This window comes from Caloranaerobacter longqiensis (assembly GCF_050286925.1).
Taxonomy (GTDB): Bacteria; Bacillota; Clostridia; order Tissierellales; family Thermohalobacteraceae; genus Caloranaerobacter.
Genome location: NZ_JBFWFX010000007.1, coordinates 57672 through 142344 on the forward strand (window position 1 = coordinate 57672; position 84673 = coordinate 142344).

Genomic DNA, 84673 nt, shown 5'->3' on the forward strand with positions numbered 1-84673 from the left:
TGGAAAAAAGACTTTTGAAGAAGGGGATAAAATAAAGGGAGTTGGACTTGTAAAAAGGCCTAAGGTAAATACAAATCCGAGATTATTTAATTATAGACTTTATTTGAAGACACAAAATATAAATTTAATAATATATTCAAAAGATTATTCAATTTATTTATTATCTAAAAACAATTTGAATTTTCTTGAGTATAATGCTCAACTAATTCGAAAAAAATTTTTGAATGTACTGGATATGACATTATCAGAAGAAAATAGTTCAATAATTAAATCAATTATATTGGGAAAAAGTTCGTATTTAAATAAAGATACACTTAATAGTTTTAGAGAGGTGGGTGTATCTCACGTATTAGCAGTATCAGGACTTCATGTAGGAATAATTTCAGCTTTTTTTCTTTTTATTTTTGCTATATTACAATTAGATAAAAGATTGTCTACAATTATTACAATCATATTAATCTGGAGTTATGGTTACATAGTAGAATTTCCTCCGTCAGTATTAAGAGCTTCAATTATCTTTACAGTACTAATGGCTTCTAATTTGACTTTGAGAAGATATGATGCAGTAAACAGTATTTTATTTAGTGCTTTTATTTTACTTATTTTTAAACCTCTATGGATTTTTAATATAGGTTTTCAGCTATCGTTTGTATCGGCTTTAGCATTGGTGTTATTTACAAAGAGAATAGAATCGTTATTAAATATAAATAACAAAATTATAAATATGATATCTCCTATTTTAGCTGTGCAAATTGGTATATTACCGCTACTGTCATATCATTTTAATAATATATCTTTAATGGCGATAATAACTAACTTAATTTTAGTTCCGATATTATCTATTTCAGTTATAGGTGGGTTTATTTTAATTTTCATTTCTTCTCTTAATATAAATATTGCATTATTTTTAGGAATATTATTGAATACAATTTTAGATTTTACTAGATTTTTAATAAATATTTTCAGTAAATTTCCATACAAAAAATTAATATTACCTCAACCGTTATTTGAAAGCATTATTTACTATTATCTTGCTGTTTTTATATTTTTAGGTTTTATTAAGTTTGATTTACTATCTGTAAAGATTAAGAAAGCTTTTTTGATATGTACTTTATTTACTATACTACTGATGGCATCCTATATTACTTTACAAAGTAATGTAGAAATAGAATTTCTAGATGTTGGACAAGGTGATTGTAGTTTGATTAACGTTAATAATGAGAAATTTTTTTTAATAGATACTGGAGGTTCACTTGCAGGGGAATTTGACATTGGTGAAAATATACTCTATCCATATTTAGTTAAAAAGGGTATTTTTGCTTTAGATGGAGTTTTTATATCTCATTTTCACGAAGACCATTGTGAAGCTTTATCAAAATTAATTGAAAGGCTTAAAATAAGAAATATATTTATATCATATAAGAATGTGAAGAATGACCTTTATTTAGATATTATTAAAAAAGCAGCAGAAAAAGATATACCTATTAAAATATTAACTAGAGGTGATAAAATAAAGATAACTAAAAATGTATCGTTTGAAGTCTTATATCCTAATAAAGATATAAATAAAAGTAAATATGAAAATGAGAATAACTTGTCTATGGTATTGCTTTTAGATGCATATGGGAAAAAAGTTTTGTTTACTGGAGATATAGAGTCTGAAGTTGAGAAAATTGTGTCAAGTCAAAATAATATAGACATAGACATTCTTAAAGTACCTCACCATGGTAGTAATACATCTTCAACTGAAGAATTTTTAAAATCAGTTAAACCCGAATATGGTATTATAAGTGTAGGTATCAATTATTTTGGACATCCTAGCGAAGAAGTGCTAAAAAGGTATAAAAAGCACAATATACGAATTTATAGAACTGATAAAGATGGATTAGTTACGATACAAATTACACCAAGCAAATATAAGATATATGGGTTTATTAACAATTAAAACTTTAAGACTAAGGAGTGTTATTATGAGTTATAAACAAATTTTAAGTGATATTCAAAATAATGATTTAAAAAGAGTTTATCTTATATATGGTAAGGAAAACTATTTGATAGACTGGATAATAAATGAGATAAAAGAAAAGTATATAGATAAAAATTTTGAGACTCTTAATTATGTGCATTTAGATGGAAAAGAAGTAAGTGTAGATTCAATTATAAATGCCTGTGAAACGTTACCTTTTATGTCAGATAAAAAAATTGTGATTATAGAGAATTTAGTATTTTTAACAGGTGGAAAATTAAACAGTAAAGAAGATGAACAGCGTTTAAATGAATATATTTCTAAAATAAGTAGTTTTACTTGTTTAATTTTTATTGTTAGAGAAGAAAAAATCGATAATAGAAAAAAAATAGTAAAGAGCATAAAAAATGTTGGTATGGTTGTTGAATTATCAAAAATAAAAGGAGACGATTTGATTAAATGGGTATCTAAGATGTTTAGTAAATATAATAAAAATATAACTAAAAATAACATTTCATATTTTATTGAAAACACTGGATATTTAGAATTTAGTAGTGATAAGACACTCTATGATTTAGAAAATGAAATTATAAAAATATGTAATTATTTGGGAGATAGAAAGGAAGTTAAAATTGAAGATATAGATAAAGTTTTGGTTCGAAGTCTTGAAAATAATATTTTTAAATTAGTCGATTCAGTTGGACGAAAGAAGACAGATAAGGCATTAACAATTTTGAATGAGATGATATTAAATAATGAACCGATACAGTTAATTTTACATATGGTTATTAAACAAATTAGACTTTTATTTATGACAAAACTTTTAGAAGGAAAAGGATATAGTCAAGGTGTTATTGCACAAAAATTGGGAGTACAGAATTTTGTAGTAAAAAAGTTGATTGAACAAAGCAGAAATTTTGGAATTGAAGAATTGCAAAGTGCATTTGAAAGATGTTTGAAAGTAGATGAAAGCATTAAAAAAGGTGAAATAGAGAGTAGACTAGCACTTGAAATGCTAATTGTTGAGTTTTCAAGAAGCATTTAAAAGTTTTCAAAAAAAATAATTCGGGCTTTTGCCCGAAGTATAAGTATTGCATATTTAATTAAACAGCTTCATTTAATTTCTTAGCTAAACGGCTAACCTTTCTTGAAGCTGCATTTTTATGGATAGTTCCTTTTGCAGCAGCTCTATAAAGTTTTTTCTCAACTAATCTAAATAAGTTTTTAGCTTCTTCAATATTTCCGCTTTCTAATGCTTTATTAAATTTTCTGATGTAAGTCTTGATTTCTGACTTTCTTCTCTTATTTATAGCAGTTCTTTTTTCTATAACTCTAATTCTCTTCTTAGCTGATTTAATATTCGCCATAGGTTCACCCCCTTCAATTGCAATTGACAAATGATATTTTACCATGAACATATATAAATTGCAAGAAAAATATGTTATTTCTTTTATTCCCATGTATCAGAAAAATTATGCGGTCAATAAGATAAATTTGAAAACAAAAATAAGAATAAATAATTTAATAAAGAGTTAACATAAAGATACTACTAACTATATAAAGGTGGTGTTAGGATGTTACAAATAAGAACTGATCTAGCTATTGAAGCAAGAGAGTTATATAAAGAAAGAAATAATGTTGAAGTATCTGGAGTTGAAGTTGAGAGAGAGGAAAAAGAAAATTACACAATAACAAGAGTAAAAATAGTTAATGAAAATGGTATGGCCCAAATGGGAAAGCCAATAGGTAATTATATTACTATTGAAGCACCAGCATTAAAAAAAGCTGATCAGGATTTAAAAGATGAGATTAGTAAAGTATTAGCTAAAGAACTTAAGGCTTTACACAAACTTGATAAAAGTAATAAAACTTTAGTTGTAGGTTTGGGTAATTGGAATGTAACTCCTGATGCTTTAGGTCCGAAAGTAGTGGATAAAATTTTAGTTACAAGACATTACTTTGAAGCTTACAAAAAGACTGAAGATGAAACAATGGCAAATGTTTCCGCTATTTCTCCAGGTGTAATGGGACTTACTGGGATTGAAACAGGAGAAATAATAAAAGGTGTTGTTGAAAAGATTAAACCAGATTTGGTTATAGCTGTAGATGCATTAGCATCTAGAAAAATGGAGAGAGTAAGCAGTACTATTCAGATTTCTGATACAGGGATTAGTCCTGGTTCTGGTGTAGGAAATAAAAGGAAAGGTTTGAACAAAGAATATCTAGGTGTTCCAGTTATAGCGATAGGTGTACCTACTGTTGTTGATGCTGCAACAATGGTAAATGATACTATTGATATGATAATAAGTGAAATGAAAAAACAAGCTAAGGTTGGTGGTAATTTTTATTCTATGTTAGAAGAAATGGAAAGTGAAGATAAATATCAGCTAATTAGAGAAGTATTAAATCCTTATATGGGAAATGTTATGGTTACTCCAAAAGAAGTTGATGATTTGATTAACGACCTTTCAAAAGTAATTGCAAATGGGTTGAATATTTCATTGCATCCGGGAATTGATTTGAAAGATGTAAATAAGTATTTAAATTAGCGACTTAAAGCTTAGGCTTAGGTCGCTTTTTTCTATCATAATAACAAAATTTATGGAATATAATTTCATATAGTAGTCTAACATTAGAGAAATATAGGGGAGTGTTACCTATGAGGTATAAGATTTATAAAGATAAGGGGAATTGGTATATTATAATAGCTATTTTATGTTTAGTGTTGTTTTTTATAGGATTTAAAATAATTTCTAAGCTTTCAAATGATTTTGCTAAAGATGATAATAAAAAAGTTGTAGAGGCATTTAACTATATTTACTACTATAATGGAGAAAAGGAAAATAGTTTAGAAAAAACAAATGCTACTGATTTATATAGTGTAGAGAATGAAGAACATTATTTAAAAATTGATGGCACAGACGTAGATAATTTTTTTTTGAAAATAATTATTAATTCCAATTCATATATGAAAGCCATGTATTATGAAAAATATAAAAGTAGTTCTGATAAAGCTTTTATTAATGAATTGTTAAATAGTCTAAAATCATATTTTCAAATGACATCTTTTTTGAAAGCCCAGATAGAATCGATTTTTAATAAAGAAGATATTACTCCTGTAAATAGTATAAATTACTCTAGTAAAAAAGAAATGGGAGATAATGAAAATCAAAATATTGTTAAGCAGACAGTTGGTTCGAATGAAGATGGAGAAGTGAAGATAAAGGAAGATATAATATTTATTGAGGATCCTTATGAAACAAATGAAGGAAATATTTTAACGGATAAAAATATAAAAACAAAAAATATAAAAAAACTAAAAGTAAACAAAGAAAAACCGTATATACTTATATATCATACACATGGAACTGAAGCATATCTGCCTATAAGGTCAAATAGATATCATACAACAAAAAGGGATTATAATGTTATAAAGATAGGTGATATTATAACAGAGGTACTTAATAAAAAAGGTCACAAGGTTAAGCATATTGATATCTATCATGATATACCTTCATATAATAAATCATATTCTAGGTCTTTATCAACAGTTAAGGATATAATAAATAGAGATAAAAATGTAAAAATAATTTTTGATATACATAGAGATGGGATTCCAGAGGATGCGAGTTATATTAAAAAGGCTTTAGCTGAGAGTAAGGTTAAAATTAATGGTGTTGATGTTGCTACTTATTCATTTGTTATTGGACCTGAAAATCCAAATAAAGATGAGATATTAAATTTTGCTAAATATATAAAAGAAGTTTCTGATAAAATGTATCCTGGATTATGTAAAGGAATTATAATAAAACCTTATGGTAAGTTTAATCAATATGTAAAAGATCATTATGCGCTAATAGAAGTTGGTAGTAATTTAAATACAATTGAAGAAGCCGAAAGGACTGCAAAATTTATTGGAAATGTTTTGGATATTGCATTGAAAAATATTATCGAATAATATTATCGCGAATAAATTTTTAAGTTCTTTTTTTTTTAGAATAAAAGTGCTATAATAATGTATATGCTGATTTGGAGGTGTTTACATGAGCGAAGAAGCCAAAAAGGAAATACTGGAGTGGATAAAAAGTATATTTTATGCAGTTGTTATAGCCATAATAATTAAAACTTTTATTTTCAATACTACATATGTTATAGGCGATTCTATGTATCCGACTTTGCACGAAGGCGATAGATTGTTTACGAATAAGTTGGTATATATTATAGGAGAGCCTAAAAGAGGGGATATAGTTATACTTAAAGCACCAGATAAACCAAATGTAGATTATATAAAACGTGTAGTAGCTGTTGAAAATGACGAGATAAAAATATCAGATGGTAAGGTATATGTTAATGGTAAAATGTTAGATGAATATTATTTGGAAGGTAGTCCATATACTCATGGTGATATAGATTTAAAGGTTCCTAAAGGTTATGTGTTTGTGTTAGGTGATAATAGAAAGTTTGGTGCAAGTAAAGATAGTAGGTATTTTGGGCCAGTTCCTGTAAAATCTATTAAAGGTAAAGCGGTATTTAGGTATTATCCTTTTGATGATAGATTTGGCTCATTATATAAATAGGTATAAATATTTCTGACTTTGTCCATAATAATTCTGGTGATTATTATGGGAACAAGACTTGAAAGATTAAAACAAGAAAAACTTAGACGTAAAATAAGGCGAAGAAGAAGATTGGCAGTTTTATTAGCTATTTTGATTTTGTTTATTGGGATTAGGATTGTTAATCAATCTTTTATTGAACTTTTGCAAGTTAAAAATGAGAAATTGTTTGAGTATAGTTATTTTAATGGTATATATAAAATACAATTAATGGGGAATGTCTATAATATAAAAAAATCTGATATTGATACATACTATAAGAAGTATAAAGCTATAGTATTGAGTTATGTTGATCAAATAAAAGATTTAATAGCCAAATTTAAAAATGGCCGGGCTTAAGCCCGGCGTTTTAGTATATCAGTATTTTATTAATTTATACTTTTAACATATTATGTATTTGTGTTATAATTGTTTAGAATTACTTCCATGTTGTAAGGAGGATAGATATGCCGAAAGATAGACAGAAAAGAATAAGGAATTTTTCTATAATAGCTCATATAGATCATGGTAAATCAACATTAGCTGATAGATTGATAGAGAAGACGGGCCTTCTTACTGAAAGAGAGATGAAGGACCAAATATTAGATAATATGGATTTAGAACGTGAAAGAGGAATTACAATAAAATTGCAAACTATAAGATTAATCTATAAGGCTAAAGATGGCGAAGAGTACATTTTGAATCTTATAGATACACCAGGTCATGTTGATTTTAACTACGAGGTATCGAGAAGTTTAGCTGCTTGTGAAGGTGCTTTACTAGTAGTCGATGCAGCACAAGGTGTTGAGGCTCAAACTTTAGCCAATGTTTATCTGGCATTAGAGCAAGATTTGGAAATAATACCTGTTATTAATAAAATAGATTTACCAAGTGCAAGACCAGAAGAAGTAAAAAGAGAAATAGAAGATGTGATAGGATTAGACTGTGAAGATGTACCTATGATATCAGCTAAGGAAGGACTAAATATAGAGGACGTATTAGAAAGCATCGTAAAGAAAATACCAGCACCTACAGGAGATATTAATGCACCATTGAAGGCTTTGATATTTGATTCATATTATGACAACTATAAAGGCGTTATAACTTATATAAGAGTAGTTGAAGGAAGTATAAAGCCAGGTATGAAAATAAAAATGATGGCAACAGGTAAAACTTTTGAAGTTACTGAGGTTGGTATATTTGCACCTAATCAAGTACCAGTTAAAGAATTAAATGCTGGAGATGTTGGTTATGTTGCTGCAAGTATAAAAAATGTTAGAGATGCAAGAGTTGGAGATACTATAACGGATGCACAAAATCCAACTGAAAAGCCTTTGCCAGGTTACAAGAAAGTTACACCTATGGTATACTGTGGTGTATATCCGGCTGAGGGTGAAGACTATAATAACGTTAAAGATGCATTAGAAAAGCTACAAGTAAATGATGCTGCGTTAGTGTTTGAGCCTGAGACTTCTGCAGCATTAGGTTTTGGATTTAGATGTGGATTTTTAGGATTATTGCATATGGAAATTATTCAGGAAAGACTAGAAAGAGAATTTAATTTAAATATTGTTACTACAGCTCCTAGTGTTATTTATAAGGTAAAGAAAAAAGATGGTGAAATATTAACCATTCAAAATCCAACAAACTTGCCACCAGTAGCCGAAATAGAGTATATGGAAGAGCCGATAGTTGAAGCTTCAATTATGACACCTACTGACTATGTTGGTGCTGTAATGGAGTTATGTCAGTCAAGAAGAGGAATATTTAAGAATATGGAATATTTAGATCAATCAAGAGTAGTAATGCATTATGATTTACCATTAAATGAAGTAATTTACGACTTTTTTGATGCACTTAAATCAAAAACAAAAGGATATGCTTCTTTTGACTATGAGCTTAAGGGATATCAGAAATCGGATTTAGTTAAATTAGATATTTTAATCAACAAAGAGCTTGTAGACGCATTTTCTATAATAGTTCATAGAGATAAGGCTTATGAAAGAGCTAGAAGTATAGTTGAAAAATTAAAAGATGTTATACCGAGACATTTATTCGCTATTCCAATTCAGGCAGCAATTGGTTCAAAAGTAATCGCTAGAGAAACTATTAAAGCATTAAGAAAAGATGTTCTCGCAAAATGCTATGGTGGAGACGTATCGAGAAAGAAAAAACTATTGCAAAAACAAAAAGAAGGTAAAAAACGAATGAGGCAATTAGGTAATGTTGAAGTACCTCAGGAAGCATTTTTAGCGGTATTGAAATTTGATGATAAATAAAATGACTGGGCACACTTAGGTGTGCCTCAGAGTGTAGACAAAGTAAAAATAATGTAATTTGTAGGGATCCTAATTTCAAAAAGGATTCCTTTTCTTTTTGTTGAATAAGTAATATACAACTGATTTTGATATTGGACACATGATTATAGATATGAAACCAGAAGGATATTTTTTAATTTTAAAATAGGACAGTAGACGACAAAAATAATATAGTTACTGATTTGTATATAATTCTTGGGAATGTAAACGATGCAGTTGTATATTTACAGAGATTAGATTGTTAAGTGGAGAAATTTGGTTTTAACGTTGGAAAAGTTGAATTTTATGTCGGTATTATATTGTTTCTATTTGTAAAGGATTAAAAATTAGAAATATTAAAGTCTTAATAATCTATAGATTAGAACCATATAAGAAAAGGAATATATAAAAAATAAATAGATTCAAATATATTGATGATGGGATGTTTATGTATGGTCTAATTTTCATTTTTTTTACATCTATTTATTTTGTCGAATAAAACAAAATAAAAATAGGAAAATAGTACTATTTTGGATGCAATCGACATAATTTTACATATTTTTTATTATTGACATATTATAATATTAAATGGTTGCAACCAATAATAAAAAAATGATAAAAGGAGGTTTTTTATTATGAAGCGAAGAATAACTAGTTTTTTATTAATGAGCTTTATTTTAACAGTAATGTGTATACCAGCTTTTGCAAATAGTGAAAGTTGGAGTTTTGTTATGGACTATAGGGTGGTAAATGGTAAAGATAATGGTCAAATTCATGCTATGGATTCTGGGAACATGGTAATAAACGGGGATATATGGACTTATTCTAAAGACCCAGGAAGTTTAGATTCACCCAATAAAGTTTATGTTTATGTCTACCAAGATGTATTTGGTCCAGATAGAAAAGTTGGATATACTACTGTCACACCATATAGCGAATTAAACAGCCCAAAAAGTTTTTCGAAAGGTTTTGGCTTTCAGAATTCTGGAGATTATTACTTAGTAATAGCTAAGTCTAATGATGATGGATATAATTTAAAAGGAGAAGGAACTTTAACTACTAACTAAATTTTATATATAAGCAGTCTCAATAAATTGAGACTGCTTATATACTTAAATTTATATAGGGAGTGTTTGGTTATGATAGATTTTGATATATCTATAATTATAATCGGACTAATACTATTAAGTATATTATGTATTTATCTTAAGTTTGTAATGAAAAAAGAAAATGTTTTTCTATTATTCTTTAGTATATTTTATTTCTATTTATTAATTTCAATAAAATACACTTTATTTCCTATACCCATAACTATGGCAAAAATATTTAAAAATGAAACAACTTTCTTATCTGGAGTTAATTTAATTCCTTTTAATTTTAAATCAATTAACTATTTATTAAGTAAACAAGTTATTTACAATATACTGTTATCTATCCCTTTTGGTTTTGGTATTTCATATATTACTAAACTTAATAGAAAAAAATTAGTTATATTAGCTATAAGTTTTGGAACTATAATAGAATCTTTACAATTAACCATCTCGCTATTTTTAGAGTATACTTATCGTTTTATCGATATCAATGATATTATTTTTAATTTTATTGGAGTAATAATAGGTTTCTACCTATTTAAAAATTTTTCTATTTTGGTTGTTAAGGCTTTGAATAGGGTTGATTTAAAAATTGATTTAAAATCCGATACAATTTTAAGTTATATATATAAAATAAGTAAAGAAAACATCTAAGAATTAGAATTTTATAGATATCTTCTTTTTATAAAATAACTTTTCCTTATAAATGTTGTAATTTGATAGATTAAATGACCAAATGATAAAACGAACATAAACGAAATATAAGCAACAATTATAATAATATAAGCATGACATACATCTAAGTCTTTATTTTTGATTTTAAAGTGATTTTGTTCTTTTATAATACTAAATTTCTACCATTTTAAAAGTGCAATCTCTTTTATGGTTTTCTAATTATTTGTTTTTTTAGGAGTTACTGTTTTTTTATTTTAGTAGCTGGTATAACTGATTATATATTGAGTGGAGATAAAAAAGAAAGGGGAAAGAATAGAAAATAATTTAATTTATATTGTATTGTACAATTATTTTTCTTGCAGTTAGTAATAATATAATATATATATTATATTACTACTGGCGAAATTGTAATAGTTTAACGTATTTTAGTATGTTATAATAATATATTATACTGCAATAAAATAAAATCAAAAAAGAATATCGGTTCCATATATATTATATATGGGTGTAGGCTGTAGACAAACTTATTTTTGAATAATTTACTTTTTCAAAACAAGCTAAGGCATACATTAGTGTGCCTTAGCTTGTTAATGAATTTATCTTTTTTTAGATATTTATGAAAAGAACAAAATCTTTAATTTAAATAAATCAAGGAAGATTTTGTTGAAATCCATTACAAAAATTATATTTAAATAAATAATTAAAGTTTTTAATTTTCTATGGATTATGAAAGCGAATGCTTGAAAGAATTTAGTAAAAAAACTAGGTGAAAATTTTTGAGAAAATCCGTAGGCTTAGTATGGACGCTAAGCCAGCTTCAAGAGTCAGGACGACTCATTGGAAGCGTTAGGATTTTCTAAAAATTTGAGCCTTAAGTTTTTCTAAATTCGTCCGCATGAGCGTCATTTTCATATATATTTTGCTTTGTCAACAAATTAGGCACACTTAGGTGTGCCTCAAAATTTAATTAAAGGAGAATTAATTATGAATGAATTAGGATTATACATTCATATACCTTTTTGTGTAAGCAAATGTTTTTACTGTGATTTTAATTCATACACAGATAAATCATATATTATAGAAGATTATATAAAATATTTAAAGAAAGAAATAGATTTGTATTCGGTCGAATTAAAAGATTATAAAGTTAAAACAATATTCATTGGAGGTGGAACACCTTCTAGTATAGATAGTAAATTTCTATGTGATATTGTAAATCATATTTATAAAAAGTTTAATCTTTCTATGTTAATTGAATTTACAATAGAAGCAAATCCGAAAACATTAGATAAATATAAACTAAAAGATTACAAAAACTTGGGAATAAATAGAATAAGTTTAGGTCTGCAGTCTTTCAATGATAAATTGCTAAAGAGTATAGGACGAATTCATACTGCTAGAGATTTTTTAGAAAGCTATGATTTAATAAGGAAGTTTGATTTTAATAATGTTAATGTAGATGTAATGTTTAATCTACCGGGTCAGACAATAAGAGATGTTATTGATACATTAAAGAAAGTTATTGCACTAAAAACAGAACATATTTCGTTCTATAGTTTGAAAATAGAAGAGGGAACATTATTTTATAAACTATATAACGAATCTAGATTAAATTTACCTGATGAAGATACAGAAAGGGAGATGTATTATAAGGGAATAGAGTTATTAGAAGATAATAACTTTATACATTATGAAATATCTAATTTTGCTAAGCCTGGTTATGAATGTAAGCATAACTTAGTATATTGGAATGTAAAACCTTATCTTGGATTAGGGTTATCTGCTCATTCTAATATAAATAGTAAAAGATGGAGCAATTTTGGGGATTTTAAGCAGTATTTTAAGTATTTAAGTGAAGATAAATTGCCTATTGAAGAAAGCGAAAAAATAGATATAGAGATGGAAATGGCAGAATTTATGATATTAGGATTAAGATTAATTAAAGGAGTAAAAAAATTAGACTTTAAAAAAAGATTCGGATTAAATGTAGATGATATATATGGTAGGCAATTAAGAAGTTTAGAAGATAAAGGTTTAATAGAAAATAAAGAAGAATATATTAAGTTAACAAAAAGGGGAATCGATTTATCTAACTTAGTCTTTATAGAATTACTTCCTTAACTACTAATTAATAACTATTGACTAATTAACACAAAAGTATTGACAAATTTTAAAAACAGTGATAATTTAAAAACATAAGATTAGCACTCGATAGTATAGAGTGCTAATAAAAATGACAAGTTTTACAAATTACAAAAATTAGGCTTTCTATAACTAATTGAGGTGGTATATATGATGTTAAATGATAGAAAGCTTAAAATTCTACAGGCTGTAATTCACAGTTATATTACAAGTGCAGAGCCAGTAGGCTCAAGAACTATTGCAAAAAAATATAATCTAGGAGTTAGCTCAGCGACTATAAGAAATGAGATGTCAGATTTAGAAGAATTAGGATATTTATTACAGCCTCATACTTCAGCAGGAAGAATACCATCTGATAAAGCATACAGATTATATGTAGATAATTTAATGCAGATAAGGAAAATTACAGAAGAAGAAAGAAAAAAGATAAAACTAAGTTTGCTTAAAGAAATAAGAGAAATAGAACAAGTTATACAAAATGCAGCTAAGATTTTATCTGAACTTACAAATTATACATCTTTAGCAATTGCTCCTCAAATAAAAAGAAGTAAATTAAAGAGAATACAGCTAATACCTATAGACGAACATAAAGTGTTGGTTGTTATGGTTACCGATACAGGAATAGTTAAAAATACAGTATTTAGAATTGAAAATGAGGTAAAAGAAGAGCAGTTAGAAAAGATTACTAATTATCTAAATAGTAAATTAAAAGGATGTTCAATAGAAGATATAAGTAAGAATATTGAAACAGAGTTTGTAAAAGAGATGTATAGTTTAAGAGATACGATAAAAGACATTTTGCCATTAATAAACCGATCAATAGATGGTATGTATGAGGTAGATTTGTTTGCGGATGGTGTAACTAACATATTTAATTTTCCAGAGTATAATGATATTGCAAAAGCAAAAAGCTTTATATCATTTATAGAAAATAAGGAATCTGTAGTAGACATGCTCTTAAAGAGTGGTTTTCATGATATTGAGATTACTATTGGCAGTGAAAACTGTTATGAAGAGGTAAGTAACTGTAGTTTAATTACTGCAACGTACAGTTTGAATGGCAAAACAATAGGTAAGATAGGTGTAATTGGACCTACAAGAATGGATTATTCAAAAGTAGTTTCTATTGTAAAATCAATAGCTTATGATTTAAACGAAATCTTGAATTATTTTGTATCATAAGGGTGTGAGATTTTATCTTGCACCCGATGTATTGGATACATATATTTATAAATATTGAAAAGAGGTGAAATGAATGGGAAAAGATCAATATGAACAAGAAGTTACAAAAGATCAGGTACATAATGAAGAAGAAAAAAATGTAGAAGATATAGAAAAAGATGCTAATGATGTTATAGAAGAATCAAAAGAAGATAATAAAGAAGATAATAAAGAAGATAATAAAGAAGATAATAAAGAAGATAATATAGACGAATTAAAAGCAAAACTAGAAGATAAAATGAAAGAATTAGAAGAATTAAATAATAGATTTTTAAGATTGCAAGCAGACTTTTTAAATTATAAAAAGAGAGTAGAAAAAGAAAAAGAGTCAATATACGCTTATGCATCTGAAGAATTAATATGCCAAGTATTACCTGTCATAGATAACTTCGAAAGAGCATTAGATTCAGTTGATGATAGTCAGAAAGAGGATAGTTTCTATAAAGGTGTAGAAATGGTTTATAAACAATTATTGGATATACTTAAGAAGAGTGGTTTAGAAGAGATAAAGGCGATTGGAGAAAAGTTTGACCCTAAATTACATCATGGGGTTGCACAAGAAGAATCAAGTGAACATGAAGAAGATACAATAATAGAGGTATATCAAAAAGGATATAAATTAAAAGATAAAGTCATTAGACCAAGTATGGTAAAAATATCAAAATAAACTTGAAAGGGAGGAGAAGACTATGGGTAAAATAATAGGTATCGACTTAGGTACAACAAACTCCTGTGTTGCTGTTATTGAAGGAGGAGAGCCTGTAGTTATACCAAATGCTGAAGGAAATAGAACTACACCTTCAATTGTAGCTTTTACAAAAAATGGAGAAAGACTAGTTGGGGAAACTGCAAAAAGACAAGCAATTACAAATCCAGATAGAACGATAATTTCAATAAAGAGACATATGGGTACAAACTATAAAGTAAATATTGATGGAAAAGAATATACACCTCAAGACATTTCTGCTATGATTCTTCAAAAACTTAAAGCAGATGCTGAAAGTTATCTTGGAGAGCCAGTTACAGATGCAGTAATAACTGTTCCTGCATATTTTACAGACAGCCAAAGACAAGCAACAAAAGATGCAGGTAGAATAGCAGGTTTAAATGTAAGAAGAATTATAAACGAACCAACAGCTGCATCACTTGCATATGGTTTAGATAAAGGTGAAGAACAGCAAAAAATATTAGTATTCGACTTAGGAGGAGGTACATTTGACGTATCAATATTAGAAATTGGAGATGGAGTATTCGAGGTTATTGCAACAAGTGGTGATAATCATTTAGGTGGAGACGATTTCGACCAAGCGATTATTGATTATCTAGCAGAAGAATTCAAAAAAGAACATGGAATAGATTTAAGAAATGATAAAATGGCTTTGCAAAGATTAAAAGAAGCAGCAGAAAAAGCTAAAAAAGAATTATCAAGTGTTATGACAACAAATATAAATCTTCCATTTATTACTGCTACACAAGATGGTCCTAAACATTTAAATATGGATTTAACAAGAGCTAAGTTTGAAGAATTAACAGCTCATCTTGTAGAGAGAACTATAGAGCCTACTAAGAGGGCATTAGCTGATGCTAATTTATCACCATCAGATATAGATAAAGTTATCTTAGTTGGTGGTTCAACAAGAATACCAGCTGTTCAAAGAGCTATTAAGAATTTAATTGGTAAAGAACCTCATAAGGGAATAAATCCTGATGAGTGTGTAGCTATTGGTGCAGCGATTCAGGCAGGAGTTTTAAGTGGAGAAGTTAAAGACTTATTATTGCTTGATGTAACTCCACTATCACTAGGTATTGAAACATTAGGTGGAGTATTTACTAAGTTGATTGAAAGAAATACAACAATACCTACTAGAAAGAGTCAAATATTCTCAACTGCAGCAGATAACCAAACAGCTGTTGACATTCACGTTTTACAAGGTGAAAGACCAATGGCTAAAGACAATACAACATTAGGTAGATTCCAATTAACTGGTATACCTCCAGCACCAAGGGGAGTGCCACAAATAGAAGTTACTTTCGATATAGATGCAAATGGTATAGTGCATGTTTCAGCTAAAGATTTAGGAACAGGTAAAGAACAAAAAATTACTATAACTGCAACTACAAACTTAACTGAAGAAGAAATTCAAAGAAAAATAAAAGAAGCTGAAAAGTATGCAGAAGAAGATAAGAAGAAAAAAGAAGCTGTTGAAATAAGAAATAATGCTGATTCGATGGTATATCAAACAGAAAAAATACTAAATGAATTAGGAGATAAAGTAAGTGAAGATGAAAAATCTAAAGTTAAAGCTAAATTAGATGAATTAAAGAAAGCATTAGAAGGCGATAATATAGAAGAAATTAAGAAGAAAACTGAGGAATTAACTAACGAATTCCATGCATTATCACAAAAAATGTATCAGCAGGCATCACAGCAATATGGAGCTCAGGCTGGGCAGCAAGAAAATAACCAACAAAATGGAAAGAAAGATGAAAATGTAGTTGATGCTGACTATGAAGTTGTAGATGATGATAAATAAATAAACCAAAGCTAAATCCTCTGGATTTAGCTTTGGTTTTTGATGTTGAAAGGTGGTGAAAAAATGAGCAAGAGAGATTACTACGAAATATTAGGTGTTAGCAAAAATGCATCAGAGCAAGAAATTAAGAAAGCATATAGAAAATTAGCAAAAAAATATCATCCAGACTTAAATCCAGGGGATAAAGAAGCTGAACAAAAATTTAAAGAAATAAATGAGGCCTATGAAGTATTGAGTGACCCAGAAAAAAGAGCAAGATACGATAGATTTGGTCATGCAGGTGTAAATGGTAATGCAGCAGGAGGATTTGAACAAGGTTTTGGTGGGTTTGAAGGCTTTGGAGGATTTGGTGATATATTTGATGATATTTTTGAAGCTTTTGGTGGAGGCTTTTCACGAAGAAGAAAATCAGGACCTAAAAGAGGTGCTGATTTAAAATATACATTAGATTTAGAGTTTGAAGAAGCAGCTTTTGGCGTTGAAAAGGAAATAAAAATTAGACGAACAGAAAACTGTTCAGTATGTAATGGAACAGGTGCTAAACCAGGGACTAAAAAAACGACTTGTCCTAAATGTAATGGTACAGGAGAGCTAAGATACGCTCACAATACACCTTTTGGTCAATTTGTTAATGTAAGAACTTGTGATAGATGTCATGGAACAGGAGAAATTATAGAAGTTCCATGTTCAAATTGTGGAGGAACTGGTAAAGAGCGTCGTTTAAGAAAGATAAACATAAAAATACCAGCAGGAGTAGATACAGGTTCAGTAATACCTCTCAGAGGTGAAGGAGAACCTGGTGAAAAAGGAGGGCCTCCAGGAGATTTATATGTCTATATAAACGTATTGCCTCATGAAATCTTTGAACGTGAAGGAAATGATGTTATTTGTGAAATACCTATAACTTTTGTGCAGGCAGCATTAGGGGCTACTATTGAAGTGCCAACACTTGATGGAAAGGTAAGATACAAAATACCAGAAGGGACACAAACAGGTACAATTTTTAGATTGAAAAATAAAGGTATTCCATATATCAGAGGTAACGGCAGAGGAGACCAGTATGTTAAGGTAAAAGTACAAGTACCTAAGAAACTAAATGAAAAGCAGAAACAGATTTTAAGAGAGTTTGCAAAGGCTACTGGAGATACTGCTGTCGAGCATAAAAAAGGATTTTTCGATAAAGTAAAAGATGCTTTCGGAGGTTAAAATCACTCCATATTCATTGGAGTGATTTACTTTTAACAAACTTATTTTTTCGAAAATTTATGAAAATAAAAGCGAATGCTTTCGCATGAGCATTATTTTCATAAATAGTTTACTTTTGTATTTTTGCTGGTTTTTTTTAATTTAATAGGGTATAATAAAGTGGAAATAAAGAAGATTAAATATAAAGGATGTGGGGCTAAAATGAAGTGGATTGAGGTCCAGATTAAAACCACTACGGAAGCAGTTGAGGTTGTATCGAATATTTTATATGAAGCTGGAGTAGGGGGGTTAGTCATTGAAGATCCTAATGATTTAATATTCCAAAACAAAAATGAAGGAGATTGGGATTACATAGACCCTACTTTAGTAGAGCAAAACTTTGAAGGAGTAATCGTAAAAGGGTATTTACCAGAAAGTGAAGACTTAATAGACAAAATAGAGTTAATAAAACAGAACGTAGAAAAAATACCGCAATACAATTTGGACAAGGGGTTAGGAGAAGTTACAACATCAGAAGTTTATGAAAAAGACTGGGCCAATTCATGGAAGAAGTATTATAAACCAAAGAAGATAGGTGAGAAAATAGTTGTTAAACCTTCATGGGAAAGTTATGACAAAAAGCCAGAAGATATCGTAATAGAGCTTGATCCTGGTATGGCTTTTGGTACAGGAACTCATGAAACAACTATAATGTGTATAAGACAATTAGAAAAATATGTTCATCAACATGATATAGTTTTTGATATAGGTTGTGGTACTGGTATATTGTCAATTGCAGCTGCTAAGCTTGGGGCAATAAGTACTATAGGAATAGATTTAGATGAAGTATCTGTTAAAGTAGCTAAAGAAAATGTTAGAAAAAATGGAGTTGCTAATACTGTTCAGATTAGAAAAGGTAATCTCTTGGATGTAGTTGACGGAAAGGCTAATGTTATTGTTGCTAATATAATAGCTGAAGTTATTGTAAAGCTTGCAGAAGTTGTTCCTAAATTTTTGTTAGAAGATGGAGTTTTTATAGCTTCTGGAATAATATTAGATAAGATAAAAGACGTTGAAGCTGCTTTAGATAAGAATGGTTTAGAAGTAATTGATGAAATGAAAATGGGAGAATGGGCGTGCCTAGTATCTAGAATTAAAGAGGGATCAGAGAATGCATAAATTCTTTGTAGATAAAAAAGACATTGCAGAAAATAAAATAATTATTAAAGGTGAAGATGTAAAACATATAAAAAATGTATTAAGACTAGATATTGGTGAAATTATAAATGTATCAAACTGTGAAGGTAAAGAATATATTGCAGAAATAACGGAGATAGAAAAAGATTACGTAGAGGTAGTTATTAAAAAAGAGTTTGAATCGAAAAATGAACCTCCGATACAAATTATACTTTATCAAGGCTTACCAAAATCTACAAAGATGGATTTGATTATTCAAAAGGCAACTGAATTAGGGGTTGTTGAAATAGTACCATTAATAACAAAAAGAACAGTAGTTAAAGTTGAAAGTGAAAAAAAAGAACTCAAAAAGCTAGAAAGATGGAGACGTATTGCAAAAGAAGCGTCTAAACAATGTAAAAGAGGAATTATACCAGTTGTTAGTAAAATAATAACTTTTAATGAGATGATTGATAGATTAAAGGGTGAAGAATTTATTTTAGTCCCGTATGAAAATGAAATGAAAATTGGATTAAAAGATATATTAAAGACTTATAAAAAAGGTAAAATTAATATAATAATAGGTCCAGAAGGCGGCTTTGAAGAAGAAGAAATAGAAAGATTAAAAGAGATTAATGCTCATATAATTTCTTTAGGACCTAGAATTTTAAGAACAGAAACTGCAGGATTTACTACCATATCCGTAGTTATGTATGAGCTTGGAGATTTAGGAGTGATTTAGATGAAAACTGTTGCCTTTTATACTTTGGGTTGTAAAGTAAATCAGTATGAAACAGAAGCAATGGCTAAGCTTTTCAAAAAAAATGGATACACTGTTGTAAATGCAGAAGATAAGGCAGATGTTTATGTTATAAATACTTGCACAGTTACTAACCTTGGTGATAGGAAGTCAAGACAGTTCATAAGAAGAGCAAAGAGAATGAATAAAGAATCTATTGTGGCTGTTGTTGGATGTTATGTGCAAGTTTCACCTGATGAAGTATTTGAAATCGAAGATGTAGATTTGGTTATTGGTACGAGTGATAAGAATAAAATAGTAAAGCTGTGTGAAGAGGTTAAAGAAAAGAATAAACGCATAAAAATTGTTGAAGATATAATGAAAGTAAGGGAATTTGAAGAAATGTCTATAGATGAAGTAAATGGTAAAACTAGAGCGTTTATTAAGATACAGGAAGGATGTAATCAATATTGCTCATATTGCATTATACCTTATGCAAGAGGTCCTGTAAGAAGTAGAAATTTACAAAATATTGTAAAAGAAGTAGAAAAGCTTGGTCGAAGAGGCTTTAAAGAGATTGTTTTAACAGGGATACATGTAGCGTCATATGGAAAAGATTTAGGGGATATAAGATTAATAGATGTTATTGAAGCCATACATGACATTGATGGTATAGAAAGAATAAGATTAAGTTCATTAGAGCCTACAATAGTAACAGAAGAGTTTATGAGCAGACTAAGTAAACTTCCAAAAGTATGTGACCATTTTCACTTATCACTACAAAGTGGAAGCAATACAGTTTTAAAAAGAATGAACAGAAAATATACAACCGAAGAGTATTTAAGTATAGTGAAACTTATAAGAAAATATATGCCTGATGTAGGCTTGACGACAGATATAATAGTAGGTTTCCCAGGAGAAACAGATGAAGAGTTTGAAGAAACATATAATTTTGTCAAAGAAGTAGGTTTTTCAAGAATACATGTTTTTAAATATTCTCCAAGAGAGGGTACACCTGCGGCAAAATTTAAAAATCAAGTTGATGGCACAGTCAAAACAGAACGAAGCAGAAAATTAATAGAACTAGGCGAAAGGCTTAACAAGATTTTCAATGAAAGATTTATAGGCAAGATAATGGATGTTTTATTTGAAGAGGAAGTTAAAGGAAAATCTGGATTAATGGAAGGATATACGACAAATTATATTCGGGTTATGGCTAAAGGAGATATTTCGATTGAAGGAGAAATACTGCCTGTTAAAATGAATAAAATATCAGGTGAAAATTTAATAGGTGAAATTGTAAATAAATAAAGGATTTTTTAATGGCATTGTTGAATATATAATTAGGGCAGTAAGGAGGTGAACTAGGTGTCTGATTGTATTTTTTGTAAGATAGTTAATGGAGAAATTCCTAGCAATAAAGTATATGAAGATGACAAAGTATTAGCATTTGAAGATATTAATCCTCAAGCACCTGTTCATATACTAGTAATACCAAAAGAGCATATACCATCAATTAAAGATATAAACGAAGATAACATAGATATTATAAGTCATATACATTTGGTTATAAAAAAATTAGCAAAAGAAAAAGGAATAGATCAAGATGGATTTAGGATAGTGAATAACTGTGGTGAAAAGGGAGGACAGACTGTAGGTCATTTGCACTACCATTTATTAGGTGGAAGACACTTAATGTGGCCTCCAGGTTAAAATATTTGTTGCATAAAACTGCTATTTAATGTATAATAATCTAGTGCCGAAATCTACTTACTGCGTTGTAACTTAGGAACTGTAGCAGTGGGAGAGGGGAGGGAAGAAGCAGATGACACAGGTAAGAGTTAAAGAGAACGAATCACTAGATAGTGCTCTTAGAAGATTTAAAAGACAATGTGCTATCGCTGGCGTTCTTTCTGAAGTAAGAAAGAGAGAGCATTATGAAAAGCCTAGCGTAAGACGTAAAAAGAAAGCTGAAGCAGCTAGAAGAAAAAATAAGAAAAGAAGATAAGAGGTGATTCAATGTCCTTTAAGGAGAGATTAATGGCAGATTTAAAAGCCTCTATGAAAAACAAGGATAAGGTCCGCAAGGATGTTATTACAATGGTAAGGGCTGCTATTAAACAAAGAGAAGTGGATGAAAGAGTTGAGTTAAGTGATGAGGACATTATAGAACTTATCGCTAAACAGGTGAAGCAAAAGAAGGATGCTTTAAAGGACTTTGAAAAGGGTGGAAGACAAGACCTTGTAGAACTTACCCAAAAAGAAATTGATATATTAATGGAATATCTGCCTAAACAACTTTCAGAAGATGAAATTGATGAAATAGTTAAAGCTGCTATAGAAGAAATCGGCGCTAGTACTATGAAAGATATGGGAAAAGTAATGTCTTATGTAATGCTTAAGGTAAAAGGCAGAGCTGATGGAAGCTTAGTTAATAAGATTGTTAGACAATATTTAAAATAGATTATAAACCTGGATATTTAAGTATCCAGGTTTTTTTGTGTGGCAAAAGTTAAGAATAGTTAATAAAAATATTAAAAAATATTAAAAAATACAAAACATAATAAAAAGGATTTATTTGACAGAAATAGAATTAAAATTATTAATAATAGGCAAAATCTACCTTAATACAATTTATTTAAATTGAAGATTTTGTTATAATAACTTGAAAGAATGGAGGATTAGCATGAAAAGAGTAATTGCTATAATTTTATGTTTAACGTTAGTATTATCATTAATTGGATGTACTTCTACTGAAAATAGTTCAAGTACAAAAAACAAAGAAATAACAATACTTGTAGACAGTGGTTCATATCACGATTTAAAGTTTAACACACCAGCTTTTAATACATATAAACAGAAATTTGAGAGAGAAAAGGGAATAAAAGTAAAATTTGATGTGGTAGATACAGAAAACAAAATGAAATCTAAATTATATTTAAAAGACGGTCCTACTCTAATATATGTGGCTCCATGGGCTTTTTATGGTAATTTAGTAAAAACAGGAATAGCTTTAAAGGTAGATGATAAATTAAAAAACTATGCAAAGATATATGATAGCATTAAGGATGAGAATGGTTGTTTTATTCCAATAGGTATGGCTCACTATCCTGTAATATTAAACAGAAGGATTTTTAAAAAGTTGGGAATAGAGGAGCCTGGATTAGATTGGACTAGAGAAGATTATTTTAGGATAAGAGAAAAGTGGTTAAATGAGGAACCTCAGAATTTTACACCATTTTTATTCAAGGAACTTATTAAAAACGCTATGGAAGAATTAGAAGTATATGATTTAAAAAATAATAGAGTTAATATTGATAAATCAAAAATGATAGAATACATAAAGAAGTTGAAGGATGAGCTACATTCTGGTAGGTATATTCTAAATGACAATTATACATTCGAAAACTATTATAGAATGTTTTATGAAATAAGGTCAGAAGAATATAAGAAAGCAAGAAAAATGACTTTATATGATGAAACAGATAGTATAAGGAGGCAGTTTTACTCTAAGAATGCATTGAATTCCCTCGGGAATAGCCTTGAAATGGATATAAAAGAACATATTATTTTACCGCAAGTTATTGATAAATTTGATGAATTAGTATTATGGGGATTTGTTGTTAATAGAAACGGAAAAAATATTGACTTAGGTTTAGAATTTTTAAATGGGTTGTTGAGCGATGAAGTACAGCTAGAGATATTCAAAAAGAAGCGGGATTATCCTGTGAATAAAGATATAGAAGATGAAATCGAAAAAATAGAAAAAGATAATAATGTAAACGAAAAATCTATTGCTTTGAGGAAATACATATTAAGTAAGATAAAAAGTGGGGATTATAAATCATTGAATAATTATAACGATAAGTATTTAATTATAGATTCAGAATTAACTAGTAATATAATAAAATTTGTTTTTGCAGATAAAGATTATACAGATGAAGAGATGATCAAAGAAATAGAAAAATTTGAAAACAAACTAAATATGTGGTTAAATGAGTAAGAATTAAAGATAAATTAATCGTTAAAGAAGGGAGAAAAATAAATGGTGCAAGCAGGATTAGTATTAGAAGGCGGTGGAATGAGAGGTTGCTATACTTCAGGAGTTTTAGATTTTTTCATGGAAAAGGATTTATATTTCCCTTATATTATAGGAGTTTCTGCAGGGGCATGTAATGCCTCGTCTTATATTTCAAGGCAAAAAGGTAGAAGTATAAAAATTAATCTTGATTATGCCCAAGATGATAGATATATTAGTTATAAAAATTTAATAACCAAAAGAAGTCTTTTCGGTATGGATTTTATATTTGACGAAATACCTAATAAACTTATACCATTTGATTTTGAAACTTTTAATAAAGCAAAAGAAAAATTTATTATAGTAGCTACTGATTGCAAAACTGGACAACCTGTGTATTTTGATAAAGATGAATGTGAAGATGTACTTAAAGCTATTAAGGCTTCTAGTAGTTTACCATTTGTAGCTCCAATAGTTGAAATGGGTGGAAAATTTTTGTTGGATGGAGGAATAGCAGATCCTTTGCCTATAAAAAAGGCAATAGAAGATGGAAATAAGAAGAACGTTATTGTTTTGACTAGAAATAAAGGATATAGAAAGAGACCTTTTAAGTTGAAAAAATTATTAAAGATTATGTATTCTGAATATCCTGGGTTAATAAATGCAATGCTTAATAGATATAAAGTATATAATAATACATTAGAATATATTGAAAAGTTAGAATCAGAAAAGAAAGTTTTTGTAATTAGACCAACTAAAGATATGAAAGTAGATAGGATTGAAAGAGATGTAAAAAAACTAAAAGAATTATATGAGATGGGATATGAGGATGCAAAGAGATGCTATGATGAAATGATAAACTGGATTTGCGAGGAATAGAAAATTTAATGTTTATGAGGTGAGATTTTTGTGCCTAAAATTGTATTTTTAATTTTATCTATGTTATTATTTTTAGTTGGCTGTACAGACGAAACTATATCAAAACTTGAACCAAATGCACAGAAAGGAATAACAATATTAATACAAGAGCCAATTAACCCAATCATAGAAAGCTATAAATACAAATTTGAAAATTCAAAGGGTGTAAAAGTCAAATTCGATATAATAGATGCAGATACATTAGATGACTACATAAAAAAACTAAACATAAAGCTGTATTTAAAGAATGGTCCAACTCTTATCTATTTACCCCAGTATTTTTTTTATCAGAGTTATATAGATAGCGGTGTGACATTAGAAGTTACAGATAGAATTACTAATCTTGAAAAGATATACGATAGTTTAAAAGAAGAAAAAGTTTATTATGTTCCTATTGGGATGTATTATGTTGCGAAAATATTAAATAAAAGCACGTTAGATGAGCTTGATGTTAAAGAGCCTAGTCTTGATTGGACTAAAGATGATTATTTAAAGATTAAAGAGAAATGGTTATCTAAAAAGCCAAGATATTTTACTTTTAAAGATTATGACGAGATTATTAAAGAGCCTTTATATAATTTGAAAATAATAGGAGAAAACAATAAGATTAGTATAAACAACTTGAAAATTAAAGAATTTATAAAAAATACAAGAGAAAAAATATTTTCAGGCAAATACATTTTAAAAGACTATTCTTATGAAAATTACTACAAAATTTTTATAGAAGGTATAAATACACCAGAATATCGAAGAGTTTTAAGATTTTTACAACTTGTAGATAAAGAAATTTTGGTTCGGAATTTAGGAATAAATGCATTTGAAACAAAACGAGTAAGTGAAATGATAGATAAAGGAGATGTAATAATACTTCCAGAAGTAATTAACGAAAATAACAATTTTTTTACTTGGGGTTTTATAGTAAATAGGAATGGTAAAAATACAAATTTAGGGATAGAATTTATTAATGGTTTATTAAGTGATGAAGTACAGCTTTCTATGTATGGTAATGGTAAATTGTTTGGAGGTTTTTATCCAGTAAATAAAAAAATAGAAAGTGAAATAGATAAAATAGATGAAATTTGTAATTATAACAAGAAAGCTGTAGAATTGAAAAAATTTATATTAGAAAAAATAAAAAAGAGTAAAATAAGACCTTATAATTATGATGACAGAATACACCACCAAGAACTCTATGATATGCTTCATAGAGATTTATTTAAATTTATCTTTGCAGACAAGCCTTATACAGATGAAGAGTTAAGTAGAGAATTGCAGAAATTAGAATACAAATATAATATGTGGTTGAATGAATAATTTATCATAAATATTGTTAGATGATGCTTATTTCGATTATAGCTTTTTTCATATTTTTATTTATTTTAACAATGAGAATTAAGTTACAAAAACCAGTACATTTTGGAGTTATTGCTATATTTTGTTGGGCTAGTATATTTAGAAAACAATGTTGTTTCTATAAAAAGCTTTTCAAAAGGGGAGTGGAGCATAGAACAATCTAACCAAAAATATATTGAAGACTTTATGTTTATTTATAAAAGTATTAAAGAAGGATATTCATATCTAGAAGAAAAACTGGAATACTTTTCAAATTATTTAATTATGTATTGACAGTCCAATAGCGGATCTAAAATATAGATTTAGATTATCCCAAGCTCATTATATGGGCAGTGTTTTTAATGGAGTAGAGCCGAACACTCTTGTTAAAAGAAATTTTATGGAAAATCAAGATGTAGTTTTAAAAAAAGCTATTGAAATAATTGAAAGTGAAATTGAATATTAAAGTATATAAAATTATTGAGGTGGGGGTATGAAGATGAAAAGAGTAATTGCTATAATCTTATGCTTAATCTTATTATTATCGGTAAATGGATGTACTACTGTAAAGAATAGTACAAGTGTCGACAATCAAGATAATAAAGGTAAGGAAATTACAATATTGATAGATAATTTTTTCTATTCTAAGATTAAATTTGCATTTAATACTTTAGATTTATATAAACGTAAGTTTGAAAAAGAAAAAGGAGTAAAGGTAAATTTTGATGTAATAGATATAAATGATTATGAAAAATATCAGAAAAAGTTAAATTCAAAATTATATTTAAAAGATGGACCTACGTTAATATATGTGTCAACATGGGATTTTTATAAACCTTTAACTGAAAAAAGTATTGCTTTAAAAGTAAAAGATAAATTAAAAAATTATGAAAAGATATATGACTGTGTTAAAGATATAGATGGTTATTTTGTACCAATAGGTATGTATCATTATCCTATAACCTTAAATAGAAAGGTATTCGAAGAATTAGGAATAGATGAACCTAGTTTAGATTGGACTAGAGAGGATTATTTTAATATCAGAGAAAAATGGTTGACTCAGGAGCCAAAAAATTTTACAGGGATTTTATATAAAGAACTTGTGTCGAATATAATGGAAGAGTTGGAGATATATGATATTAAAAACAATAAAGTTAATATTAATAACTCTAGAATGATAGAGTACATAAAGAATTTGAGGGATGAAATCCATTCTGGTAAATATATTTTGAAAGATAACTATACATTTGAAAATTATTATAAAATGCTATTTGTGAAAGAATCAGATGAATATAAGGAAGCAAATGAGTCATATTGGTATAATGACACTAACAATTTAAGAAGACGATTTTATGATAAAAATGCAATGAAGTCTCTTCGTATTGGTGTTGATATGGATATTAATGATTATATTATATTACCGCAGGTGATTTTTGAATCAGAAAAACTTAGGGTATGGGGATTCATCGTAAACAAAAATGGGAAAAATGTTGATTTAGGTTTAGAATTTATAGACGGTTTATTAAGTGATGAAGTACAGCTAGAAATGTTTAGAGAAAAGTATGACTATTCTTATCCTGTAAATAAAGAAATAGAAGAAAAAATTGAAGAAATAGAAAAAGCTAACGATGTAAATGAAAAAGCAGTTGCATTAAGGAAGTATATACTAACAAGAATAAAGAATGGTGAGTATAAGCCGTCAAATGAATATAGTAAGATGTATGGAACTATAAGGGGAGAATTAATAAAAGAAATTACAAAATTCATATTTGCAGACAAGCCTTATACAGATGAAAAGTTGAGCAAAGAACTACAGAAATTGGAAGATAAATATAATATGTGGTTAAATGAGTGATTAAAACATAATGTGTAATAAATATTAAAAAATAGTAATAATTACTTTTGGAAGAAGGATTATTTTAACAGTAATAGAATATATAATGAAAAAATGAGAATAAATTATCAAATTAGAAAACAAAAGTAGTCGTATCATATTCGCAAAATTTAAAATATTCAAACTCAAACTAAAAGTAGAATATGAGGTGGAGTATGTTAAAAAAATTAAGAAAATCTAAAGGTTTTTTATTTATATTACCGAGTTTAATAGGTTTTTCAATATTATACATTATTCCTTTTATTTGGGGTTTGAAATATTCTGTAAGCAGAAGTGGTTTTGATGATACTTTTGTTGCATTTAAGAACTATAATGATGTGTTTAAGAGTAATGCATTTAATTTAGCACTAAAGAATACAGCATTATTTATGGGAATTGCTATACCACTCATTATCGTTATTTCTTTTATATTAGCTTTAATAATTCATGAAATAAAAGCACCAAAGTTTATAAAATTATTTATTATACTTCCTATGGCTATACCTTCAGGTACAGTAGCTGGTTTTTTCAGAAAAGTATTTGGGTTTGGAGGATTTAATCTAATAAATACAGAGTATGCGATGATAGTAGTAATATTAATATTTATTTGGAGAAATACGGGTTATAATCTGATAATATACCTAGCTGGGCTGTCGCAATTAAGAAAAGAAATAATAGAAGCTTCTATGATTGATGGAGCGAATTACTTTCAGAGGCTATGGCATATCATTATTCCACTTATTACACCTACGACAGTGTTTGTTGGAATAGTAACTATAATCAATTCGTTTAAAGTATTTAAAGATATATTTGTACTACAAGGCAGCTATCCAAACCCTAAAATATATATGTTACAGCATTATATGAACAACAAATTTAGAGACCTTCAGTATGAGAAACTAACATCCGCAGCTTATGTATTTGCAACAGTAATATTTGTTTTTGCTTTCTTACTGTTCTATTTTGATAGAAAACATGCAAGAAAAGTAGGTGAAAGTTAATTATGAAAAAAATATTGCTTGTGTTAATTTTTATAATATCTCTTTTATACGTATTTCCGATAATATATACATTCACGAATTCTTTTATGACGGAAAGTCAAATTAATGCTGAAAATATACAGATTATACCTGATGAGTTTAATTTGCAACAGTATTATTCTATTGTAACTAATAAAGCAGAATATTTTAAATTTTTTATGAATTCTGTCAAGCTAACTGTTATTATAATAGTTGGTCAAATTGTGATAGGGATTTTTGCAGCATTTGCTTTTGCGAAGATGGAATTTCCAGGAAGGGATTTGATATTTGTAATATATATTTTAGCAGTACTACTTCCATTTCAAGTAACTTTAGTACCTAATTATCTTGTATTAGATAAAATACATAGGGTTTTGAATATAAAAATACTCGATACACATATGGCGATTATTTTACCAGGTATTTTTTCATCATTCGGAGTTTTTTTATTAAGACAGTTTGTAAGAGGTATACCTAACGATATAATTGAAGCGGCAAGAATTGATGGAGCAGGATATGGCAAAATTTTATTTAAAGTAGTTTTACCTGTAATAAAACCTGCAGTTTTTTCGTTGGTTATTCTTACTTTTATAGATAATTGGAACTTGATTGAACAAGCTATTATTTTTATAGATACTCCTTCGAAGTTGCCGTTATCAGTATTTTTGGAAAATATCTATTATGGTGATTATAAAGTGTTTTATGCTGGTGCAGTACTTTATATTGTTCCTGCCCTATTAATATTTATTAAAGGTGAAGATTATTTGAAAGAGGGTCTAACAGTAGGAGGTATGAAGTGATGGAAAATAAAGTGCTTAAAACAACGAAAAATATAGTGGTAGGTTTTTTTACACTTATATTTATAATGGGTTTTTTTTCAAAATCAATAGTTAATTTATTTTTACCTAAAGTTCAAGTCGTAACGGCTGTAAAGGGTTCTATTGAAAAGAGTGTTGAACTTGAAGGTACAATAGAACCAAAAGAAATTTATAAAGTAAGACTTGGTGGTAATGTGATTGTAGATGAATATTTTGTTAAAGTAGGACAGGAAGTAAAAGTCGGGGATCCTATTTTTAAAATAAATAATGAATATGGTTTTAAAGGAGAGGATGAGCAAATACAAGACCTTAAACTTTTACTTGAAAAAGAAGAGTTTAGATTAGAAAGATTAAAAAATAGTTCATTTATTATAGATGAGAAGAATATAGAGATCTTAGAAGATAAAATATTATCTCAAAAAAATGAGATTTCAAAATTGGAAGAGTTATACAAATCAGGAGCAATAAATTATTCAACATTAGAACGAAATAAAGAGAGTCTTAAGGAATTAGAAAATAATCTAGAAATTAAAAAGATATTGCTTGAAGAAAAGAAAAAAGAGAATTTATTAGAGATTAAAGAGGTAGAAAATAATATCAAACAGATCAAAAACAAAATATCTGAAATTGAAAAGAGAAAGAAATTTTACGCTAAAGTTGCAGATGACGGGATTTACTATTCAGATGTTGATGGTGTTATATTAAGATTAAATCAAGTAAATAGAATACTAGGTAAGGATACTACAATTGTCGAGATTGGTAAAGTCAAAGGGTATAATTCAGTAAAACTTATAGCTTATGTACCTGATAAGTATTATTATTTTGTTAAAAATGCAGTAAAAATTGAAATAGAAACAGAAAACAAAAATTTTATTCCTGAAACTGCAAGGATTGTAAACGTAAGTGAAGTAGCAGAGAATAAGTTAATAGAGATCGAAGCCATATTTGAAGATGAAGTTAAAGGGGTTCCCGTGTTAGGGCAAAAGTTGCGAGGAAAAATATCAAAAAAATATAAGAAAGAAAATACTATTCCAAAAGTTGCTGTTATTCCGTATGATGGATATGGTGTAGGAAAAGAAGGTTATGTTTATGCAGTAGAAGAAAAAAAAGGGATTTTGGGTACTGAATATATTGCAAAAAAAATAGATGTGGTAATGTTAGTAGTCGGAGATAGTCAAGTTTGTGTAAGAGGTCTTGAAACATTAGAAAAACCTATGGTAATCACGAATTTATCATATAAGATTAAGGATGGAGTGAAAGTACATTTATGGGAATAAGGAAAGTTATTTCATTAGCTTTGATAATAGCACTATCTTTTAGTTCGTATATGTATTTAAAAGAAAAATACAATCCTATGGCTGTGGAGCTTAGATTTAAAGGAGATTTGAGGAATGAAGAGTTCCAAAAAATTAAAAAAACGCTCTATCTAAACGTATATTCAATAAACTATTCGATGAGATATAAACGACATAATCTTGTAATGACAACTGGAATGGATACTCAAATAATTGATATACCGATTATCCATGGAGAATTCATAACAGATTCAGAAAGAAGAGTTGCAGTAATAGGAGATAAGGTAGCAGATTTTTATTTTAAAACAGAAAATGCTATTGGAAAGAAAATGAAAGTATTTGAAAATGAATATGAAGTAATAGGTATTATTAAGAATAGTAATGTAATATATATACCATTCGATGAAAAACTTTTTGGACTAGATTGGGAGAAAAAAATAGTGAGATATATATCTTATGATAAAGAGTTATTTTATTTAAATTTAAAAGTTAATAAAGTAGCTAGTCAACTTTCGGTTTTAGGATTAGATGTATATGATATTGTTGTTTATAAGGAGAAAATATATGGTTATATAAATATAATAATTTTTGTTGTAATATATATATTATTTGATTTTATTATGAAACTATATAGACGTATAAAAAAAGAAATTATCGTTTTGTTTCAGGGGTATATGGAAAAAAGGAGAGTTAAAGAATGGTATGAATATATGTTAGAAGAAAAGAAAGACATATTAAAAATTTTAGTATATTCTATTGTACTTGTTTTTATGGCTATAGGGATATTTAAGATAATACCGTATTTAACTATTTCTTCTTCGAGTATTCCTGACAATATATTTTCTTTATACAGTATTTTAGGTGTTTTTAAATATAAATATAATAATTTTATATTACATCTTAATAATGGTTATAGTGCAATAATGGTAGATGTAATAATAATCAATACAATCTTCCTATTAATAATTATGGGAATATTGTTGAATACAGCATTAAAAAAATCAAATCAAGGTAAATCTTTTTAACTTATTTTGAAAGTTGAATTTTAGGGTATATATATAAAATATACTAATAGTTGTCTATTATGTTATAATTTAAACTAAGGGAGGTGAAAAATTGAAAATAAAAAATATAGCAACTTTTTTTGTCTTACTAGTTTTAGTGTTAAGTTCAATTTCAGTATATTCTGATGAAGGGAATGATGTATATGTAATACCAATAAAGGGAGCTATAAATAAAGCTACTTACCAGTTTGTGAAAACAAAGGTTGAAGAAGTTTCTAAATACCGACCTGCTGCTATAATATTTGAAATAGATACATATGGCGGTTTTATAGATAATGCTATAGATATTAAGGATGTGATTATGAACATTGATATACCAACTATCTCGTTTGTAAATAATAAAGCAGAGTCTGCTGGAGTTCTTATTACTATAGCTGGAGAGAAAATAGTTATGGCGGAAGGTTCTACTATAGGTTCTGCTGAAACAAGACCAAATACAGAAAAAATTATGTCAATGTGGGTAAGCACTTTAAAAGCTGTTGCGGAGCAGAGAGGAAGAGATAAAGAACTAGTAGCTGCTATGGCTGATAAAGATATTGAAATAAAAGGAATAGTAAAAAAAGGAGAGTTATTAAATCTAAACTATAAAGAAGCTAAGCAATTGGGGTTTGCTGATTATGTATCTAATAATTATGATGATATGTTGAACTATTTTAATATCAGTTACAATAAAGTTGTAAAGATAAATACTGACTTAAGAACAAATATAGCTAAATATCTAACTAATCCATATGTAGGCGTACTGCTTATTTCACTTGGATTTTTAGGTTTTGTTATTGAGATGTTTACACCGGGTTTTGGTGCAGGAGGAACATTGAGTTTAATTTCATTTTCATTATACTTTGGAGGAAATATTATAGCAGGCAACTCTGGATTGGGTGCAGTTATAATATTTTTAGCAGGTATAGTTTTATTATTAATAGAAGCAGTTGTACCTGGGTTTGGTGTACCAGGAATAGGTGGAATAATTTGTATCGTCATAAGTATAGTATTGACTTCTGGTTCTATAGAAAGTGCGATGGTTTCATTAGGCGTAGCTATTATATTGACAGTTTTGATTACTGTACTCTTGGTGAAGTATGGGCAAAGAAGTCCTTATTTAGACAAGATAGTATTGAGAACAAAGCAGAACAACGAAAAAGGTTACATAGGTGTTGATTCTAAGACAGAATATGTAGGTAAAGAAGGAATAGCCATATCTTTACTTAGACCAGCAGGAATTGTAGACATAGAAGGAAACAGAATTGATGCTGTTTCTGAAGGTGCTTTTATAGAAAAGGGAGCTAAAGTTAAGGTGATTAAAGTCGAAGGACCAAGAGTTGTTGTGAGAAAAATATAATTTTAAAGGAGGGCATTTTTAATGACAAGTTTTGTTTCAATATCTATTATCGTTGTTGTAGCTATTTTATTTTTAACGATATTATTTAGTTTTATACCTGTAGGGCTTTGGATTACAGCTTATTTTTCAGGAGTAAGAATAGGATTTTTTACACTTGTAGGTATGAGACTTAGAAGGGTTATACCTTCAAGGATTGTTAATCCATTGATTAAAGCTACAAAAGCTGGATTGGAATTGGGGATTGATAAGTTAGAGGCCCATTATTTAGCAGGTGGAGATGTAAATAGCGTTGTTGATGCTCTAATTGCGGCACAAAGAGCTAATATTCCACTAGAATTTGAAAGAGCAGCGGCAATAGATTTAGCAGGTAGAAATGTTTTGGAAGCTGTACAGGTTAGTGTTAATCCTAAAGTGATTGAGACACCAAAAGTTTCAGCAGTTGCAAAAGATGGTATAGAAGTTATGGTTAAAGCTAGAGTTACAGTTAGAGCAAATATAGAACGATTAGTTGGTGGTGCTGGTGAAGAAACTATTATAGCAAGAGTAGGAGAGGGTATAGTTACTACTGTAGGTAGTGCTAATAGTCATAAAGAAGTACTTGAGAATCCTGATAAAATATCTCAGACTGTACTGGAAAAAGGACTCGATGCAGGTACGGCATTTGAAATATTGTCAATAGATATAGCTGATGTTGATGTTGGTAGAAATATAGGTGCTAAACTTCAAACAGATCAAGCCGAAGCCGATAAGAGGATAGCTCAGGCAAAAGCAGAAGAAAGAAGAGCTATGGCTGTTGCTAGAGAGCAGGAAATGAAAGCTGAAGTGCAGGCTATGAGAGCTAAAGTGGTTGAGGCAGAAGCTGAGGTTCCATTGGCATTGGCTAAGGCCTTGAGAGAAGGGAAACTTGGTGTAATGGATTATTATAATATGAAAAATATTTTAGCAGATACAAACATGAGAGATGCTATATCAAAGATAAGCAGAGTAGATGAAAAAGATAATCCTACAAACAAGTAGTAATTTGAGGATGTGTTAATATGGATAAGTTTTGGGATATATTGAAGACTATTATTGCAATATTGTTACCAATTATATTTAGCAATGCATTTAATAAAGATAAAAGAAAGAAAAATAGAGAATATTCTAGTGGAATTGTATCTGATCGAGGGATAAGACAAGATTATGAACTTATTTTCGAAGAAGATGATGATGAGACAGAGCAAGTTGAATTTGTATATATAGAAAGCTCTGAAACAAATCAAGAGAAAGAGGTTTATATAGAAGAAAATGTAAAAGAAGAAAGAGTTATTGAAGAAAAACTAGAAGATAAAAGAGATGATGTTATTAAACAAAATGAAATAAGTGATGAATCTGTATTTAGGTTAGATTTCAATTCAGATGATATAATCAAAGGTATAATCATGGCTGAAATATTATCAAAACCAAAAAGTTTAAGATAAAAATTGCGGGCAAATAGCCCGCAATTTTTTTCGTTTAGCACCAAGTATCCATCACCTAAATATTTGTAATACATGTTTAATAACTAGCATAACTTTTTTATATAAGGAGGGCTCTTGGTGAAAAGAAAGGTAGATGATATTAAATCGACTATATCAGACATACTAGAACTACCAAAAGATATAGTTCTAGATTTGCCTAAGATTACATTGATAGGCAATTTACAATTATATATAGAGAATCATAAGGGAATTATTGAATACAGTAAACAAAGAATTCGTATTAATACAAATATTGGTATACTAAGGATTGTTGGAAAAGATTTAACAATCAGGACTATTGTTACTGAAGAGATTATAGTAGCGGGGGAAATTGAAATAGTTGAATTTATAAGCTGAGAGGTGTAGTTAATGCTAGTTATAAGAATATGGAATTATTTTCGTGGATATGTTATTATTAAGATTGAAGGACTTACTTTGGAGAGATTTATTAATCTTTCCATAGCTAAGGGAATATATTTGTGGGATATTGTAAGATATGATTATACAACTTTAGAAGCAAAAGTAGGATTGAAGGGTTTTAAGGCTTTGAGGGAAGTAGTGAGAAGAGTTGGTTGTAGAATCTACATTATAGAGAAAAAAGGCTTCCCTTTTTTAGTCCATAAATTAAAGTACAGAAAGATGTTAGTATTTGGATTTGCTATAGCAGTATGTATAATAGTTTTCTTAACTTCTTTTATTTGGGAAATAGAGGTAGTAGGCAATAAGAATATAGACAGCAAATTTATAATTGATTATTTAGCAAAAATGGATATTAAGCCAGGAATCTCAAAGTCAGAAGTAGATATATCTGAATTAAAGAGAAATATACTAAAGGATATTGAAAATATATCATTTGTCAATATGGAGATAATAGGTACAAAACTTTTAGTTGAGGTTAAGGAGAGAGAGATTATACAACCTGCTATAGAAGAAGATGTACCATGCAATATTGTTGCTAAGAAAAAAGCGGTTATTGTAAAAGTTATAGCCAGAAATGGGAAGAATATTGTGGAAAAGGGTGACATTGTAAAAAAAGGTCAAGTTTTAATTTCAGGCATAATTGAAGATGAAAAACTTGAAAATCCTTTATTAGTACATTCTGATGGTACTGTTTTAGGGAAAACATTGTATGTAAAAGAGTTAGAAGAACCTATTATAAAAAAAATTGAGGAAGAAACAGGAAATTATTACTTGGTTAGAGAAATTAAAATAGGTAATTATAGTTTGCTTTTAAATAATAAAGAAATACCTTATAAAAATTATATTGAAGATAAAAAAAGTAAAAAATTAATCAGGATTTTAGGTTATGAATTACCTCTAGAAATTATAGTTCATAAGTATAAAGAAGTCGAGCTTATTAAAGTAAAACAGAATATCGAAGCATTGAAAAAAATGCAATCTGTAAAAGGTGTGCAAATGCTTATGGATGAATTACCTAAAGGTGCAAAAGTTATATCAAAAGACGTTAATTATTCTATTGAAGATAATATTCTTATTACTAGAGTCAGTATTGAAGTAATTGAAGAGATTGGTGAGAAACAGAAAATACATTAGTTAAAAATACAATAATAGTTGGGAGGATAAGATTGGAAAGAGAAATATTTGAAAAAAGAGTTGAAGTAAAAGATAACGATTTTATAATGGAGCTTTATGGTAATCTTGATGAAAATATTAAAATTATAGAAAAAGAGTTTGATGTTGATATTGTATCTAGACAGGGTGAGATAAGAATTATTGGTCAAGAGCCTAATATTTCAATTGCTGAGAAATTGATAGCAAAATTAATAGAAATGATAAAGAGTGAAGGTAGGTTAACTAAACAAAGAATAAGATATGCAATACAGTTAATATATGAAGGAAATGAGGATAAGATTAAGGAACTTTTAGATGAAATTTTATGTATTACAGCAAGTGGTAAGAGTATTAAGCCGAAAACTTTAGGTCAGAAAAGATATATTAATGCTATAAAAGAAAATGATGTGGTATTTTGTATTGGACCTGCTGGTACAGGTAAGACATATTTGGCTATGGCTATGGCAATAACTGCTTTTAAAAATAAAGAAGTAAATAGAATAATACTAACTAGACCTGCTGTTGAAGCAGGAGAAAAATTAGGATTTTTACCTGGAGATTTGCAAGACAAAGTAGACCCATATTTAAGACCTTTATATGATGCACTTTTTGATATATTAGGTGCTGAAACATATATGAAGTATATGGAAAAAGGACTTATTGAAGTAGCACCATTGGCTTATATGAGAGGTAGAACATTAGATTCTTCTTTTATAATACTAGATGAAGCACAAAATACTACTCCAGAACAGATGAAGATGTTTTTGACCAGACTAGGATTTGGGTCAAAGGCGATTATAACTGGAGATATTACACAAATAGATTTACCTAATGGAAAACCTTCTGGTTTAAAACAAGTATCACAGATATTGGAAGGTATTAAAGGTATAGAGTTTATTTATTTAGGAAAACAAGACGTTGTTAGACATCAATTAGTTCAAAGGATTATAGAGGCATATGATAGATTTGAAAATAGAAAGAAACAGAAATAATTAATATGTATGGAGGGAATTCCATGCTGGATGCTAATAAAGAGAGGTTGGACAAACTTTTTGCCAACCCTATATTTAAAATTTTTAAAAACCGGCTTATTAAACAAATATTTATTGCTTTACTATTTACTGTATTGCTCTTATTAATAGTAATAGATAGTATAGCACCAGAAAAAATTAGTGTTAGTGTTGGAGATATTGCTCCAGTAGATATAATAGCTACAAAAGATATAGTAGATGAAATAACTACAAATCAATTGAAAGAGAAAGCTATAGATAGTGTTGAACCGAGACATAAGATAGATCCGACAATTCAAGTAAAAGTAAAAAATGAAATAAAACAGTTTTTTGATCTTGTTTACAGATCGAAAAGTTATGAGGATTTAGATATTAATATGAAAATTTCTTTGCTTAAACAGCAGTCAAGTATTAATTTATCTGAAAGAGACTATTTGACGATTATGAGAGCTGATAATGAAGAGTTAAAAATGCTTGAGAGTAATATATATGATATAGTAGCACAAATTATGGGAACAGGTATAAAAGAAGAAGAGCTAGAGTATGAAAAAGAAAATGTAAAAAAGATTTTTAATAGTTTAGATAGTCTTTCAGATAGTCTAAAGGAGTTAGGAATAAATATTGTAAATAATACTATTAAACCTAATAGGTTTTTAGATATTGAAACTACAAGACAAAAACAACAGGAAGCAGCTAATTCTGTAGAACCTGTTATTATAAAAGAAGGACAGCTTATTATCAGAAAAGGTGAAAAAATTGATGTAAAGACTTTAGAACTAATAAAGAAGACAGGTTTGCTTAAAGAAAATGATGGTCCAGATTATAGTTTAATTGTAGGAGCATTGCTTATAGTTGTATTATTAGAGTTAGTTATAGTAGCTTATTTGTATTTATTTAATAGAGAGATTTTAGAGAGTACAAAATTCTTAGTAATATTGTCAATTATTATACTGACTACAATAATAATTTCTAAGAGCATATATGGTATTTCAGGATATTTAGTACCTATTTCAGCAGCTACTATGCTGATTTCTATACTTGTAAATCCTAAGTTAGCTATATTAATTAACTGTGTATTAACCATAATGATAGGTATAGTTACAGGTAATGATGTAAATATTATCGTAATGTCTCTTATAGGGGGTTCTGTCGGAGCTGTTGGAGTAATAAATTCATACCAAAGGCACAATATATTTTTGACAGGTTTGATAGTTAGTGCGACTAACTTATTGACTATACTTGCATTTGGCTTGATAATAGATACAGAGGTTATTTTGTTATTGAATAAAGTTATGTATGGGGTTCTTAACGGAATATTTAGTGCTATTTTAACTATAGGGTCGCTTCCGTTATGGGAAAGTGTATTTGGAATTGTAACGCCATTGAAATTATTAGAGCTTTGTAATCCAAATCACCCATTATTAAAAAGACTGTTATTAGAAGCACCAGGAACTTATCATCATAGTATAATAGTTGGAAACTTAAGCGAAGCAGCTGCTGAAGCTGTGGGAGCTAGCCCGTTAGTGGCTAGAGCAGGTGCATATTTCCATGATGTAGGTAAACTAAAGCGACCTTACTTCTTTAAAGAAAATCAATTGAATTCTGAAAATCCTCATGACAAAATTAATCCAAGTTTAAGTACTTTAATAATAACTAACCATGTAAAAGATGGAGCCGAAATGGCAAGAAAGTTTAAATTACCTTCAGTAATAATAGACATTATTAAACAACATCATGGAGATACTCTTGTTGCATATTTTTATCATAAAGCTTTAAATAGTGAAAATTCAGATCATGTTCAGGAAGAATGTTTTAGATATGAAGGGCCTAAACCACAAACAAAGGAAGCAGCGATTATTATGTTAGCTGATTCTGTAGAAGCTGCTGTAAGGTCTATGAAGGAGCCAACAAAAGGTAAGATAGAAGGTTTAGTGAGAGAGATAATCAAGAATAAACTAAATGATGGGCAATTAGATGAGTGTGATTTAACTTTGAAGGATTTAGATACTATTGCAAATTCATTTTTAAATATACTTTTGGGAATATTCCATGAAAGAATTGAGTATCCTAAACTTGATTTGAAGGAACTTAAAGGAGGAAAACTTGATGGAGCTACTAATTGATGATAGACAAAACAAAGTGATTATTGAAGAAGATGTTAAAGATGCTGTAAAAAACGTTATTCTTGAATGTCTCAAATTAGAGGGGTTGAGTAATAATTATGAAGTTAGCGTTTCATTTGTTGATAATGAAGAAATAAGAAAATTAAATAGAGAATATAGAGGAAAAGATAGTCCTACAGATGTACTATCTTTTCCGATGAAAGATGAAGAAATAGACCAGGATTATACACCTATTTTGGGAGATATTGTTATTTCAGCTGAAAAAGCTTTGCAGCAATCAATCGAATTTGGTCATTCTTTCAAGAGAGAAGTTGCATATTTAACAGCTCATAGTATGTTCCATCTTATGGGATATGATCACGAAACAGAAGAAGAAAAATTAGTAATGAGACAGAAGGAAAAAGAAGTAATGAAACGCTTAAAGATTTTTAAAACTGAAAACAATTAGTGGTTGGTGTTGATAATGAAAGTTAGAAGGTTGATAGATAGTTTTAATTATGCGGTTTCTGGAATAATTTATACATTAAAGACTCAAAGGAACATGAAAATACATTTTATTGCTGCTTTTTTAGTATTGTTCCTTAGTCTTTTTTTAAACTTTTCTAGGATGGAATTATTACTGTTGATATTTGCTATTTCCCTGGTAATAATTGCCGAGATGATTAATACATCTATTGAAAAAACAATAGATTTGATTACTGATGAGTATCACCCTTTAGCAGAGATCGCAAAAAATGTTGCAGCAGGTGCAGTATTGATTTCAGCAATAAATTCACTAGTTGTAGCATATTTATTATTATTTGATAGAGTTAATCCTTATACGAGTTTAATTATTATAAAGATTAAAAATTCACCCGTGCATTTAACTTTTATAAGTATTTTTCTAGTTCTTATAATTACGATATATGTAAAAACATTAACAAATACGGGTACACCTTTTAAAGGAGGTTTAATTAGTGGACATGCTGCTGTTGCATTTGCTACAGCAACAGCAATAACTTTTATTGGAGGGAATACTTTAGTTGCAACATTGAGTTTTTTTATAGCGTTTTTAGTAGGGCAAAGTAGAATAGAAGGGGGGATTCATTCGACTTTTCAGGTATTTTTTGGTGCTTTATTAGGAGTACTTTTGACAGTATTAGTGTTTCAGTTTATTGGTTAATAATAGTAAGTTAATTGAGAAATAAATATTAGAAAGAGGATGTAAAATGTTAAGAGGGATTAGAAACATATTCATAACAGGATTTCTAGTAATATTACCTATAGCTGGAAGTCTTTACATAATGTATTTGTTTTTTAGTTTTATTGATAATCTTTTTAATCTACCTCTTAAAGGGCTATTAGGTATTGAAGTTCCTGGTGTTGGAGTTATATTAACTTTTACTATTATTTTTGTAATAGGAGTTATAGCAAGAAATTATTTTGGTAAGAGAATATTGCACTTTACAGAGAAAATTATTATAAAAATTCCATTAGTTAAAACTATTTATATTTCAATTAAACAAATTGTAGATACATTGTTTTTAAAGAAAAATGAGGCTTTTAAAAAAGCTGTTTTAGTTGAATATCCTAAAGAAGGAGTATATACTGTAGGATTTATAACATCAGAAGCGCCAAAAGAAATATCTGAAAAGACAAAAACTGAATGTATAAGTTTATTTATACCAACTACACCAAATCCAACTTCAGGTATGTTTATTATAGTTCCTAAAAATAAAGTTATTTATTTAGATATGGATGTAGAGGAAGCTATAAAGCTAATTGTATCTGGTGGGCTAGTAACTCCAGAAACGAGGTAAATATTGAGGAGGAATTAAAATGCACAAGAGAATTGGTTTATTTTTAATAGTAATAGTTGTATTGATAAGTTCGCTATTTGGATGTACTCAAAAAAATGCAACTGATCCAAAACCTACTATAGCTAAAGAAGAAAATAATAATGAAGATAAAAAAATACAAGAAGATACTAAAGAAAATGAAGAAAATATAATAAATGATGAGGATGATAATAATACTAATAAAGCAGATGATTTAATACAATCACCATTGAGTGGCATTTATGCTCTAAAAGAAAAAGTTTTAAGAAGACCTGTAGCGGTAATGTATGATAATCATCCAGGAGCTAGATGGCAGTCAGGTATAAGTCAAGCTGAGATAGTTTATGAGTTTTTGGTAGAAGGTAATTACACTAGATATATGGCTTTGTTTTTAATAAATGAACCAGAGCTTATAGGTCCTGTCAGAAGTGCGAGACCTTATTTTATAACTACATTGTTAGAATACGACCCTGTATATGTAAGGTGTGGGGGAAGTGAAGCTGCAAAAGCAGATGTAAAGAAATTAAAGATAGCAGATATAGATGCTTTGACTAGTTCTAAAAAAGTTTTCTGGAGATATAATAAGACAGGTAAAAGAAAGCCACATGACTTATATACAAGTATGGAAGTTATTAGAAAAACACAAAAAGAACGTAAATATAGACTTAAAGGTAATTTCGAAGCATTTGAATTTAATAAAGAAGATACTGATTTAGATGGCATTCAAGCTAATACTGTTAAAATAGAATATTTCAAAAATAATACTACTAAATATGTTTATGATGAAGAAAATAGAGTATATAAAAGATATAAAGATGGTAAGCTTCATATAGATGAATTAGATAAAAGTATTGTAACAGCTAAGAACATAATTATACAAAGAGCAAAGACTAAAGTAATAGATAGTTATGGTAGACTTGCTATTGAGCTTGTAGGCAAAGGTAAGGGTATTTATATTACTAATGGAAAAGCTATAGATATAGTTTGGGAGAAAAAAACTAGGGGAAGTAAGACTTTATATTTCGACTTATCAGGTAATAGAATAAAATTAAATCCAGGTAATACTTGGATTCAAGTAGTTAAACCTAATACTAAAGTAACTATTGAATAGGAGGTAAACTTATGGACAAAAGACAACTTATAAAAAAAGCGTTAGAAGCAAAAGAAAAATCTTATGCACCATATTCAAATTTTCATGTAGGAGCAGCGTTATTGACGAAAGATGGAAAAATTTATACAGGTTGCAACATAGAATCTGCTTCATATACTCCAACTAATTGTGCAGAAAGAACTGCTATATTTAAAGCTGTATCTGAAGGAGATAGAGAGTTTGTAGCAATAGCAATAGTTGGAGATTCTAAAACGTATACTTATCCTTGTGGTGTATGCAGACAAGTTATAAGGGAATTTGGTAAAAATATAAAAATTATTGTTGCAAAATCTGAAGATGATTATAAAGAATATGATTTAGAAGAGCTATTTCCTCACAGCTTTGGTCCTGAAGATTTAAATGTTGAAACTGGGAGGGAATAATATGGGTTATAAATCAGGTTTTGTATCAGTAATTGGAAGACCTAATGTCGGTAAATCAACTTTATTAAATTGTATTGTAGGAGAAAAAGTAAGTATTATTTCAAATAAACCTCAAACGACTAGAAACAAAATACAATGCGTTTATACAGGAGATGATTATCAAGTAATATTTTTAGATACACCTGGTATTCATAAACCTAAAAATAAATTAGGGGAGTACATGGTAAAGGTAGCTAAAGATACACTTAATGAAGTAGATGTTGTAGTTTTAATGGTCGATAATAGTTTGAAAATTGGACCTGGGGATAAATATATTTTAGAGCAAATAAAGAATGTAAAAACACCAAAAATATTATTAATAAATAAAATTGATAAAATAAAGAGTAGTGATATAGATATTATAGTTGAAAATTATAAGAGTATAGGTATTTTTGAAGAGATAATTCCTATTTCAGCACTAAATGGTGTTGGTATAGGTAAGTTTCTTGAAATTATTAAGGAATATTTACCTGAGGGACCTAAGTACTTCCCAGATGATATGATCACTGATCAACCTGAAAGATTAATTATTGCTGAAATCATCAGAGAAAAAGCACTTCATAATCTAGAACAAGAAGTTCCACATGGGATTGCTGTAGAAATTGATTTAATAAGAAAAAGAGAAGATAAAGATATTGTAGATGTAAATGCTACAATATATTGCGAAAAAGAGTCTCATAAAGGTATAATAATTGGTAAGGGTGGGAAAAAATTAAAAACAATAGGTAAAGAGGCTCGAATTGATATTGAAAGATTGTTAGGTAGTAAGGTTTATCTTGACATATGGGTTAAAGTAAAGAAAGACTGGAGAGAAAAAGAAAATCTTTTGAGGCAGCTTGGTTACAAGTAGTTCTGAAAAGCCACTTTTTAAAGCCACGTTTTGTTTCTATTTTTCCTTCAATACTATAATTTTCAAAGAATAAAATACATTATATTAACCACAATATTACACATAGAGAACATTGGGGAGGGGCATAAAATGTTAAGAAACGAAATGTGGAGGGTTTTTCAGGCTACAGGTAACATAAATGCTTTTATTTATTGTAAAGAATGTGAGGAAATTGATTTAAAGCAAAAGAAAAATAAATGTAACGAGGAAATTAGAACTGTTATATAGAGGTGTATAATGCTATTAAGTGTTGAGGGAATAGTTTTACGTGAAATTAAATACCATGAGTGGGATAAAATACTTACAATATATACAAGGGAAAATGGCAAGATTCAGGCTATAGCTAAAAGTGCGAGAAGGCAAAGAAGTCCTTTAATATCTTGTTCTCAAGTTTTTAGCTATAGCAGGTTTATTTTGTATAAAGGTAAGAATTTTTATCATATAAATAGTGGTGAAATAATAGATACATTTTACTCATTGAGGGAAGATATATATAAATTAGCGTATGCAACATACTTTCTTGAACTTGTAGATTGTGCGACAATTGAAGAATATCCAATTCCCATTTTATTTGATTTACTTATTAAAACATTAAGGGTTTTAGAAAACTCAAAAGATAATTATTCAAAGTTAGCTCGTGCTTTTGAATTAAAATATATAAGTTTTATTGGATATAAACCAAATTTGAAAACTTGTGTTTTGTGCAATAATAAACCTAATGATAATGCTATATTTAGTATAAAAAATGGTGGTATTCTTTGCGAAAAGTGTAAACAAAAAGATTATGAAGGGTATATTATAAGTAAGGACGTTTTAAAAGCTATGGAGTTTCTTATGTATACTGAGCTTGATAAGTTAGATAAAATGGTAATAGATAACGATACTATGATTAAACTAAAAGAAATTATAATAAATTATTTAAAGGAATATATTGATAGAAAGAGTTTCAAATCTCTTGATTTTTTGAATTCTATTGAAGAATAATGGAGGGATGGTTTTATGGAAATAACATTAGAAAAAATTGATTTACTTAGAGAGAGGACAGGAGTTAGTTATAAAGAGGCTAAAGAGATATTAGAAAAATGCAATGGAGATGTTGTAGAAGCTCTAATATATATAGAAGAAAATCGAAAATCATGGCCGCAAAACATTGGTAATATAGGTGATGAAATATTAGAAAAGATAAGAGAATCAATAAGGAAAGGTAATGTAACTAAGATACTACTCAAAAAAGATGGAGAAACAATAATGAATATTCCTGTTACAGCAGGAGCTATTGGCGCTTTATTAGCTCCGCCTGCAACTATTTTTGGATTAACAGCTGCATTTTTATCAAAGTGTACTATAGAGATAGTAAAGGAAAATGGAGAAGTAGTGAAGATAAATGATTTAGCAGAGAAAACTCTTGAGAATGTAAAAAAAGTTGCAAGAAGAGATCAAAAAGAAGAATCTGGTGCTGAAGATAATACACAAGAATAATATTGACAAACAAATAATAATTTGCTAAATTATGTTTAACAAAAGCATAAAAATGCTATGATGAAGAGGAGTAGTCAATAGGCATTATTTAAGCGAGCTGGGGACGGTGGGAGCCCAGTATAATCCGTTGATGAAGGGCGCTTCTGAGCATTTTTTTAAAGAGGATGCCAAATGGCATCAAATAGGGTGGAACCGCGGAAGGAACCTTTCGTCCCTATGTCTTATGGGGATGAAAGGTTTTTTTAGGTAATTGGACATTGTGGTATTTGTAAACTAGTGGAAGGTTTGAATAATTAAAATACAGGGAGGAATGATAATGAAGTTTCAAGATTTGATAATGACTCTGCTAAAATATTGGGGAGATAAAGGATGCATAATTGTTCAGCCGTACGATATTGAAAAAGGCGCAGGAACAATGAATCCACAAACATTTTTAAGGGCATTAGGACCAGAACCTTGGAAGGTAGCATATGTTGAGCCTTCAAGAAGACCGGCAGACGCTAGATATGGTGAAAATCCTAATAGAGTATATCAACACCATCAACTTCAAGTTATATTAAAACCATCTCCAGATAATGTTCAAGAACTGTATTTAGAAAGTCTTAAAGCTATAGGTATTGATCCATTAAAGCACGATATTAGGTTTGTTGAAGATAATTGGGAAGCTCCAACTTTAGGTGCTTGGGGTTTAGGATGGGAAGTTTGGCTAGATGGTATGGAAATTACACAGTTTACATATTTCCAACAAATAGGCAGTATAAATTGTGAATTAGAATCTGCTGAAATAACTTATGGACTAGAAAGAATTGCAATGTATTTACAAGATGTTGACAATATTTTTGATATTGAATGGGTAGATGGAGTAAAGTATGGTGAAATTTTTAAGCAAGCTGAATATGAGCATTCTGTATATAGTTTCGAAGAAGCTGATATAAATGTGCTTTTAAATTTATTTAATACATACGAAGAACAGGCTAAAAAATTAATAGAAAAAGGACTTGTTTTACCAGCTTATGATTTTGTCTTAAAATGTTCACATACTTTTAACGTATTAGATGCTAGAGGTGCTATTAGCGTGGCAGAGAGAACTAATTATATTGGAAGAGTTAGGAATTTAGCTAAACTTGTAGCAGCAAAATATATTGAAAAAAGAAAAGAGCTTGGATTTCCGCTATTAAAAGGAGGTGCTAGAAATGACATATAAATATCTACTGGAGATAGGTGTAGAAGAAATACCTGCAAGATTTATGGAGCAAACGATTAGTCAATTAAGAGAGAGGTTTGAAAATTTGTTTAAAGATGAAAGAGTAGATTTCGAAGATATTAAAGTTTATGGTACGCCGAGAAGATTGGTTGCTATTATATATGGACTTAATGAAAAGCAAGAAGATTTACATGAATTAGTGAAAGGACCTGCTAAGAGAATTGCATATGACAAAGACGGTAATCCGACGAAAGCACTAATTGGTTTTTCTAAGGGACAGGGAGTTAGTCCAGAAGATGTTATTATAAAAGAATATAATGGAGAAGATTATGTATATGTAAATAAAATTGTAGAAGGAAAAAATATTAGAGAAGTACTTAAGGATAAAGTACCTACTCTTATAAAGTCTATAAATTTCCCTAAGTCTATGAGATGGGGAGGAAAAAGCTTTAGATTTGCTAGACCTATAAGATGGATAGTATCAATATTAGAAAATGAGATTATAGAATTTGATTTAGATGGTATTCTAGTGTCAAATAGAACAAAAGGGCATAGATTCTTAGGTAAAAAGGACATAGAGATTAGCAATGTAGATGAATATATTGATAAGTTAAGAGAAAATTATGTTATTGTTGACCAAGAGGAAAGAAAAAATTTAATAAAACATGGCTGTGATAGATTAGTTAAAAGTAAAGGTGGAAATATATTGGAAGATTCAGAACTTTTAGAGGAGCTAACATATATAGTTGAGTATCCAACACCTTTATTAGGTAGGATTAAAGAAGAATATTTAAAACTACCTATGGAAGTTATTACTACTCCGATGAAAGAACATCAAAGGTATTATCCTGTTGTAGATGATAAGGGTAGATTGATGTCATACTTTGTTGCAGTTAGAAATGGTAATGAAGAATATCTAGATATTGTTACAAAAGGTAACGAAAAAGTATTAGAAGCGAGACTTGAAGACGCTAAATTCTTCTATAACGAAGATATAAAAAGACCTCTAGAGGATTATGTAGAAGAACTTAAAAATATTGTTTTTCAAGATAAATTAGGAACTATGTATGAGAAAACTACTAGACTTGTAGAATTAGTGGAAAGAATAAGTGAATATTTAGAAGTAGGAGAAGAAACTAAAAAAGATGTAAAGAGAGCTGCTTATCTTTCAAAAGCTGACTTGGTAACTAAAATGGTTTATGAGTTTACTGAATTACAGGGAATTATGGGTAGAGAATATGGTAAAATATCTGGCGAAAATGAAATAGTTAGTTTGGCTATTTATGAGCATTATTTGCCTAGGTTTGCAAATGATGAATTGCCTACAACTACTGCTGGTGCTATATTAAGTATAGCTGATAAAATCGATACAATAGCAGGTTGTTTTGCAATTGGCATACAACCAACGGGTTCTCAAGACCCATACGGATTGAGAAGACAATCACTTGGTATAATTAATATAATATTGGATAAAAATTTACACATTTCGTTAGGGGAATTTATTGATTATGCATTATCTATATATAAAGATTCAAAAGGATTGGAGTTTGATAAAGAAAAAGTAAAAGAAGAAATATTAGATTTCTTTAAAATAAGAATAAAAAATCTATTTATAGAAATGGGTATAAGATATGATGTAGTAGATGCAGTTATATCTACTGGTTTAGATAATATAACTGAGCTCTATATTAGGGCAGAAGAACTTAATAAATGGATAAACAAAGAAGAATTAGGTGAGATTATAGCTGCTTTTAATAGAGTTACTAAATTGGCTAAAAAGGCAAGTTCTGATATTGTTAATGAGGAGTTGTTGACTGAAGATAAGGAACGTGATTTATATAGAGTTTATATTAGTATAAAAGATAAAGTTGATGAGTATCTAAGAGAAAGAGAGTATGACAGAGCTTTAGATACCCTTATCGACTTGAAAGAGCCAATAGATAATTTCTTTGATAATGTTATGGTTATGGTTGAGGATGAAGATATGAAAAATAATAGGTTAGGTTTAATTAAGAAAATATCAGATATGATGCTTTCGATCTGTGACTTATCAAAAATTGTTATAAAATAACTATAATAAAGTCCACCAATTGGTGGGCTTTATCTTAAGAATACAATTTGATAAAATATAGTAAATATTTCTGTTTGAAAAGAGGTGAGTGTTATTCAGTATACTGAAAGGCAAAATCAGATAATTGATATAGTTAAGAAAAATCAGCCTATAACAAGTGAAGCGATTGCAAAAAAATTAAATTTAACTAGAGCTACTCTTAGACCAGATTTAGCTATACTTACAATGTCAGGTATTTTAGAAGCTAGACCTAAAGTGGGTTATTTCTATTCTGGTAAATCCAATTTAGATTTTTATAAAGATTATATAAAAGAAATTAAAGTAGACGATATTAAGTCTTTGCCTGTTGTTGTTGATGAATCAACTACAGTTTATGATGCTATAGTAACTCTTTTTTTAGAAGATGTAGGAACGGTTTATGTAGTTTCAAAAGGATTGCTTGCAGGAGTAGTTTCAAGAAAGGATTTTCTTAAGAGTGCTATAGGTGGAGTAGATATAAATAAAATACCTGTTGGAGTAATAATGACCAGGATGCCTAATATAATTGTTGCAAAACCAGAAGAAAGCATTATTGAAGCTGCTGAGAAAATTATAGAGCATCAAGTTGATAGCCTTCCTGTAGTAGAAGATGCTGAGATTGATGGAGTTAAAGGATATAAAGTTGTAGGTAGAATTTCAAAAACAAATATTACAAAAATATTTGTTGATTTAGTAAAAAATCGTTAAGGGGGTAGTTGAATGGGGAAAGAAATGGTTGTATATGTTTTATCAGACTCGATAGGTGAAACTGGTGAACAAGTTGCTAGAGCAGCTATAAGTCAATTTAATTCAGGGAAATATAATATTAAAAGATTTCCATATATTACAGAAGAGGAGCAAATAATCGAAATTTTTGATGAAGCTAAAGATAAAAATTGTATAATTATTTTTACAATAGTTATTGAAAAATTAAGGAATTTTATACTTGAAAATGCAAAAAAATATAATATACAAGCAATTGATTTAATGACACCAGTAATAAATGCAGTTAAAAATGTTGTTGGACACGAGCCGAAAAGAGAACCAGGGCTTATTAGAAAACTGGACGAAAAGTATTTTAGAAAAGTAGAAGCTATTGAATTTGCAGTAAAATATGATGATGGAAAAGATACAAGAGGTATTAAGTTAGCAGATATTGTTCTTATAGGTATATCAAGAACTTCTAAAACTCCTCTTAGTATGTATTTAGCTCATAAGAATATAAAAGTAGCTAATATACCTTTAGTACCAGAAGTATCTCCACCAAAAGAATTATTCGAAATTGACCCTAAAAAAATAATAGGACTTACTGCAAATCCTATAAAATTAAATGAAATAAGAAAAGAAAGATTAAAGGCATTAGGTTTAAGTAATACTGCTAGTTATGCTAGTATGGATAGAATACTTAAAGAACTTGAATATTCAGAGAAGATAATGAAAAAATTAGGCTGTGTTGTAATCGATGTGTCAAACAAAGCTGTTGAAGAAAGTGCTAACATAATTATGGAGATTATTAAGGAAAACAACTTATTAAAAGTTTAAAAAGAGTGCTATTTTTAAGCACTCTTTTTATAATCTATAGGAAATTATATTCCATATTAAATTGTGGATAATTTCAAATATAATTTCCGTTTATGGCTTTCAACAAAATCCACCTTGATTTATTCAAATCGAAGATTTTGTTCAAATAATTAAAAAGCTAGTTTTTAAAAAATAAATAGAAGGATTATACTTTTATATGTTGTATATATTAAATAATAGCTTTATAAATCTTTGGAAAAATAATAAAAGGTGATGCCTGATGAATATAAGATTGAGAATAGAGGAGTTAGAAAGAAACATCCTATCTAAATATGCAGCTTTGAGTTCTGAAGCTAAAAGAAGATTTGAAGAAAAAAAGTGTAGTATTAGAACAGAGTTTCAGAGAGATAGAGATAGAATAGTTCATTCGAAAGCGTTTCGTAGACTTAAACATAAGACTCAAGTTTTTATTGCACCAGAAGGAGATCATTATAGAACGAGGCTTACTCATACGTTGGAAGTAGCACAAATTTCAAGAACTTTGGCTAGGGCTTTAAGATTAAATGAGGATTTAGCAGAGGCTATTGCTTTAGGGCATGATTTAGGGCATACACCTTTTGGGCATAAGGGAGAACAGGTTTTAAATGAAATTTTTTCAAAAGGATTTAGGCACAATGAACAAAGTTTGAAGGTAGTTGACTATTTAGAGTTTCATAATGGGAAGCCAGGTTTAAATTTAACACATGAAGTAAGAGATGGAATTTTAAATCATACGGGCGACAAAGATCCTGTTACATTAGAAGGGAAAATAGTAAAAATAGCTGATAGAATAGCTTATATAAATCATGATATTGACGATTCATTAAGAGCTAAAATAATATCTGAAAAGGACTTACCGAAAGACTGTATAGAAGTGTTAGGTTTTACACATGGAGAAAGAATAAATACAATGATTGTGGATATCATAAAAAATAGTTATGAAAAAAACGATATAAAAATGAGTGAGGAAATTAGTTACTATACCAATAAACTTAGAGATTTTATGTTTCAAAATGTTTATTTGAATAAAAAAGCAAAATCAGAAGAAGATAAAGCGAAATTCATAATAGAACAGCTTTATGAATATTATAATAAAAATTTCGAAAAAATACCTGTTGAACATAGAAAACATTATGAAACTATTCAGAGAACTAAAGAAGAAATAGTATGTGATTATATTGCTGGGATGACTGACAGATATGCAATTAGAGTTTTTAAAGATATTTTTGTTCCTCGTCCATGGCAAAAATAATATAGTATAAAATGAAAAAAATTAAATAAAAATCAAATTAATCCATAAAATACTAAACAAAAATTTATAAAATTTTTTTTTAATAAGAAGGAATATATCGATATATGTCGAATAATTTAAACCTGCCATAAAAAATGTTTATGTTTTTCTAATATATTTCCATTTTAAGCAGGGTTTTTTGTTTGAAGGGAAGGAAAAAAGTCTATTTTTGACGAATAGTATTTAAAAAGGTGATATTTATGTCAAACCCATTAAATGAAGATTTAATCCAGGAAATAAGAGAAAAAAATGAAATAGTAGGAGTTATTTCACAATACATTAGTTTAAAAAGAACTGGTGCTAATTACAAAGCACTATGTCCTTTTCATAATGAGAAAACTCCTTCTTTTGTCGTATCACCTTCAAAGCAGATTTTTCATTGCTTTGGGTGCGGAGTAGGTGGCGATGTAATCACTTTTATAATGAAATATGAAAACCTAGACTTTAAAGAAGCCATCAAGCTATTAGCTGATAGAGCAGGTATCGAAATTGATGAAAGTAATATGAAAAAGAATGTTGAACTGGAAAGAAGAAAAAATAGACTTTATCAAATAAATCGAGAAGCAGCTAGATATTTTTACTATAATTTAAAGAAAAGTAGCAGGGGTTATAATTATTTTAGAAAAAGAGGTGTTTCAGATAATACTATAAAAGTTTTTGGCCTTGGATATGCTAATTCAGCATGGGATGATTTACTAAAATACCTAGTATCAAAGGGTTACAATGAAGAAGAATTACTAGAAGCAGGTTTAATTATTGAGAGGCAAAGCAAAAATGGTTTTTATGATAGATTTAGAGATAGAGTTATGTTTCCTATAGTAAACACAAGAGGTAAAGTTATAGGTTTTGGAGGTAGAGTATTAGACAATTCTGTACCTAAGTATTTGAATTCTCCAGATACTCTTGTGTTTTCTAAAGGTAACAACTTATTTGGTTTAAATTTGATATATAAAAACTCAAAAATAGATAAAATTTTATTAGTTGAAGGTTATATGGATGTTATTTCTTTATATAATAAAGGTATTGTCTATAGTGTAGCTTCTCTTGGTACAGCTTTTACAGAAAATCAATGTAGAATGCTAAAGAGATGGAACGATAGTATTTATATTTGTTATGATTCAGATGATGCAGGATTAAAAGCATCTAATAAAGCACTAGATTTGCTTAAGAAAATGGGGTTTAAACCTAGAGTTATAGTTTTACCTGATGGATTAGATCCAGATGAATATATTAATAGATTTGGAAAGGAGTCATTTGAAAAATTATTTGATACTGCATTAGATTATATTGATTTTAAAATATTATATTATAGAAAGAAGTTTGATATAAATACTGTTCAAGGTAAAGTAGATTTTATAAAAAATATATCGCAGAGCATAAAAAATATATCAAGTCCTGTCGAAAGAGATGTATATATTAATAGAGTTTCTGATGAAACTAATATTTCTGTTGATGCTATAAAAAAAGAAATTTTTGGAATAAAAGACATTAAAACCAGATTAGAGGACAAGTATATAAATGCGAATTATAGAGATAATAATAAAAGTAAGATTGTTCCAGTAGAGAATGTTTTGGAACCTGGTCATTTAACTGCAGAAAAAAGCCTTTTAAATTTATTAATTAATGACGAATATATATACGAAAAAATTAAAGAAATTTTTTCGCCAGAAGATTTTCTTGACCCAATAAATAGAAGAATTGCAGAAATAGTTTATGATAACTATAAAGAAGGTAGGAAGATTACAAAGCAAGAGCTTATTGATAACTTTTCAAATTCCGAATCAGATAAAGTAAATGAAGTTCTGGCGATTGAAATAAATTTTGATGATAGTGAAAGAGATAAAGCTGTAGATGATTATTTAAAAAAAATAAATTATTACAAGTTGAAGATAAAAAGAAAGCAGATAAAAGAAAAGATAAAACTTATAGAGTCTAAGAAAGTTATAAGTGAAGGAGAGGAAGAAAAATTAAAAATGTTATGTTTAGAGCTAATGGAATTAGACAAAGCTTTAAAACTACACTGTTTGTTTTAGCTGAAGGGAGGGAACTAAATGAGTAAAGATAAAGAAAAAGATATGAAAATAAATACTATGAAGAAGCTGATTGAAAAAGGTAAAAAGCAAGGTATGTTAACATATAAAGAGATTATGGATACATTAGAGGAGATAGATATTGATTCAGATCAAATAGATGAGATATATCAAGGTTTAGAGGAAATGGGAATAGATATAGTTGGAGATAAAGAAGACGAAATATTACTAGAAAAAGAAGAAATACAAGAAATTACAGAAGATGATTTATCTTTGCCTAAAGGGATTAGTGTAGATGATCCTGTTAGAATGTATTTAAAAGAGATAGGAAAAGTACCACTACTTACAGCAGAAGAGGAAATTGAATTGGCAAAAAGAATGGAACAAGGTGATGAATCGGCAAAGAAGAGATTAATTGAGGCAAATTTAAGATTAGTGGTAAGCATAGCAAAAAGGTATGTTGGTAGAGGAATGCTCTTTTTAGATTTAATACAAGAAGGCAACTTGGGACTTATAAAAGCTGTTGAAAAGTTTGATTATAGAAAAGGTTATAAGTTTAGTACTTATGCTACATGGTGGATAAGACAGGCAATTACTAGAGCTATAGCAGATCAGGCTAGAACTATTAGGATACCTGTTCATATGGTTGAAACAATAAATAAATTAATTAGAGTTTCTAGACAATTACTACAAACTCTAGGAAGAGAACCTACTCCTGAAGAGATTGCAAAAGAGATGAATCTAGAAGAAGAAAAAGTTAGAGAAATATTGAAAATAGCTCAAGAACCTGTTTCATTAGAAACACCAATTGGGGAAGAAGAAGACAGTCATCTTGGCGATTTTATTCCTGATGATGACGCACAAGCACCTTCTGAAGCAGCTACATTTACTTTACTCAAAGAGCAGTTGGTAGAAGTATTAGATACATTAACGCCTAGAGAACAGAAGGTTTTAATTCTTAGGTTTGGGCTTGAAGATGGTAGAGCACGTACATTAGAAGAAGTTGGTAAAGAGTTTGATGTAACTAGAGAAAGAATTAGACAAATTGAAGCGAAAGCTTTAAGAAAGTTAAGACACCCAAGCAGAAGTAAAAAGTTAAAAGACTTTTTAGAGTAAAATTAAAGATTCGCCTTTGGCGAATCTTTAATTTTGGTCTCTTAGATAATAGTGTTTTTTAGAATTATTGGTTTCAATATCATCGTTTTTTTCATTAATATAGTCTTTTAGTTCTTCAGCTTCTTTTTGCCAATTAAGTGTTGTACCACCCCAAGTAAAAGTTGGAATGTCATAAAAATTTTTAATTTTATTTGGTTTACGATTCATAGCAAACACCTCAACAATAGTTTTCCCAATAGTAACAGTTTTTAATATATTTTTTTAGTAAATTTAAATAGTAATGGTATAATATAATTAAGAACTATTATATAAAATTAAATATAGATAAAAGGAGAAGAGCTATGAGGTTATCACCAAGGCTTAAAGTAATAGCTGATTATGTTAAAAATAATTCTTCTGTTGCAGATATCGGTACAGATCATGGTTATATACCTGTATATCTTATTGAAAACAATATTTCTAAAAAAGTTATTGCTTCAGATGTTAATAAGGGACCACTTGAAAGTGCTAGAAAATATATAGGTTTGAAAAAATTGAACCATAAGATAGATTTAAGACTAGGTGATGGATTAAGAACATTAAGACCAAATGAAGTAGATACCGTTATTATAGCTGGTATGGGTGGTTTATTAATTAAAAAGATACTTGAAGATGGAAGTAAGATTGCTGAAACAATAGATAATTTTATTCTACAACCTATGATTGCATCTGATGAACTGAGAAAGTATTTAGTTAAACATAATTATAAAATTATTGATGAAAAGTTAGCTAAAGAGGGAGATAAAATATATGAAGTTATGTTAGTAGGACATGGCAAGGATAGTATTGAAGATGAGATATACTTTGAGATAGGCAAAAAATTGATAGAGAATAAAGATCCGTTATTAAAAGAATTTATTCAGAAAAAATTAAAAGAGACTGAAGATATACTGAAAAAGATTAAAATAAATGAATCAATAAAAGCACGAGAAAAATTAAATATCATAAAGAGAAAATATGAGAAATTGAAGGAGGTATTAAAATCCATTGATTGTTAAAGAAATATTAGACATAATGGAGAAAATAGCTCCTAATAAACTAATCGATAAGTGGGATAACTGCGGGTTTCAAATTGGTGATATTAATAAGAATGTAAAGACCATTATGCTAACATTAGATGTTACAGAAGAAGTAGTTCAAGAAGCTATAAATAAAAATGTTGATTTGATAATATCTCATCATCCAATTTTATTTAATCCTATATCTAAAATTACTTTGAATGACACTAAAGGGAAAATGCTTTATGATATTATTAAACATGATATATCTGTGTATAGTGCTCACACAAATTTAGATGTATGTAAAGGTGGCGTAAATGATATTTTAGCTGACATACTGCAGTTAAGAAATACAAATATACTAAGCAAATTATATGAAGAAAAGTTGTACAAGTTAGTCGTATTTGTTCCTAAAACACATGTAGAAAAGGTTAGGGATGCAATAACTGAAAGTGGAGGTGGATGGATAGGAAATTATAGTCATTGTACATTTAATATTAATGGGTTTGGAACTTTTATGCCTAGAGAGGGGACAAATCCTTTTATAGGGACTGAAGGGAAAGTAGAAGTAGTAGAAGAAATAAGAATTGAAACCATAGTACCAGAAAGTATTTTAGATACAGTTGTAGAAAATATGATAAAAGCACATCCTTATGAAGAGGTAGCTTATGATATATACCTTTTAAATAATAAAGGTTTTGAGTATGGATATGGTAGAATTGGTGATTTACAAGATGTTACTACTCTAGGTAGTTTTGCAAAATATGTTAAAGAAAAGCTTAATTGCAAGTTTATCAAAGTAATAGGTGATGTAAATAAGGAGGTAAGAAAAGTAGCTGTCTGTGGGGGGAGTGGTGCTGAGTTTATTAAAATAGCTTCAAAAAAAGGAGCAGATGTATTGGTAACAGGAGATATAAAATATCATGAAGCACAATTAGCTATAAGTTTAGGCTTGGCTTTAATAGATGCGAATCATTATGATACTGAAAAAGTAATATTACCATACTTGAAAGAATATATACAAAATGAGGTTGGTAACAGTATAGATATATATATAAGTAATTTTAATAGTGTCCCCTATGAAATTTTTTGATAAATGGGGGTAAGGAGGGGATTTAATGATTCAATTAGAACTTTTGTGGCAGTTACAAAAACATTATTTAGAGCTTAATAAATTAGAAAAAAAGTTAAAGGATTTAAACAAGAGAGATGAAATAGAAGAGTTTAAGGTAAAAATACATCAATATGAATATGATTTGGAGAATAAAAAGACAAGACTAGAAGTAAACAATATGAAGATTAATAGGTATAATAGTAAAGTTAATCAATTGAAATATGAAGTTAAAGAAATTGAAGATAAATTATATAGTGGTAAGATAAATGATATAAAACAACTTACTTATATGGAAAATGAAAGTAAGAAAATTAAAGAAGAGATAGAAAAATTGGAAACTGAAATAATATTATTAATGGATGAAGTCGATAATCTTAAATGTGAAATTGTTGAAATTGAAAAGACTTATGATGAATTAAAGAAAAACTTAGAACAAATAATTATTGAAAATGATAACTTAATACAAAAGGTAGAAGCGGATATAAAAAAGGAAAAAGAGATAATCGAAAAAATATCAGCAGATATAGATGAAATCAGTTTGAGAAAATTCAATACATTATTAAAAAATAAAGGGAAGGCAGTAGTTGAGGTAGAAGGAGATAAGTGTACGGGTTGTTACATGGTTGTTCCTCTGTCAATATTATCAAGCTTAAAACATAGTAATAGTATCACTTATTGTGATAATTGCGGTAGGATTCTATATTATAAAAAGCAGGAGGAATAAAATGAAGAAGGCAGTAATACATACAGATGGTGGTTCAAGAGGTAATCCCGGTTTAGCTGGTATTGGAGTCGTTATATATGACGAATCGAACAATGTAGTGCTTGAGCTAAGCCAATATGTTGGGGTTCAGACTAATAATGTTGCTGAATATAAAGCTCTGGTTAGAGCTTTGGAGCTATCTTATGAGATGGGTATAAAAGACATTGAACTTTATATGGATAGTGAATTAGTAGTTAAACAAATAAAAGGTGAATATAAAGTTAAAAATGAAAGAATGAAACCATTCTATGAAATGGCAAACTCTTTGATTAGCCAGTTTGATAGTTTTAGTATATATCATGTTAGAAGAGAAAAAAATAAAAGAGCTGATGAGTTAGCAAATTTAGCAATGGATACGAAAAGTATTAGTATTAAAAGAAGTAGTCTATAAAAGGTTAACTATAATTACCATTTGACTAAAAGCATTTATTGTGTTATAGTATTCTTTGTCGATGAAAAAAAGAATAACGAGTAAGTCAGACAGTCGCATGCGTTTAGCATGAGGAAAGTCCGAGCTCCACAGGGCAGGATGCTGGGTAATACCCAGTGGGGGCGACCCTAAGGATAGTGCAACAGAAATATACCGCCTGCTTTTGCAGGTAAGGGTGGAAAGGTGAGGTAAGAGCTCACCAGCAGCTAGGCGACTAGCTGGCTCTGTAAACCCCATCTGGAGCAAGACCAAGCTAGGGACATAAAAAGGTGGTGGCCCGTCACCGTCCCGATTGGTAGGTCGCTAGAGCCTATTGGCAACAATAGGCGTAGATAGATGACTGTCTAATACAGAACTCGGCTTATAGACTTACTCGTTTATTGATAACATCTGCTTTAAAGCAGATGTTATTTTAATTTTGCCACCATTTTGCCACCGCCCAGTAAATTTGTTAATTTTTCAGTAGCCTTTAGTATGTCTTAGATCGTGAAATCGAATTTTTCTATTTATATTTAATTGTTTTAATAGTCTATTAAATCTTTGAGTATAATAGAGTGGATGAACATGCTTCCCGTTTTCCCAAGTCATTATAAAGTCATATTCTTTTCCGTTATAAACATTCTTAATATGATGTGGCCCATAGCGTAATTTATTTTCGTTTTGGACTTTTTTGTGATTTCTAAGAAGGTTTTTTAAGTTATCAGAAATATATAATGTTCGTTCGCTTTCTTCTGTTTTAGGATCCACGAGATAAGTTTTACCATGCGAATACACCAAATTGTTTTTTATCGTAATTAAATTATTTTCAAAATCTACATTTTCCCATTCTAATCCTGCTAGTTCACCACGCCTTAGTCCTAGTTCAAGCACGATTTGCAAAGCTAATGAGAAAATATAGTCATTATACTTATTTATATCAAGTGAGTCTAGCATCTGATAAAATTCCTCTACAGTTAACACATTAGCAATAAATTTATCCCTTTTAGGTCTATCTACATATTTGCATGGGTTATCACTCAATAACCTTAATTTAACTGCTCTATTCAAGGCTGAATTTAATACACCATAAATATTTTGTAAACTTAATCCACTTAATTCTTTTTTCTTCTCTGTATTTATCATAGTTTCAATGTGTATAGGTTTTAAATCTTTTAATTTTATACTTCCGATATTCGGTAATATATTATTATCCAATATACCTTTATATCGATTGTATGTGTTAATTTTTCTGTTTTCTTTAATGTAATTTTCAAGCCAATTAGTTAAATACTAATATACAGTAATCTTACTTGGCTCTATATATCCCATTTCGTATTCATTTAATGCTTTTCTTAGAGCATCTAAACCTTCTTTCTTTGCATTTCCTCCAACACATTCAATTTTCTTTCTTTTACCGTTAACTGTAATAGAAAAATAATAATACCACTTCTTACCTCTTTTTCTTACGCCACCTTGCATAATACCATCCTTTCTATATATTTCTTTTATCACTTTTGCTCTAAAAATTTTTTGATATACACAAAAAACTTAAAAATATATCCGCAGCCTACAAACATATGTTCTATCATTTATTTTTTATATAATACTTTTTTATATTTTTCTATAATTTTTCTTGTTTGCTATATCTGAAGCTTAAAAAGGTATAAAAAGACTGTTCACTGACGATAAAGAACTTTACTTGACAAAACAACATTTTTATATCTACAACTTGACTAAAGAACATATAAATGGCAAAATAATTGCAGTAAAATATTGTAAAGAAGAAGGAAATTTATGAAGAAATTTGAAAATGCTAAAGAGTTATTAAATAGAGAATATCCATTATTAGTAAGGTTAAAATTTGTTCCAATTATAAAAAGAGTATATTCTGCTGAGACACAATTAAAATGTGAAAATGAAATATTAGATTGGAGCGTAGCAGATAATTTAACGGGATACATTAGAAATGTCGCAGTAGAGTTTGAATTTAAAAGAATGATTGATAACAACCAATTACCTTTGAAGTATCGTATATTACCAAATAAAAGGAGAAACTATAAGCATATAGAGCTTATTACTTCTAATTCAATTGCAACTATTAGCCACTTAAACAATAAATATAAGACACCTAGAGAAGCAGAATGCAATAGGAAATATTGCTTTAAAACTTAGAAAATATTACTAGGATTAGGGCCTATTAGCAACATAACTTTATTATTAGAGAAAAAAGGTTTTATTATTTCTAGAATAGAGCTTGGTCATGAAAAAATCGATGCCTTTTCACAATGGATAGGTAGTAGACCATTTATATTTCTTGGATCAGATAAAGATTCAGCAGTACGTTCTAGATTCGATATAGCTCATGAATTAGGGCATTTATTACTTCATACTCATGTAGACCAAGAAGATTTAAAAGACCCTAAAGTTTTAAAAAGAATTGAGAAAGAAGCACATTATTTTGTAGGTGCATTTTTACTACCAGAAGATAGTTTTGCTCAGGAAGTTACTTCAATTTCTATAGATCACTTTATATCATTGAAAAAGCGTTGGAAAGTATCAATAGCTTCTATGATATATCGCTGTGATGAATTAGGAATTTTTACAGACAATAAAATTTTATACTTAAATAAGCAGATGTCATATAGAAAAATGAGAAAAAAGAACCTTTTGATGATGTACTAATTCCTGAAAAACTTTCTGCTTTAAAACAAGCAATGATGCTGCTGTTGGATAATGGAATAAAAACAAGTTATGAAATAATTGGTGATTTAACTTATGAAGTAGATGAAATAGAAAAATTATGTAATTTACCTAAAGGTACTTTAACTAGAGAAGGTAAAGTTATACCGTTAAATATAAAAATGAAAAGAGAATAGGTGAGATGCCTATTCTCTTATGCAATGTCATTTATTTCTAAACGATTTTTATATGCTAGAGAGAATAACCATTTATATAAGCCTTCAATATTTGCTTTTTTTGGGAATTCAAATTTATGTGTTTTAGTATTTTCATAGTTTGATTTTCTCTTTACATTTGTTAAATAAGTAATAGTAATTTCACTATCATCAATACCGGCGCCAGCAGTTTCCATCTCACAATCAACAATGTTCATTAAGAAGATGGATTTAACAGACATTTTCTTTCCTGTAGTGCCTTGTTTATCTATTATAATTATTCGAATGTTAGTAAATATAATTACGTCTCTAATTAAAGTGAAAGCTTGTTGAATTTCTTCATCATCTATTAAAAATTTACCATATTGTTCTTTTGCAGTATTAGGATCCATTTGATTTAAGTTACCTGCAATACCGTTTATTAAGTTGCCAAAAAATCCTTTTGACATATTTTTAACCTCCTAACAATTAGTTTGTTATGTAGATTATACTTAATTTTGAATATAAGTCGATATAATTAGTCAAATTGAAAATAGTTTTGAAATTAAATTATTCACCAAAAACTTTTGATATCTCTAATAGATTTCCAGTAATTGCATTTATGAATTCTTCATTTGCTTTTATTACCCAAGAATTATCCTGTTTTACAAGATTTATATTTACAATCTTTTTAACCATAGGAATATCTTCGCTATTTATTTTATCAAAAAGCATAGTTTCCATCATTGAATCCATATCACTTTGATTATTATTATCACTGAAAGCAGAAGATAAAGCTAATGTAAAAGCTTCTTTCATTAATTCAGCTATTACTTTACCTAAATTCGGTACAGTTATTTCAGTTTCAACAACAGCAGTGTTATTCTCTACTTTAGAATTTATTATTTTATATTCGAGTTTACTAAAGGCTTTTAGAAAAGCTTGGGTAGTTTTATCGTTTTGATTTGCTTCAAAATCTTTTTTTATTTTTTCAATATTAAAATCTTCATTACCTTCTACATATTTTATAGCTTCAGTTATATTACCATTCTTATATGAATCTAAAAAAGACTTTACTGTATTTTCAGGTTTAGGACCTGAACATGCACTCATAGTTATTGATAATGTTAAAATTAATAAAAAAGATAAAAGTTTTTTCATTTATAATGTGCCTCCTCACTTTCAATAATTAATACCTGTAATTATACAAATCTTACATGTCAAAATCCTAGAGCTGTAATTTCCACCAAATCACCTCCTTATAAAATGTTGATTATTGTCGAAAAATGTCAAACTTATGTTCGGTTAAAAAGTTTTAAAAAATACTCAAATCTTTATATTGAATTTGAGTTTTAGCAGTTCTAAAGGAATATTTTCAGCTGCAGCAACTTGTTCGAGAGTAAAATCAGGATATTTTTCAAGGATATTATCTGGAACTAGTAGTTCTGCAGCGAATTTGTCAGCTTGAATTTCAGCCTTTGTTTTTATTTGAAGAGGATGTTCAATAAAGAAACCGATGGATAATTCTGGTTGAAGTATAGCATGTCCAAGCTCATGTGCACATATATATTTCTGCATATGATAATCTAGTTCACTATTTATATGCAGTATTTCTATTCCATCATTAGTTTTTTGAAAGAAACCATGTATCTTATTGCCCATAGGGTGTTTAGTAACAATAATATCTAAACAATCACAAAGTTCAAAAGGGTCTTTAGTATCATATAGCTCTATAAGTCCTAGTACTATTTGTTTAACCAATAATAATCCCCCTTGTTCCCATTGCTTACTAGTGATTTGAAGGTTTTTTGAATTTTTATTTAAGTCTTTTTAATATATATGTTTCTTGTTCTTATTTAGTTAATCTGCTATCAAGGCGTTTGATATCATCCCAGATATATTTTAATTCATTTCTAATTTGTTGTTGTACTTTTTCTAGTTTCTTTTGCCCTTCTTCAAGGTTATTAAGACGATTATTGATAGTTTTAATTTCACTATCAATTGAATCCAATTTTTTAAGTATAAGATTTAAAGTTTTTTCCATATCAAACGTCCCTTCTGGATTTATTCTTTATTTTATAATTTTTAAATGGTCTTTAATATCGAACACATCTTCTTTTGTTTAATGCAGCTTGTATTTTATAAACTTTATATCTTTTTCAATATTATTAAGTTTAGAAAATGTTTCAATATGTCTATTAGCGTTTTTAGATTCTAATTGGTCGATATGGTCTTTTATTAATTCTTGACCTTGTTTTAGTTCCTTTATATCAGATTCGAGTTTTATTTGTCCTTCTTTTAAGTCTTTTATGTCGGATTTAATAGTTTTAATTTCATTTTCCAGATTTGAAAATTTTTCATTCATTTCAACATACATTTTTTCTAATAATTCATATACTTTGTTTTCCATATCAAAAACTCCTTTTTTTCTACTTATTTTCTTATTTTTATAGACTTAAGTATAGCAATATCTGTCATGTTCTTACCAGATACAGCTTCAATAACTGTTAAGTTTTTTTCTAAAGTATTAATCTTGCTAATAATTTCTAAATGTCTTTCAGCATTTTTAGATTCTACTTGAATTAGAAAATCTTTAATTGAATCTATTTTATTTTCAAGTTTTACTTGATTTTGTTCGAGTTTATAAAGACGTTCGTTGATTTGTTTTTGTCCTTCTTCTAAATTCAATTGTCTTTTTTCAAGGTTTTTTTGCCCTTCTTCAAGGTTATTAAGACGATTATTGATAGTTTTAATTTCACTATCAATTGAATCCAATTTTTTAAGTATAAGATTTAAAGTTTTTTCCATATCAAACGTCCTTTCTATTTAATTTAATCCTTTTTATCTTTCTTTTGCTTTTGACGCTCACGTCTACGTTCTTCGGCAAGTCTTAATCCTATCTGAATTGAGTTAGCCAAAATAAGTTTATCTTCGTCAGTAAGAAGTTCACCGTTCAGCATAAGACCAGGTTGCTCTAGTATAATTTTCATAGCTTCTTCCACATCAGTTACTTTTGGGTATTTTTCTTCAGGAGTAAGCTCTTTTTCTGGATTGCGGATATCTGTACGACCTAGGAGGTAGTCTATTGAAACATTAAAGAAATCGGCAAGTTTTTTCAGTTTTTCATAGTCTGGTTGTTTACCCTTAGTTTCATATCCAGCAATAGTAGCTCTACCAACATCTAATATATTAGCAATGTCTTGTTGCGTTAATCCTTTTTCTTCTCTTAATAATTTTAATCTTTCAGCAAAAGTCATTTTTAGTAACCTCCCTTACAATATATTTTAATTTAAAAAGTGTCTCAAATAAACATTGGTGTCTAAAATGAACAAAATAAATAAAAAATATAAAATTATTCTTGATGATGTGTCTAATTGACGCTATAATGTAATCAAGGACGTTGCTAAATGACACTTAACAGGAGGTGATGCTATGAGGAATAAATTAAGAAGAATAAGGTTGGAAAAGGGGTTAACACACGAAAAAGTTGCATAATTAGTAGGAATTAGCAGAGCTACTTATACAAATATTGAATTTGTATTTGTCAACTGAAAATTCCCCTAAATTTTAATCGAAAAGTATACCATCAATACCACTCCATAGTTTCTTTCATTCTGTAAGAATCTCTATTCATATTAATGACATATGATTTATGAGTAAGTCTATCTATTAAAGCGGCTGTTAATACACAATCTTTAAAAACTTCATCCCATCTATCAAAAGAACGCAATCTCTTTTCACTACGCGACTCCTTAAGTTCGTTAATAAGAAGTGGGACTGTTGTAAAAAATACTTTGTATCCAACATTATAAGCCTCAATACCAAGCCCTATTGAAATATGTATTTTACCTATCCCTGGATTTCCGACAAATATGATATTTTTTCCTTCCTCGATAAATTTTAAAGTTTTAAGTTCTTTTAGGCGTTTCTTGGCTTCTTTAGGTAAATATTCAGTTTTTAAATCTTCTAGATATTTTTTGTATGGAAATTAGCATTCTTTATTCTATTCTTCTTACCATTCTCTTTTCTTACATCGTATGGAGATTGATTAATTCCCGGTATTTTAGGTTCTTTAATGTATTCTTTGATTTCACTTAATAACCCATTTCTCAATTTATTAGACCTCCTTCGGAGTTCATATTAAAAATATTATTAATTTTCTTTATTAAATCAACAGAAACTTTTTCAATTTCGTTGTTTTTACCTAAAAAATTTTCTTCATTACTAGGAGGTCTATTTAGAATAATGTTTTTGATATTGTCTGTATTGACAATACTTCTTTTTATCTGTGATAATTCTTTTATTGCTTCTAATACTGACTTTAACCCTTTTTTCTTTAATTAGTCTTTCTTGTAAATATTTATTTGCTTCTTCAATTGAGCCGAAGGCTTCTTCCCTTGAAAAAACTTTCCTTCTTATATATTCAACTCCCCTTTCTACGTACCCTTTTTCATTACCACTTCTAGCATTACAAAATCTATGTCTAAACCCCATAGTATAATGAAAGTTTAATTAAATCTTCTCTCGCTTTTTTTCTTTTGGTCCTACAAATTTTTTTACTGCTTGTTTCATATTGTCATAGATAATTTCTTTGTGTGTCCCTCATATGTTTTCAAAAGCTTTAACATGTATATCTAGAAAATTTTCCATCTTTTTATTCCTATAGAGTCTTACATAGTGATATAACCCTTTAGCTGTTGTAAATAGTCCTATGTTAAGTACTGTATCTTTTCCATCAATGTTTAGCTTAACCTCATCCCAATCAAATTCTAGTGTCTCTCCTAACATATATTCCTGTCTGATAAAAGCTTCTTTAATCTCTCCTTTCTCTCTAATATAGTTACAAACTGTTGTATAACTTATATCATAGCCTTTTTCTATTATATACTCATGAATATCTATCTTCTTCATTATTTGCTTTGATTTGCCTGAAAGTTTCTTCTTTTCATTTTCCTCAGGACACTTATCTATTATTTCAATAACTTCGTCTGTTAGCTTAACTTTTTTTCTCTTTGATGTGTCATATTTAGGCTTTGATACTATCTCTTCAATTAGTAAAAGAATCTTGTTTTCATCACTTTCACTACCTAATTTTTGTAACTTCTCTTCAATTCTTACTGTTTTTCTTGAAATAGTTCTACTTATTCCTCTCTGTGATTCACCCTCTCTAAAATATTTTAGTAAGATTTCTGCTTTTTGTTTCAAACTTATCATCCTCCACTAGCCCCCTATACTTTTGTATAGGGGTAGTATATTTTATTGTGGTGGATTTTTCAATTAATACCGTGGACTACTTTTAGATTAACATAAACAGAACTATGACATTAACAGAAAATGCATTGAAAGAGTTAGGGATGAATTAAATAGATGACTAATAAAATGGGTGGCAATTTTATATTTGCAACCTTTTTGCTACCGATTTGCCACCAATGAATATGATATCAAAAAATAAACTATGTTATATTAAATTATAAAAGTATTGATTTTTCAACAGTTTATAAAGTATAATAATAAAGTGTGGTACGATAAAGTATTTTAAATTATATTATTTTTGGAATACAGAACTCGGCTTATAGACTTACTCGTTTACATTTAGCAAAACACTACCTTTAAGGGTAGTGTTTTTTTAGTTCTGTACAATACGAGTAAACATGCAAACCGAGTTCATTTAAGAATGCTAATTGGTTTTATTGAAAATTCTTTTATTTACAATAATAATAATTAAAGGATTTTATTATATAATTAGGTATTATTTAAGCTTATTTAGAAATCATAGGAAATAATTTTGATGCAATAAATAATTATAAGTGATATAATTAATATTAAAGTGTAAAGTGGACCAGAAAAAGAGGTGAATTTATATAAAAATGTTAAAATATACATCTACATTAAAATCAATGCCTTTTTTATATTTAGAACTTAAAAAGGCTGCAACTCTTAAATTACAAGGATTTAATGATATTGATATAAAAAGAAAAGCCATTGAGGATAATATATTTTTAGTTAATACAGAGAGTCGAAAAAAAGAAATTGCTTCAAAGATACTAAAAAGACTTGAAGTTTTAGATGAGTTTTTATTGGATAAAATTGTCAATGGTAATTTAGAAACTAGTAAGCAGTTGGCATTATACAGCATATTAAAGACTGATAGATTATTCTTTGATTTTATGATTGAAGTATATAGAGAGAAATATTTATTAAAAGATTTTATTATAACAGATAAAGATTTTAGTATCTTTTTTCAAAGGAAGGCAGAGCAAAGTGAACAAATAGCGTCATGGGAAGATTATACTTTTTATAAATTAAAACAAGTTTATAAAAGAATTTTAAATGAAGCAGGATTTATTAAAAAACATAAAAAAGATATAGAAATAACACCACCAATAATGGAAAAAGAAATAATAGATTATTTAAAAGAAAAAGGTGATCAAATTTATTTAGAGGCTATGATAGGAGAGATATAGATGAGAACAATTTATGAAAGATTAGATCAGATTTTACCAAAATTATTAGAAAAAAGGTTTAGAGAGAATAAAGGATTAGGAAATGAAATTGGATATTATATATTCGATTATGATCCTAAAGATGAAATAATTGTAAGAGAGCATATAGAGTTTTTAAAACAGAAAATTAATAATGACGATTCTGAAATTCAAATAAAGGAATTTGATTTATATGAAATTATATTAGAAATATTAGAAAGTAAAGGTTATTTAGATAAAGTTTTTGATATGGAAAAAAAGAAAGGAACTGAATACATAATCAATGCTATAAAAAAAACACTTAGATTAACACAAAAAAATGATTTAGTGGTTGATTATATAAGAAAAAGAGTTAGCAAAAATGACATTGTATTTTTAACTGGAGTTGGAAAGGCTTGGCCTATTATAAGATCACATACAGTTTTAAATACATTACATTCAGTTATAGATGAAGTTCCACTTGTTATGTTTTTTCCGGGAACTTATGATGGTTTAGAATTGCAATTATTTAATGAGATTAAAGATGATAACTATTATAGAGCATTTAAATTAATTGAAAGATAAATATCAGGGGGGATAAAGAATGCAACTTAGAAAAATGTTTTACAAAGACATTGAGAGGGATATAAAAGGAGTTATTAAAATTGGGCAAGAAGATGATACAAATGTGTATCAGGAATTAGAAGAATATGTAGTTACTAGAGAACTTTTAAAACATTTTAGTGATTTCTTTGAAGCCTATAAAAAAAGTATTAATAATTACACAGATAAAATGGGAGTTTGGATTAGTGGTTTCTTTGGAAGTGGTAAATCACACTTCCTAAAGATTTTATCTTATTTACTAGAAAATAAGGAGGTTAATGGCAAGAAAGCTGTAAGTTTTTTTGAGGATAAGATTAAGGATCCTTTAGTTTTAGCAGATATGAAAATAGCAGGAGATGTTAGTGCTGATATTATTTTATTTAATATAGATTCTAAGTCAGATTCTGATTCTAAAGCAAATAAAGATGCTGTTGTAAAAGTATTCAATAAAGTTTTTAACGAAATGCAGGGATTTTGTGGCTCAATACCATGGGTTGCAGACTTAGAAAGACAGATGGTAAAGGATGGTACATATGAAGCCTTTAAAGCAAAATTCAAAGAACTTTCAGGAAACACATGGGAAGAAGCCAGAGAAGATTTTTACTTTGAAGAAGATAATATAGTAGAAGCCTTAGCAGCAACAACGAAAATGAGTATTGAAGCAGCAAGAAATTGGTTTAATAGAGCAGAAGAAAACTACTCTTTAAGTGTTGAAAAGTTTGCTAGTAGGGTAAGAGAATACATTGAATCAAAGGGTGGAAACCATCATGTAATATTTTTAGTTGATGAAATTGGTCAATATATAGGTGATGATGCTAAACTTATGCTAAATCTTCAAACAGTAGTTGAAGATTTAGGAACGCAGTGTGGTGGAAGGGCATGGGTAATAGTAACATCACAGCAGGATATTGATTCGATAACAAAGGTAAAAGGAAATGACTTTTCAAAAATACAAGGAAGATTTAATACAAGAATTAATCTATCTAGTGCTAATGTAGATGAAGTAATAAAAAAGCGTATACTACTTAAGAATGATACTGCAAAAGAGACATTGAAACTTTTATATGCAGAGAAGGAAGCGATAATAAAAAATCTTATAACATTTTCAGCAGACACAGCAGAAATGAAAACATATAAATCAGTAGATGATTTTATAGAGGTATATCCTTTTATACCATATCAGTTTAATTTGCTTCAATCTGTATTTACTGGTATAAGGCTTCATGGTGCTAGTGGAAAGCATTTATCAGAAGGAGAGAGGTCTTTACTAAGTGCTTTTCAAGAAGCAGCCATTGCACATGCAGATTGTGAAGAAGGCGTACTTATTCCTTTTTCGGCATTTTATGAAACAATAGAGGCATTTTTAGATTCTAATATTCGTACAGTAATCTTACATGCTCAAGATAATGATAATTTAACTGAACAGGATGTAGAGGTTTTGAAAGTCTTGTTTTTAATTAAATATGTAAAAGAGATACCTTCAAACATTGAAAATATTGCAACCTTGATGGTTAAACATATAGATGATGATAAAATTGAACTTAAAAAACAGATAGAGGGTTCTTTAAAAAGGCTATTAAAAGAAACTTTAATTCAGAAGAATGGAGATGAATATATATTTCTCACTCATGCTGAACAAGATGTAAATAAAGAGATTCAACATATTCCTGTAGACGTGGGAGAGATAATTTTAAAAGCAGGAGAAGAAATATTTAATGGTATATATGACGAGAAAAAATATAGATATAATGCGAGATATTATTTTGATTTCAACAAAATCATTGATGATAGATTTTTATCACCTCAGAAAAGTGAAATAGGGCTAAAAATTATCACTCCATATTATGATACTGGAGTTGAACTTACAGAGAATGAATTAAGAATGATGTCAGCAAGAGAGAATAATTTAATAGTTAAACTGCCAGCAGATACATCTTTTTTAGAAGAAATAGATCAGATCCTAAGAATTCAAACATATCTACAAAGAAAAGGTGGAACAAAATCTATTCCTGAAATTGAAGAAATAAAAATTAGAAAATCAAGAGAAATAACAGAAAGGAAAAAAAGAGTAACAACATTATTGATAGAAGCATTAAAAAATGCAGATATATATGCGAATTCACAGAAGTTAAATATTAAACCAAAGCATCCTATTGAAAGAATTAATGAAGGTTTTAAATATCTAATAGACAACATGTATAGTAAATTAAATTATATAACTAAATTTGTAGAGGGGACTAAAGATCTACATGATATTTTATTAGAAGATAATATGCAGATTAAGTTAACTGATGATATACCAAATAAATTGGCCATAGAAGAAATAAATAGTTATATAGAAAGAAATACTGAGAGAAATATACCAATTACATTAAAGACGCTAATCGATTTGTTTTCAAAAGCACCTTATGGCTGGAGAGAAGATGATATAAGAGGAATTGTATTAAAATTGTTTAAATCACAAGAAATAAAATTACAACTTGGTAGTGAATATCTTAACACTTCAGATAAAGACTTAATCAAGTATATAACAAAAAGAGATTACTTAGATAGATTAATTATTAAAAAGAGAACAAAGACACCTGCAAAATATATTTCTAATGTAAAATATCTTGCTAAAGAATTATTTAATCATACAGCAATGCCTTCGGATGAAGATGGATTAATGAATAGATTTAAAGAACTTTGCGATAATGAACTTTATAAAAGTCCTGATAATATTATGAAATTATTATCTGAGTATAGAGATGGTACTAGATATCCAGGAAAAGAAATATTGGAAAAAGGAAAAAGTTTATTTGAAGAAATTATTAAGATAAAAGATGCAAAAGAATTCTTTGAAAGAGTATATGAATTAAAAGATGATTTATTAGATTATGAAGAAGATGTTTATGATGTTAAGAAATTCTTTAAAAATCAGAAAGAAGTATTTGATAAAGCAGTTGAAAAATTAGAAATATATGAGAAAAATAAGACTTATGTTGTAGATGAAGAAGCAATAAAGATAATAAGTGAAATTGAAAAAATTATTAAATCAGAAAGACCTTACTCACAAATTCAAAAACTACCAAACCTTATAGATGAATTTGTTGGAAGATTTACCGAATTATTAGAAAAAGAATGTGAGCCTGTGAGAGAGGTAATAGTAAATGATTATGAAAAGGTAATGAAAGAACTTGAACTATATGATTTTAAAGATGATTTAAGTTCTAAGTTCAAATCTCAATTTGACGATTTGTTAAACCGATTAGATTCTGCTAATAATTTCTATGAAGCCATTGCTATGAAAGAAGAATCTGATAGACTTAAAATTAAATGTTTTAATGAAATAGAAAAAGAAAAGGAAAAGAGAAAACCAAAACTTGAAGAATATGGACCTGAAATTGTAAACGATGAACCTAAAGAAGGATATAGAACAAAAAAAGTTGTAAATATCAGTTTAGCGAATATTCTTCATTGTGTAACAACTATTGAAACAAAAGAAGATATAGAGAAACTTTTAGATGACATTAGAAGAAAATTAGAAAGCGAATTAAAAGAAAACACAATACTTAAATTGATTTAGACTATAGGGGGATATGACCATGAACAAAAGTGCAATAAAGAGTTTTGCTGTAAGAGCAAGAAAAAAACTAATAGAAGATATAACTCAAAAGGCTTATGAGTTGGGTATAACCAAAGAAGAAGTGATGGATATAGAAAAATTTGAAGGTGGATTTAAAATAAAAGGTAGAGAAAACAGTAGAATATATAAGGAGTACGAAATTAAGCAGAGAGAAAGATTGATAGAAAAGATTAAAGAAAAAGGTTTTGAGCAAGTTATTGAGGAAGTAGCATATGCTTGGTTCAATAGATTTATTGCTCTTAGATTTATGGAGGTAAATGATTATCTACCAATAGGGGTTAGAGTTCTTTCTTCTGTTGATAAGAATAAAAAAGAACCAGATATTATTAAAGAAGCATTAAACTTTGTAGAAGAATTAGATTTAAACAGAGAAATCGTATATAGACTTCAAGAAAATAATGAGATAGAAGATTTATATAAATATTTACTTGTAAAACAGTGCAATCAGTTAGGCAAAATTATGCCAACAGTATTTGAAAAGATAGCAGATTATACAGAATTATTGCTTCCAGATAATTTATTGGCAGAAGGTTCTGTAATAAGGGATTTAGTTGAGTCGATTGATGAAGAAGATTATAAAGATCAAGTAGAGATAATAGGGTGGCTTTATCAATATTATATATCCGAAAAGAAAGATGAAGTGTTTGCAGGACTAAAGAAAAATAAAAAAATTACAAAAGAAAACATACCTGCTGCAACTCAATTATTTACACCTAAATGGATAGTAAAATATATGGTGGAGAATTCTTTAGGCAGACTTTGGTTAGAATCTCATCCTGATGAAGAATTAAAGTCAAAGTGGAAATATTATTTAGAAGAAGCAGAGCAGGAACCCGAAGTACAGAAAAAATTAGAAGAATTAAAGAATCCAAATTTGAGTCCAGAAGATATTAAAATATTAGACCCTGCAATGGGTAGTGGACATATTTTGGTATATGCATTTGATGTACTATATGATATTTATTTAAAAGCAGGATACTCAGAAAGAGAAATACCAAGACTTATATTAGAGAAAAATCTTTATGGGCTTGACATAGATGATAGAGCAGGACAACTAGCGACTTTTGCCCTTATGATGAAGGCTAGAAGTAAGAATAGAAGGATATTTAGAAGACCTATACAGTTAAATGTTTGTTCTATTCAAGAAAGTAATGGTTTAATTGAGAATGGAAAATTGAGAATTGACAATTCATTTTGGGATTATATTTTGGGAGATATTCAAGATGAAGAGAGAAAAAAACTAAAAGAAGATATTGAGTACCTTATAAAAGTATTTGAAGATGCAAAGGAATATGGTTCAATACTAGAAGTTAAAAAAATAGATTTTGATGCTATTGAGAGAAGATTGGAAGAAATTAGAGATAGTGAAGCAGTAGATTTATTTGAATTTCAATATAAAGAAGTTATTTTAGAAAAGTTGCCTCCACTTGTTAAACAAGCGAGGATAATGAGTGAGAAATATGATGTTGTTTGTACTAATCCACCGTATATGGGCAGAAAAGGTATGGATGATAAGTTAACGGTATATATTGATAGAAAATTTCCAAAATCAAAAAATGACTTGTTTGCAGTATTTATGGAGTTAGATAATAATTATTTAAAGAATAATGGATTCTATGCTATGATTAATCAACATTCTTGGATGTTTTTGGCAAATTTTGAGCAATTAAGAAAAGAAATAATTGATAAAAGAGAAATTTATAACATGTTACATCTGGGTCCTCGTGCGTTTGAAGAAATAGGAGGAGAAGTAGTACAATCTACTACATATGTGTTAAGAAAAATAAAGAGAAATGGCTATAAGGGAAATTACATAAGATTAATCAATTACAATAATTCAAAAGAAAAAGAAATCAAAGCAGTCGAAACGATAAAAAAACATGATAGCAAAGATTTATATAGTGTTTCGTCACAAAATTTCAATATGATACCTGGAACACCTATTGCATATTGGATAAATAATTCTTTGATTGAGATATTTATGAAACAGCCAAAACTAGGGAAAATTGCCGACCCAGTTGAAGGGATTAAAACTGGCAATAATGATTTATTTTTGAGGTTATGGCATGAAGTAAATTTTAATAAAATGGCGAACTTAGAAGTAGATGATATTTGTAATAAATACAAATGGTATCCAATGGCTAAGGGAGGACCTTTTAGAAAATGGTATGGAAATATTGATTTTGTAATAGATTGGGAAAATAACGGAAAAAAAGTGTCGGAATATAAGAAGGCGACTATATCAAACAAAGAACTGTTTTTCAACCCTGCAATTACATGGACATATATATCAACCCATAAAATTTCAATGAGATATTTAGGTAACAATGTCCTATATAACAATAAAGGTCCGGGATGCTACTTTAAAAATATGGATGATTTATATTATGTTTTATCAGCACTAAACTCAAAAATTGGGGACTTAGTTATGCAGGTTCTTGCACCTACAATGGATTTTAAGCCAGGAAACATTAAAAACTTTCCAATTAAGTTTCCTAAAGACCCTAAAGTTAAAGAAAAAATTATTTCTATCGCAAAAAAATGTATAGATATATCAAAACAAGATTGGGACTCATTTGAAACCTCATGGGATTTCAAGCAACATCCTTTACTAGAATACAAAAATGGCGTGAATACAATAGAAGAAGCCTTTAATAACTGGTCAGAATTTACAGAAAGACAGTTTAATCAATTAAAGGCAAATGAAGAAGAACTAAATAGAATATTCATTGAAATCTACGGATTACAAGACGAACTAACACCTGAAGTAGAAGATAAAGATATTACTATTAGAAAAGCCGATAGAGAAAGAGATATTAAATCATTCATATCCTATGCAGTAGGCTGTATGTTTGGTCGTTATTCATTAGATGAAGAAGGATTAATTTATGCAGGTGGAGAGTTTAAAGATAAATTTAAAATTGAGAATGGACAACTTATGATTAATACAAAAGAAGGATGGAAAAAGTCATCTATAGATGTGACTATGGACAATGTTATACCGATTACAGATGATGATTACTTTGAGGATGATATTGTAAATAGATTTGTAGAATTTGTTAAAGTAGCGTTTGGTGAGAAGACATTAGAAAAAAACCTTGATTATATTGCAGAGACTTTAGGAAAGAAAACAAATGAAACTTCAAGACAGACTATAAGAAGATATTTCTTAAAAGATTTTTATAAAGACCATGTAAAAACATATAAGAAAAGACCTATTTATTGGCTATTTGATAGTGGAAAAGAAAATGGATTTAAGGCTCTTATATATATGCATAGATATGATTCTTCAACAGTAGCGAGAGTTAGAACAGATTATCTTCATAAACTTCAAAAGAAATATGAAGCAGAAGTTAAAAGATTAGATATTTTGATTGAATCTGATATATCAACAAAAGAAAAAACTGCTGCTAGAAGAAAAAAAGAGAAAATTAACAAACAAATAATAGAGTGTATGGCTTATGACCAAGTCATTGCTTATATTGCAAATAAAAGGATTGAAATAGATTTAGATGATGGGGTAAAAGTAAATTATGCAAAGTTTCAAGGTATAGAAATACCTCAAGGTGAAGGGAAGAAGCCACTAAAAGCAAATTTATTAGCTAAGATTTAAGATAGAAATTTAAGGCAGGTTATGGGATAAGAAATTTATAGTTGGGCAATAGATATGGCTAATAAATATTAAAATGAGTTTCGAGGTGTTTAAATTATGAATCTAAAAGAAATAAAGAACATATTAGAACAAAATTTTGATCAAGAACCTTCAGATGGCAAAAATAGACATATAATTTTTTGGTATGATTCAGATGGTGAATTTGTAAAAGACATAGATGAATTAGAATTAAAAAATGCAAAAATATTAAAGTTAAGAGATAATAATAGTTTTTATATAAAATATTTATTAGAAAAAGTAGATACAAATTCAAATTATTTAATATATTCTTCTGCTCCAAAACCTTCTGCTAAAGAAAATTATCTTTTAGATATTTTAAAATACAGCAGTGAATTTTCTACTGATAAAGCAACTGTAATAATGAAAGATTTAGGGGTTAAAGATGATAGTTTAAGAAATACATTTAAAAAGTATTTAAAGTTTTTTGGAAATAAGGAAAGATATAAAAGATTTGCATCATATAAAATAGAAAACTTTACTGAAGAAAAAGTGCATATAGCAGTTTTGTCTGCTATATGCAAATTATCAGTGGCAGATTTCGAATTAGCATTGAGAACTATACTAAAAGAAGAAATTAAGGACGAAAATAAATATTTACAGGATATAAAAAGATTTGGAGATATAGATGAATTTTGGAAATTAGTAGAGAAAAAGTATGGATACCATTTAGAAGATAAGAATCTTGAACATCTTATGATTATGTTTACTATTACTCATTTAAGTTATAATCTTGAAGAAAAATTACCTGATACATGGGAAAAGTTTATATCAAATAAGCAGTCTGATGCAATAGTGTTTTTAAGTCATTTTATAAATCATTCAGTTGATAGTGAAATTTACGATATTCTTGCTGATAGAATTGAAAAGAAAATTAATTTAAGAAAATATTTATCAAGGTGGAATATAGAAAATTATATTAATTGTGATACTTTTAGAGCATTTGATGAAGAAATAATATTGAAATTAATAAATAATTTAGTAGAAAAAATTGGTGAGTATGAGAGATATAGAAAAATTATAAATAGTAGAAGGACAAGTCATTGGTTTAACAAATATAAGTATGAGTATGAAGCAATATATTATGCTATGGAGATTTTAAGATTAGAAAATGAACTTCAAAAAACATTAAGAGGTTCGACAGCCTATGAAATGATAGAAAACTATGTGAAAGAATACTATTTATTTGATTATTTTTACAGAAAATTTTACATTTCGTATGATAAAATTCAAAACAAAGATAAATTTAGCAAATTGGTAGAGTTAATAGAAAATACTTATACACATTGGTATTTGAATGAATTATCTATTAAATGGTCTGATATTATAGAAAATGAATTGAAAGAAGATATTAGAATTAATGGTATTACACAACAAATAGATTTTTATGAGAATTATATAGCACCTCATGTAAGAAATAATGAAAGAGTATTTGTAATTGTTTCTGATGCTTTAAGATATGAGGCTGCTAAAGAATTTAGTGATATTCTAAATGTACAAAGAAGGGGTAAGGCTGAAATAACTTTTATGCAAGGGGTTATTCCTTCGTATACTAAACTTGGCATGGCAAGTTTACTTCCGCATAAAGAAATTATTATAAATGACAAGTCAGAAATCATAGTAGATGGAATTAATAGTCAAGGTACAGAAAATAGAAAAAAGATATTGCTCAATTATTCAGATAATGCTATAGCAATACAGTACAACGACATGAAAGATATGAAGAGAAAAGATTATAAGAAAGTCTTTGAAGGCAAAAATTTGATTTATATTTATCATAATGTTATCGATGCTGTAGGAGATAAACCTTTAACAGAAAGAGATGTTTTTGAAAGTGTTGAGAAAACTTTTGACGATTTAAATAATCTTATAAGAAATCTAATAAATAATGTTAGTGCAACTAATATTTATATAACATCAGATCATGGATTTATATATAGAAGGTCAACATTACAAGAATTTGATAAAATACAGAAAACTACTTTAAAATCATTAGATAAAAGTAGAAGATTTATTTTAACAGAAGATAATCCTGAAATAGAAGGAACATTATCAATTTCATTAAATTATATATTTGGGAATAAAACTATTTTAAAAGCAATAGTACCAAAAGGTGTGACAAGGTTTAAAGTACAAGGTGCAGGAGCAAATTATGTTCATGGGGGAGCATCTTTGCAAGAAATAGTTATACCAGTAATTAAATTTAAAAATATACGCAAGAATGAATTTAAATCTAAAAAGGTAGAAGTGAAACTAACCAATATTTCAAGAAAAATTACTAATAGAATCACATATTTGGAGTTTTTCCAAACAGAAAAGGTGGAAGATAAAAAGATACCTATAAGGTTAAAATTATATTTTGTAGATGAAGAAGGGAATAGAATTTCAAATGAGAATATTATTATTGCTGATAGTAGATCATCTAAACCAGAAGATCGTACATTTAGAGAGAAATTTACACTAAAAGACCAGCCTTATGATAAATCTAAGAAATATTATTTAATACTAGAAGATGAGGATGAAACAGTAGATAAAATCTATGAAAAGATACCATTTATTATTGACTTAGCAATTATAAACGATTTTGACTTTTAGTATATTAAAAAAGTAGGTGAAGAACATGGAAAGTTCTGATAAAACATTAAACCTTAATGAAAAATTAAATAGATACTTTGCAGGTAGAGTAGTAAGAAAGGATTTAACTAAAAAGATTAAAGAAGGAGCCAATGTGCCTGTTTATGTACTCGAATACTTGTTAGGAATGTATTGTGCTACTGATGATGAAGATAGCATAAATGAGGGTGTGGAAAGAGTTAAAAAGATTCTTGCTGACAATTTTGTTCGACCTGATGAAGCAGAAAAAGTCAAATCGAAAATTAGAGAATTAGGGCAGTATACGGTAATAGACAAAGTTACAGTAAAACTTAATGAAAAGAAAGATATATATGAAGCAGAGTTTTCTAATTTAGGACTTAAAGGAGTAGAGATAGCACCTCATTATGTGAAAGAGTATGAAAAATTACTATCAGGTGGAATTTGGTGTATTTTAAAAATGAGTTATTATTATGATGAAGAAATAAAAGGAGTAAGTCCTTTTAATATATCAAAACTAACTCCAATTCAAATGCCTAATATGGATATTGAAGAAATATTTAATGGTAGGAGATATTTTACAAAAGATGAATGGATTGATGTATTACTAAGATCTATTGGAATGGAGCCAACACAATTAAAAGAAAATGTCAAATGGCATTTGTTATGTCGTATGATACCTTTAGTTGAAAATAATTATAATCTTTGTGAATTAGGTCCAAGGGGAACAGGAAAATCGCATATTTATAAGGAAATTTCTCCTAATTCTATATTGATATCAGGTGGACAAACTACAGTTGCTAATCTTTTCTATAATATGGCGAGAAGAAAAATAGGACTTGTTGGTTTATGGGACGTAGTAGCATTTGATGAAGTAGCAGGTATAACTTTTAAAGACAAAGATGGAATTCAAATAATGAAAGACTACATGGCTTCAGGCTCATTTGCACGAGGAAAGGAAGAAAAGAATGCTTCTGCATCAATGGTTTTTGTAGGGAATATAAATCAAAGCGTCGATGTATTATTAAAAACATCACATTTATTTGATCCTTTCCCTGAAGCAATGGCATATGATACGGCTTTTTTTGATAGGATGCATTATTATATACCAGGATGGGAGATTCCTAAATTTAGGCCAGAATATTTTACAGATGAGTATGGGTTTATTACAGATTATTTAGCAGAGTTTTTTAGGGAAATGAGAAAAAGATCCTATACAAATGCTTTTGATAAATACTTTAAATTAGGAAATAATTTAAACCAAAGAGATGTTATAGCAGTTAGAAAAACAGTTTCTGGACTTGTAAAACTCATATATCCTAATGGAGAATTTAAAAAAGAAGATATAGAGGAAATTCTAAGATACGCTTTAGTTGGAAGAAGAAGGGTAAAAGAGCAATTGAAGAAAATTGGTGGTATGGAGTTTTATGATGTTCATTTTTCTTATATAGACAAAGAAAGTTTTAATGAAGAATTTGTAACTGTACCAGAGCAAGGTGGAGGTAAATTAATTCCAGAAGGAATAGGCAAACCTGGACATGTATATACAGTTGGACATAGTCATTCTGGTATGATAGGAGTTTATAAAATTGAAACTGAAGTAGTAGCAGGTTCAGGGAAATTTGAGAGAACTGGACTTGGCTCAAATAGAGATGCTAAAGAAAGTATTAATATTGCTTTTAATTATTTTAAAGCAAACAAAAAGAATATTAGTGGAACGATTTCGGTACAAAATAATGATTTTTTAATGCATATTCAAGATTTGCAAGGAATAGGAATAACATCTGAATTATCTTTAGCAGCATTTATTGCATTGTGTTCAGGAGCATTACGAAAACCTGTGCAAAGTCAGATGGTTATATTAGGTTCTATGAGTATTGGTGGAACAATAAATAAAGTTGAAGAACTCGCTAGTACATTACAAGTTTGTTTTGATGCTGGGGCTAAAAAAATATTGCTTCCTATGGCGTCAGCATCAGATATTAGTACTGTACCACCAGAACTTTTTGCTAAATTCCAGATAGCATTTTACCAAAGTCCTGAAGATGCGGTATTTAAAGCCCTTGGAGTAGAATAATGATTTATAGCACAAATAGGCCATCATCATCTTTTTTAAAGATGCATGATGACCTTTTTAGTTTGTTTTATTTAGGTAAAAAATTACTGTAATAAGGCCTTTTATTACTTAAGTAGTATTATTTAAGTTGGTTAGACTTAAATAATAACTATAAAATACTAATTAATTTTACACATGATATATATACTGCAACTTTATCCACCTTCTTCATAATAAAATGGGTCTGGTATATGATTATAAGTTATTTTAAAAGCAAATAAATACCAAACATTACTAAAAGGCAAATTTATGGCAAATGATAATTCTTTTATAATTATTTCGATTATAATTATTTCGATAACTTTTTCAATAAAATTATAAATTCCAATAGAGTCATAAAAAGTACAGTGTTTTTATATCTTGAAAATTTTAATTTTGAAATGCATTTTTGATATGTTATTGCAGTTAATTCATCTCTACATTTGTAGTCAATAAAAGGGTGTAATTCACTCACTGTCCATTTTTCGAAATTAGGAATAATGACTTCTTCAGGTAAAACTATATTAATGAAAACATTTAAATATTGAATTAATAGATTTCTATCATTGAAATCAAATGGAATTGCATTTGTAGCATTCATTACTTTAGATGCAGAAAATTTTACTTCAAGATGATAGTATTGAGGCAAATATCTAAAATATATATTGAATTCAGTTTTGTTGAATTCGACAATTTCACCCTTGCTATCTTTCCATAATTTCCATTTTTTATTATTTACTAAATCATATGTGTTTAAATGCACTTTAGTAAATGCTTTAACGGTATCTAAACTTAGTATATTTTTGTACATAATATAATTACCTCCTTCCATTCAAAAGTAAAATGGTTGGAGGCATTTTAATTATTAAAAAAACAAAAATCAAATTTTTGTATTAAATTTATAAGAAATAATTTCAAACATGAGGTTATTTTTTGTTTATAATAAGTTATAGAATTTATTGGAAAAAAGAAGGAAAATTCAAAATGAGTATAAAATTAATTATATAGAAAAAAATTATGGAATTATATTTATAGGTTGGAGGTAATTTATGAGAAAAATGATTTTTTTAAATATTGGATGGATGAAGAATTATAAAGGAATATTTCAAGATGAAATAAAAGGCGGGGGTGCCTTTGTTGAAAAACATGGATATGGACATGAGATATTTAACTTCTTACCATTTAAAGGTTATGTATATGGCTATGTACAAGCAAAAGATTCTATTAATATTAATAGATTAGGGGCATTAGATAATGATGAATGTATAGAAGATGTTTTAGTTATATGGGTATCAAAACATCCAAGTGGAGGGACCTATATTGTAGGTTGGTATAATAATGCAACAGTTTATAGGTGGTGGCAATCTCCACCTAAAAATTCAAATAGAGTTTATAACGATGAAGAATTTGGTTATTTTGTTAAAGCAAAGGAAGAAGATGCAGTTTTATTAAGTATAGATGAGAGAGTTTTCAAAATTCCAAGAGGGAAAGGTGGAATGGGGCAATCTAATGTGTGGTATGCTGATAAAGATGAACATCAACATTTAAGAAAAGAAGTATTAAATTACATATCTAATAGGCAGATATATAAAAGGAACGAAGATATGCACCAAAACAAAGAATTGACATACCAACCAGATCCATACAAAAGACAGAAAGTAGAAAAAATAGCAGTAGAACATACTGTATCTTACTATAAAAGACTAGGTTATACTGTTGATTCAGTAGAGAGAGATAATGTAGGATGGGATTTAGAAGCCAGAATGGATAATAGGTTTTTGAGGATAGAAGTGAAAGGCTTATCAGGAAGTGCAATATCATTTGAATTAACACCAAATGAGTATGCAAATATGAATAAATATAAAGAAAGTTATAGAATTGCAGTAGTAACAAATTGTTTAACAGAAAAACCTGAATTGAGAATATTTCAATATTCTTGTGAAAGTGGTAAATTTGAAGATAGTAATGGTAGGCAACTAAAAGTAAAAAAAATTATTTCGGCAAGAATGACTTTATAAGAGTTGATGGTTTTGTAAAGGATGAATTTATGAATTATAAAGATTTTATAATTAAATGTATTTATGATTAAAGGAAGTGTAATTGTAAATTTTTGTGTCATATAGAGAGCATTTTGAAACAATTTGCTTACAATGTAGTTTGTATGGAAGTTTATTATTTCAGTTATATTTGGTAACTGTATTTTAAGTAGTTTATAGAAGGGGGAATAGGGAGTGGTTAAGCATATTGATACAGGAGAAAATAATGTTTTAAATTTAGTAGTGAAACAATATCTAGAATCTCACGATTTTAATGGATTACCATATTATTATTTAGAGTATGATGCAAGAGATGAAATATGTAAATTAATTGATGAAGATAAAGTTGAAATATATTCTTCTAAATATGAAATTAATCCTCATATTAAAAGACTAAAGCAATATTTAGGTAAAGATAAACAAAAGGAAGAAGTAATCAATAATCCCCAAAGTATAGTTTTATATCCTACAGAGAATTATTTAAAAACATTAAATTTAATAGAAGAAAGACCATTTACAAAAATGTTAATGGAAGGTAGACCTCAACTAGAAATATTATATTTTAAAGTTGAAGTATTAGAATCATATTATCAAGATCCTAGATATACTGTTTTATCACATGATTATAGAGGCAAGATATATGTTAATGATGATTATCGCGATGAATTAGAGGGTGAATATTTAAAAGATTTTGGTTTAGGATACCATAAGGATAAAGGAAATAATGATAGAGTAATAGGTGCATTTATCGGTGATTTGGCGGATTTATCTTTAAATGCACAGCTGAAATGGAAGATTCATTATATTCCAAATCAAGAGGATTATAAGATAAATTATAGTTTTTATAAAAATACAATATTAGGACAATGGGTTGATGAAGTTTCTATTTATGATGCATTACTTGAGGAAATGATAGTTATAAATAAAATGTGTGAAAATATGGGTATTCCCAAATTGTTTAAAAAAACAATAAAGCCTCATGGATATGATAAGCCAGAGGATTATAGGATTATATTGTTGCCTACATTAAAGAATTATTATTCATTTATCTTAACGTTAGAAAAAATGATAGTACATAACATAAATACAAAAACATTTATTAAAGAAGGTTTTTATGTGAAACCAATTGATAGAAATGATAAAAAAGGAGAACCTAAAGGAAGTTTAGTTATGTTTAGTGAATGGCTAAAAAATAATATTAGAACATCAGAAGATTTGGATGAACTTATAATAAATCCATTAAAAAAGATAAGAAAAATTAGACAAGTTCCAGCACATGAAATGTACTCTAATAAATATGATAAATCCTTATATAGAAAACAGAATGAATTAATAATAGAGACTTATAAAGCAATTAGAGCAATTAGATTATTTTTTATGAATCATCCTTTAAATAAAGATATGGAGATTTCAGAATATTTAATAACAGGTGAAAAAATAGTTGTTTATTAATGAATATTATCAAATATAGTTATACAAATTTTAAAGTAATTTGTTTGGGTAGGGGGATAAGTATGAGTAAAGAAATAATGAAAGAAAGTGGTATATCAATATTGAAAGGTTTAATTGGTGCAATACCAGTGGTTGGTACTGCTCTTAATGAGGCAATATTTGAATGTAGAAGTAGGGTAAAACAAAAAAGAGTAAATAATTTTATTATAGAGTTGAAAAAATATTGAATCAAATAGTGAGAATATTGATTTAGATTACATTAAAAGTGAGCAATTTGGAGATGTTTTAGAATCAATATTTAATAGAGTTTTACGAATAAGTACGCAGGATAAAATTGATAGGTTTAAAAAGATTTTAGTAAAACAGATGAATCCATCTAATTATGTTGAATTTACTGATACATTTTTAGATATAGTATCAAAAGTAAATGAAAAAGAAATAGAGATATTAGATTACTGTAACCAAAATTCTGATAAAAATGAAAAGGTTAACTATACAACGTTTGGAATAGATAAAAATACATATAATTTTTATATTCAGGATTTAATATCAAAATGCTTGTTAATAGATGATAGCATTAACAGATATGACACGAGACCATTAGATATGGTTAAAATAACTGAGTTTGGGAAAGATTTTTTGGACTTTATAAAAGATAATTAGTAGTTAAGCAGTTTATCATTTTAGTCATATACGGTAAGGGTTAGCATATAGCTGATTGGTTATTTTGTTTAATATAAATAGTTAGGAGAATCTATTATGGTTTCCTTATGCGAATTAGTTTCAGAAGATCATTTAGTAAAAATATAAGAAGAAAAATTAGTAGTTTAATTAAATACAAATATTGGTTATAATAAATATAAGGTTGCAGGATTTTTTATTTGAATATACGGTAATAGTAAAAGCAGAAGGACAAGTTAGATATTACTGCATCTAACTTGTCTTTCCGCTTTTTTGAAAAGATAATCTAAATGGATAATTTTAACTTTTAGATTTGCTTCAAAGGAATATACAAAGGATTTAAAATAATTATATAAATGTTTTGTAAAAAATCAAGCATTCTTTTAAACTTTTTATCAGATAAAAATAAATAGTAAATAGTATGTATTTACTTGTTTGTTTTGGTATATTATTGACAGAAAAGAAGAATTTGTATTTCACGGTTGAAAAATCCCCCATTTTTCAATCGAAAATTCCCAAGTAAATAAATAACAAATTTGGAATCCATGATAGTGAATTGACATGGAGCCTCTGCAGGTATGGTATATATGCCTTGCCGGCAAACTAGTAAACAAAAGGCTTAGCCAACTTCAATAGGCTACCATACCTGCTTCTCCATGTAAATTCTACTGGAATTAAAATAATAACACTTTTCCTTGAGGTGGGGGAATTTTC

83 protein-coding genes, 1 other RNA gene, 2 pseudogenes and 1 other annotated feature (1 of these 87 running past the window's edge) are annotated in these 84673 nt (G+C 28.4%); of the genes and pseudogenes, 69 read left to right on the forward strand and 17 right to left on the reverse strand.

From position 1 onward, the window contains the following. On the forward strand, positions 1-1945 hold the 3' portion of the coding sequence (locus AB4Y15_RS07710) for a DNA internalization-related competence protein ComEC/Rec2 (protein WP_427339514.1). 380 nt of this gene lie to the left of the window's left edge; the window shows 1945 of its 2325 coding nt (coding positions 381-2325); its start codon lies off the left edge, out of view; the stop codon is at positions 1943-1945. Positions 1946-1970: 25 nt separating this feature from the next. Beyond that, entirely contained in the window at positions 1971-3011 is a 1041-nt protein-coding gene (holA, locus tag AB4Y15_RS07715; protein ID WP_427339515.1) for a DNA polymerase III subunit delta, read from the forward strand. 58 nt (positions 3012-3069) lie between these two features. On the opposite strand, the gene rpsT is transcribed toward holA, so the two are convergent. Further along, positions 3070-3333, reverse strand: coding sequence for a 30S ribosomal protein S20 (rpsT, locus tag AB4Y15_RS07720; protein ID WP_427339516.1), 264 nt, complete (start codon positions 3331-3333; stop codon positions 3070-3072). Between the two features lie 207 nt (positions 3334-3540). Here rpsT and gpr point away from each other — a divergent pair, with 207 nt between their 5' ends. The 49 genes from gpr to rpoD all read left to right on the forward strand — a co-directional run bounded on the left by gpr (position 3541) and on the right by rpoD (position 54548). Beyond that, positions 3541-4515 (forward strand): GPR endopeptidase, encoded by a 975-nt coding sequence (gpr, locus tag AB4Y15_RS07725; protein ID WP_427339517.1) that lies wholly within the window; start codon positions 3541-3543, stop codon positions 4513-4515. A gap of 110 nt (positions 4516-4625) precedes the next feature. Then, the gene (gene spoIIP / locus AB4Y15_RS07730; protein WP_427339518.1) at positions 4626-5924 is read left to right on the forward strand and encodes a stage II sporulation protein P; all 1299 of its coding nucleotides are present in this window, start codon (positions 4626-4628) and stop codon (positions 5922-5924) included. Positions 5925-6009: 85 nt separating this feature from the next. Then, complete coding sequence (lepB, locus tag AB4Y15_RS07735; RefSeq protein WP_427339519.1) at positions 6010-6543, forward strand: signal peptidase I; 534 nt, start codon at positions 6010-6012, stop codon at positions 6541-6543. Between the two features lie 45 nt (positions 6544-6588). Beyond that, complete coding sequence (locus AB4Y15_RS07740) at positions 6589-6921, forward strand: hypothetical protein (RefSeq protein ID WP_427339520.1); 333 nt, start codon at positions 6589-6591, stop codon at positions 6919-6921. Between the two features lie 107 nt (positions 6922-7028). Next, on the forward strand, positions 7029-8840 hold the full coding sequence (gene lepA, locus AB4Y15_RS07745) for a translation elongation factor 4 (protein WP_427339521.1): 1812 nt from the start codon (positions 7029-7031) through the stop codon (positions 8838-8840). Positions 8841-9493: 653 nt separating this feature from the next. After that, entirely contained in the window at positions 9494-9925 is a 432-nt protein-coding gene (locus AB4Y15_RS07750; RefSeq protein ID WP_427339522.1) for a hypothetical protein, read from the forward strand. 72 nt (positions 9926-9997) lie between these two features. Next, positions 9998-10603 (forward strand): VanZ family protein, encoded by a 606-nt coding sequence (locus tag AB4Y15_RS07755; RefSeq protein WP_427339523.1) that lies wholly within the window; start codon positions 9998-10000, stop codon positions 10601-10603. A 1005-nt stretch (positions 10604-11608) separates the two neighbouring features. Next, positions 11609-12745, forward strand: coding sequence for a radical SAM family heme chaperone HemW (gene hemW / locus AB4Y15_RS07760; protein WP_427339524.1), 1137 nt, complete (start codon positions 11609-11611; stop codon positions 12743-12745). A gap of 174 nt (positions 12746-12919) precedes the next feature. After that, positions 12920-13948 carry a heat-inducible transcriptional repressor HrcA gene (gene hrcA / locus AB4Y15_RS07765; RefSeq protein WP_427339525.1) on the forward strand — a complete coding sequence of 343 codons (1029 nt, stop codon included), beginning with the start codon at positions 12920-12922 and terminating at the stop codon, positions 13946-13948. Between the two features lie 73 nt (positions 13949-14021). Then, the gene (gene grpE, locus AB4Y15_RS07770) at positions 14022-14654 is read left to right on the forward strand and encodes a nucleotide exchange factor GrpE (protein ID WP_427339527.1); all 633 of its coding nucleotides are present in this window, start codon (positions 14022-14024) and stop codon (positions 14652-14654) included. 22 nt (positions 14655-14676) lie between these two features. Then, the gene (dnaK, locus tag AB4Y15_RS07775; protein ID WP_427339528.1) at positions 14677-16521 is read left to right on the forward strand and encodes a molecular chaperone DnaK; all 1845 of its coding nucleotides are present in this window, start codon (positions 14677-14679) and stop codon (positions 16519-16521) included. Between the two features lie 63 nt (positions 16522-16584). After that, complete coding sequence (gene dnaJ, locus AB4Y15_RS07780; RefSeq protein ID WP_427339529.1) at positions 16585-17727, forward strand: molecular chaperone DnaJ; 1143 nt, start codon at positions 16585-16587, stop codon at positions 17725-17727. A 201-nt stretch (positions 17728-17928) separates the two neighbouring features. After that, the gene (prmA, locus tag AB4Y15_RS07785) at positions 17929-18885 is read left to right on the forward strand and encodes a 50S ribosomal protein L11 methyltransferase (protein WP_427339530.1); all 957 of its coding nucleotides are present in this window, start codon (positions 17929-17931) and stop codon (positions 18883-18885) included. Beyond that, the gene (locus tag AB4Y15_RS07790) at positions 18878-19624 is read left to right on the forward strand and encodes a 16S rRNA (uracil(1498)-N(3))-methyltransferase (RefSeq protein ID WP_427339531.1); all 747 of its coding nucleotides are present in this window, start codon (positions 18878-18880) and stop codon (positions 19622-19624) included. Before prmA ends, AB4Y15_RS07790 begins: the two co-directional genes overlap by 8 nt. Beyond that, complete coding sequence (gene mtaB / locus AB4Y15_RS07795) at positions 19625-20932, forward strand: tRNA (N(6)-L-threonylcarbamoyladenosine(37)-C(2))-methylthiotransferase MtaB (protein ID WP_427339532.1); 1308 nt, start codon at positions 19625-19627, stop codon at positions 20930-20932. It abuts the gene before it with no gap. A 57-nt stretch (positions 20933-20989) separates the two neighbouring features. Continuing rightward, complete coding sequence (locus tag AB4Y15_RS07800; RefSeq protein ID WP_427339533.1) at positions 20990-21334, forward strand: histidine triad nucleotide-binding protein; 345 nt, start codon at positions 20990-20992, stop codon at positions 21332-21334. 112 nt (positions 21335-21446) lie between these two features. Further along, positions 21447-21629, forward strand: coding sequence for a 30S ribosomal protein S21 (gene rpsU / locus AB4Y15_RS07805; protein WP_035161487.1), 183 nt, complete (start codon positions 21447-21449; stop codon positions 21627-21629). Positions 21630-21640: 11 nt separating this feature from the next. After that, complete coding sequence (locus AB4Y15_RS07810) at positions 21641-22084, forward strand: GatB/YqeY domain-containing protein (protein WP_427339534.1); 444 nt, start codon at positions 21641-21643, stop codon at positions 22082-22084. Positions 22085-22307: 223 nt separating this feature from the next. After that, positions 22308-23624, forward strand: coding sequence for an ABC transporter substrate-binding protein (locus tag AB4Y15_RS07815; protein ID WP_427339536.1), 1317 nt, complete (start codon positions 22308-22310; stop codon positions 23622-23624). Positions 23625-23666: 42 nt separating this feature from the next. Next, positions 23667-24518, forward strand: coding sequence for a patatin-like phospholipase family protein (locus AB4Y15_RS07820; RefSeq protein ID WP_427339537.1), 852 nt, complete (start codon positions 23667-23669; stop codon positions 24516-24518). 30 nt (positions 24519-24548) lie between these two features. Further along, positions 24549-25871 carry a hypothetical protein gene (locus tag AB4Y15_RS07825; protein WP_427339538.1) on the forward strand — a complete coding sequence of 441 codons (1323 nt, stop codon included), beginning with the start codon at positions 24549-24551 and terminating at the stop codon, positions 25869-25871. Positions 25872-26388: 517 nt separating this feature from the next. Next, positions 26389-27744, forward strand: a complete 1356-nt coding sequence (locus tag AB4Y15_RS07830; RefSeq protein ID WP_427339539.1) for an extracellular solute-binding protein — start codon at positions 26389-26391, stop codon at positions 27742-27744. 194 nt (positions 27745-27938) lie between these two features. Beyond that, positions 27939-28763 carry a carbohydrate ABC transporter permease gene (locus AB4Y15_RS07835; protein ID WP_427339541.1) on the forward strand — a complete coding sequence of 275 codons (825 nt, stop codon included), beginning with the start codon at positions 27939-27941 and terminating at the stop codon, positions 28761-28763. Positions 28764-28765: 2 nt separating this feature from the next. After that, positions 28766-29581, forward strand: a complete 816-nt coding sequence (locus AB4Y15_RS07840) for a carbohydrate ABC transporter permease (RefSeq protein WP_427339542.1) — start codon at positions 28766-28768, stop codon at positions 29579-29581. After that, a complete protein-coding gene (locus tag AB4Y15_RS07845; protein WP_427339543.1) occupies positions 29581-30876 on the forward strand; it encodes an efflux RND transporter periplasmic adaptor subunit in 1296 nt (431 codons plus the stop codon). The genes AB4Y15_RS07840 and AB4Y15_RS07845 overlap by 1 nt, the downstream gene beginning before the upstream one ends. After that, the gene (locus AB4Y15_RS07850; RefSeq protein WP_427339544.1) at positions 30867-31919 is read left to right on the forward strand and encodes an ABC transporter permease; all 1053 of its coding nucleotides are present in this window, start codon (positions 30867-30869) and stop codon (positions 31917-31919) included. Before AB4Y15_RS07845 ends, AB4Y15_RS07850 begins: the two co-directional genes overlap by 10 nt. Before the next feature lie 91 nt (positions 31920-32010). Continuing rightward, the gene (locus tag AB4Y15_RS07855) at positions 32011-33297 is read left to right on the forward strand and encodes an NfeD family protein (RefSeq protein WP_427339545.1); all 1287 of its coding nucleotides are present in this window, start codon (positions 32011-32013) and stop codon (positions 33295-33297) included. 21 nt (positions 33298-33318) lie between these two features. Further along, positions 33319-34314 carry a flotillin-like protein FloA gene (gene floA / locus AB4Y15_RS07860; RefSeq protein WP_427339546.1) on the forward strand — a complete coding sequence of 332 codons (996 nt, stop codon included), beginning with the start codon at positions 33319-33321 and terminating at the stop codon, positions 34312-34314. Positions 34315-34334: 20 nt separating this feature from the next. Next, positions 34335-34757 carry a hypothetical protein gene (locus tag AB4Y15_RS07865; RefSeq protein WP_427339547.1) on the forward strand — a complete coding sequence of 141 codons (423 nt, stop codon included), beginning with the start codon at positions 34335-34337 and terminating at the stop codon, positions 34755-34757. A 117-nt stretch (positions 34758-34874) separates the two neighbouring features. Further along, positions 34875-35153: a sporulation protein YqfC gene (yqfC, locus tag AB4Y15_RS07870; RefSeq protein ID WP_427339548.1), complete on the forward strand. Its 279-nt coding sequence runs from the start codon at positions 34875-34877 to the stop codon at positions 35151-35153. 12 nt (positions 35154-35165) lie between these two features. Beyond that, positions 35166-36350, forward strand: coding sequence for a sporulation protein YqfD (yqfD, locus tag AB4Y15_RS07875; protein ID WP_427339549.1), 1185 nt, complete (start codon positions 35166-35168; stop codon positions 36348-36350). 86 nt (positions 36351-36436) lie between these two features. Further along, positions 36437-37360 (forward strand): PhoH family protein, encoded by a 924-nt coding sequence (locus tag AB4Y15_RS07880; RefSeq protein ID WP_427339608.1) that lies wholly within the window; start codon positions 36437-36439, stop codon positions 37358-37360. 23 nt (positions 37361-37383) lie between these two features. Continuing rightward, a complete protein-coding gene (locus AB4Y15_RS07885) occupies positions 37384-39501 on the forward strand; it encodes an HD family phosphohydrolase (protein ID WP_427339550.1) in 2118 nt (705 codons plus the stop codon). Continuing rightward, on the forward strand, positions 39485-39949 hold the full coding sequence (ybeY, locus tag AB4Y15_RS07890; RefSeq protein WP_427339552.1) for an rRNA maturation RNase YbeY: 465 nt from the start codon (positions 39485-39487) through the stop codon (positions 39947-39949). Before AB4Y15_RS07885 ends, ybeY begins: the two co-directional genes overlap by 17 nt. Positions 39950-39964: 15 nt before the next feature. Beyond that, on the forward strand, positions 39965-40663 hold the full coding sequence (locus tag AB4Y15_RS07895) for a diacylglycerol kinase (RefSeq protein ID WP_427339553.1): 699 nt from the start codon (positions 39965-39967) through the stop codon (positions 40661-40663). Between the two features lie 46 nt (positions 40664-40709). Then, positions 40710-41300 (forward strand): DUF502 domain-containing protein, encoded by a 591-nt coding sequence (locus AB4Y15_RS07900; RefSeq protein WP_427339554.1) that lies wholly within the window; start codon positions 40710-40712, stop codon positions 41298-41300. A 19-nt stretch (positions 41301-41319) separates the two neighbouring features. Continuing rightward, positions 41320-42429 carry a DUF3048 domain-containing protein gene (locus AB4Y15_RS07905; protein ID WP_427339555.1) on the forward strand — a complete coding sequence of 370 codons (1110 nt, stop codon included), beginning with the start codon at positions 41320-41322 and terminating at the stop codon, positions 42427-42429. 11 nt (positions 42430-42440) lie between these two features. After that, a complete protein-coding gene (locus tag AB4Y15_RS07910) occupies positions 42441-42851 on the forward strand; it encodes a cytidine deaminase (RefSeq protein WP_427339556.1) in 411 nt (136 codons plus the stop codon). A gap of 1 nt (position 42852) precedes the next feature. Then, positions 42853-43740 (forward strand): GTPase Era, encoded by an 888-nt coding sequence (era, locus tag AB4Y15_RS07915; RefSeq protein WP_427339557.1) that lies wholly within the window; start codon positions 42853-42855, stop codon positions 43738-43740. A 129-nt stretch (positions 43741-43869) separates the two neighbouring features. After that, complete coding sequence (locus AB4Y15_RS07920) at positions 43870-44007, forward strand: YqzL family protein (protein WP_427339558.1); 138 nt, start codon at positions 43870-43872, stop codon at positions 44005-44007. A 9-nt stretch (positions 44008-44016) separates the two neighbouring features. Beyond that, positions 44017-44763, forward strand: a complete 747-nt coding sequence (gene recO / locus AB4Y15_RS07925; RefSeq protein ID WP_427339559.1) for a DNA repair protein RecO — start codon at positions 44017-44019, stop codon at positions 44761-44763. A gap of 15 nt (positions 44764-44778) precedes the next feature. Beyond that, positions 44779-45258: a DUF4342 domain-containing protein gene (locus AB4Y15_RS07930; protein ID WP_427339560.1), complete on the forward strand. Its 480-nt coding sequence runs from the start codon at positions 44779-44781 to the stop codon at positions 45256-45258. 48 nt (positions 45259-45306) lie between these two features. After that, positions 45307-45477 (forward strand) — a binding site (T-box leader). Positions 45478-45574: 97 nt separating this feature from the next. Further along, positions 45575-46462: a glycine--tRNA ligase subunit alpha gene (gene glyQ, locus AB4Y15_RS07935; RefSeq protein WP_427339561.1), complete on the forward strand. Its 888-nt coding sequence runs from the start codon at positions 45575-45577 to the stop codon at positions 46460-46462. Further along, a complete protein-coding gene (glyS, locus tag AB4Y15_RS07940) occupies positions 46452-48533 on the forward strand; it encodes a glycine--tRNA ligase subunit beta (protein WP_427339562.1) in 2082 nt (693 codons plus the stop codon). The genes glyQ and glyS overlap by 11 nt, the downstream gene beginning before the upstream one ends. An 84-nt stretch (positions 48534-48617) precedes the next feature. Then, entirely contained in the window at positions 48618-49259 is a 642-nt protein-coding gene (gene ccpN / locus AB4Y15_RS07945; protein WP_427339563.1) for a transcriptional regulator CcpN, read from the forward strand. A 12-nt stretch (positions 49260-49271) separates the two neighbouring features. Further along, complete coding sequence (locus tag AB4Y15_RS07950) at positions 49272-50093, forward strand: pyruvate, water dikinase regulatory protein (RefSeq protein WP_427339565.1); 822 nt, start codon at positions 49272-49274, stop codon at positions 50091-50093. A gap of 259 nt (positions 50094-50352) precedes the next feature. Further along, a complete protein-coding gene (locus AB4Y15_RS07955) occupies positions 50353-51363 on the forward strand; it encodes a deoxyguanosinetriphosphate triphosphohydrolase (protein WP_427339566.1) in 1011 nt (336 codons plus the stop codon). 239 nt (positions 51364-51602) lie between these two features. Further along, positions 51603-53435, forward strand: coding sequence for a DNA primase (gene dnaG / locus AB4Y15_RS07960; protein WP_427339567.1), 1833 nt, complete (start codon positions 51603-51605; stop codon positions 53433-53435). A gap of 18 nt (positions 53436-53453) precedes the next feature. After that, positions 53454-54548: an RNA polymerase sigma factor RpoD gene (gene rpoD, locus AB4Y15_RS07965; RefSeq protein ID WP_427339568.1), complete on the forward strand. Its 1095-nt coding sequence runs from the start codon at positions 53454-53456 to the stop codon at positions 54546-54548. A 27-nt stretch (positions 54549-54575) separates the two neighbouring features. On the opposite strand, the gene AB4Y15_RS07970 is transcribed toward rpoD, so the two are convergent. Next, positions 54576-54755 carry a hypothetical protein gene (locus AB4Y15_RS07970; protein ID WP_427339569.1) on the reverse strand — a complete coding sequence of 60 codons (180 nt, stop codon included), beginning with the start codon at positions 54753-54755 and terminating at the stop codon, positions 54576-54578. A gap of 134 nt (positions 54756-54889) precedes the next feature. Here AB4Y15_RS07970 and AB4Y15_RS07975 point away from each other — a divergent pair, with 134 nt between their 5' ends. The 5 genes from AB4Y15_RS07975 (at position 54890) to rnpB (ending at position 58272) form a co-directional block, all read left to right on the forward strand. Continuing rightward, positions 54890-55585: a tRNA (adenine(22)-N(1))-methyltransferase gene (locus AB4Y15_RS07975; protein WP_427339570.1), complete on the forward strand. Its 696-nt coding sequence runs from the start codon at positions 54890-54892 to the stop codon at positions 55583-55585. After that, positions 55575-56678 (forward strand): Nif3-like dinuclear metal center hexameric protein, encoded by a 1104-nt coding sequence (locus tag AB4Y15_RS07980; RefSeq protein ID WP_427339571.1) that lies wholly within the window; start codon positions 55575-55577, stop codon positions 56676-56678. Before AB4Y15_RS07975 ends, AB4Y15_RS07980 begins: the two co-directional genes overlap by 11 nt. Before the next feature lie 25 nt (positions 56679-56703). Further along, positions 56704-57423 (forward strand): zinc ribbon domain-containing protein, encoded by a 720-nt coding sequence (locus AB4Y15_RS07985; RefSeq protein ID WP_427339572.1) that lies wholly within the window; start codon positions 56704-56706, stop codon positions 57421-57423. A 1-nt stretch (position 57424) separates the two neighbouring features. Further along, on the forward strand, positions 57425-57853 hold the full coding sequence (locus tag AB4Y15_RS07990; protein ID WP_427339573.1) for a ribonuclease HI family protein: 429 nt from the start codon (positions 57425-57427) through the stop codon (positions 57851-57853). A gap of 77 nt (positions 57854-57930) precedes the next feature. Continuing rightward, an RNA gene (rnpB, locus tag AB4Y15_RS07995) (RNase P RNA component class A) lies at positions 57931-58272 on the forward strand. Between the two features lie 79 nt (positions 58273-58351). On the opposite strand, the gene AB4Y15_RS08000 is transcribed toward rnpB, so the two are convergent. The 3 genes and pseudogenes from AB4Y15_RS08000 to AB4Y15_RS08010 all read right to left on the reverse strand — a co-directional run bounded on the left by AB4Y15_RS08000 (position 58352) and on the right by AB4Y15_RS08010 (position 59383). Next, positions 58352-59014 (reverse strand): tyrosine-type recombinase/integrase, encoded by a 663-nt coding sequence (locus AB4Y15_RS08000; protein WP_427339610.1) that lies wholly within the window; start codon positions 59012-59014, stop codon positions 58352-58354. A gap of 3 nt (positions 59015-59017) precedes the next feature. Next, a pseudogene (locus tag AB4Y15_RS08005) lies at positions 59018-59149 on the reverse strand (tyrosine-type recombinase/integrase); the annotation flags it as partial. 12 nt (positions 59150-59161) lie between these two features. Next, positions 59162-59383, reverse strand: coding sequence for a hypothetical protein (locus AB4Y15_RS08010; protein WP_427339574.1), 222 nt, complete (start codon positions 59381-59383; stop codon positions 59162-59164). 282 nt (positions 59384-59665) lie between these two features. Between AB4Y15_RS08010 and AB4Y15_RS08015 the strand changes: the two genes are divergently transcribed. The 3 genes from AB4Y15_RS08015 to AB4Y15_RS08025 all read left to right on the forward strand — a co-directional run bounded on the left by AB4Y15_RS08015 (position 59666) and on the right by AB4Y15_RS08025 (position 60747). Beyond that, positions 59666-60043 (forward strand): hypothetical protein, encoded by a 378-nt coding sequence (locus AB4Y15_RS08015; protein ID WP_427339575.1) that lies wholly within the window; start codon positions 59666-59668, stop codon positions 60041-60043. 63 nt (positions 60044-60106) lie between these two features. After that, a complete protein-coding gene (locus tag AB4Y15_RS08020; protein ID WP_427339611.1) occupies positions 60107-60553 on the forward strand; it encodes an ImmA/IrrE family metallo-endopeptidase in 447 nt (148 codons plus the stop codon). Between the two features lie 44 nt (positions 60554-60597). Continuing rightward, positions 60598-60747, forward strand: coding sequence for a hypothetical protein (locus AB4Y15_RS08025; protein WP_427339576.1), 150 nt, complete (start codon positions 60598-60600; stop codon positions 60745-60747). A 17-nt stretch (positions 60748-60764) separates the two neighbouring features. Here the strand turns inward: AB4Y15_RS08025 and AB4Y15_RS08030 are convergent, their stop codons facing one another. The 11 genes and pseudogenes from AB4Y15_RS08030 to AB4Y15_RS08080 all read right to left on the reverse strand — a co-directional run bounded on the left by AB4Y15_RS08030 (position 60765) and on the right by AB4Y15_RS08080 (position 65958). Further along, the gene (locus AB4Y15_RS08030; protein WP_427339578.1) at positions 60765-61214 is read right to left on the reverse strand and encodes a PH domain-containing protein; all 450 of its coding nucleotides are present in this window, start codon (positions 61212-61214) and stop codon (positions 60765-60767) included. Between the two features lie 100 nt (positions 61215-61314). Then, on the reverse strand, positions 61315-61905 hold the full coding sequence (locus AB4Y15_RS08035) for a DUF4878 domain-containing protein (protein WP_427339579.1): 591 nt from the start codon (positions 61903-61905) through the stop codon (positions 61315-61317). Positions 61906-62070: 165 nt separating this feature from the next. Then, complete coding sequence (locus AB4Y15_RS08040) at positions 62071-62505, reverse strand: ImmA/IrrE family metallo-endopeptidase (protein WP_427339580.1); 435 nt, start codon at positions 62503-62505, stop codon at positions 62071-62073. Positions 62506-62596: 91 nt separating this feature from the next. After that, on the reverse strand, positions 62597-62788 hold the full coding sequence (locus tag AB4Y15_RS08045; RefSeq protein ID WP_427339581.1) for a hypothetical protein: 192 nt from the start codon (positions 62786-62788) through the stop codon (positions 62597-62599). 78 nt (positions 62789-62866) lie between these two features. Then, positions 62867-63154 carry a hypothetical protein gene (locus AB4Y15_RS08050; RefSeq protein WP_427339582.1) on the reverse strand — a complete coding sequence of 96 codons (288 nt, stop codon included), beginning with the start codon at positions 63152-63154 and terminating at the stop codon, positions 62867-62869. Between the two features lie 23 nt (positions 63155-63177). Beyond that, on the reverse strand, positions 63178-63552 hold the full coding sequence (locus AB4Y15_RS08055) for a hypothetical protein (RefSeq protein ID WP_427339584.1): 375 nt from the start codon (positions 63550-63552) through the stop codon (positions 63178-63180). A 23-nt stretch (positions 63553-63575) separates the two neighbouring features. Then, positions 63576-64001 (reverse strand): helix-turn-helix domain-containing protein, encoded by a 426-nt coding sequence (locus AB4Y15_RS08060; RefSeq protein WP_427339585.1) that lies wholly within the window; start codon positions 63999-64001, stop codon positions 63576-63578. 329 nt (positions 64002-64330) lie between these two features. Then, positions 64331-64672, reverse strand: a pseudogene (locus tag AB4Y15_RS08065) (ATP-binding protein); the annotation flags it as partial. Between the two features lie 38 nt (positions 64673-64710). Beyond that, positions 64711-64857, reverse strand: a complete 147-nt coding sequence (locus AB4Y15_RS08070; RefSeq protein WP_427339586.1) for a hypothetical protein — start codon at positions 64855-64857, stop codon at positions 64711-64713. A gap of 120 nt (positions 64858-64977) precedes the next feature. Continuing rightward, positions 64978-65238 carry a hypothetical protein gene (locus AB4Y15_RS08075; RefSeq protein ID WP_427339587.1) on the reverse strand — a complete coding sequence of 87 codons (261 nt, stop codon included), beginning with the start codon at positions 65236-65238 and terminating at the stop codon, positions 64978-64980. A 108-nt stretch (positions 65239-65346) separates the two neighbouring features. Next, positions 65347-65958 carry a hypothetical protein gene (locus AB4Y15_RS08080; RefSeq protein ID WP_427339588.1) on the reverse strand — a complete coding sequence of 204 codons (612 nt, stop codon included), beginning with the start codon at positions 65956-65958 and terminating at the stop codon, positions 65347-65349. Positions 65959-66611: 653 nt separating this feature from the next. Here AB4Y15_RS08080 and AB4Y15_RS08085 point away from each other — a divergent pair. The 6 genes from AB4Y15_RS08085 (at position 66612) to brxL (ending at position 79772) form a co-directional block, all read left to right on the forward strand. Next, complete coding sequence (locus AB4Y15_RS08085; protein ID WP_427339590.1) at positions 66612-67208, forward strand: DUF1819 family protein; 597 nt, start codon at positions 66612-66614, stop codon at positions 67206-67208. Further along, positions 67209-67790 carry a DUF1788 domain-containing protein gene (locus tag AB4Y15_RS08090; RefSeq protein WP_427339591.1) on the forward strand — a complete coding sequence of 194 codons (582 nt, stop codon included), beginning with the start codon at positions 67209-67211 and terminating at the stop codon, positions 67788-67790. Between the two features lie 19 nt (positions 67791-67809). Beyond that, the gene (brxC, locus tag AB4Y15_RS08095; protein WP_427339593.1) at positions 67810-71373 is read left to right on the forward strand and encodes a BREX system P-loop protein BrxC; all 3564 of its coding nucleotides are present in this window, start codon (positions 67810-67812) and stop codon (positions 71371-71373) included. Positions 71374-71392: 19 nt separating this feature from the next. Further along, positions 71393-75046: a BREX-1 system adenine-specific DNA-methyltransferase PglX gene (gene pglX / locus AB4Y15_RS08100; protein WP_427339594.1), complete on the forward strand. Its 3654-nt coding sequence runs from the start codon at positions 71393-71395 to the stop codon at positions 75044-75046. Positions 75047-75142: 96 nt separating this feature from the next. Then, entirely contained in the window at positions 75143-77698 is a 2556-nt protein-coding gene (pglZ, locus tag AB4Y15_RS08105) for a BREX-1 system phosphatase PglZ type A (RefSeq protein WP_427339595.1), read from the forward strand. A gap of 25 nt (positions 77699-77723) precedes the next feature. Beyond that, positions 77724-79772: a protease Lon-related BREX system protein BrxL gene (brxL, locus tag AB4Y15_RS08110; protein ID WP_427339596.1), complete on the forward strand. Its 2049-nt coding sequence runs from the start codon at positions 77724-77726 to the stop codon at positions 79770-79772. 328 nt (positions 79773-80100) lie between these two features. On the opposite strand, the gene AB4Y15_RS08115 is transcribed toward brxL, so the two are convergent. Further along, on the reverse strand, positions 80101-80601 hold the full coding sequence (locus AB4Y15_RS08115; RefSeq protein ID WP_427339597.1) for a hypothetical protein: 501 nt from the start codon (positions 80599-80601) through the stop codon (positions 80101-80103). A gap of 238 nt (positions 80602-80839) precedes the next feature. Here AB4Y15_RS08115 and AB4Y15_RS08120 point away from each other — a divergent pair, with 238 nt between their 5' ends. The 4 genes from AB4Y15_RS08120 (at position 80840) to AB4Y15_RS08135 (ending at position 83941) form a co-directional block, all read left to right on the forward strand. After that, positions 80840-81808 carry a protein NO VEIN domain-containing protein gene (locus tag AB4Y15_RS08120; protein ID WP_427339599.1) on the forward strand — a complete coding sequence of 323 codons (969 nt, stop codon included), beginning with the start codon at positions 80840-80842 and terminating at the stop codon, positions 81806-81808. 213 nt (positions 81809-82021) lie between these two features. Next, a complete protein-coding gene (locus tag AB4Y15_RS08125; RefSeq protein ID WP_427339601.1) occupies positions 82022-83278 on the forward strand; it encodes a hypothetical protein in 1257 nt (418 codons plus the stop codon). A gap of 62 nt (positions 83279-83340) precedes the next feature. Beyond that, positions 83341-83505, forward strand: a complete 165-nt coding sequence (locus tag AB4Y15_RS08130) for a hypothetical protein (RefSeq protein WP_427339603.1) — start codon at positions 83341-83343, stop codon at positions 83503-83505. Positions 83506-83644: 139 nt separating this feature from the next. Next, on the forward strand, positions 83645-83941 hold the full coding sequence (locus AB4Y15_RS08135) for a hypothetical protein (protein ID WP_427339604.1): 297 nt from the start codon (positions 83645-83647) through the stop codon (positions 83939-83941). Positions 83942-84673 lie beyond the last annotated feature (732 nt).

What these genes read in the sequence shown, in the direction of transcription:
- holA (WP_427339515.1), top strand. Translation starts at nt 1,971, where the DNA reads ATGAGTTATAAACAAATTTTAAGTGATATTCAAAATAATGATTTAAAA.
- rpsT (WP_427339516.1), bottom strand. Translation starts at nt 3,333, where the DNA reads ATGGCGAATATTAAATCAGCTAAGAAGAGAATTAGAGTTATAGAAAAA.
- gpr (WP_427339517.1), top strand. Translation starts at nt 3,541, where the DNA reads ATGTTACAAATAAGAACTGATCTAGCTATTGAAGCAAGAGAGTTATAT.
- spoIIP (WP_427339518.1), top strand. Translation starts at nt 4,626, where the DNA reads ATGAGGTATAAGATTTATAAAGATAAGGGGAATTGGTATATTATAATA.
- lepB (WP_427339519.1), top strand. Translation starts at nt 6,010, where the DNA reads ATGAGCGAAGAAGCCAAAAAGGAAATACTGGAGTGGATAAAAAGTATA.
- AB4Y15_RS07740 (WP_427339520.1), top strand. Translation starts at nt 6,589, where the DNA reads ATGGGAACAAGACTTGAAAGATTAAAACAAGAAAAACTTAGACGTAAA.
- lepA (WP_427339521.1), top strand. Translation starts at nt 7,029, where the DNA reads ATGCCGAAAGATAGACAGAAAAGAATAAGGAATTTTTCTATAATAGCT.
- AB4Y15_RS07750 (WP_427339522.1), top strand. Translation starts at nt 9,494, where the DNA reads ATGAAGCGAAGAATAACTAGTTTTTTATTAATGAGCTTTATTTTAACA.
- AB4Y15_RS07755 (WP_427339523.1), top strand. Translation starts at nt 9,998, where the DNA reads ATGATAGATTTTGATATATCTATAATTATAATCGGACTAATACTATTA.
- hemW (WP_427339524.1), top strand. Translation starts at nt 11,609, where the DNA reads ATGAATGAATTAGGATTATACATTCATATACCTTTTTGTGTAAGCAAA.
- hrcA (WP_427339525.1), top strand. Translation starts at nt 12,920, where the DNA reads ATGTTAAATGATAGAAAGCTTAAAATTCTACAGGCTGTAATTCACAGT.
- grpE (WP_427339527.1), top strand. Translation starts at nt 14,022, where the DNA reads ATGGGAAAAGATCAATATGAACAAGAAGTTACAAAAGATCAGGTACAT.
- dnaK (WP_427339528.1), top strand. Translation starts at nt 14,677, where the DNA reads ATGGGTAAAATAATAGGTATCGACTTAGGTACAACAAACTCCTGTGTT.
- dnaJ (WP_427339529.1), top strand. Translation starts at nt 16,585, where the DNA reads ATGAGCAAGAGAGATTACTACGAAATATTAGGTGTTAGCAAAAATGCA.
- prmA (WP_427339530.1), top strand. Translation starts at nt 17,929, where the DNA reads ATGAAGTGGATTGAGGTCCAGATTAAAACCACTACGGAAGCAGTTGAG.
- AB4Y15_RS07790 (WP_427339531.1), top strand. Translation starts at nt 18,878, where the DNA reads ATGCATAAATTCTTTGTAGATAAAAAAGACATTGCAGAAAATAAAATA.
- mtaB (WP_427339532.1), top strand. Translation starts at nt 19,625, where the DNA reads ATGAAAACTGTTGCCTTTTATACTTTGGGTTGTAAAGTAAATCAGTAT.
- rpsU (WP_035161487.1), top strand. Translation starts at nt 21,447, where the DNA reads ATGACACAGGTAAGAGTTAAAGAGAACGAATCACTAGATAGTGCTCTT.
- AB4Y15_RS07810 (WP_427339534.1), top strand. Translation starts at nt 21,641, where the DNA reads ATGTCCTTTAAGGAGAGATTAATGGCAGATTTAAAAGCCTCTATGAAA.
- AB4Y15_RS07815 (WP_427339536.1), top strand. Translation starts at nt 22,308, where the DNA reads ATGAAAAGAGTAATTGCTATAATTTTATGTTTAACGTTAGTATTATCA.
- AB4Y15_RS07820 (WP_427339537.1), top strand. Translation starts at nt 23,667, where the DNA reads ATGGTGCAAGCAGGATTAGTATTAGAAGGCGGTGGAATGAGAGGTTGC.
- AB4Y15_RS07830 (WP_427339539.1), top strand. Translation starts at nt 26,389, where the DNA reads ATGAAAAGAGTAATTGCTATAATCTTATGCTTAATCTTATTATTATCG.
- AB4Y15_RS07835 (WP_427339541.1), top strand. Translation starts at nt 27,939, where the DNA reads ATGTTAAAAAAATTAAGAAAATCTAAAGGTTTTTTATTTATATTACCG.
- AB4Y15_RS07840 (WP_427339542.1), top strand. Translation starts at nt 28,766, where the DNA reads ATGAAAAAAATATTGCTTGTGTTAATTTTTATAATATCTCTTTTATAC.
- AB4Y15_RS07845 (WP_427339543.1), top strand. Translation starts at nt 29,581, where the DNA reads ATGGAAAATAAAGTGCTTAAAACAACGAAAAATATAGTGGTAGGTTTT.
- AB4Y15_RS07850 (WP_427339544.1), top strand. Translation starts at nt 30,867, where the DNA reads ATGGGAATAAGGAAAGTTATTTCATTAGCTTTGATAATAGCACTATCT.
- floA (WP_427339546.1), top strand. Translation starts at nt 33,319, where the DNA reads ATGACAAGTTTTGTTTCAATATCTATTATCGTTGTTGTAGCTATTTTA.
- AB4Y15_RS07865 (WP_427339547.1), top strand. Translation starts at nt 34,335, where the DNA reads ATGGATAAGTTTTGGGATATATTGAAGACTATTATTGCAATATTGTTA.
- yqfD (WP_427339549.1), top strand. Translation starts at nt 35,166, where the DNA reads ATGCTAGTTATAAGAATATGGAATTATTTTCGTGGATATGTTATTATT.
- AB4Y15_RS07880 (WP_427339608.1), top strand. Translation starts at nt 36,437, where the DNA reads ATGGAGCTTTATGGTAATCTTGATGAAAATATTAAAATTATAGAAAAA.
- AB4Y15_RS07885 (WP_427339550.1), top strand. Translation starts at nt 37,384, where the DNA reads ATGCTGGATGCTAATAAAGAGAGGTTGGACAAACTTTTTGCCAACCCT.
- ybeY (WP_427339552.1), top strand. Translation starts at nt 39,485, where the DNA reads ATGGAGCTACTAATTGATGATAGACAAAACAAAGTGATTATTGAAGAA.
- AB4Y15_RS07895 (WP_427339553.1), top strand. Translation starts at nt 39,965, where the DNA reads ATGAAAGTTAGAAGGTTGATAGATAGTTTTAATTATGCGGTTTCTGGA.
- AB4Y15_RS07900 (WP_427339554.1), top strand. Translation starts at nt 40,710, where the DNA reads ATGTTAAGAGGGATTAGAAACATATTCATAACAGGATTTCTAGTAATA.
- AB4Y15_RS07905 (WP_427339555.1), top strand. Translation starts at nt 41,320, where the DNA reads ATGCACAAGAGAATTGGTTTATTTTTAATAGTAATAGTTGTATTGATA.
- AB4Y15_RS07910 (WP_427339556.1), top strand. Translation starts at nt 42,441, where the DNA reads ATGGACAAAAGACAACTTATAAAAAAAGCGTTAGAAGCAAAAGAAAAA.
- era (WP_427339557.1), top strand. Translation starts at nt 42,853, where the DNA reads ATGGGTTATAAATCAGGTTTTGTATCAGTAATTGGAAGACCTAATGTC.
- AB4Y15_RS07920 (WP_427339558.1), top strand. Translation starts at nt 43,870, where the DNA reads ATGTTAAGAAACGAAATGTGGAGGGTTTTTCAGGCTACAGGTAACATA.
- recO (WP_427339559.1), top strand. Translation starts at nt 44,017, where the DNA reads ATGCTATTAAGTGTTGAGGGAATAGTTTTACGTGAAATTAAATACCAT.
- AB4Y15_RS07930 (WP_427339560.1), top strand. Translation starts at nt 44,779, where the DNA reads ATGGAAATAACATTAGAAAAAATTGATTTACTTAGAGAGAGGACAGGA.
- glyQ (WP_427339561.1), top strand. Translation starts at nt 45,575, where the DNA reads ATGAAGTTTCAAGATTTGATAATGACTCTGCTAAAATATTGGGGAGAT.
- glyS (WP_427339562.1), top strand. Translation starts at nt 46,452, where the DNA reads ATGACATATAAATATCTACTGGAGATAGGTGTAGAAGAAATACCTGCA.
- AB4Y15_RS07950 (WP_427339565.1), top strand. Translation starts at nt 49,272, where the DNA reads ATGGGGAAAGAAATGGTTGTATATGTTTTATCAGACTCGATAGGTGAA.
- AB4Y15_RS07955 (WP_427339566.1), top strand. Translation starts at nt 50,353, where the DNA reads ATGAATATAAGATTGAGAATAGAGGAGTTAGAAAGAAACATCCTATCT.
- dnaG (WP_427339567.1), top strand. Translation starts at nt 51,603, where the DNA reads ATGTCAAACCCATTAAATGAAGATTTAATCCAGGAAATAAGAGAAAAA.
- rpoD (WP_427339568.1), top strand. Translation starts at nt 53,454, where the DNA reads ATGAGTAAAGATAAAGAAAAAGATATGAAAATAAATACTATGAAGAAG.
- AB4Y15_RS07970 (WP_427339569.1), bottom strand. Translation starts at nt 54,755, where the DNA reads ATGAATCGTAAACCAAATAAAATTAAAAATTTTTATGACATTCCAACT.
- AB4Y15_RS07975 (WP_427339570.1), top strand. Translation starts at nt 54,890, where the DNA reads ATGAGGTTATCACCAAGGCTTAAAGTAATAGCTGATTATGTTAAAAAT.
- AB4Y15_RS07985 (WP_427339572.1), top strand. Translation starts at nt 56,704, where the DNA reads ATGATTCAATTAGAACTTTTGTGGCAGTTACAAAAACATTATTTAGAG.
- AB4Y15_RS07990 (WP_427339573.1), top strand. Translation starts at nt 57,425, where the DNA reads ATGAAGAAGGCAGTAATACATACAGATGGTGGTTCAAGAGGTAATCCC.
- AB4Y15_RS08000 (WP_427339610.1), bottom strand. Translation starts at nt 59,014, where the DNA reads ATGATAAATACAGAGAAGAAAAAAGAATTAAGTGGATTAAGTTTACAA.
- AB4Y15_RS08015 (WP_427339575.1), top strand. Translation starts at nt 59,666, where the DNA reads ATGAAGAAATTTGAAAATGCTAAAGAGTTATTAAATAGAGAATATCCA.
- AB4Y15_RS08030 (WP_427339578.1), bottom strand. Translation starts at nt 61,214, where the DNA reads ATGTCAAAAGGATTTTTTGGCAACTTAATAAACGGTATTGCAGGTAAC.
- AB4Y15_RS08035 (WP_427339579.1), bottom strand. Translation starts at nt 61,905, where the DNA reads ATGAAAAAACTTTTATCTTTTTTATTAATTTTAACATTATCAATAACT.
- AB4Y15_RS08045 (WP_427339581.1), bottom strand. Translation starts at nt 62,788, where the DNA reads ATGGAAAAAACTTTAAATCTTATACTTAAAAAATTGGATTCAATTGAT.
- AB4Y15_RS08050 (WP_427339582.1), bottom strand. Translation starts at nt 63,154, where the DNA reads ATGGAAAACAAAGTATATGAATTATTAGAAAAAATGTATGTTGAAATG.
- AB4Y15_RS08055 (WP_427339584.1), bottom strand. Translation starts at nt 63,552, where the DNA reads ATGGAAAAAACTTTAAATCTTATACTTAAAAAATTGGATTCAATTGAT.
- AB4Y15_RS08060 (WP_427339585.1), bottom strand. Translation starts at nt 64,001, where the DNA reads ATGACTTTTGCTGAAAGATTAAAATTATTAAGAGAAGAAAAAGGATTA.
- AB4Y15_RS08075 (WP_427339587.1), bottom strand. Translation starts at nt 65,238, where the DNA reads ATGGGGTTTAGACATAGATTTTGTAATGCTAGAAGTGGTAATGAAAAA.
- AB4Y15_RS08080 (WP_427339588.1), bottom strand. Translation starts at nt 65,958, where the DNA reads ATGATAAGTTTGAAACAAAAAGCAGAAATCTTACTAAAATATTTTAGA.
- AB4Y15_RS08085 (WP_427339590.1), top strand. Translation starts at nt 66,612, where the DNA reads ATGTTAAAATATACATCTACATTAAAATCAATGCCTTTTTTATATTTA.
- AB4Y15_RS08090 (WP_427339591.1), top strand. Translation starts at nt 67,209, where the DNA reads ATGAGAACAATTTATGAAAGATTAGATCAGATTTTACCAAAATTATTA.
- brxC (WP_427339593.1), top strand. Translation starts at nt 67,810, where the DNA reads ATGCAACTTAGAAAAATGTTTTACAAAGACATTGAGAGGGATATAAAA.
- pglX (WP_427339594.1), top strand. Translation starts at nt 71,393, where the DNA reads ATGAACAAAAGTGCAATAAAGAGTTTTGCTGTAAGAGCAAGAAAAAAA.
- pglZ (WP_427339595.1), top strand. Translation starts at nt 75,143, where the DNA reads ATGAATCTAAAAGAAATAAAGAACATATTAGAACAAAATTTTGATCAA.
- brxL (WP_427339596.1), top strand. Translation starts at nt 77,724, where the DNA reads ATGGAAAGTTCTGATAAAACATTAAACCTTAATGAAAAATTAAATAGA.
- AB4Y15_RS08115 (WP_427339597.1), bottom strand. Translation starts at nt 80,601, where the DNA reads ATGTACAAAAATATACTAAGTTTAGATACCGTTAAAGCATTTACTAAA.
- AB4Y15_RS08120 (WP_427339599.1), top strand. Translation starts at nt 80,840, where the DNA reads ATGAGAAAAATGATTTTTTTAAATATTGGATGGATGAAGAATTATAAA.
- AB4Y15_RS08130 (WP_427339603.1), top strand. Translation starts at nt 83,341, where the DNA reads ATGAGTAAAGAAATAATGAAAGAAAGTGGTATATCAATATTGAAAGGT.
- AB4Y15_RS08135 (WP_427339604.1), top strand. Translation starts at nt 83,645, where the DNA reads ATGAATCCATCTAATTATGTTGAATTTACTGATACATTTTTAGATATA.